The sequence below is a fragment of the Candidatus Omnitrophota bacterium genome (genome assembly GCA_028717245.1).
Taxonomy (GTDB): Bacteria; Omnitrophota; Gorgyraeia; order Gygaellales; family Profunditerraquicolaceae; genus JAGUYA01.
In genome coordinates, this window is sequence record JAQUOD010000002.1 from 1 (window position 1) to 115,343 (window position 115,343).

The window sequence follows — 115,343 nt, forward strand, 5'->3', positions numbered from 1 at the left end:
AGCGTGGATGAATATTCGCGGTATGTTTCTTGAAGGCTGCGAAAAAGCAACAGCTCCTAAGGCCTTGGAATGCAGGTCGACGCAACGCTTGGCTTGGGACCCCGAGGCTTTGGAAAAATGGATAGACGAATTAAGTTAGATAGGCGCGTAATAAAGGGCAAGAATGCGGAAAGGGTATTTTTATATAGCAAATCAAACCCGTAGCGGAAAGCGTATGGGGTTGGTTTTTATTCTTAATGTCGGCAATGGAAAACTGCTTAAGTTGTCTACCTTAAAATACATCTGCAAAAATAATAGCATCCTTGTTGTTTTTACGCCTGTATCAAGCAATGAAGCTGGTATCCTTAAAAAGCGCTTAAAGAAGACGAACCTTGTCCATAAAACCTTTGATACTCAAATCTGTAGGCTGCTCGGAGAGATTATATCTGGGCTGCTGAAGCCGGATATAGGCATGGACCTTGTTATCAGGGAGCTGACAGAGAAGCAAAATAAGGATTATAAGGATTTTGAATACAAATGCTACGATAAGGTCTATATACCCGGCACCATTCCCATGAGGCGGAGCAACGAAATCGAAGTGAATAACCACAAGATAAAGCTTGGCGACTCGGTGTTTAAGTTATTCTTGCGCCTTGCGCTTGAATTAAAAAAGAAAAAGGGTGGCTGGGTTAGCAGGCATACTTTAGAGTCAGAAGGTATTATCACTGATGTTGATAAGTTTCAGATTTACAGCAACCTCAGAACCAGTCTGCAGGGAAGTTTATTGGATAAAGAGGGTCAGAAGTTCATAGAGAACAACGGCTCAAAACAATATCGCATTTCACTCCACCCCGATTTTATAACCTGCCATCGAGAAAAGCTCCTTAAGCATCACGAAAGCACCATACAAGAGCTTGCCAGAAAATTAACTCCCCTATAAACTACAGCTGAGAAGATTAAAATAAGTGTTGACAATGTTCGCTAACACTGCTAACATCTATTCATGCAAATAGGGGAGAAAATAAAACAGGAACGAGTAAAGAAGAAAATATCACTTAGGGAGTTTTCACGTAACTTAGGGATTTCAGCCGCCTATCTCGTTGATATTGAAAAAGGGAGAAGGGCGCCCAATTATGAGTTACTGCAAAAAATTTCAGATTTACTTGATATTCCTGTATCAACACTTAATAAGTATAATTTAGAGATGCCAAAACACATACGCGATTGGATTGAGAAGCACCCTTTTTTTTCGAGGCTCTTTAAGTTTGCTTTAAAGCAGCCGGATCCCTTCAAGACAATTGAAGACCTTGAGACTGCATTGCCCGTTGTTAGCCAGCAAGTTAGATTCGCGGCAATTTATGAATCCGAACTGCAAGCAATAGGGTTGGAGAGTTCTTCATGGGAAACCGAAACAGGCGGAGATCTGTTTGGGGTCTGGCAGGATATCCCGATTATCTATTTAGCGACTAGGGCCGGTCAGAAAGCCATCAGAAATAATACTCATTTTAGATTAGACGTTGAGTATTTGATTAAAATCAGCTCAGAATTAAGCAATGAATGGGGCTTACGTTATTTTGGCGATTGGCATTCACATCATAAACTAGGATTACATTCTCCAAGTACTGGCGACCGCGAGAGGGTTAAACGGCTGGCAGAGAAGAATAATTTCAGAGAGATGATAGAATTTGTAACGACTTTTTCAAATGAATCAAGAAAAAACAGGGTTATCCAGATTCACCCCTTTATTTACAGCAATTTTCCTGCCACAAATCCTTCTGAGTTATCTTTAATCGTTCTAAAAGGATTAAGCCCTGTCAGGGAAGCTCTGATGGCCAGGAAAAGAATGCCAGAACAGCAGTTGGATTCATATTCGATATTCCAGATAGAAAAAATAATGGTTCCAAAAGAACAACTTGGCCGCGTATCCGGAAATGAAGGGAATCCACAAAAAATAATCTCCGATAAAGTATTGCTAAATGCAGGAATAGAATTTAGGCGTATTTCCTCGAAAGATATTGAAATACACCAGACCGAGTTTGGCTATATTCTTGTTGTTCCTGTCAGAGACGAACAACACATCGCATTCGCAGTAGACAGTAATTGGCCCCATAAGGTATTGCAGGTTGATTGGATTGATAGGAAAACAGGTAAATCTACTGAGCTAGATATCAAAGACAATGAATTATCCTTAGCTAATCTGGATAAGATTATCCAGTGCTATAAATTAATTAAAGAGAATAAGGCATGACTTTATTAGAAAGGCTGAATTTAGAAAATCAAATATTAAATCGAGATGGAATGTCTCAATTTTTAGTAAGGTATTATCAGCCGGGAAATTTTTATTATATCTGTGGAGACTATAATTCAAGTGGTGGAAGGAGCTATACGATTTGGTGCAGAATACCGGATTATTATCCAACCGCCTGCCCCAAGGTTTATGTCCATAAGCCTAATCCCTTGATCGGCTATGGGGGTGTTTCGATAAATAGTTATAAAGTATCTCATAGTATGCATACTTTGGAAAATGACAGTACCGGCGAAGTCCAGATTTGCCATTGGAGACAAAGTAGATGGGATAGCAGCATTACCTTGAATAAGGTAATGCTAAAAGCAATGTTATGGTTTGAAGCTTTTGAGCAACATCTGGCAACAGGCCAGCCTATAGACAATTTTGTATCTACAATGAAGGAAGCGTAGGGGTGAAAGATGGATTCACAAAAAGAGCAAATACGAGAAGCGATGCAGTCGATTGCAGCACGCCGACAAGGCCACAATAAGTTAGTCTATGATAGGACAAAGAAAACGATAGTGGCTGTTTCAACAACAGATTATACAACAACGGGATTAAATATTTCGGCGGAAGAAGCCGATATGTTTTATTTAAGATGATTACCATACCTTCGGAATATATAAATAATAACTGGAAGAAGCTCCTTGATACTAAAATCTTACCAATCACTTTATCAGAGTGGGATGACGGGGATGCTTATTCATTGAGTTCAATGGGAGCGTGTCCGAGCCAAAAAGAAGTTTACGGAGCAATAGTTATCGGCGAATGTGATACCAAGGAGTATCAGATTGTGGTTCAGTTAATAAAAGTTTCTGCTGAGCAGCCTTTTGATTACGTATCACCGACAGGCGAAAAATTTAAAGCGGTTTCTTATTCTAATGCGGACAAAACAAAAGATGAAAAAATAGTTACGCATATAGTTAATGTTGGCTATGAAATTTCGTCAAGACATCACGGCTTAATCGAAACAGGCCTGCTAAAGGATAGTTCTGTTTTAATACTCGGATTGGGGACGGGAGGGATTCAAATTGCTATTAATCTCGCAAAGTGTGGCGTTGGAAATTTCCATCTTATTGATCCTGACAGGCTTGAGATTGGGAATATATGCCGGCACCAGGCTGGTATATCCCACATTGGCAGACAAAAAGTTCTTGTAGCTAGAGATTTGTTGTTGGAAAAGAACCCGGATATTAAAGCTTACCCATATCCAATAAAAGCGGATGAAACTACCAAAGATAAAATACAAGAAATAATCAAAGGCGTGGATTTAATTATATGTGCTACAGATAATCGGGAAAGCAAGCTGTTGATTAACGCTATTAATATAGATTTCAAGAAGCCTATGCTTTTCTCGGGAGCTTTCCGCAGGGCGTATGGAGGGCAGGTGCTAAGAGTGTATCCCGGGGAGACTGCCTGTTACCATTGTTTTTTATTAGGCATGCCTGATGTTGAGACAGACCAAGAGATTTCATCAGTTGCCAACGCTAATGAGATCGCATATTCTGATATGCCTGTGCCAATTGAACCCGGGTTGGCTATAGATGTTGAGCCTATTGCTACAATGACTTCAAAATTGGCCTTACAGGAGTTGATAAAAGGCAAAGATTCTACGTTGCATGTCCTGGACAAAGATTTTTCAGCAAATTGGTATTTTTGGCTTAATCGGCCAGAACCCAATACAAAATATTCAGCATTTCCTCCTTTAAGTGACAGTATTGATGAAATGACAATATTGCGCTGGTACGGTGTATTTTTTGATAAAGACGAAGCCTGTCCAACTTGTGGCAATTTTGAGAAGACGTTACGAGAACAATATAGCCTTGAACCAAATGAAAATGCTCAACCGGAAAGTTCTTCACTGCCACCGGATATTAAGCTATAAGGAGTTTCGACAATGGAGATGAATTCGTACTTTGACGGTCTATTAGCGAGTATTGAGCCAGATCCCAATAATGTTAAATTGGCAAAAAAATCTCATGAAGAAATAAGGGATTTCTTGGCGAAGGATGATGAGATTTCAAAGGCCAACCCAGAAACATTTCTTTCCGGCTCATATGCAAGGGAGACGGCGGTCAATGATATTAAAGATGTTGATGTAATTTTAATTATTGACTTGGATCGCAGCATTACAGAACCGGAGGTTACTTTAGCTTGGGTGGAGGCTTCACTGCAAAAAGATTATTCAAAGGTGAAAAGACAAGGAAGGTCGGTGAATGTCATTAACGATAAAGGGTTTAGTTTGGATGTTGTTCCTGCAACTCCAATCTCAAATCGTTCTGGTCCGTTATGGATCCCAGACAGAGAAGCTAAAGCGTGGGTGGCAACTCATCCAAAGGCGCAAATCACATTTTCTAGTGAAAGAAATAAAGCTACTGAGGGATGTTATGTTCCTTTGATTAAAATTATTAAATATTGGCGGGATAGATTGTCAAGTGAAAGTGCTAGGCCAAACTCCTATATAATTGAGAGCTTGCTTGCTCAATGCCTGATATCGGAGCCTTCTTCATATGGGGATGCTGTTAAGAATATTTTTAGTCATATTTATTTTACCTATCAGAGTTATTTGACGGCGGAAAGTGTCCCGAATATTAGCGATCCTGGATATTCCAGTGTTAATGTCGCAAAGCGGTGGGAATTTGAAGAGTTTTCAGCTTTTATGGCAGAAGTAAAAAATGGTTATTCTACGGCTAAAGAAGCTTTGGAATCTAAAGATGAGGCAGAGTCTATTAAATTATGGAAAAAACTTTTTGGAACTAAATTCTCTTTACCTATCTGAAAAAGTAAAGGAACCCAATAAATGAAGAAAAAAAATCATATTGATATCAGAAAGATTTTTCTTGGTCTTCAGGATCAAATGCACGCAAAACTTTCCTTAAATCGCCGCATTATCTGCCACCCGACAACAAAGGGGGATGCTTCTGAGCTTGAATGGGTTGACATGCTCTCTACTTATTTACCAAGAAGATATCAGGTTGATAAGGCATTTGTTATAGACTGCAAGGGAAATGTCAGCGAGCAAATTGACATAGTTATATTTGATAGGCATTATTCTCCTTTTCTGCTTAGACAGAACGGAGCTACTTATGTTCCTGCAGAAAGTGTTTATGCCATAATTGAAGTTAAGCCTGTTTTGACTAATGCAAATATCCAGTATGCCTCAAAAAAGGCCTCTTCTGTAAGAAGACTGGAAAGAACAACTGCTAAAATAGTTCATGCCGGAGGGGAGATTGCTAAGCCCAAAAAGCCCTTTGAAATTTTGGCTGGAATTTTAACAATAGAAGGGAAATGCACTGCCCAAACGGCAAAACAACTATGGAATCTTAAAAAAGACGGATTTCTTAATTTTGGGTGTTCGCTTAATAAAGAATCGTTTTGGTTTAAAAAAGATTCAGGCGGTAACCCGATCTTAGAAAATAGCAGGCAGAATGAAGGGTTGATATTCTTTTTCCTAAATCTTTTGTCAGAATTGCAACAGCTTGGTACTGTTTCCGCGATGGATATACAATGTTATATTGAAAAATTTAAAAAGAATTAATCATCCTGGTGGTATAGACCAAATGGCCTCTATAAAACAATTGTCTAAGGAGAAGAAAAGGGGTAAAATAAGGAACTAAAGAGAAAGTATTATGCCAATAACGCTTGAACAAACAAAACTGGATGTAATAAATAAAAGTAGATCTAATATCTTCAATTGGAGAGGACAGTTTACTCCCCAATTCGTAGAATATATTTTGCATAAATTCTCAACTAAGGGCGATGTTGTCCTTGATCCTTTCTGTGGTAGTGGTACGGTGTTACAAGAATCTGCTATGGCTGGGCTTTCATCAATCGGGCTAGAAATTAGCCCCGCTGCTCATGCAATGGCCAAATTTTATAGTTTTTGTAACTTAAATAGAGATCAGCGGCAAGCAATATTTGATTCTTTAATTGCAAAACTTAACAAGGCCGTAAAGCCTTATGATAATTTACCGCTGTTAAATGCAGATAGACTTTTATTCAGAGACCGGTATCGAAATTTACTCGGATTTGGTAGGCAGCTATTAGAACAAATTAAAGATAAACAAGAAAAATTATTAGCTCTTTTAGTCTTATTCTACGCAGAAGATTCTCCTAAAGAAGATTTGCCTTCAGCTATCTATAGGGCGCAGAATAATCTAAGGGGTCACCTGCTTTCTTTGCCTTATACCGAAGTAAGTATTCAGGCGGAGCTTTGCGATGCCCGCTTATCCCACCAGTGTTTGAAATCGAAAGCCAACCTTATTATTACCAGCCCGCCTTATATTAATGTTTTTAATTATCATCAGAACTATCGGGCAATCATCGAACTTTTGGGTTTTGATATCCTGAAGGTTGCTGAGAGCGAAATGGGATCAAATCGTAAGAATCGAGCCAATCGTTTTAAGACTGTATTGCAGTATTGCTTGGACATGGAATTAGCTCTTCAGAGCTTTGCAAATTGCCTAAATCATGAAGGGCACCTTATCATGGTAATAGGCAGGGAATCCAGAGTTCGAGGTATCCCGTTTTATAATTCATTAATCGTTAAAGAAATAATTCTATCTCTTAAATGTTTTAAATTAACCGGAGTGAGTCAAAGAGGATTTATAAATAGGTTCGGTGAAAGAATATATGAGGATATTCTTGTTGCCGAACGAAATCATGCTATACCTCAACTGGGTAGCGTTAGAGACATCGCCATAGAGCATTTGAAAAAAGGACTAATGCAATCAGAGAAGGATATCAAAAGCGATATTCTCGGAGCTTTGGCGGAAGCAAAATCAGTTATCCCGTCGCCATTTTTTAGCAGAAAGGAAATCATATAATAATAGAGACGCCACATAAAGACAAACTGGAAGCAGCCATAACCAACCCTAAATGCGGCAAAGAAGATCAGCGTCTTCTAAGAGATGCGCTTAAAAGCTATGAGGCATGGATTAAGAAAATGAATGCTCTTACATCAACCGGAAGAGAAAGGGTTGATGAAATGACGAAGGCGTTGAATGAATATAAAGATTTTTTAGAAGTAGAGCTGATTGGCAAGAATGGCTCAGATTTTATCAAGAGGCAAAAAGGGCAATTAAAACTCGACAATTCGGTGATAGAGGAATTTTTAATTCATTTGATCGACAAAAGGATTTTAGGCGGCTTACCAGATTTTAAGTTAGAGGTTGGTCCTCAAACAGCATTCATGTCGTTGGCGTTTACCCCAACAAGTCTCGCTGATCTTGGGGCTAAGCCCCCCGTTATCTTGAAAGAAAAGGATGCTGATTTTGCATTGGGCAAAACGATTTATTTTAAATTCTCTTCTGATTCTGGCTTTAAAGCATCAATGACCAGTGAGGGAAAACTTGTATTAGCTGTTTTAGCTGCGGAATGCAAAATAAATCTCGATAAGACGATGTTTCAGGAAGCGGCAGGTACTGCGTCTCGTTTAAAACAGGGGTGCCCGATGTCTCGATACTACCTACTGGTTGAATACTTGGATATGGAGCCGGAAGACTGCAGATTAACAGCCATTGATAATGTCTTTTTGCTAAGACATGCCAAAAGATTGCCGTTTGAGAAGCGCACCATCTATAAAGAGATTAAGAAGCAACACGATGAAAACCCGATTGATAGTAATGTCATTTGGAAGTTTACTCAGGAGATCCAGAACTTTGTAAGCGCTATTTGGTATGATCCCGCAAAAGTATTGCAGCAAGGGTCTTTTATCTAAGCAAAGGCGTAAATACAACCTATCGATTTGGAACATAAGCAGTAAGGATAGAATAGGCTCATGAATGGCTCAATTGGCTCACCAAGACTTCCGCTATAGAGCTTTAGTATCAGACATTTCGGACATAGAATGCGCCATAAACGCGCCAAATACGCTCCTGGTTGGCGATTGTGGCGATTAGGGCTAAAGATAATAATTGGGCGAAAGGGGCATTAAAGGGGAACCAAAGGGGCGAAGAAAACTAAGTCGTTGGTAATACGTTTGATTTCTAAGAGGCACAAATGAATTTTATTTGGCAAATAACACTATCAGATATTTTTATGATCGCCCTTACTCTGGCCTATGTTGTTACTACAATATGCATATTAAAATCGTCAACAAGGCAATTTGCTGAAACAATGCGTCCCAAAATATACGTTGATTTTAGATTCAAAGATGGAATGATGTACGTGGTAGTTAAAAATATGGGAGAGCGAGCCGCACACAATATTAACATTGAGTTTTCCCCAGATATTAAATACCGCATAGGAAGCGAAGATCGAAGTCTTAACACCACACCTCTTATAAATAACCTTTCTTTTTTAGGACCTAAAAATGATATAGATAGCTTTATCGGAGCGGCTTGGGAAGTGTTGCCTAAACAGCAAGATTCGTTGAAAGCTATTATTAAATATGAGTCAGAATATGGGAAAAAGAAATACAAAGAGGAACACCTTTTTTCATTAGAGGCATATAGCAAAAGAGTTTATTCTCCAGCAAAAGATATTGGGGACATTGTCGAAGGATTAAATAAAGTAGAGAAAGCAATAAAACAAGGCAAGAATGGTTAGGTTTTTGGCAATAATAGGTGTTTAATCATATCCCGGCGTTCTTGCAGGGTTTTAAGTCGGGAAATATTTAAGAGCCTTCTGCCGGTAAAGATTCGTAGCGTCTCCTGATCATCGCATGACTTCATATTTTCGATGAAATCAGCGGGTAACCGGTTGACTATTTTTAACAAGTGTGCTAATTTGGACTCTGACATATTGAGTTCTCTACAGGTTTTTGCCCAGGTTATTCTGGTTTGGCCGCTGTTGATGAAGGTCTTAATCTTTAGGGCTTCTACTATGGTATTTGGGTAGACCCGGGGCCTTCTGATGGGTACCGGAGGCAAAGGATCTACTAAACTGAGCAAAGTTCGCTTGCTTCGCCGGATATCCATCTTCACAACCAATTGAACTACTTGGAGTTCTGCGGTGCGGCGGGCGACAACGCTGGGCAGCCAACCTTGACGCTCAGGCGAACTACCTGATGAACTGGAGCCATAGAGCTCGGGGTAGTTTATTACTAGGTATGCAGTTTTTAAAGGAAAATTTGGTGGTAGCTTAGGAGGTCGAAAATGAGCGACTCGGGGAAAATACAAAATTCTGAAAAACAACATGGTATAGGTTGGAAAATCTATTTTGTTCTTTTAGTTGCTTACCTAATATTTTCATGTTTTTTTGAGAAGTCTGTAGGAATGGCAGCGGTAGCAGTTTTTAAAGTGATACTAACAGTGATAGTTTTATATTCTTGGATTTGGGCGAAACGTATTAACTGGTTATCAAAAATCCGTTGGCTTGTAAAGATATGGTCAATACAATTCTTTATCGCACCCATTGCTTTAATAATTTATGGATATTTTGCTTTTACAAATCAAAATAAGGAACTTATTGAAGAATCCATTGGATGGATTATTTCAATTATTTTATATTATCCCGCCCTCTATGCAGTGTATCGCCTTGCATGGAAATCGTCGCTATTGACATCAGGCAGTAATACGAAGGGGGCTTAAGATGCGGCCAAGAATTTATCCAGAATATTATATTAATACAAAGGATGGTATTAGAACCCAAGTAGATAAATCTCATTTTTTTGCAGAACTAAAAAAATGTTTCCCGAATCCAAAAGAAATATTAAATAAATTAGAAAATGAAGATACGGGAGTAAGCGCAAAAGATAAATACTTTTTTGTAGTAAAGAAGTAGATGTGACTATGAGGTTAAAAAGAAATAAAAGGACATATGCCATTTAATCCAAAATACACAATTACCGACAAAATCTTAAATAACCTTACGGCTATAACTTCGGCACGCGAGGTTATTGAGCAGGCTCATTTGGTGCCAAAATGGGAGGCGAAATTAAGGCGCGATGCTTTAGTGCGCAATACTCATTCTTCTACTGCTATTGAGGGCAACAAATTAACGCTTGAACAAGTTAAAGCTTTGGCTGAGGGCAAAGACGTTATTGCCACGAATAAGGACAAGATAGAAGCTTTGAATTATATTGAAGCATTAGAAAGGATTCCCAGTCTTGCCGAAAAAGAAAAATTCAAAGTCGCAGATTTATTAAATATTCATAGAATCATAACCAAAAATGTAATGCAAAACACCGCAGATTCAGGTGTCCTTAGGAACCGGCAGGTCTTTGTCGGCAAAAGAATTTTTGATGGCACAACTTTCAAGGAAGTCATAGAATATATGCCGCCAAAAACTGAAGAAGTGCCGCAGCTTGTTCAAGAATTTACAGAGTGGCTCAATCTTGATAAATCCTGGGGGCTTAATCCTGTACTTTTGGCAGGCATTGTTCATTATGAGATAGCAAGAATTCACCCCTTTATCGATGGCAATGGAAGAACGGCGAGATTAGTAGCAACGCTAATTTTATATTTGAGCGGCCTTGATCATAGGAGAATTTTTGCTCTGGATGATTATTATGACAGGGATAGACAGGCTTATTACGCCGCCTTAAAGACAGCTCAAACCAGTAATGGAGATATTACCAAGTGGCTTGAGTATTTTACCGATGGCATACTTTATTCGGTTAATGAAGCTAAGGATGCCGTTTTAAAAGTTGGCTCCAAAAGGAAGAACGGCCAGGCGCAAATTGCTCTTACGCCGAAACAGATGAAGATAGTAGAATATATTAATATTAATGGTAAGGTAACTAATAGGGAACTACAGGGGATATTCAAAATCTCTGCTCAAGCTGTTCATAAGGAATTAGTGAAGCTCGTAGAACTTAAGGTGATTAAGTCAGTAGGCGAAGGCAGGGCTTTGCATTACATTTTGGTTTAGGACAAAGCGGTTGTCAATTGGTTGATGATTAGGTTGATGATTAGATTGATGATTTTAAGCCGGGCGGTCGCCCAAATAGATAAAACCCCGTTTAAAACGGCGGACAGTTATTTTCACAAGTAAGTGAAGCACTTGAGGTTGCCTGTCCCGAGCGGAGCCGAGGGATGAAGTTCGTCTGGCGTCCAGTTCGGGCAGCCAAATGTTCTGAAGGCAGAACACCTTATAGGTGGGCTTGCCTTTTATTTTCTTGTCATATTTTAACATATTCTATCGAATCCTGACAGGATACGAACCAAGAGAAAATTCAATCCCTCCGATAGAGACTCTGAAAAATATACAGTAATCAGCCTTTAGCATAATTCTCATTGACAATGAGAATTATATATGGTATATTCTCATTACAAATGATATAGATGAGCATATGTCAAAGTCGCTTTTTAGTGAGACCGCGGTTAGGGAGGCAGGAATGCAGAAATCCTTATTAAAAGAAATAATCCTAGAGCAGGAGCAAGGCCGTAAGGCTCTTGATATAGGTATTCCAAGGGCTGCGTTAGAAACAGTTTCCAAGCACATAACCTTGCCTCACGCTGTGGTTATTTCAGGAATCCGGCGCTGCGGTAAATCCACTCTGCTTAATCAAATAGTCGATAATTTCTACAAAAAAGGCATTTATTATTTCAATTTTGAGGATGAACGCCTTGTAGATTTCGGAGTAGATGACTTTAATAATCTTTATGAGGCATTCTTAGAGATCTATGGGAAAAGAAAAGTTTTCTTCTTCGATGAGATACAGAATGTTCCTAAATGGGAAGTCTTTGTGCGCCGGATGCAGGATAAGGGTTGCAAGTTCTTTATCACCGGCTCGAATGCCTCACTCTTAAGCAAAGAACTGGGCACGAAGTTGACCGGTAGAAGCATAAGTATAGAACTGTATCCATTTTCTTTTACGGAATTTCTTTTGTTTAAAGGAGTTAACCTCCCTAAAAATGGCCTTTCTTACACAGCTGAAAGGGCGAACATAAAGAAACACTTTGCAGAATACTTAAAGCACGGAGGCATGCCCGAATACTTAAAATATAAGGATCCGGCGTTATTAAAAAGAGTGTATGAGGATATTCTCTACCGGGATATTGTGGCAAGGTACGATATCAAGCAGGTTAAGGCTTTACGTGAACTAGGTCTCTATCTCTTAAGCAACATAGGTGGGACATTTGCCTATAATAACCTGAAGCGAATATTGGGACTAGGGAGCATGAATACCGTAAGAAGTTATGCCGATTTTCTAGAAAACAGCTTTTTGATATTTTTAATAAGTAAATTTTCCTATTCCTTAAAGCAGCAGTTTTTGGCGCTTAAGAAGATCTACTGCATAGATAACGGCTTGGCGGAGTCCGTAGCATTTCAGTTCTCAAAGAACAAAGGCAAATTCTTGGAAAACCTGGTATTCCTTGAGCTCAAACGGAAATGCCCGGAGATTTATTATTATAAAACCTCAAATAATCTGGAAGTCGATTTCTTAATAAAGACCGGCAGGAAGGATTTAAGGCTTATTCAAGTAACGGATAACTTAGATAATGAAAAGACAAGACAAAGGGAGTTTAATTCTCTTATCAAGGCCATGGATGAGCTAAAGCTAAAATCTGCGCTTATCCTGACTGAAGATACGGATGAGGAAATAAAGTTAAAAAGAAAGATTATTATAGTGAAGTCAATTTATAGGTGGCTCATGGAGGGATTATCGTGAGATCTGCTAAAGACAAGAAATTAATCAAAAACTTCCTGAAGAAATATCCTTTCCTGAAGAAAATGTGGCAGGAAAGAGAGGAGGTTTATGGTATAGCCTATGAAAAAGAACTCGGGATAGAAAAGAAATACAATAAAATCGCCAAAAAAGCAGGCCTTAAAAGCGTTAACTTTGCTTACAGCGATTATTGCTTTGGTATAGACGTTAATGACATTAGGTCCTACGGTCAATGCCTAAAGAAAGGCCGTATACTTTTGCATGAGCCTGATTTAATGGATGAAATTGGCCGTTAGTTTAGATATCGGGCATTTATCGGGTTTTAAGTAGCAAATTTTCACGTCTTAGCTGGACAATGGAGTTTCGCTTGGCTTTAGCGGGCAGGTAGCATACAACCTTGAAGGTTCTGTTTATTAACCAGTTCGGGCAGCCGATGTTGACAACTATCCGAAACCCCGGGAAGTTTGATTATATAAAAGATTGCTGGAGTTTTAGTTCTTAGAGCGCTATAGTTTAAGGAAGAATGAATAACCATAAAAATGTTTACATAATAGCCGGGCCTAATGGTTCAGGCAAGACTACATTTGCAAGAGAGTTTTTGCCCAACTATGCAAAATGTCCGAATTTCGTCAACGCTGATCTTATTGCGCAAGGATTATCTCCATTTTCACCACAGCAGGTAGCGATTAAAGCCGGAAAGCTTGTTTTACAACAAGTAAGAGAATTTATGGACAGGAATATTGATTTTGGCTTTGAAACTACTCTTGCAGGCAAAAGCTATTTAAGGCATTTTCGGAAGTTAAAAGAAAAAGGATACAGGCTTCATCTTTTCTTTCTATGGATACCGAGTTCTAATCTAGCCATAGCTCGTATTAAAGATAGAGTCGCCGAAGGCGGGCATGATGTACCAAACGAGGATGTAAAAAGGCGATTTGAGAGAAGCATCGTTAATTTCTTCAAGATATATCGTCCGTTACTAAATACATGGTTATTGTTTGATAATTCAGAGAAAAAACCCCGACTGATTGCGAAGAAGGATAATTCACATATTGATGTCCGGAATGACATTTTGTTTCAGAAGATATTAAATAAAGCAGGAGCTAACTTATGAGAAAACGACTAACATTGCATGAGAAAGCTGAACTTGCCATGAAAGAAGCGGTGAAGAAGGTAGTAGCGCAACATAAAAAAGATGGCCGTCCGCTTGCGGTATGGGAGAATGGTAAGGTAAAAAAGATAGAAGCAAATTGAGGCTCAGGCGAACCATGAGCATGTTTCGGTAGGATGAACCTCGCTACTTAAGGAGCGTTTATGAGTATAGAGAGATTAAAATGCTATGATTGCGGTTGTCATCTTAAACGCAAGAAAGCCATAGAACGTTCCGTTATGGATGAACTTGGGAATAATGTTTTTCGCATATTCTGTAGTAGTTGTGCAAAAAAGCGAGGTTTATCCAAAATAAATGAAAATAAAACAATAAAGATTCTAAAATCAGTTGTCAGATTAGCTATAGTTATTATTCCGGTTATTTTCTGGCGTTGGTTTGAGAATGATACTCGTGGCTGGGGAGGCGGTATACTTACAGTCGGAGCACTGGTTATAATCTTTTTGTTCATGTTATACGATGGCTTAAAATGAGCTCTTGGTTTTTGGTTGTCATTTAGGTTGTCAATTGGTTGTTGATTAGGTTGATGATTTTAAGCTGGACAGCCGCCCAAATAGATAAAACCGCCTTTACCCCGGTGGACAGTCATTTTGATAATCAACTGGTAATATTGATGTTGTGGGGTGCGGTGGGAGACAACTCTGGGTAGCCACTTAGACGTCTTATTGTGCGGTTGAATTACGGAAAGTTTGTTATTTGAGCTTTAAGGGCGGTTAAAACAAATATATAAAATTTTTCTTGCAATACTTGTATAACAATGTTATACTTATATTGTAAGGAGGAATGAATAGATGACTATATTAAAAGCCTTTCGTTTACCGGTTGGGTTGGTAAATAGGCTGTCTAGCCTGGCAAAAGCCACGCACCGCAGCGAAAAATTTTATGTTGCTGAGGCCTTAGCCCATTATTTGGAGGATTACGCCGATGCGCAAATTGCCAAAGACCGCTTTAACGACCCCAAATCAAAAATTATCACTGGCACAGAGCTAAGGAAACAGCTTGGTGTATAAAGTCGCCTATCTTGATTCGGTTGAAGAAGACCTTAAGGGGCTCGATAGGCCTACGGTTAAAAAGATTCTTGCCCGTATTGAAACTTATCTTGCGCAAGACCCTAAAGGATTGGGAAAACCATTAAAAGGGGAGTTTCAGGGATACTGGCGATACCGCTGGGGGGATTACCGCGTTATCTACAGAATAGCGGAACGTGAGATTTTAATTATTATCTTACGTATTAGCCATAGAAAAGAAGTTTATACTTAGTTTCTTAAATTTGCCCGGTTAAAAGACGGATTTTCACATGTCGCTTGAAGTCTTGGGTCATTTTTAGCCTGTTTCCAAGCCATAAAAGCGCGCAGTCAGACGTCAATCCGGGTAGCCCAATAAGAGAAATATAATGCGCGGGTGGTGGAATGGCAGACACGCTACTTTGAGGGGGTAGTGGGGCAACCCGTGAGAGTTCAAGTCTCTCCCCGCGCACTAAATTATAGGGATTAACCCCAAAAATAAACCCGCTATATTATGTACCACTGATAGCGGGTTTATTTTTTAAAATCCCTTCTATTTACGCTTATCTTTTACGTAGTTACTCCTCTCCAAACTCTTGGCATAGGATTTTAATTCCGCGCCGATCTCGCCTATCTGAGCCACGTGCTCTATCTTGCGGGATTCGTTTGTGACTACCCCGATAGATATGGATACCAAAGGCATTTTTTCTTCTTTTCCCCGCCGGTCGTGGCCGATGATATAACCATTCTTCCTGTCCTTTTCATTATAGAAGGAGGGGGCTGTCTTTTCAAAATCAGCGATTATCCTTTTACAGAGGTTATCCGCGGTATCAGGCGTAGTAACGATTACAAAATCATCGCCGCCTATATGGCCGATGAAATCGTCAGGGTGGCCGAGGTCATGCGTCGCCTGTATTAATATGCGCGCGGTCTGGCGGATTACCTCGTCGCCATGCTCAAAGCCGTAAGTGTCGTTATATGTCTTAAACTTGTCTAAGTCCAGGTAGCAGACAGCGAAGGGGGCCTTGTTTTCTATGCGGCGGGAAAGTTCATTGAGTATGGAGACATTACCCGGCAGGCGCGTTAGAGGATTTGCCTCCAGGTCTATTTCCGTGCGCCTTAATACCATATGAATACGGGCTAAGAGTTCTTTAGGCTCAAAAGGCTTGACGATATAATCATCCGCGCCGGCGTTAATACCGCCTACCTTGTCGTCTATTTCGCCTTTGCCGGTGACCATGATGATGGGCAAATGCCGTAAAAGTATATCTTTTTTGACTTCTGCGCAGACCTGGCGGCCGTTCATCTTAGGCATATTGTAATCAAGCAGGACAAGATCCAGCGGTTTAGACCTGATGATGCGCATGGCCTCTTCCCCATCTTTGGCCTTTAAGATTTCGTAATTCTCCTCGGAGAGGGTGATCTCCAGTACATCCAGGATATCGGGGTCATCATCCGCAAGTAATACTTTCGGTTTAGGCACCAAGCCTCCTTATGCTAACGGCAGGGTAAAGCTAAAAGTGCTTCCTTTACCCGCTTTACTTTCTACCCAAATCTTTCCATTATGCGCTTCAATAATATGCTTTACCAGAGACAGCCCTAACCCCGTGCCTTTGACCTGTTGGTTTATGGCATTATCTACACGGTAAAATTCCTCGAATAACTTAGGAAGCGCATCTTCAGGTATGCCTACTCCCGTATCGGATATATCCACCTGCACCATTTTATCTTTAGTGTATGCCTTGACGGTTATCCTTCCGTTATCAGGAGTAAATTTGACTGCATTACTCAGGAGGTTGATGAATACGCGCTCTATCTGGTCGTGGTCCGCCAAAACAAGGGGCAGGCCTTTCTGCACGTCCTGGGTGAGCTTGATATTTTTATTTTTAGATTGTATTGAGACCAGATCAGAGGCAGCGGCAAGGATGTCTTTTAAGTCCTGCCCCTGCATCTTCATTACTATCCTGCCGGATTCAATGCGGGCAATATCCAAAAGGTCATTGACCATGTGCACCAGCTCGTCGCTGTGGCGGTTGATTTTTTCCAGGCGTTCTTTCGCCTCGCTAGGCAAATGCCCCAGCTTTTCAGCGATAAGTATAGCCGCGTAGCCCTTGATAGAAGTGAGGGGGGTCCTTAATTCGTGCGAGACGCTGGAGATAAAATCATTTTTGCGTTTGCTCACCTTTTTTATCGCCTCCATAGCCAAAGTCAATTCGCGCGTCCTTTCCTCTACTTTTTTCTCCAGTTCCTGCTGCGCGTTCCAGGTCTTTTCAAATAAACGGGCGTTTTCCAGCGCCTGGCCGATTTGATTGCTCAAGATGGTAATTAATTCTTCGTCTCCTTCGTTGACGGAGACGTCTGTATTCTCCGTACCCACAAGCAAGAACCCCTTATTTGCCTCTTTGGCCAGGATAGGCGCTATTACAAAGGAGTCCACCTTAAAGGCCTCGTTTATTTTTTGCCCAAAGGCAATATCTTTAGATAACGAGACAGAGGAGAATGCCCTTTCTTTTTTTATCAAATCCAGGTAATTATCTTTATCGGAGTTCACCGTCTGTTGGATTGCCCCGATTTCATCTGCCGCGTAACCGATATTCAGGCGCAGGGTGAATTTATTTTCTTTTTCGTCCCACAATAAGCCGCAGGCCTTTTCAAAGCCCAATTCCTCAAAAGAAGTCTTCTCGATGCGCATAAAGATCTGGCTTTCTTCTAGGGTGGTGCTGATTGTCCGGGACAGCCTCTGCAGGGCGTAAAGGCCGGTTATTTTTTTATCCAGTTCTTCCTGGGCTTTGTTGAGTTCCATATCCGTGCGCACAACCAGCTTAGCCTGCTCGTCCATTTCTTCCAGGGATTTCTTCAGCTGGCCCACAATTATCTGCAGTTGCTTGACCTTTTCTGTCTTCAGGAAGACGGCGATAACGAGAGAAACAATAGCCAGCAAACCTGCCAGCACGAATATGTTTAAGAAGAGGCCCGGGTTATCCATTTTTTCTCTAGCCCCCGACGTTTAGAATAGCAATAGCCTGATTATGAAAATATGCCTGGCCCTGGTAACGGATTGCCCTTAAGGGCGCCTGTTCGCCGTAAGTATAGAGGCCGATTACAGGCGTGTTTTTGCCGAAACCTTCCTTAATGATTTCCAGTTCTAAGGGCGCATCCCTTCTTAATAACATATACCTGGAGGCCGAGTTAAAGACCAGGATAAAATTTTTTATACCACTCTTCTCCATAGGGCTGGATGAGAGTTTTTTGGCTTCTTCTACTGCCTTTCGGGTCGCAGCCAGGCAGGATTCTTTTGTGCCGATCATTAATTTTATGGAGCTGCCTTCGGTGATATTGCCCTGCAGGCGCAATGACCCGCTATCGCCTATAGAAAGGACGTTCCTTAAGATACACTCTTCTTCCTGGGGCATGTCTATGCCTATCGGATAGAGCATGGAGATACGTTTTATTTCCTGGCGTAGCTCGGCTATATTCTTTGCCAGGTATTCTTCATAGAGCATAGCTGCCGGCCGTTCGTCTATTTCATAAATGATATTGCCTTCTGATTTAGTGACGGTATGGGGTTTACCCAGGCCTTTCCAGCCATGCCTTAAGCCTAAGCCAAAATTTAATTTTCCGCCCCAGAGTATCCCTGCTGCGGCGTCACTGAGGAGCTCCCGGTTGAAATACAAATAGGTCTTTAAGAAACGCATATCATCCGAGGCAGAAGCGCCTACTAAGGGTAAACTCCTGCCTAATCTTTCCTGCATTCCGCAGAGCAGCCCGGAACAGTCATCTATTAAACCGTCGGAAAAAACTACGCCGAAGCACCTGCGCACATTACGGAAACCATATCCTAATTGTTCGCCCAGTTCCCTCCCGGCATTCAGGGAGCCCTTTGTTTTTATATCCCTGACGCAGGCAGTGTTAAAATAGACGTTGTCGGAGAAACTTAAAAGCATGATTACCAGGCCGTGTTTAAATATGCCCTGATTAGAAATTATGGCTGCGCTGCTACAGCCTAAAAGCGGCACCTCCCCTAAAGAAATACTCAGGGCTTTTAATAAATTAACAGAAGAGAAATTTATAGAGCTGAATACAATGGCTAAGTCGATTTTTTCGCTGGCCAGATTATAAGTAGCTGATCTCAGGGCTTCTTTAACGGCGAGGGCAGGGTTCTTTTCTGTGCTTAAGCCCACGCCTACATTCATTCCCATAGAATAAATTTATTGACTTGCCAAAACTCTTAAATTACAATAAAGACAAATTTACGGCCCCATCGTCTAGCCCGGTCTAGGACGCTTGGTTCTCAGCCAATAAACAGGGGTTCAAATCCCCTTGGGGCTAAGTATTATTCACCTCGGTTCCCCGCCTACGCACCTTGAATTTACTTCGTAAAACGCTATGGTGTGCTTCGGCGGGTCCGCCGTAGCCCATCAAAGCCAAGAATGTAATCTACCAAAGAGCGAAGGCGGAAAATCCGGTTGGGGCTATTACGTTAAAAAGCAGATTCTTCTATTCCTTCTATTCTTACCGCAGCATTATCTTTAAGCTCGCCGCGCGTTTCCATAACCACAAAATCCCCGGACTTCAGGCCTTTGGTAACCTGGACATAGTCGCTGGTCATATAGCCGGTATTTACGCGCCGCAACTCTACAATCCCTGTTTGTGAGCCATCCTCAGGCCTTGTTGTTGATTCCTGGGGTATAACCGGAAGCAAGGTCTTACCTTTTTCAGAGGGTATAAGGCTGGTTACAGGAATAATCAAGGCATTCTTTAATTCAATGATGAGTATTTCCGCCCGGCTGAACATCCCCGGGAATAAGAGGCCGTTTGGGTTAGGGACTTTGATTTTGGCAGTAAGGGTCCGGCTTTTACCTTCTACCACAGGGAATATGCTGTCTACCCTTCCTTCAAAGGTAACATCGGGATTAGCGTCAACATAAACCTTGGCTTTTTGGCCTAATTTTATTTTATTGATGTCCCGCTCTACCACCCCTACTTCTACAAAGACCTCGCTGATTTCCAAGAGCGAACCGATTTTATCCTGGGGCGTGACAAATTCCCCTTCTTCTTTTTCGCGGGGCCCCATCACGCCGTCGGTATTGGCATAAAGCAGGGTTTTATTCAGTTCGTTTTCCGCTAATTCGGTTTCGCTTTTTGTGGTTTCCAATTGAAACCCGGCGCTCTTGCACTCTAAAGTTACCTCTTCCAGTTTTGATTTAATGATTGCCCCTGCTTCATAGAGTTTTTTCTGCACCTCTAATTTTTTCTGGATGGAGTTATAAGCTGCTTCGGCTGCGTTAAATTTATTTTTGGCATAGGCGAGCCGTAACTGCGCGTCCTTAGGGTCTAATGAGGCAATGAGGCCGCCTTTTTTGATTTTTTCTCCTTCCCGGAAATAAATTTTTTCTATTACGCCGTTAACCTCAAACTTAAGCCCGATCTCGGTCTTGCCTTTGACCGTGCCCATCACGGGCAGGGTATCCTGAAAATCGGCACTCCTTACTTCAAATACCCTTACCGGGATAGGCCCGGTTTCAGCGGGCGGATTTGGGGGGATATCTTTTTCAGCCGCCTTCTCTAAAGGAGTTATTTCTTTTTTAGGCGCCGCCTCCGGTTGGGTTTGTTTCTGAGTTACCGTCGGGACCGCGGCCTTTTCCTTGGATAACTTAGCGCCGGTCTTTAACATGCCCCAGCCGATAAAGACAATCCAGAAGAGGAGGAATGCGGTAATTAAGATATGCGTCTTTTGGAGATTCATAATACCTCCCTAATTAATTGCAGGTCTTTAAATGCCAGATAAATACAAGGGATGACAAATAAGGTTAAAAATGTAGATAGCGTTAATCCTCCGATTACCGTGATTGCCAAAGGCGACCAGAGGCTGGAAGACTCGCTTTTATCTAAGGCCATAGGTATGAGCCCCAGTATGGTAGTCAGGGAGGTCATCATGATGGGCCTTAGCCTGTCATATGAGGCAATAACCATTGCCTCCTGGATGCCTTTTTTTGTGGGGTAATCAACAGGATGTTTGCGCCTTAAGAAGTTAACCCGGTCAACCAAAACAATCGCATTATTTACTACGATGCCGCCTAACATAATCGCCCCGATGAGGACGCCGGTGCCGACGGGGATATCAGCCAGCCTTAAGGCAATGACTGCTCCTATTGCCGCCAAAGGCACGGTCATCAGGATAATAAAGGGCTGGCTGAAAGATTCAAAGAGGCTGGCCAGGATCATATATACCAGGATTAAACTTAAAATAAGCGCGAAGCCAAGTTCCCTTTGATTGCGTATCATTTTATCATAATTACCGCCAAATTGCCAAAAATAATCGTTGGGGAATTTTGATTCCTTTAATGCCTCCTTTACTTTATCCGCTGCCGTGCCCAGGGCTAGCCCGCCGGTATTGGCGCTCACCTGAACCATACGGGCTTTATTTTTTCTCCAGATTTCACTCGGGCCTATGCCGCTTTTTAAATCGGCCACCTGCGATAAATATATCTGCTCTCCTTTATAATTGATTAAACCGATCCTGCGCAGGTCTTCGAAATTCCTGCGGTATTTTTCTTCAAGGCGCACAATGGTTTCGGTTTCTTCTCCCTCTGTTTTATCTTTCCCGCCGTAACGCGTGGCGACTAACCCCCGCATATAGGTATGCAAAGCCAGGGCGATATCTTCCACGGACATACCGGACATCGCCGCCTGCCTTTTATTAATATTTAAATGCATCTCAGGCCTGCCTTCGCGCATCCTTATTTTGGTATCCGTAAAATCAGGGATAGACTGCATCCTCTGGGCGGTCTCTACTGCCAGGCCCTTCAGGACGTCATAATCATAACCGTAGAGCTCGATAAGTATTTCTTTGGTGCCGATCTCTTCGGATTCTTCATAATAGATGAAGGCCGGGTCTAAATTATCCGTAAAGGGGCGCAGCTCATTAATAATCTGGGCAGTAGGTTTTTTTCTTTTGCTCAAAGGGAGGAGTTCCACATAAATTTTACTTGACCAAGGCTCCACCTTACTGGTCGCGTTTTTTATCTGAGGCAAGCCAGAGATATATTTTTCTACCTGGGCAACAACTTTATCCGATATCTCTAATTTTGTCCCCGTCGGCAGTTCAATAAATATGGTAAACTTATTCTGCTCGGCAATACCGATAAACTCCTTCTCTAATTTTTTATATTCCCGCAAGGCATATAGAGAGCCTAAAATGACGAGGAGGATTATAATATAGCGTAGAGAAAGGCAGACAGAGACGGCCTTTTTATAAAAAGTTTCAAATTTTCCGGCCACAAAAAGCGGCAGGGGCTGGGCAGCCGGAATTTTTGTTTGAGATGTAAGGGCATCTTCAGTCTGCGCGGCGGGAACTTTTATTTTCAACCTGGCTGCCAGCATCGGCACTAAGGTTAAGGCCGCTAAAAGCGAAGCCAGCAGCGAATAAGTAATGGTCAGGGCAATGCCGCTATAAAGCATCCGGATTTCAGGATTGATGAACACCAGCGGCAGGAATATGATGATAGTAGTGAAGGTAGAAGCAGTGATGGCCAGAAACATTTCATCCGCGCCGCTTATCGCCAGTTCCTTCACTGTTTCCTTTGCCTTATTTTCCAGAAATATCTGCGCTAATTTGTCCTTGTCATTCAATAAGGCATCCCTTTTTTTCAGGATATTATCCAGAACGACAATAGCGCAGTCTACCAGCATCCCTACGCCCAAAGCCAGGCCGCTTAAGGTCATCACATTTAAGGTGAGCTTGCTGAAAAACATGAGCGAGAAAGTGCACAGGATGGAGAGGGGGATGCTTACGGCGATAATGAGATTGATGTTTAGGCTCCTTAAGAAGACAAAGAGAATTAAAAATGCAAGCACCGCGCCGATACCTAAGGAGCGTTGGACCTGATTTACTGCCTGCTGGATAGTCTCTGCTTGATTAAAAGTAGGGGTTACGTTTATGTCCTTCTCCAGGATCGGCCTTAATTTTTTTAGCTCTTTATTTATTAAGTTTGATATCTTGACCGTGTTTGCCGTAGACTCCTTCTGCACATAAATAGAGACTACCGGCTGGGCGTTTAGCCTGGCGTAGGCTACCGGCTCTAAATAAGAATCTTTGATTTCGGCGACATCCCTTAACCGGACCACCGAACCCTCTTTTGTGGTAGCAATGGCTAAATCCCTGATTTCATCTAAGTTTTGGAATTCTCCGATAGTCCGGACTAAGTATTTATCCTTTACCCGTTTTATTTCACCCGCCAATAGGTTGGCATTATTAATATTAATGGTATCTACTACCCGGTTTATCGCCAGGCCGTAGGCCTGGAGCTTATACTGGTCTACTTCCACCAGTATTTTTCTTTCCCTTCCGCCGGCTACCTCAGCCCGGGCAACCCCTTCGATACGCTGGATGCGGTCTTTTATCTTTTCATCGACAATCTTGCGTAATTCCTCCGGCGAGCGGATATCGCTGGTTACCGCCAGGATCATAATCGGCACATCCATATATTCGTATTTTGCGATTATGGGTTTTTCGATTTCCGGCGGCAATTTGTTTCTGATGCGGTTGAACTTCTCGCGCACCTCCAGGGCGGCAAAGTCCATATTTGTGCCGGGCTCGAATTCCAGGATAACCGTGGCATTGCCTTCTTTGGAGATGGAGAGGGTATTTTTCAGGTGGGAGACGCTGCTGACTGCTTCTTCCGTCGGTATGGCGATACGCCTTTCTACTTCAGAGGCGGGGATTCCTCCGCGCACATCAATATTGATAGTAATGTCGCCGAATGAGGTATTCGGCATCATCTCCACGGGAAGCAGCCGCAAGGCGATTATGCCGATTAGGGCTACGGCAATAAAAAACATGGATACTGCAGTCGGCCTTCTTACGGATAAACTAGGCAGGCTCATATTAATTCATACCATCTTCCCGGCCCCAGCGGCCCCCGGGCTTTAATCAGGCCGTTATCTGCCAACTCTTTTAAATCCCTGGCGGCAGTGGGCACGGAGACTTTAAACATCCGCGCGTATTCCTTACGGGTGATTTTCTTAATCTCTTTTAGTTTTATCAAGAGTTCTTGCTGGCGCACGTTTAATTCCCGTTTCTCAAGGGGAATCTTGGCTTGAGGTTCTACGGCTTCCTCGGGAATTGGCAGAGCAATAGGTTTAATCACCGCAGGCATAGCGGGCGCGGGTAATTTTATTTCTAAACTGGGCCGGGGGGGAGGAATAATCGGTTCGGGTTCAGGTTTAATTTCTTCGCGCGCAATCTTTATTTCTGGCAGTGGCGGCGGGGTCTCAAAATAGCCATGCGCCATAAGATATAAAGCCGGGATAAAAACCAGGGTCAAGAATGTCGCTGAAGTTAATCCGCCCATTACGGTAATGGCCAGAGGCGCTTGTAGTTCTGCGCCTTCTCCGATACCCAGCGCTAATGGCAAGAGCCCTAAGATGGTGGTCAGCGAGGTCATCAGAATCGGCCGCAGCCGATTTTTGCTTGCTTCTACCACGGCATCATAAGCAGAATACCCTTGTTTTCTTAAAACATTCACCAAATCAATTAAGACAATGCCGTTATTGACGGCAATCCCGCCTAACATAATAATGCCTAAATAGGCCACTGAACTTAAAGGCGTGCGGGTAATAGATAGGGCAAAAGCAACACCGATAAGCGAGAGGGGTATAGTGAACATAATTAAAAAAGGCTGCCATAAAGACTCAAACTCCCCGGCCATAATCATATAGACTAAAATAAAAGCCAAGGCCATGGCAAAGGCCAGGCTATGGAACGATTCCTTCATCCTCTGCTGCTCGCCGACTAATTCCAGAGAATAATCTTTAGATACCTTGGCGCCCGCAGAACGGATGATTTTATTTATTTCATTGATTATCTGATTAAAATTGCGGCCGTAAGTATTGGCGGTTAGGATTATATTCCTTTGCTGGTCAACCCGTTTTATTTCCGTGGGCCCTTTGCCTTTAGTTAAATAAGCCACATCAGATAAGGAGACATCCATCCCCAATGGCGAGTGAATTAAAAGCCTCCTTAAATTACCTAAGTCACTCCTGTCTTCGGGCCTCAGGCGCACGCGGATATCCACATCCTCCTGCCCTTGTTTTTCCTTAAACTTAGTAGCCACATAACCCTTGAGGGCGACCTGCGCAGTGACGGCGATATCGCGCACAGAAAGGCCGTAGAGCGAGGCCTTATCCTTAAGGACATGCAGTTTTGTTTCCGGGCTGGGAGCGGGCATATTACTTTTTATTCCGTAAACGCCGCTAATCTTACTCATTTTAGATTGCAAAGAGGAGGAGATTTCTATTAATTTATTCAGGTCCGCGCCTTTTATCTCGACGGCAATAGGCGCTCCCTGCTCTAAGGCAGTGCCAAAAGAAGTCTCCTGGGCAACATATTCTATTTCCGCACCTTCTAAATCCTGTTTTTCCAGCTTATTTTTTAGATACTGGATGACTTCATCGGTGGAGCGCAGGGTATTGAACGCCCGGGATTTCTTTTTAAGATTCACCATAATCTGGGCCTGATGGCTGCCTAAGGTTTGCAGGGAAGTTGTTTCTGCGGAAGTCCTTTCTGCGCTGGAGCCGATATTTACGGTTACATCTTTAGTTTCCGGAAGTTTTAGCAATGAGCCTTCAATTTTTTTTACCACGCTGTCGGTTATCTCTAAGCGCGTGCCCGGGGCGAGCTCTACTTTAATAATAAATTGACGTTGGTCAACGCGGGGGAGAAACTGCCTTTGCGTCCAGAAGAGGATGACGAACATACTGATAAAAAAAAGCAGAAGGACTATGCCGATGACTTTCCCCTTTTGGTGAAGCATGTTAGCGATGAATTTTCCGTAAGCAGATTGCAGGCGCTGGAATTTTTCCTGTATCAGTTTGGTTTTATCAACGAGGGCTGTTTCCAGGGATTGTAGCAGCGCCAGAGATTGGGATTTTCTGCGCCGGCCCAAAGAAATTAATACCGGCACTAAAGACAGCGCCACAATGATGGAGACGATGAGGGAAAAAGTAATGGTCAGGGAGAGCTGTTTAAAAATCTGGCCCACAACCCCCAGCACAAAAGCAAAAGGTAAGAATACTGCCACGGTAGTCAGGGTTGAGCCGATGATGGGGCCGACCATCTCCTGCGTCCCGTCAATACAGGCCTGTATGGGATTCTTCTGCATTTGGCGGTGCCGGAAGATATTCTCGATGACCACAATAGAGTTATCCACAAGCATGCCTACTCCCAGAGCCAGCCCGCCTAAGGACATCATATTCAGGTTAATGTTGCTGAAATACATCAGGCAGAAGGTAGCCATGATAGAAATAGGTATAGAGAAGGTGATGACGCCGGAAGACTTGAATTCCCAGAGGAAAAAGAAGAGCACTAGAAATGCCAGGAACGCTCCTTGCACAGCGGCATCGCGCACATTGCTGATCGCCTCCTGGATAAACTGCGATTGGTCATAGGTCACCTGGATCTTTATGCCCTGGGGTAATTTTTCAGCCAGTAACTTTTGAATTTCTTTTTTTACCCCCTTGACTACATTCAGGGTATTGGTCCCGGATTGTTTTCTGATGACTAAGGATACGCTGTCTTTTCCGTTATAGCGGGAGATGCTGGTTTTTTCTTTGATGGTGTCTTCTACCTTGGCGATGTCCTTAAGATAGACCAGGCGCCGGCCTTGTTTTTCCTTCTTTTCTTTTTCTTCCTGCGTCTTGGCTTCTTCTTCGGGCAGGTCCAGGGCAGTAGGGGTCTCCTGGATTTCCGTTACCTTTTGATATTCGCCCATGGTGCGGATAAGGTATTCATAAAAACTTTCTTTGATGGTCCCCGCCGGATAATTGATGTTTGCCGCCCTGAGGCTATCCACGACGGAGACTATGGGTATCTGCGAAGCGCGCAGGCGCGGCTGGTCAATCTCTACCAGGATTTCGCGTTCGTCTCCTCCGGTAATGGTGGCTGAAGCCACGCCTTCTGTTTTTTCAATGGAGTCCTTGATATATTTGCGGCAGATTTCGCGTAACTCTAAAGGAGGCAGGCCCCCGGTAACTGCCAGGTTCATAATCGGCAGGTCAAAAGGGTTATACTTCATGACAATGGGTTCCTGGGATTCGCGGGGGAGTTTTTCTTTTACCAGGTCTATTTTTTCGCGCACGTTTAAGGCGGCGAAATCCATATTCGTGCCCCAGTTGAATTCCGCCATCACCAGCGACAGGCCTTCTTTAGAAATGGAGCTTATCCTTTTGACATTATTGACCGTGCCGACAGCTTCCTCAATACTTTTGGTAATCAGGCTTTCAATTTCTTCGGGAGCGGCATTTTCATAGGCAGTAACTACGGTGATCTGCGGATAGGTGATAGAGGGGAAGAGCTCCTGGGGAAGCCTGCCCCAGGAGATAAAGCCTAAAAGCACGATGGCCGTAAAAATCATGATGGTGGTAATGGGCCGGTTTACGGAGAGCTTAGGGATATTCATAGTTCTTTAATCCATTTCAGGTATGTATCTAAAGAACATACTGAGGCGTCTTTTGTTAACAGCCCATCCTCATCGCTCAGGCAAATTATTTTACCGGGCTTGACAGCCAACTTTGAGAATATCTTTTTAAATCTTTCTATGGGTTTAGCCATATTGGTGTTTGGGGATTTGCTCATTTTAATTTCTAAGGGAAAAAGTTGCATATTTTTTTCTATAATAAGGTCCACTTCCACGTCGTTATGCGTGCGTAGGTAAAATATATTCGGTCTCCTGCCTTGGTTAAAAAAACATTTTATTGTCTCCTGAATTATATAGTTTTCAAAAAGCGCCCCGGCCATTGGCCCGTTTAAGAGATGTCTGCTATCCCTTATGCCGGTTAGATAACAGACTATGCCGGAATCTAAAAAATATACTTTTGGGGCCTTGGTTATGCGTTTGCCCAAATTCCTGTAATATGGGTTTAAGAGATATATCAGGTGGCTTGCTTCTAAAACAGAAATCCATTTTTTGATTGTATTTATGGAAACCCCTAATTCCGTGGCCAGACTATTGAGGTTTAGGACTTGAGAGCAGCGCGTTGCCAATAACTGCAGGAATTTATGGAATTCCCTGAGGCTGCCTATCATATAAGTAGAGCGCACGTCTCTTTCTAAGTATGTCTCAAGATAACTGCCATACCAGGTTTCGAAATCTATCTTTGGGCGTACGCTTATTTCAGGAAAGGAGCCGCGCAGGCACGCATCGGTAAAAAACTGTTGCGGGCTGCTTATCTTTTCTCTCTGCGCGGGCATATGCCCTTTTTCTTCTTTACTAAAAGGTAATAAGGTTAAAAGAGCGATCCTACCAGCCAAAGTATCCCCTAAATTTTTAATCAGATTAAATTGCTGTGAACCCGTGAGGATAAAGCGCCCCCGTTTATTGCGGTTGCGGTCTATAGCTATTTTTAAGTAAGATAATATTTCAGGGACATATTGTATCTCGTCGAATACCACGGGCTCGCGGATATTATCCAGGAATAATCGCGGGTCCAATACAGCTTTTTGACGAGTTAAGGGGTCATCCAGAGAAATAAAGTGGTGGGTCCTTGCAAATAACTTCTTAAGGAGCGTGGATTTTCCTGACTGCCGTGGGCCGGTTATACCGATTGCGGGGAATTGCTTGGCGATAGCCTTAAGCGATGGCTCTATCTGCCGGTGTACATAAATATCTTTAGCCATAGCTGTTTATATAACATATCTTGGATTCATTGTCAAGACAATTTTGCATTTATAATGCAAATTTGTCTTATAGAATTTATTTTGTGATAAAAAGGGCGGCTTCTATCTTGAGAGGGGGACACTGTCTTGATTAGGTGGGAAACTGTCTGTGATAAAGGGGACGGTTCTAATTATTTACCTTTTGGTGGCCTGCCCCTGTCTTCTCTCCTGTTTTTTATATTATAATATGCCTGCAGTTTATTGATAAAAGCTTGACTGCCGATATAAAGCCTTTTCTCGAGCATACCCGGATTTATTATACTGTTATCTACAACAAAATCAACATATTGCTTTTGTCTCGATGTGGCGGAATCAGATAAACCCAGATAGGCCGGGCTCGGGGTAATGAGCGTGTCGGGCTTGCCTTTTGCATAGAAATTATAGCTGGAAAAGGGATAGTCGCCAGGATGGCTGACAATACCAACTCTCACCGGGTTCAGTTCAATATATTTTCCGCATTGAAGCAGATACGAATCCAACTCAATAATATTGCTCTTAAACCTATCCTGCCAAAAGTGCCCAAAATATCCGTAACGTTTTCGGTAATAATGGAAATAGGTTAAGTTTACCTGTTTCATGAATCTCGATACCTTGCTTTCAAGGTTAAGGCGCAGGATGATATGCAGGTGGTTATCCATCAGACAGTAGTGCAGGATATCTATTCTATTTTCATCCTTTATTTCCTCTAGCAGTGCATAGTATCTTAATTTGTCGTTATCGCTATGAAAAACATTATTCCTGTTGTTGCCTCTACATATAACATGCATGGCTGCATTGATTAAGGTTATCCTTTTATACCGCGGCATAAAAAATCCTCCTTCTACTATAATTGACGTAAAAGGAGGGAGAATCTAACTAAAAAATAGAACCGTCCCCTTTATTGCCCTTTATTGCCGCATTTAGGGCAGCTTCTATCTTAAGTTGAAGGGTACTGTCTTGATTGAATGGAAAGTGTCTAGGGGGTATTTAAAAATTAAATTTTTTAAGGAACTTAGGAATTTCAGAGTCAACTACATTGCCAAAAAAATTTTTAAGTGTTTCTTGATCCACGAGGGTTAATTCTAAAAATGATTTCTGCCATCGAGAAAATTTTATATCTTTCCACCACCACCAAGCCCTGTCAAAAACAATTTTCTGCGTAGCCGTATCTACCAAAGTAAAATTTGATATAAAATACGCTTTCGCATACCACATCATTAAAAAAGTCTGTACTACAAACCCATATCCATTTACGTGTGTGTACGTATTTCCGAAAATGTTCTCACTCGGTGATATAATGATAAGTGCGTCGATTCCTTCTGCTTTTAGATTTTGTATATGAGACCTTAGGCGTTCTAGTGATTGTTTAGGGTTTGATTTATATCCGAAATTCCCCCGCAAACCTTTTCTTAAATCAGGCCTGATTACTGCATTGAGTCCAGAATGATGTTTTAAATATGTAGCTATTGATTCTTCTATTTTTCTATCCATTCCAAAAGTAGAAAAATCTTCTTCAAATTGGTCATTATTAAATACTGTTGTTCCTATTTTAACGCCATTAAAATTATCACCCATAATAGAAACAACTGCAATATTATTAATTGATTGCTTATATTCCGATTTAATAGGCTGACCAAGCGTAACACAACCAGATAAAAAGCAAACGAGGCAAAATATAAGAGAATATCTATTCATAATCAAGTTATTTGAGTAAATAGGGACAGCTGTCCCTATTAGGATTGTATGGGAAAGCGTCTGGTTTATGCTAAATAAAACAAGACGAGATATTTTATTTTCATGTTAGAACGGAAAGTGTCTAGTTTACTGGTTTATGTAGTTTATAGTGGTTTAGGTTTAATGGTTTAGTTTACTCGAATCGCTATTCTGTGAATGTATATGTCCAATATTTAATATCTATTTGGGTAATAATGCCGTTTACAAAAGTAATTTTGACCATTCTACCATCTCTTGTGACTGAACCATATACCCAAATTTCTTTATTATTCTTTCTATCAAATTCCTTAACATCAGGCATTGCTATTATTGCAACCTGTTCATTTGTCATGCCCTTGCAAACCGAGTAATTACGGATTGCATTTACTATAGTCTGTTCTAATTCACGATGGTTATTTAAATAATTATTGATGCGCGTATCGATAAGTTTATAATCTACGGCACCTTTATTACCGAATATTACCTCTTTAACAGGAGGATAGCCACGATAGACAGTAATATAAATAGGCTCTGAATTTAAATTTCTAATGTCTTTAATATATGCGCACCCATTTAACAATAATATTGCTATTGCATAAATAATAATCAATTGTTTATTATTCATTCCAATTCTTTTAATGAGAAGTAGTTACTTCTCACAATGCCCTCTTTAAATTAATAAAATTGTAGAGGCAATAATGAGAATTTTATATGTTAACCCGTCATTAATAAGTTTTATAACCGTGGTAATACTCTAACGTTAAAGCGCCTAATATTCCATAAATAGGGGCTGTCAACGGATTGAAGGTTGTAAACATCCCTGCGGAATCAGCCAAATGTGGCGGAACCCAATGAAGAGTAGCCCCAATATCACTAAATACACTTTGGGCAGTACCTTTTGAATAAAAAGCACTAACTAAATCAAAGTGCCCACCAATATTATTGCCTTGGAGCATCTTGGCTGCTCCTAAAGCAGTAAGTGTCATCTCACTATGAAGTCTATAGGTGGTTCCAGGATGTCCCAGCATATATTGTGCCAATTGACGGGAAGCCAAACTATTCTTAAATAACAGTTGCATGCCTCCGCGAATAATATCTGCTGCAACTCCTCTGGATTGGGTATAAATAACTCTACTGCCTGTTTCATTAGCAACCCGTAACGCTTTTTCTGGGGTGGTCCCTACCCCTTTACCTCGGACAGCCGGATTTCTAACTCCACCTTCCGGATCTTGAATACTAAGCGGATCATGAAAATAACTATTTATTCCTGTTCCAACCACTGTCCCAGCAATGCCTCCCACCAGACCACCGGCAAAGCTATCCCAACTGTTAGTAGCACCGGCTACAAATGCTCCGGTTGCCAGCATCCCGACTACAAAAGGGGTTCCGATGTTATAAGCTCCCCACCCGCCAAAAGCCCCTAAGGCGCCTCCAATGCCTGCGCCAATCAGGGCGCCTCTCCAGCCGCCTTCCAGGCCGCCGGTAACTGCACCTCCGGTCATCCCTCCCCAGAAACCCGCAACTGCCCAGGGTAAGCCAGCGCCAGCAGTAACTACAGCTACTACTGCTCCTACAAATGCCCCGACAATACTCTTCCAAAAGCTTTTCCAGGACCAGTGCCCTGTGGGGTCAATAGCGTTAATAGGATTATTGTTGCAGTAGGAATAACGGTTTAGTTCCTGGGGGTTATAGGGACGGGCAACCAAGGTATCCGCACTGATAAACCTCCCCACCTGTGGGTCATAATACCGAGCCCCGTAGAAGTAGAGGCCGGTTGCATCCAGCTCCTTGCCGTTGAACTTGTATTTAGCAGTATCGCTTCCCTGAACCTTAGCAACTCCTCCGTAAGGCTTATAGCTATTGGTCTGGGTGGCTTTACCTTGACTGTCGCTGATGACGCTGCTTGAGCCGAGATGATCACTGTGGTAGTAATTAGTCGTTAGTCGTTGGCCGTTAGTCGTTAGTGTGCAGACCCTGTTTGACCCGGCAAAGATGTGTTTGCGGGTTGTGCCGTCGGAATCTATTTCAAAGAGCGAGCCGATGTAGGTGGTCGTTAGTCGCTGGTCGTTAGTCGTTAGTGTCTTAACGACACGGCCGCCATCGCCATCGTATACGAACGAGGTAATTATACCGCTCTCATTTACCTGGGTCAAGCGGTTCTCAGCGTCATATTGGTATTGTTCGCTTCCCTTAGAGATTAAATTGCCGTTGGCGTCATAACTAATAACTGTATTGCCGAATTGAGTAGGCGCATGGGGCCTTGCGCCGTATTGGTAGCCTATGCCTTCCTTCTCTAAAAGGTTACCAATTGAATCATACCTATAATTCAGCGTCCCGTATTCACCGCTTGCCTTAATCAATCTGTCTAAATCATCATATTGGAAAGCCTGTGTAGTGTCTTTTACCTTGTCTTCTATTTTAATGATATTGCCTGAATTATCATAGGTATAGCGCAGCTCCTGCAGGACTTCGTTATTATTTTGATTCAGAGTGACGATGAGTGAGATTTGCGAGGTATTGGGGAGATAGCGGTAGTAAGTGGTGGTGCCATTGCCGTATTCTATCTTTAAAGTTTGGCCTGATGCGGCATAATCTATATTTTTTACAAAGACCGTAGAGTCCGTCTGGCTGTAAACCTTCTTGAGCTGGCCTGCTTTATTGTATTCATAGCTGATTATTTCCCCGTCAGGATATTTCAGGGAAGTTAATCTGTCTAAAACATCGTAGGTGCGCTCAACGAGATATTGCTGTTCAGGGACAGTCCCCTTGGTTTCAATTGAGTTAGATATCTGCGGGGACAGTCCCTTCACTGACTTGATTTCTCTGCCTAAGTTGTCATAGAAGAATTCGGTGGAGCCGGATTGGTCAATGACCTTGGAGAGCCGGCCGATAGAGTTTTCTTTTGTTAAATCATCGTAGGTATAGGCGGCTAAGGCCTCAGTAACAGCCCCCTGGCTGGGGATGAGCCCCTGTTTACGCGTAAGGCGGTTTAGGGCGTCGTATTCAAAAGTAAGGATTTGGCCTTTGGCATCGGTTTGTTTGATTAAATTTCCCACAGCGTCGTATTCATAAGTCCAGGTTCCCATATCAGGGTCTTGCATTTTTATTTTCCTGCCTAAAGAATCATAAAAGATTTGGCTGGTATTTTTCTGGTTATCCACTACTTTTATCAGGCTATCCAAAGCATTGTATTCGTAATGGGTGGTATAAACTTCTGCTGCGTTGTATTCTTTTACCTCCACAATCCTGGCATAGGCATCAAAATATTCTTCTTTTTTATGGTTATTCTCGTCTATATAGGTAACTTTCCAGTCAGAGTAAATAGTTTGGGCATATGTCCCTTCGGGTTTGGTTATTTTAATTAATCTTCCCTTGGGGTCATAATCAAATTCAAACTTAGCTAAAGCAGTTAAATCGCTCGTATCAGGTTTATCGTTTACTTCAAAAGTATAATAAGCATTATATTTTTCTCGGACATTCCCGCGGCTATCAAAGGTTACCCTGCCTGAAACTATTTGACGGGCTTTTTGAATTTGCGGGTCATCTTCTGCCGGAGATTTTATCTGCATAAGCCTGCCTAAACCGTCGTAAAAAGAGTAGGAGGTAAGATAGTTATTATTCTCGGCTTTTACCTTTTTGGTAACGCGATAAGGCAGGTTAGATAAATCATAATCGTAGATAACGCCGGGTGAGTCTTGCGTATCATTAGGGCCAATGGCTTTTATTAGGCGGTAGAGACTATCATAGACATAGGTTGTAGTTTGATTATTCAAGTCAGTAGTGGTCAGCACCAGGCCGCTTTTTAAATCAAAGGTCTTCTTGACGGTCTGGCCTAAAACATTGGTTGCCTTAATCGGATAGGTATAAGTCTGGGTATCGTATTCCGTAGTAGTTGTCCTTCCCAAGGCATCAGTAGTTGAAATAAGGTTACCGTAAGAATCGTAAGTAAAAGTTGTGGCTAAGTATTTTTCCTCACTGGTTAAAGGATTAAACAGCCAGGCCTCTTCTTTGGTAAGCAGGCCCTTAGCCGGAGCCTGGTTAATATCAGTTGTATTATCATAATAGAAGCGTTTTTCAGAAACTTTTTGTTGGTTGTATAAAAGAGAAGTGCGCTTAGGAAGCGCAATTGCCCAGTCAGAAGTGTTATAAGCATATTCGGTAGTTTGCGTCTTATCGTCTTCAATGATATCCACGTCACCATAATATATAACCTTGGTAGTATTGCCGTAATTATCATATTCAAATTCTGTGCGGGCATGTTTATAGCTTGCGTCACCGTCATAGGTAAAATTATCGGCTGAGGAAAGATAGACAAAATAAACGCCCGGGTAAATTTCCGTATGCTGCCAGACATTTTCTATCTTAGAGTATAAGTTTCCGTCTTTATTTTTAAATTCCTGTTCATAGAGGCGGCCTTTATAGATGTTGTCCTGCTTAAAATAACTTTCTGTATAATTACCGTCGGCATCGCTGACCTTGACATAGCTAAAGCCGCGGAACTCCCGCTCTTTTGGCTCAAAATAACCGTCTTTATAAAAATAAGTTGTAGGATAGGAATTGCCCTGGTTGTCTTCCAGGGTGAGCCTTGAGACAAGCTGCAGGCTAAAAGGGAGCTTACCGGTTTTATTGGGATAATAATTTTCATATTGAGTAGAAGAGGTATATTCAATTTTAGCCTTTGCGCCTAAGCCATTTGCGACTTCTACTAAAAGGTCGGCAGGTCCGGATAAATTTAGATAGGTCTTTTTATAACCGTCTTTGGCAATACAGATATCCATTAAACCATCCCCGTTTAAATCGGTTAAATAACGGGCCTGGTCGCGGCCCTGGCTATCCACAAAATCTCCGTCTGTAATATTAAAGGAGTCGTCTCTCCTCCAGCCTGAGCCAGTGTTTAAGTAAGTGGCGCGGTAACCGTCTTTAGCAATTAGCAAATCATTCAGGCCGTCTGCGTTTATATCTATCAGCACCCTTCCCTGGTTAACGCCGTTTTCGGTAAAATTACCGTCGGGAAGATTAAAGGCGTCATTCCTCACCCAGCCCGAGCCGGTATTAAGATAAGTAGCCTTATAGCCGTCAGCCGCGACTAAAAAGTCAGCTAAACCGTCGCCGTTGACATCCGCTAAGCGCCTTCCATTATCGCCTGATGCCGTAACATAATAACCGTCAGGCGAATTCCAGCGCGCATCTTGCTGCCAGCCGCTTCCGGTATTAATATAAGTGGTGGTTGTCCGGGATATCACGTCAAGCGGCCGATAACTCCAATGTATCTCGTCAACGGCAATGGATAAGTCATTCAAGCCGTCGCCATTAAGGTCAGCGAATCTTATCCCGCCGTCTATGTGGTTACCATAAACAAAATATCCTTCAGGTAAATTCCAGCTCGTATCTTTAAACCATTGAGGGTCAATGTTGTCAAGGTACTGAAAGGAGTAAGCATCTTTATATTGCCCGCCTGAACCCAGATACGGGTCCCAGAGCGCAGCTGCTAATAATTCGGGCATGCCGTCGCCGGTTAAATCTACGAGCCTGCGCCCGTCATCCCAGGTATTATAGATAAAATAACCCAAAGGTACCGGCCACCAGTTGGGCTGCGAACTAAAACCCTGCGTGGAATTAAGATATGTAGCTTTTAACCACTGGCGGTCTGTTGATTCGTTGGGGTCGTAACGGGAGACAATAAAGTCATATAAACCATCGCCGTTTAAATCATAAAGCCCCCTGCCCTGGTTTTGTTCGGATTTGATAAAATCTCCGTCGGGGATATGCCACTGCGGCTGGTCGCCAGACCAAGCGCCGGAATTAGAACGATAGGAAAAAGTCAAAGGAGGCTGTGCGGTTTGGCCGTCAGAGCCATATTCGGTTACCTTGGTTAAGAGGCTCCTTGAGGTGGAAGGGCTTTGGGTATATTCAAGGCCGTATCTGCGTACCAGGTTATTATCAAAAGAGACCTCAATACTCTTTAGCCGTTTAAGCAGTTTTATTGGTTCGCCGGTAATATAGCTTAAAGATGTATCCGGCCTGGGTTCATAGGCGAAAGTAACTTTATAGCTTGCCGCAAGCTGAGTCTGCGCGTTTGCAGTATAGGAGATATTCAAAGGATAAAGGGTATTCTCTTCTTTAGAGTAACTGATGGTTAGATAATTACCTTCTAAATCCATCACCTTATCCAATGCCCAGGAAAAAATGCCTTTTGAGGTCGTGATGCGCGAGTTATCCGTCGAGCCGAAGAAATATTTTATTCCCTGCTTATCAGTTGTCTGCCAGGAAGCGCCGTCATAAACATATTTTATGAAACTGCCTTCAATTTCAGCCCTGTATTCATTATTGCCTGTGCTTATCAGTTCCTGGCTTTGGGCAATAAAGGCATCAGAGGAATTATAATCAGGAACGCCGCCTTTAGTAGAACGGTAAATACTGCCCAAATCTAAATCCCAGCCTTTTCCGGCTAATCCGTTGCCTTTAAGACTGCTGTAGGAGAGCGCTAAGTGCGGCTCTATCCCGTTTCTGCCTGCCGGAGTTTGTACCGGGATAGAGAATGTTGCCTGCCCGGTTAAAAGGTCAACGCCCAAATTTTCCAGCCCGTTTGAACTTTTGGGAACATCAGGGGAAGCGGTATCCGCAGAGACCGGCTCTTGATAATCCTCTTCGCTTAATTCATCCGATAATTCCGTAGGTATAGGGCTTTTAGAAAAAGATTGGACCACTTTAAAAGTCATTACCGCGCTCCAGTTGCTTTCCCCCTCGGTTTTTACTACCTTTACGCGCGCATAGTAATTCCCCGCCGTATCTAATTCGCTTAATTCGAGGGAATTAGAAGCCGATTCATAAGCTTTGGGGTTTTTAAAGTCAGCATCGGTAGAGATTTCTACTTTGTAATTTGTCGCCCCTGCTATTGCACTCCAATTTATCTTAGTAGTGCTTTGGAGCAGAGTATCATTAACCGCTTCTAATACGGGCGCGGTTATTGCAGGAGGAATAGGCGCAGGAGGAGTAGGCGGGTTGGGTGTTGGTGGTGGTGGGGTTGGGGGAATACCGCCTCCGCTACCACCAGAACCAGAAGTAGGTTGTTTGGGAGGAGGCGGCGGATTAACAACGTTAACGCTTAACTCACCCGTAGATGGATCCCGATTAATTTCTATGGTATTGCCGGTAGCAGGGTCTTTGTAGCTTTTATCAGTCTCGCCGGGAGCTAAATCTATCTGGATTCCTTTAACTATTGCCCTTGCGCTGCCATCAGGATAAGCAGCGCGTGTGATAGTATCACCATTTACATCCTTGGTAGAAGTATAGCCTAACCCTTTATTATTGCTGTAGGTAATATTGCCATTAGCGTCTATTTTAGTCTCGCTACGATAATCATCAGGGCCAACTGTTGTTTTTGTAATGCTGCCGTCGGGATGAGAGGTTGTTGTGGCCACGCTTCCGTCATCGCCATATGTTATCGTCGGCGTAGCGGTGCTACCACCGCTATTACTGTTTACGCTCCTCTGTCCGCCTGTGGATGATATAGCTGGGGGTGTTGTTTGCGTTCCGCTTCCGTTAGAATTAACAATGGTAGTGGAATAACCACCATTGCTATCGTAAGTGTTAGTTACGGTAGTGCCGGCTAAGGAACCGCCACTGCTTGCCGGATGATTATCCACAGTACTTGTAACCGCACCACCCGGGCTTGCATAGGTGATAGTCCTGGTGCTACCATCAGCATAGGTAGCAACGCCGGTATTGCCATTTCTCACAAGAGTTATGCCTCCGTTTGCCGCACCTGCGCCAAAAAGAGTTGTTGTCTCGCCATCCGAACCCCAAATTCCTTGCGTTTGACTGACGCTTAAGGCCTGGCCAATACCTGCCTCGGTGGTCAGGGCATATCCTATCCATTGGGCAGTGAATTCAGCTAATGATACGGTTTTTGTGATACTGTTATCTATATAGGTAATGCCTTCAACATCAATTCCGGTCACTACTACATAGTGGCCAAGGCCATTTCCTAAGTCTAAATGGGCAATTGCCGGTTGATTTAGATTTTTGAGGTCAGTAAGGGAGAGTTGGCTGGCGTAAAGATCCAAACCATATTCTTTGGCTACTTGCTGGATTCCATAGAGAGAGGTCTGGCCGTCTTGAGTATATAAGGCCAAGCTTTTAGCCAATATAGCGGAGTTGACATTAGACAAGAGTTGGGAGAGTGCGTAGACTGCGCAGTTCGGGATTGGAGGGCCGTGGTTATAAAGGTCAGCTTGGTACGTATTTATAACTGCTTTCTGTTCTTCGGGTTGAATTCGTACGCTTTGGTTATTTTGGGGCTTTATGGCAGTGTCCTTATTTACCTGGCCATAAACTGGTATAGAATTTCCCTTTAGGCCCGCTACTAATTTGTCTTTTATGGGTTGAGGCTGGGTTTGCGGTGCAGGTGCGGATTGACTGGTGGCATCTATTGGTTTTACGGGTGTTTCTACGAAAACCGTATTATTTAAGTTAACCGTTTGTTTGGCAGGTTTAAAGGATTGGGAATACGAAGCTGGCATAACGCCGGGATTATCATTCAAACAAGACGATATTTCCTCTGCATGCGCTAGGGGGACTATAAAAGAGGCTATTCCTTGGTAAATATTCCATAAAAAATCCCCCAATTTCGGTTGGGGGATTTGCGGGTAGCTAGTTTGCTCGGTTTGCGGCAGAGATATATGGTAGTCTGCTCTGGCTGCCCAGGTGACCTCGGAAAATAAAAACACTCCGGAAATAGTCAGGGCAACAATTTTTAACCACAATCTTTGACGTAAAGGATTCATTTTGCTTGAGTCCCCTTTCGTCAATATAATTAAAACTCAAATAACTAATATAAAATATAACATATAAAAAGTAAGATGTCAAGGAAAGCGCTTTTTTATTTTATGTTTATTTTTGTGAAGGGAGAGTTCTATTGTAACTTCTTTAATTACAGCGTGTTATATAGAAACGGTCTGGATTGGGGAGGTTTAGATTTTAAGGCTATAACCCGTGGCTTTTTTGAGGCTGGCGAGAGAGGTTTGGTAATTACCCAGCGCCTGGATATATTTTGCCTGCGACTCCGAAAGATTATACAGGGATTCCATCGCGCTAGAGAGGTTGGCTTCACCGACCATGGAACGGATCTTAATCACGTCTGTTTCATTGCGCCGGAATTTCATCTCCATCTCCGCGGTATTTAATTGCGAGATGGCCTTTTGGTAGTTAAAAAATGCCTCCTGGACCTCAAGGGTCACGGCCTTGGTAGTTTCATTAAAGTCGCTCAGGGAACGCCAGAGGTCTATCTCTGATTTTTTCTTATCCGATACGCGCTTAAGGTTATCCAGGACGCTGAAGTCCGCGCTGACCATTTGATACTTGCTGGGCTCGGCCTCGCCAAAGCGCGCCCTCTGTTTCTGGGCATTATAAGAAGTGCTGAAGGTGCTGCCTCCCCAGGGCTTGGTTAGCTTTACCCCGGCGAACCAGTTGTCCGTGTCTTCCCAGGGAGTATTGATATAATGCCCTTTGTAATACCCGTAAGAAGAGGTTAGGTCTATGCTGAAGGAATTTACGTCGCTGCGCTTCATCTTTTGGCTGTAGTCATTAAACTTTACCAGGAGCTCGCTTAAACGGATTTCCGGATGGTTAACCAGGGCCATCTCCGTGCAGGTAGATAATTCTAACTTTGTTTTTTTTGGCGCTGATAATCGCGGGGGCATAATATTGCCCAGTTCCTTGGTATTCAATACCTGCTTTAAGGTTAATTCCGCGTTCAAAACGTCTTGTTTTATGTTATCGGCCTGGAATTGTATTTGGTCAAACCAGGAACGCGCGCTATTTACTTCCAGGGGGATGACCATATCCGCCTGGCCTAATTTCTCTATTTTTCCCAGGGTCTCTTTCGCTTCCTCAAGAAGCGCCTCCTTGAGCCGCAGGTGCATCTTGGCCACGGCTAAATTATAATAGGCGGTTTCGGCCTTCTGCATCAATTCAAACTTAATGCGGTCATAATTTTTTTTGGTGATTTCCAAATCTACCCCTGCCTGCCTTACCGCATTCACTAATTGTCCTCCGCGAAAGAGCGGCTGGGTCACTTCTACCGCAGGTTCCCATTCTTCGTAATCTACTTTATAGACATCGCCGTCTGTTTTATAGCCTGATATTTTTAGGGTAGGAAAGAGGTTGCGCTGGTTTTCCAGGATTTTAAACTGGGCCAATTCAATTTCCTGGCGCGCCACCTTAAGGGGCGGGTTGTTTTTTATGGCCAGGTCAACGAAATTATAGAGCGCCGGGTCAAGTTCCGCAGCGGCCCCTTTAAAATCTTCAGCCGACGTTTGCTTTTCTTCAACCGTTTCAGATAATCTTATAGGCTGCGTTAAATATGCCTGTTGTAAGGTCGGCATCTCTTGCGGTTCGCTCGGCTCTAAGGATTTATCCTGTTCGTAACTTATCGGCACAACCATCTCCAGTTCTTCCTTATTATAACCTTGGGGCAGGGGATAGGGGCTGGCGTCTTTTACGGCTAAGAGCGCCCCGGCATCCAGCAAGGGATAACCCGATGATTCCGCGATATTAATTTCTTTTATCCGGCCACCCTGGTCCAGGGTGAACCTTACCTTTACCATGCCTTCCCAGCCTTTGGTTTGTGCCTCTTGCGGATAGACAAAACAAGCGCTTATTTTTTGCTGTATTGAGCTGATGTATTCGGGATTTAATAAAGCGGCCCGGGAGTAAGCGGGGTAGAGCAGGAGGAAGTTTATAAGAGCTATTATTCGGTATATTTTAACTATTTTATGATCTATCTCCATATTATGATATTATGATACGCTTAATATATAGGTAAAACATCAATTAAGAGTTGACTATGAATTTGGCTAAATTATAATGAATAAATTTCCTTTTGTCAAGAGATTTTTGATACGCTATTGATACGCTATTATAAATAACGTAAAATCAAAGAGTTATCTTAGGTGATACTGTTGATGATACGATAGCCATTAGGGACGGTTCTCAATTACGGTTAAAATTGTCCCTTTTGGGGACAGTTTTATAGTTGACTGAGAACCGTCCCTATTTTGGGGTACTTTCTACCTTGACGCGCCGAGGATTTTATGTTATATTCTTAACATGCGTTGTAAGATCTGTCAAAATGAGTTTAAACCTAATAAATACCGGCCTCAACAGCAGGTTTGTTCTCAACCGGAATGCCAAAAGCAGAGGCAGCTTCAGAATGAAAGGGGATGGCGGCTGAAAAACCCCGATTATTTCAAGTCTTTAGGGCAAGAAGCGTTCTGGCGGGAAAAACGCTCTCAATACCGTAGATTATGGAAGAAAAAACACAAAAAACACCTCAAAGAATATGCCGAAAAGCGCAAAAAAGAGCACCAGGAATATATGCGCAAATATATGGCCGGATACCGCGCAACCCAGAATGTTAATAGAGAAAAAAGTTAGTTTTTCTACCTTGACAAACACCTATCCATTCAGTATACTTTAGATGTAAGTTAAATTTTTTTCCGCTATTTGTAAGCAGTTTCACAAAGTATTTTTATACCTGAGCGATAAAGGCAAACCCGCCGCAAGGCGGGGGCGCAAAGCCACGGATCCGACGGTAAATTCACTACGGATGGCCGGGTTACCGAAATAAGGTAACTCGGCTTTTTTATTAAAAAGCGAGGCTAAATTGAGTAACTGGCGAGAAAAAATCTGGTTAAAAATTGTTGCCCTGACCATTGCCGGAGTATTTTTATTTTCCGAAACCACCTGGGCAGCCAGAGCAGACTACCGCGTATCTATGCCTGAAACCGAGCAAACAAGCTACCCGCAAGTCCCCCAACCGAAATTGGGGGATTTTTTATTGAATATTTATCACGAAATAGCCTCTTTTATAGTCCCTTCAGCTCAAGCGGCTGAAATAGCGCCTTGCGGTGTAGATAAAGTAACTAAGAATATGCCTGTCTTAAATCCCAATTCTAATTGGCAAAAAGCCAATCAAACCGTAGTTTTATCAGAAAATAAGGCAATTGATACGGTTGATACAGTTGATACGGTTAAAAATAGCTTAATTGAAGAAACTGGAGATATGAGAGTAGCTGAAGCTGAGCAGAAGCCGCAAGGAGATGCGCCAGCGCCAACCCCAACGGTTAAGGATTCCGCGCTTCCTGCCCAAGCTCAGCCGCCTCAAGGTTCCGAGACTCCCTCTGTCCCCGTAGATTACACTAAGATTAATAATACCAACGATCAAACCGGCTTTATTCCGATTAAACAAGCTCAATTACCTCAAGAAACCGCAGCGATTACTTTACATAGCAAGGATCCGCCTAAGATGAGCTTCAACTGCGCAGTCTCCGCACTCTCTCAACTCTTGTCAGATGTCAACTCCGCTATATTGGCTAAAAGCCTGGCCTTATATACTCAAGACGGCCAGACCTCTCTCTATGGAATCCAGCAAGTAGCCAAAGAATATGGTTTGGATCTTTACGCCAGCCAACTCTCCCTTACTGACCTCAAAAATCTAAATCAACCCGCAATTGCCCATTTAGACTTAGGAAATGGCCTTGGCCACTATGTAGTAGTGACCGGAATTGATGTTGAAGGCATTACCTATATAGATAACAGTATCACAAAAACCGTATCATTAACTGAATTCACTGCCCAATGGACAGGATATACGCTTACTACCGAGGCAGGTATTGGCCAGGCCTTAAACGTTGAGCAGAGCTATAGCATAAAAGGGGCAGTGCCTTCTTTAAGCTATTTTGCCGCACCAGACGGTAATCTATATCAGAGAACCGGTGTGGGTGAAAATGGCCAGATGCAGAGCGTGCTCTATCATGGCAGCCAGACTTCTTCCTTTGGGTATAAAGGCACAAATTATCAAACCACCATCTCTGCCAATCAAGGCACAATCACTTATTCCGGCTATTTCCTGGGTGAAGATGGTAACCTGTATAAGATACCTGATAACAATTCCGGTCCAATCCAAGGCAACTTATATGAAGGAACCCAGTCCCAGCCTTTTGACTATAAAGGGGCTACCTATCAAACCACCATTTCTGCTAACCAGGGCACCATCACCTACTCCGGTTATTTCAAAAGCGAAGACGGCAACCTCTATAAGATAACCGGCGCAGATGATGACGGCCAAATCCAGGGTTCCCTTTATGATGGCGAGCAGAATTCTTCCTTTGAATACAAAGGCACTACCTATCAAACCACTATCTCTGCTAACCAAGGCGTAATTATTTATTCCGGTTATTTTAAGGGCGAGGATGAAAACCTCTATAAGATTACCGGCACCAGCGATGACGGCCAAATCCAGGGCACGCTCTACGACGGCAGCCAGATAGATTCCTTTGAATATAAAGGCGCTACCTATCAGACCATTATTTCTGCCAACCAAGGCGCAATTACCTACTCCGGATATTTCAAAGGCGAAGACGAGAATCTCTATAGGATAACCGGCGCAGATGAGGAGGGTAAGATTCAGGGCTCATTCTATGACGGATTTCGCGTTCTTGAGACCTATACTTATGCGGGGCAAAGCTACCAGATAGAAATGACTGCCACCCAAGGCCAGATTACTTATTCTGGTTTTTTTGTGGGCAGCGATGGCAACCTCTATCAGGTAACCGGCGCTGACGCCTCTACCGGCAATATCCAGGGCACTCTCTATACCCCTTCTACTGAATTGAATTGCGCGGTTCAGTCCTTAAGCGTGCTCCTGCCTGATATAGGCTCTGCTACTTTAACCCAGGAACTTCTTCCTTATACGGTTAATGGCCAGACGTCTATGTACGGCATCCAGCAGGTCGCCAGCAAATACGGCTTAAACCTTTATGCGGTAGAATTCTCCTTAGAAGAAATCCTGCAATTAGGAGAAGGCGCCATTGCCCATTTAGTGGTGGGTAGCAATCAGGGCCACTGGGTGGCGATTTATCCAGAAAAAGGTATTTATATTGATAATGGCATAGAGAAATCCCTTGATGCTTCAGAATTTGCTACTCAATTTAGCGGATATATCCTAACCGTCCAATCGGATATTGGCCTGGCCTTAACAAATGAACAGATGCAGGGCATACAAGGGAGTGAAGTAGAACACTGGGATTTTAGTACGGATACGCCAGGTCCATATGAATTGGGTGGAGGAGCAGATGAGGGCGGCGTTGATATTACGATAAATGATGATGGCTCGGCTACTTATACCTATCCTGATGGTAGCTCAAGGGACGCCACATTTGATTCAGATGGTAATCTTACGAGCACTACTGATCATGACAGCGATGGCACTACCATAATTAATGTTTATGGTGACGTAGATATTGGTATAGATGGAGACGAAGACGTAGACATTAATATAAACCAAGGGGGCAATGGATATATTGCTGTGGCCGGCGGCAATGTGGATATTACTATAAATGCCGGCGGCAATTTATCAAGTTTTACTATGACCGGCGGTAATGCAACTATTACTGCAAATGCAGAAGCTACAGGATATATCGCAGGAGTAAGCGGCGGCACGCTCAATATCACAGATAACGGAGGGGACACGAGTGATATATATATAAATTCTGATGGTTATACCGGCGGTGTTATAACTGTAGACGATAATCCAATTTCACTACCACCAGGCACACCACTATCCTATGAACCCGATTCAGATACTCCTGGGGTGGGTTCTTCTTCTGTAGCAGGTTATAATTGCGCAGTTTACGCCCTCTTGCAATTCCTCCCAGGTATAGGCCTTACAGCTTTAGCGCAAAAAATCAACGTAGAAAATTATAAATACCAAATAGAGGCATTTAACAAAATTATAAGTAGTGAAATTTTCTTTGAAGTAATCATCAGAGTGGCTTCTGATTACGCTTTAGACTTAAACGCGGTTAAACTTACCTTAGAAGGGCTTCAGCAAATAGCAGAGCCGGCAATCGTCCATTTAGACTTAGGGAATGGCCAGGGCCATTATATAGTGGTTACCCAAACCGCAGATAACACAATTACCTACATAGATAATGAGATCATCAAGACTGTATCAGAGGATGATTTTACGGCCCTCTGGACAGGATACGCCTTAATTACTCAACCAAATAATATAGGAGAAGTTTTGGCCCTTCAGGAGATACTGAACATAAAAGGCGCTACGGTAACTATCGGAGGCCGTCGTGTTGGCGGCAGTAGTAGTAAAGGCAGCAGTAATTCAGGCGGCGGTAATACAACTGCTGGAGGCGGCAGCACTACTCAGCCCGCACAATCCCCTTCAATAGTCTCAGGCCCGCCAATGCCGCAAAGTTTAAAAGAATATCAAGATTTAAATAAAACTTTTCTCAATACCGACAAATATACTTATCAATATGACCGCAGCAAAGATATGCTAACCGTATACGACCATACAGACCCCTCTAATGTTACAGCTATTATGGTTTATTATGATGCTACAGTTAGATCTGGGGATAAGCTCGTTGATGCTACTATTACCATAACAGTAGGTGGAGGATCTCTTGTTGGCGGTGCCAAACCTACTTCTCCGGTTACGGTTATTGATGAGCCCGGTAAGGGTCCGTGGGTAGTTGATTTAACTGAAGTCTCTGATGGTTCACGGGTAACATATAATTTTATCGAAGGGACGACAACTACAATAACAGGTTCAGGAGGGCAAGATAATTCAACTATGGTTATAGATGATTGGAAAACAGGGCAAAAAACCACGCTTGACTATCAATGGAATCCTAGCCACGGGCAACAGCCTGTTAAGGCAACCGTAGTTAATGGCGGTACTACAATTGAGTACAATTATAATATCTGGGGGCAGGTAGAGACGGTGCATACGGTAAATATAGATTCGTTGGGCCATATCGTTACTGATACAACACAGAACCCTAACGGCTTTTTCGTTTCCGAAGAGCCGCAAACTATTAACGGAATAACTTATAATGTCGCTTTAGATGACGATTACTATGGCCGTAACGCCGGGCAAGTCTTAGAATACAAAAATGATAAGGGAGAGAAGTGCACCCAGATTTATGAGACGCTTTATATTGAGGGGAATATATTCACTGCTGTCCCTACTGAGTTTAGCGTAGTAGAGAACGGGATGTTGAAATATAGGGCAAATGCTACAGATTTTAGTGTGTATAAGGACGCAAGCGGAAATATAAATTTGAAGGTTGGGAAGAAAAACGTATGGGAGCATGTTTCTCCCTCCAACGACGGCTATCCTGGCTATCCTATTGTATATACTACTGATGCGCAAAATAAAATATTATCCATTGATATGGTTTTTGGGAGTAAGCCCGAGTTTACCAAAGTTGGCGCACAAGATATCTATACCAGCACAAACGGCTATGTGGTTGTAGAAAATGGTGAAATAAAAGACATAAATATTCTTAAACAAGTTGCGCAGCCTCAAAAAGATAATGGTGAGGTTTCAGCACCCAGCGTTAACCTCTCAGGCGAGCCGTATTCTGCTCAATGCTTTAGTGATTTTATCGGTGCTGGAATTTCCGATAAGAAATCTACGCCCACACCAACGCCTTCTCCAACGCCAACACCGACAGCTACACCGGCTCCGGCCCTATCTCCGACTCCAACTATAACAGGTGGCGCATCTTCGCCTTCACCTCTTCAGCTAGTTATCGATACTTTTGCAGAAATAATCACTTTGGGAGGAGCTCAGACTCAAACCTATAATAGCAACTGCGCGGCAAATGCTTTGAGCGTTGTCTTACCGGAAATAAACCCTTCCCTAAACGGAATAGATACTTATACCCTCTACAACCAACTCACTCCTTACACAGACCAGCATAAGCAAACCTCTGAATACGGAATCCAGCAGATAGCTGCTAGCTATGGCGTAAAGCTTGATGCCACCAAAATAGATTATAATGGGCTAAGAAATCTGGGGACACCTGCTGTAGCCCACCTTCAGCTTGATGAGGGTCAGGGACATTGGGTTGCGGTTAACCCTGAAAATGGTGTTTACACAGATAACGGCGCGATTAATCCTTTAAATTCAGCAGAATTTAGCGAACATTTTGACGGTATTATTTTAGCCTCTACGCCTACCCGAGGCCCTCCGGTGAGTGTTGAAGAAACCCAAAACATAATGGGTGGTTTTGATTTTGGCAATGTGTTTTCTGGAGTTATTGGTGGAGTTTCCGGAGCAATAGGAGGCTTGATTTCCGGGTATGGCAATGGAGGAATTACTGGGGCAATTAATGGTGCAATTACCGGATGGCAAGCAGGATATAACGCAGGCAGTTCTACCGGAGTTTTTCAAGCCCCCAGCGCAGGATATACTGCAGGGCAACAATCTACAAACAGCCAACCTGTAACTAATTCAGCTACAATTCCAACTACAATAAATAATGGTTCATCCGGTGGCGTCGGTAGTTTAGGTTCTCTTCCGATTTTCCTCGCTATTGGTGCGCCTCTAACCATTCCTGCAAATAATCCCCCTCCCGCTGGCGCAGGAACTGGATTTTTAGATGACCCATTAGGTTGGTTGAATGACAATGCGCTTCAACCAGTGGGTAATTTCCTTACCAGAATCTTTGAACGGCAAGGGGAAGCTATGCTCGTTGAGGCCGAAGCGCAAATGGCCGCAGGAAAGGCTATAGGTAATGCTATAGGTGATTACTTCGCTTCGGTGCAAAAATATGAATTGATGCAGCAAGAAAACGAAATATTGATGGCTGGGTTGATTGCAGACGTATTCACTCCGGATAAAGATTTTGATAAGATTGGGGCTGCGCAGGCGGCTCTAAGCGATGCTGATAAACTCATACAGGAGCACATAGAAAATAACGGATATTTTAATACTTATGGAGACTTAGGAAAATATCTTTCAGATTTTATGGCTGACCGCGGTATCCCTGCTAATACCCAAGGGCCGCAGGACCAATCTGCAGCGCAGAAAGCTCTTGTTGATGCCTTGATAAATAAAGGCGTGGTCGATTTGGAAGAAATAGCAGGAATATCAACCACAGATATAAATAAATTATCCAAAAAGGACAGGGATACAATAATTGCTTGGGTCGGGGAAAAAGATAGTGAGATTGAAATAAGTAAAATAAATACTTGTTTGGAAGCCATAGGCATAGGTTTAGATAGTAATGGTAAATATGCGGTTACAGATACAGCTAAACTTCAAGATTCCCTGAGTTATCAAGGTGCGCAATACGTCACAAATTATTTTCCTTCATTTCTGACTCTCTTTTTGGAACCGACGGACACTGGTTTGGCTGCGCCTGCCAAGATATCCGGCGGAGAAGAAGCAAAAGCTAAATTGGCAGATTTACTGGGCGGGCTTAATTCCGATATTATAATGGATACAGCAGGTTTAAGCCTTAAAGAAAGAGAAACATACGGGCCTTTATTAAGTCAGTTAAAAGATAGCCCGGAAAATATTTCTATCAACTCTAAAGATTATATCACGCTTTTAGTTTTGGCGTGTAAATTTGTGGAGGGCGTAGAGGATAAAGCAGGAGTAAAGCCGGTTAACTCAATTTATACTAACCAGCCTGCGCCGTTGCCTGTGCCCGGGTCTCAGCCAGAGTTCGTCGGCCGAAATTCTTATAGCTGGGAAGTTATTGATAAAGATAAATTTGAGGCATTCAAAAAGGAAGTCGCTGAGGTTGAGGGATACGAATTCAAACGCAACTCTAACCTCATTAGCTCTTTACCCGAAGATATCAAGAAGAGCCTGGGTTTAACCAATGATGAAGGCAGACTTAATATTTTATCTTTTTCCTTAGACCCAGATGGGGCAACTGCTAAAATAAAACAGGCCTTATCTAAATATTCCGAATATTTTGGTATTAAGGTAGATAATATTGCCGCGCTTGACCTTTCCAGCCTTTACCCGCAATTAAAGGAGGTCAATGATAAGCTTGAGCTTTATTTAGGACCAACTAGGAAGGACGATGGAACATATATTTATGATTCGGATTCGGCTAAATTAGAAGATTTCCGCGATGTTATTGCCGGTAACCAAGAAATTAACCGCAGCCTTAGGCTGATTAGCTTTTTATCTGGAGAGGAACCCAAAGGTAATCTTTTAACATTAGCTTTAGACCCGGCAGAGGTAAGCCCCGAGATAAAGCAGGCCTTAATTAAATATTTTGGTATTAATGTAGATAATATTGCTGCTGCTGATATTTCCGGCCTTACCCAGAAATTAAAGGATGCCAATGATAAGCTGGAGCTCTATTCGGGAACAACCATGCAGGCGGATAAAACATATATTTATGATTCGGCTAAATTAGAAGATTTCCGCAATGTTATTGCAGCAAGAGAAGAAATCAAGCGCACATACAGCCTTATTAACTCTTTATCCGAAGATAAAGATAGCCTTTTGTCCTCAGAGGGTTTAAACCCAGTGGGGGTAACTGCTGAAGCAAGGCAGCTTTTAGCCAAATACGGTTTTAATAATGTCAGTAATATTGCTGTTGTTGACTTAGCCGATTTAGCCTTAGACCCGGCAGAGGTAACTGCCGAAATAAAACAGGCTTTAGCCAAGCAGAACATTAATGTAGATAATATTGTTGCGCTTGACCTGCCCAGCCTTACCCGGCAATTAAAGGAAGCCAATGATAAGTTTGAGACTGATTTAGGGGCAATCAGGCAGGATGATGGGGCATATGTCTTTGATCAGATTAAATTAGAGGATTTTAGGGCGAATTATGAGACTGAAAAATGGGCAGAAACCGTAGAATGCATTCAGAAGGCCTCGGTATTATCCACCGCTGTTGGGGTAGCCCTCTTTGAATTTAATGCCGCCAACTATGGCAATGGAAAGGAAGGCGTATACGAGGCCTATCAGAAAGTTTCTTTATTATCCACCGCTGTTCGGGTAGCCCTCTTTGAATTTAATGCCGCCAACTATGGCAATGGAAAGGAAGGCGTATACGAGGCCTATCAGAAGGCTTCGGTATTATCCACCGTTGCTCAGGCAGCAGTATCTTTCACGACAGCAGGCCAGCTGATTACTTTTTCTCAGATACTTGAGCCCCTGGCAACCACGGCTTTTAGAGAAACAACAAGGAAAGCCGTTGAGGATTTTGAGGCAGTAAAACTTTATAGCCAGGCAGTGCAAAACGCTTTTATAAGCCAAAGAGGTAGCTTTAGTTATGCCTGGGAGAATTTGAAGTATGTTTTGGCAGGAGCAAACCCAGTAGTAGTTGTGGCGGCTGCCGTGGCTTTTGTTGCGATAGCAGTAGTACTACATGTTACAGTGCCTTTATTGATTACAGCTGGTTTAACCGGAGCTGGCGCAGGGGCATTTATTTGGAATGAACGGGGTCCTGCAAAGAATTGGTCTCTACTGGAACGGATAGGTGCCACCATTGGTGCTGCTGCATTGGTACCTCTAATGGCATTGACTTCTGTGTCTGTGGCCCCCGCCGCTGCAGCCGCAGCAACTAACATCGCACCTCTTACAACAGCGTTAATGTTAATAAATTCTGGCCTGCAAGTTGCAGCTTGGGGTATACCCATAAGATTTGCGATAGCGGCTGCGGAAGGAAGAGAGATAACCTTTGGGGGGTTTGTTAAAGATTTAGGTATAGATTTTGTGATTGGAGTTGCCTTTTTTGGGGTGCAGAGAATTTTAGGCCTTTTATCTGCTAATTTAAGTTCTACAAGTTGGATAGTACGTTTATTAAAGGTCTTATTTTACCCTACGGGAATCAAAGAGATTGCTTTGTCGAGCGTAGCCAGGGGATTGATTGGCGCTGGAGCAGCATATATGTTCTCTCCTATACTCGGAGAAGGCGATTTATGGTCAATAGAGAATCTTGAGGCTTTTGGTTATACTTTTGCCTTTCTTGCGTTGGCTAATTTTGCTATCTTAGGGATTGACGGTTTATTAGTAGCTAAGGGTTGGGGCGCGCTGCCGCTTAGAGCTGGTTTACATATCGGCCTTGCCTATGCCAATTTTACTTTTGTCATAAATTCAGCCCAGCACAGCGGGGGTTATACATATGCCCTCGGAGACAAACTTGCTTTTTATGGTTCACAGTTTGGATGGGGATTTTTAGCCGGTTTTATTGGGGTTTCCATAGCTTCTTTAATAGGGGTAGAGAAGGTAGTCAGGTTTCTTAAGTCTGCGTTCATCGGCAAGGGGAGATTTTTTACTTGGCCGCTTCTTGGCGAAGGAATAAGCCTTGGCGCAAGTAAGGTGCTTAATCGCGAATGGAAACCTGGATGGGGAGTTTTAGCAGGATTAGGATTAGTTTTATTAAAGCCGGTGGTTTTCTTATCTCCCGCCACATCCGCCTCTACGCTTATTAAGGTGGCGAGGTGGTTCTTAGTGGGTGGGGGTAGATTTCTTACTTGGCCGGTTATCAGCGTATTCATCAATAATGCCTTTCTTGGCGGCGACCCAATATTAGCTGGTTTAATCGGGCTTAATTTGGCTTTCTTGCCGTCATTGGGTAGTAAGGGGTTGCTAAGCTTAAGGCCTGCGGGTTGGATGGCGGCTGTGCGTTCAATTGCCGGTTGGGCATTTCTGGGAGGAATTAATCGCCTTACATTTAACTATTACTGGGATTTGAATTGGGGCGCTCAGAAAGGCGGTTGGGATGGGTTCTGGGGATATGTCTGGCAAAGAGGCGGTTCTCAGGCATTTATTGAAGGGGCTTATCAGCTCGCAATAGCGCGGCTGGCAATTTTGATAGGCCGCTCCTTATACCCCAAGAGCCCTTCTTCTTTTTCTCTGGGATATTTTCTCACCCAAAGCTTACTGGTTATTGGGCCAGCAGTATTTATTCTGGCAGAATTTGTCTGCCTTCCTCTTTACCCTCCCTTAGCTATGTTAAAGATATCGGGCAACATAGCCAGGACTGAAAAGTTAAAAGGGGATACACTAAACGATATAGAAAAGAAAGAGGCTGAAATAAAAGGAACAGGCATAAGCGATGATGAGTTGAAGGCAATGAAGTTAGGGCTCGCTGAAATCGAGATTGGACTTAACGACCTCAAGAACGTTGATTTAAAGAACTTTAACGATTTAATGAGCCAAAAGTATCTTGATTATTTACGGCCAGATGCTTGGGATATACTGCGTTACCCGGCTATAGGCCTTGCCTTAAATTTCACTTGGTTATTAGTGAAGGCCTTGGGTAAGGCTGCAGGAAGCAAGGTATTTGAGGCCAAGGGTTTGGGGGAGGGTTTAAAAATTGGGGCAGAAGAGTCGTTACTAAAATTGAGAGCTTTAGTGGGAATTGCGGAAGTAGATCCAGAGACTTTAGCGAAACTCACGGAAGTAGGGCGGCTTATTACACAAGTTAAAACAGCCAGCTCCTTATACCAATTAATGTTTTGGATTCCTTTTGTCCGGCCGGGAATTGAGATAGCCTCGCATGGTTTTAATCTATTTTTTAAATCTGAATTTGGCCAGGCATGCTTAGGAAAAGGATTAACAGAATTCTTAATAGATACGTTGGGAGAATTTGACCCGGCAAACATAGCTACAGGAAGAAGCCCCCTTACAAATCAACTTATGCCTGGTATTAATGGTTGGGATGCGTTGTGGAGCGAGGGTATATCTATGGGGGCAAGGGCCCTGGTGAGAGAGGCATTTGCTGATCCTTGGGGTTCGTTTTACGGCGTATTCTTCTTTATCGGCGGGCCTATGTTAGAGAAGGCCTTAACAAACCTAAAGTTTGCTGATATAGGCAAACAGGTTTATACATTTGGTAATGTTGCTAAGGGTGTGGAGAATATATTTGGAAAAGACTCTGCTATAACGCGCTATTTTATGGCCCCTGTGGCAGAAGAATGTGTCTTTGAACAATTAATATCTCCCTTGACAGGCGCTTTAGCGCTTCCTGTTCTTGTTATTTTTGGCCCTGAGGCTTATATGTGGTTCAAAGAAGGACTTGAGGAGATTGTTTTTCCAGACGGCAACGTGAGCGGGGTAAATGTTGACAGCGCTTCAATTCTTTATGACCATTTAGGAAGAAGAGTAGGAGAAGATATAGATTCTCGTGGGAATCCTATTAAGCAGTCCAGAGTTCTTTATGGCCCCGATGGAAGAATCTTGATCGCTGGGACAGAAGGAGTAAAAGCTCCTTCAGGAAGCGCAAGAGCAATTCCTGAACCGAGCAAGCCAAGGATTACAGTAAATAGTGCAGGAATAAACAACATAGAAATACCAATTTCCGGAAATGGATACAATCCTTCTGTAATAATAGAGGATCCTTTGAATCCGTCTTCAGTAATAGTGATTCCTGTTAATATGTTAAGAGCGAATGGTATTGGTACAAGCATAATTCCAGATGGCCCTCCACAACGTATCCTGTTACCTCTGCTTGATTATGAGCGGTTTCGTAAGGTGATAGAATCAAGAGAGGCGGAGGAAGTAAATTCTTCGCCCGAGGTATTTGAGTTAGGTTCCAAATATAATCCAGCCACCAAAGTCCTTGAGCCAGTCCTCATCCCAGTAGAAACAATTCTTTCTGCAGTCCCCTCCCAAAATAGCGAACTAAAACCGACCGGTATATTTCTTAATAATGGAAATAAAGAAGGGCCTATTGCCGTAAGAGAAGGCAGTAATGTCGCGCTAAAATCAGATAAATATCTGATTGTCTTTAATGAGGTAAGGCCTTCCGGAACAGCCCAAGTCCAGGAAGCAAAAGGATTAATTGGGCAAATCGAGGGAATCATTCGGCGTAACAATGGCGAGCTTGATATTGATAAATGGAAAGATCAGCAAACAGCGATAAAAGCACTTTTGAATGAGCGCATAGTTGCCTTAAGGAATGCCGGAGGCAAGACCTTGATTACCGTGGTAGTTGGTGCTGAGTTAGCAAGAAATGGAAAATACCCAACTATTTTTGTTCTTAATGGCGATGCAACTGTTCCATACACAGAAGGAGGGCCCGCTAACGTAATAAATGTAGTTTATAAAGATGTTGCCAAAGAACTGGGAGCAACTGATATGGTTAATCTGGATTCTCTAATACAAGCTTATGAAAAGGCGATAAAGGATAATGATCCAGCAGGAGCTAAATCCATCGCGGAGCAAATAGAAAGAGCGCTTAGAGACCCTAAAACAATCGTTGTTGTTTCCATAGATGCACGCGGGCATTTACCTAATAAATTTGATTGGCATAAAGGAATACGGGAAGCCTTAGAATTGAGAAAGGAAGGCTGGAGAATTCTCGATGAGGTAGATGATCTTTTACTCAGAGAGAACCAATACATTATTTCTCAGGATAGCCTTGTAAAGGATAGCCATATTCTAAGAGACATAGCAAGTAAATCAGAAGAGCTTTTTAAAGATATAAATCTTCAGGGTGACGAAACAGGCTTGACAGGTAAAGGCCCGCTCATAAGAAAAGCCAAGAGCCAGAGGGAATTTGAGTCTTTAGCAAGGCAAGGCGAAATGGTTTACTATCGAGGCCAACCCAGAGGCAACAGCGTTATTGCCGGAGAAGATTTTCTCCTTAGTTGGCCTGTATTCGCACATTATATAGAACAAGGATATGTGCCGAATTTAGTCTACGATGTTGCCAAGGGAAAGGTTCATGAAATTGGGAGCCTCTCAGGCTTAACCCCTGATAGGGGCAAGGGTGAAATGGTGCCTACGTTTAAAGGCGGAGAAGCCCAGCCTGATATGCTGTCAGAAAGCCTTGCTTATAAGGTTGCCCAGACACTGAAATATAATTTAACAATAGGTAAAGATAGCCCCTTCAAATTAGATAATATAAGGGCCTCTACAAAGACAGTAAGGGAGAATCCAATCCAAGAGATGTTTGAGGGCGGCGGCCCAATTATTGGCCTTTCTGCAACTAAATCCGGTGCTGAGAAGATAATGCTTGCTAAAACCGGAGCATCTGGAATAGAAGAAATAGGGCTACAAAGCAATATTAGTGAGATGATAGGGGCAAGGGAGGTGCGAGTGGAGAAAGATACGGGGATTTCGAGATTAATTGATTTAGCCGTTGAAGCCGTTGAAGGCAGAGGGTTAATTGATTTAGCCACCGGAGCCGCTATCGAAGGCAAGCGAGGCGTTTTAATTGAAATAGATAACCCTACATGTTTAGATAGGGTTTTTAAAGAACTGCAAAATTCAGAGAAGTTAAAAGGAAGGCAAGTAGATGCCATTAAAGGAGATACGCCAGTTGATAAAATTGATGAATTACGTAAAAAAATAGGGCCGGAAGCACGTATAGTAGTAGCTCTGCCAAGAGTGGCAAAGCAGTGGAGTTTTAAGGGAAACCTTGATGTGATAATTTATGGAGCTGAGGGTTGGACATGGGATTTCCTTACCCACGGCATAAACAGAAACTGTAGAGACTCTGGGGCGGTAGGAAACAAGATAGTCATTGTTAATGAGGAAAGATTAAATGAGACCCTTGCCTACTTAAAAGAAAACCTTTCTTTATACAGGGATTATTCGGATGATGAAGCTAAAGATTTACAAAATTTAGTTAAAAATAAGATAACCGATACAAAAGATATTCTTTCTCTGTCATTAGAAGACAGGCTTCTTTTAAATGCAGATTTTCTTCAGATTGTGCAAACTTCTTCTTCCCATAAGAGCGCCATTCTTACTATCTTTAGAAATACCAGATCAACCGCGCCATTACAGAAATTATTTGATGACGCCGGTCTAACTCCCGAGGAAAGAGAGGTTATCGAGGAAGTAAGAACAAAGGAGAGAAGCGGCCTTTATGGTTTAATCCAAAGATTAAATGACGAGCCGCTTTCAGGCGTAGAATGGGTAAGGGTAGTTTCGCAACAGAGCTGGGAATCAGCAATAAAGATGTGGGATGACCTTTTGAGTTCTAAAGGATTAAGTGAAATGACACTGCAGAAGGTTCAGGAACTGAAAGAATTTGCCCAAAGCAGTAAAGAACATGAGAAAAAAGATTTCGGAAAGATACTGCCTTCTAGATATGGATTAAATCAAGTGCCTGTGAATCACGATTCAGTCTTAGGAGTTGCTAAATATTTAGGGGAGGATATTCTTCCTTCAAGAATTGTTGACTTCTTCGCTTCCACACCAACTGCTACTCAAGTAGCAGGATCCGTAGGTGTTAATAAGGCTCCACCCAAGACAGCAGAAGAATTTGTTAACCAATATTTTGCTAATCTATCCCCTCAAGAAAAATCCGCTGTAAAGGAATATTTAAACGATCCCCAAAATGATTTTGCCCTCGGTAATGGAAACCTGAATACTCGCGGAAGATTATTCGCTGCCCTGATAGATAAAATACTTAGTCTGCCCGGAGAAGAAATAGCCAGCCTGCAGGCAATAGGGATAATCCCTGCTAATGCCGGCGGGATTAAGCTTTCTACAATAGAGACATTCGAATTAGTAAAGGCAATATTTGAAAGTGGATTAGAAGCGGATTTAGATTGGTTAATTTCGGCAGGTAGAGTGATTAAAGCTTTCGGGAACAATCTTCAGCCGATTACTTTTGAGAAAATAAAAGAGTTACAAAAAGAATTTCCTGCCTTAGCCAGATTCATCTTAGCAAATATTGACCAGAGCAAGCCTGAGGGTAAAGAGCTATATCAGAAATGGGATGCCATAGTAACACGTCAGGAGAAGGCAAATAAGAAATATAAGCAAGATATTTCTAAGCTTAACAACCCATCTTTACCTTCAGCAGTAAGAATTATGATGCTTAAACGTGCCTCTGAAGCTATGGAGAAGGCTTGTATTAGCGTTAAGGAAGCCAGAGAGATAAACAATGACCTCGGTGTAGTTGCGGCTTTACTTGGCCTGATTAACACACCAAAAGCACTTGATGAATTTAATAAAGCTTATAAAGACTTGGTGGAGGTACCCAACATAGAAAAGGAAAAAATTGATAATGTTTCGCTTGCTACTTTAGCAAAATTAGTAAACGGCGAAACCAAGCTCGTTGACTTTATTATATCCATAGGCAAAGAAGGTCTTTTTGATGCAGCCTGCGATGTAAGGAATGTTCTTGGCGTAATAGAGAAGCTTACAAAAGTAAAAGGGATTTGGAACTGGGGTGAAAAAATTACTCAAGAAGCGGTGAATAAATATGCTGAAAAATTTACCAAAGGCGATACAAAGAAGGCAGAGGCTGAACTGAAGAAATTAGCCGCTGATTTAGAAAAAGATATTAAATCTTTGCAAGAGAAATTAAAGGGCTGGAATCCGCAAGAAGGAATTACAATGAAAGTTATCCAGGAGATAGCTAAGATTGATAATCTAGATTCGAATGATGCAGATCTGAAGGTAGTTTATATTCTCTTCTTAGGTCTTGCGACTACCGATGAAGAAATTGCAAAGATAAAAAAGAATGCCGAAATCGCCGCTTCGCTTAAGGGAATATATCTGGTAATTACGGAGACGGATGGAAGGGTAGAGTTTGTAGATGTTGAGCCAAAAGATGGTAAAGTAAAAATTGGCGATAAAGAGTTAGGGGTTAAGGAATTCTATCCAATGGAGTCCCTGCCGCTAAATATTTTAAGAAATATAAAGCTTTTCGGCCATATTGCTCAAGGCGAAACAATTACTTTGGGTGAAGGAGCCAACCAAATAACACTTACTCCTTACCAAAAAGAAGCTAATTGGAAAGTAGTAGCAGAAGGCGGGAAATTAGATTATCAAAGATTTGATGCGGGGACTGAATTTGAAGATAAAGCAACAGGTGATATCTGGCAGCCTACTGAACAAGGGTTTAGGATAGTCCAGACTATGGATGGCCTTAAAATAGAATATAACGCTGACGGTACAAAAACTATAACAGTAGTTGCGGCCGAAAGGAAGTATGCGGTTTTGAGCGATGGGTTAGTGGTTTACTTAAGCAATGGCGTATCTTACGTTAGATCTGATAAGGATAATTCACATACGCCCAACTTTAGAAAAGACTTAATTGGCCAGGAGATCGGGACTATAAAGAATGGTGCTGGAGAACAGATTGGCAGAGTTAAGTTAGAAGCCAATCCTGATAATCCGGATGAACCTTTTACAGTATATATCTATGACCGCGATTATACCTTTACAGGAAAAGATTCAGAGGGGAAAGAGGTATCTGTTACTACCTCCCAAGGCACAGAGATTAAATATAATCATCAGGGAGAATATGTGAGCCGAGTATTAAATGGTCTGGAATACAAACGGGACGGAGTAGTAACCGTAGTTGCTGCCGAAGGAGTAGAATTACCATTGCCCGGGATACGTTCACTTATTTTAAATATTCCTGTGGGTACATCTTTTGTATTCGGTCCTTTCGGCCCTCAATTGCCCGACGGCCAGTATAACCTTAAAGGCGACGGCGGTTCGGTTATAATAGGAGCTATTGATGGTAAGAAAAATTACACAGTTACGCTTAAAAAGGATGCTAAAGTTGGTTTAATGGAATTCGCTGCAGGATCAAAGGCTAAAATCGAGTTTATGTCTGACGAGGAAGTAAAGAATATGTTTGGAGATTCTTTAGATAAAGAAAAAACGCAGGCAGCCATCGAATTATCCGGGTTATCATTCCCTCCCCAAGTAACTTTATTAAAAGGTAGTTATGTTTCTGGCGGTTTACAGGTTGTTGTCCAAGACGATGGCAGCCTAACCGCAAAAGTTATCAGCGAAGGCGGAAACAGATACGCGTTTATGCAACAAGAGGTTATTTTGCCTAAGGCAACGCCAGTTAAGGTAGATAGAGCTGGCAATATAACAGGTATTACTCCTGGCCGTTATGAATCTTCAGACAAAAAAGGCTCAATAGAGCTGGATGAAGATGGAACTTATACCGTAACTTACAGTAAGGAAGTAGATTTAGATTTGACTATTGGGGAAGAGGCTGAGAAAAAAGACAAGAAAGAACATCATTTAGGCGGAACAGTTATCCTCTATACCCCTATTCCAGGTGAAGAGGGTAACTTTAGAGTATATGTTTTAAAAGAAGGCGATCAGCATGATCCAAAATCGCCTGCTAAAGCTCCTGACGTAGTTGCACCAGACGCCAAAGAGTTTTCTTTGGAGGTATTAATAGGTAAGGAAATAAGCCTTAATGGTTCAGGAAAGGGCAGAATAGCGAGGAATAACGGGAATAAAGATGTGGCTCAAGTCCTTGATCTAAATAATAAGCCTGTAGCCGAATTAAAATATATTTCCAATAATGGTGAAGGCGCAGCAGAGATTGTCGTTAATAGTATTGATGGTTTAGGAGAAGGTGCGCTGGAAGAATTAACAAAGAACCTGAAAGAGAGCTTACCGGCTCCGTTTAAAGATAACATAACTGTAAGGACAAACAACACTAATAATGGAAATGGAAACGGCTCTGATTCAGCGAAAGGCCCAGAACATTCTAAGAAAGACAATAAACCCGGTTCACCCGGAATGTTATCTATTGTACCATTTGTCTTTATATCTTCGGCATTCATGACCCCTTATGCCACCGGTCCGCCGATAGCCGGACTCAATGTTGCTTTATTCGCAAGCATTGCTGTGGTTGTAGCTGTAAGTGTAGTTGTAACAATTGGCTTTATAAAATATATTAAGAATCAAAAAGAAGGCGCAAAATGGCAGAGTATAATAGAACAGACAATCTGGAATTTGAAGTTGACCATCTCGTGGTTCTTGAGAAAGACGGAAGGATTATGGTCGCTGCTAAGTCGGATGCTCTCTTCCTTATTGACCAGCACACCGGAGAGGTTTGCGTCCATCAACCCGATGGGTCATGGGAAAAGCTCTGGGGTACTGAAAGCAGAGGAGTCATCGCCCACACCGTCGCAGCGCGTAATCAAGGGGTCCCAGTCTATCTGCAATAAGGGTAGCGGGCCTTCTTACACCCTCCAATCTCTCGGACAACGCGTTCCGGCCTTATATCATCCTGATAATAATAAAAATACATTTCACAATATGCCGACTGCGGAGGAAGTTAGATCCTGGGCTAAAACATTAGAAAAGTCTTATCCGAAGGTTGCGGCTGAGTTATATAGATTAGCAAGACTGCTTAAAAGACTTGAAGAACTCACGGGTGGAGAACCTATTGCCAAAAGGGATAATAAAGGAGAGTATGAATACCATTCTAAACTGGGTAGAAATAGACAGGAGGCAGAAGCCAAAATTAATGAATTACTTGGAGGAACGGATGCCGCTTTTGTCATTAGTCAGGTTATAGTTCATGAAAAAGAGGAAGACCATAAAAAAGGAATAACTAGCCAGTTAGCCCAAATAATACATACTATCCGGATAAAAGATATTATAAAGGCAGCCGATACAGTTAATACGGAGCTGGTTGACCTCTTAGATAAGAGGAGCCCTGATGATAGTAAAGATGATCTTAAAGTCAGGGCTATTATGGCAGTCATAATTAGACGCATATTTAGAGTAAACGGCAATAGGGCTATAACCATAGACGAAAATGCGAAAGAAGGCGCTCTATATGATTTAGGAAATATTGGAATAGTTGATAGGAAGTTGGAAGAGATAAGGGAAATGACAGAGGAATTCTATAAAGGATACGGTAATTATGAGCCAAATTTATTAATACATTTAGCCAATGCTGTAAAGATAAAAATACAGAACTATGATTGGTATGATGCAGAAGAAATAACAGAGCTCTTGAAAATTAAAGAGCTTGACAACGGAGAAGTTGAAGGTAGACTTAAAAAACTTGAAGATGGACTCGGCCAGACCAAAGAAGAACTCGGCCAGACCAAAGAAGAACTCGGCCAGACCAAGAAGACGGCCGAAGAGGCCAAAGAGGCAGCGAAAGACACTATTAAGATAGAGGATATGCCAGTCCGTAGAGTCCATTGCGTTGTTTCTTTTGTGCGTTCTCTTACTTGGTTAACTTCTATAATGAAAGATAAAATTATCAGCGCGATAGAAACATCAGATAGAGAATTATCCACTATCTTAAATATCTTTAATACAAAAATAATAGAATTTAAATTAGGATTAGAGAAAAGATTAGCGGCCTTTGCTGTTGATATAGATAGATTAAGAGAACTCCTGAAAAAGGGTATAACAATATATGCTCTGGAGAAAATAGGAAACGGAGAATATCATTTTGTGCAAATAATAAAAATCAATGAAGACGGGACAGTGTCGGTTTTAGATAATGAATCCGAAGATGAAAAAGGCATAGCAGGACGCTCAGATGTGCGCTTAATAAATCTGGTTAAAATAAAAGGAAAGTTTTTGGTGGTTTCTTATGAAAAGTATAAAGAAGGGCAAGAAGAAGGTGTATTTAAGAAAGAAGAGGAACTTTCTAAGAAAGAGATAGAGAGTATAAAGGGGAAAGTTAATACACTTTCGCCTAGCAACACCGCGCCCGGCACCAGCACCCCAGGTGGCGAAGTTGCCCCGGGCGGCGGAAGCGGAGCAGGCGCTGTTGGTGGAAGCAAAGGTTCAGCCACAGGTTCCGGCGCCGCAGGCTTCGGTGGCATAAGCGGTGAAGATTCAATATTCGGGGATAGCGGGGTAGTGATTATAGGCGGGGTTGCTTACCCGATACAAGGCGCAGATTTATCAGCATTGATTAACGCTATTTTAGGGACTTTCTTCGGGGTAGTTAATCCGGGCCAAGGCGCGGCTGGGCTGAATGAGAGCGGCAGCGGCAAAGAAGGGGCTTCTTCAATCCAAGGCCAGGTTTCTTATACCGATACCATTGGTAAATATAACGGAGTATCCGCAAGAATTCCTTTTGGCGCAATACCTTTTGGCGCAGGCATACCCGCGGCTCCAGTAGTAATAGTCCTGAACGGAGAGGGGAATAATCCTCAAGATAAAGATAGGGCCCAAGTTGCCGTCAGCGAAATACTCAACCAGATTAAGCTCGGTTCAGCGCGGGCAGTGATATTGAATGAACAATTCGTAATTTTCGTTTGCCAGGCCCAGTTGAACAAGGCGTCGCCGGCAGGGGCAGGGGTATCCATCATCCTCATTTTTGCCAACATCCAATCCCTCGCCCAATTATTGGCTGCTTTCTTAAGCGCCAGCCAGAATCCGAACGATAAATCCACTCCCTCAAACGAAGAAAATGATTTAAGGACGCTCATTGAAGGAATTATAAAAGCCATACTCAAAGATCTTGAGAATAAAGATAAGCTTGAGGATATAATTGTTAAATTAAACGCTGCCCTCGCTTCCCTGATAAATTCCGGCCTTACTCAAGGCATTTCTAAGATTACGGTTACCGTAGTTCCTGCCTCTTCCAAGACAGCTAATGCCGCGGCAGATATGGTAGCTAACAGCGAAAAAGTAGCAACAGGCAGCAGGAGAGCACAACCGACAGAGAGAAAAGAAAACGCTTTCACCCCCGAAGAATTAGGCGCTGTTGTAGCAGCGTTATTAAAGGTAATAAGCTCAAGAGACAATGTTTCTGAAAAAACATTAAGCAAATTAGAGCAGCAGGTTGAGGCGTTAGTTGAGTTGGTAAAGGGTCAATATCAGCTCATCCAGCCCAGGCCTGAAAACGGCATAAATACGGTTATTATTATTCTCGGTCCTCCTGCCCCTGAACTCCCTCGCGCAACTATGTTTGGAGGAGTAACAGGGGTCAATAAAAGGGTCAGAAGTAAAAAAGGAGGATCAAATGTTAAAGTTAAATTTAGAGAATTGGCAGATGGAACTAAAATCATTATATACACAATTTATGGTGGCAGAATTCGAAAGGTCCAGAAGAATTACCATGGAGGATCTGGGACAGTTAGTACAGGAAGTGAATCTGAGCTACGACGGAATCCTAGGCCACCAAGCAGCGTAGGCACAACTTTTATACCGGGTTTACTTGGATTTGCTGCTTTACCTTATATAGGGCTTAGTTCTAGCGTAGTAAATTGGCAAACAGGAGCTACAAATTTAGTAGCGATTGGTTTAATCGCGCTGCTATCTTACGTTGCTTATGATCGTATCATTAGATTATTAAAAGCGGCAGAAGAAGGCGCAATTTATAGGCCTCGCAGTCCGCCTGCAAGTAATGGCGTAGAATCCTTAATAATCCAGAGTCAAACCGCCTTTATCAATAATCCTTCCTTAATTCAAAACTTAATAGAAGAAATTAGAAACTTAACCGAGCCGCTTATGCCTCCTACCGTGGCAGGTAGAGTATTTGCGGCTATTGTTGTAATCGGGGGCATGGTGACAGGAGCCCTCCTCCAGGGATTGACCCCTCTTGTTGCAGCCCCCGTTACAACTATAATCATAGGAGGTGTAATATGGTTAACTACACTGAACTGGATTTTGACCACATCGTTGAGTTCATCCACGACTCTACCGTCTTCGCTGCTGCTAGAGAGAACGGCAATGGCCATATGCGGATTTTCCTTATTAATGAGCTTACCGGCCACGTTTACACCCGTAACGGCCGCGCTGATTCTTGGGAGCAGCTTTTTGGCAGCGACCGCGAAACTATTCTCACTCGCCTTAGCGCAGCGCGCAACAACCACACGCCGGTCTACAGGATCAACGGAACCAACGGCTCGTTATAACGGAGGTAAGCGAGCCGCTGGTTCTCCATTAATTCCGCCTATTTTGTCATACTACGCTACGCCTTCGCAAGAGAAATCCGGACATGTAGGGGGAATGAGAACCGGTGGTGGAGTAACTTTACGTTGCAATGACGAATTTACAGTAGTATTGCAGGTTGGTAATACGTTGGTAGCGATAATAAAAGATAAATTAGGTTTAGGTAGTTACCGTGCAGTCAGAATTGATGGGGATAGCCAACAATTAGGCAGAGAGGTGTCATTTACAGAGAGTATTGAGATAGGTAGAGACGAACAGAGTGGCAGATTTAAATTAGGTTCTCAGATTTCAAGCGTATGGAGTGATACTCAAGTGTCACGTAGGCATACAAGGATAGCAGTTTTAGATGGCGGTTTTATTGTAGTTCAGGATTTGAATTCTTATCATGGCATATATTATCGTGAGGTTAATAATGGCAGTGGTAATGTAGTTTCAGCTGATAGCGGCAAACATACTCAAAGTAATAATCGCGTTGAATACAGAAATGGCAATAAAGTTTTAATCGGAGACGTTGTTGGTATTATTGAGGTTAACTATGCAGGTAAAAGAGGTATATTTAGAAGAGTTGTATTTGTGAGAGCCGAAGTCGCCCAAAACGTGGCATACGGATTTTATCCGCAGGGTAGCAGTGAAGCTTACGTTATATTAGAGCCGGATATGAGAACAGAGGGTAGCAGATTAGGCAAGGCCAGCCATGAAGGGAGACACGGGCTTGATTGGATGGAATTTGGTAGCCAAATGAATGAAATAGACAGAGAATACACCGCGCGCTTAACTACACTGGCAGAGAATCCCGATGACGACGAAGTAAGGGCAAGTTTTGGCAGGCGCATAGCCGAATATCAACGAAGGTCATTAGACAACCATGCCGAAGCTACACGACGCATTATTACCAATTTCATGGATAGAATAAAAAGATATATTTTTGGAGAACTATATTATATACCTGCAGAACAAATTAGAAAGATAGCAAAAGAGTTACTCGAGGAATTTTATCAAGGTCATTTCGGATATATACCTAATTATCCTATGATTGGTAGACAGTCCATTACCTCTCCTAAAATTCAACATCTCTCTTCCCGCACCACCCTGCCTTTTATGGGTTTGGCGGCAGTGGGGCTTGTTCTGTCAATCCTCTCTGGCAATCTAGCACTGGTAGTGATTTCAGGTATCTATCTTGCCTGGAAGATATGCCAGCTATTCCATAAGGGCGAGTTTGATCCAAAAACAGGCAAGATAGTTTATACAGACGCAAGCCTTGCTGCCGAAGCCCATGAACAAACCCATAAGTTACTGTGGAATTTCGGTATTAAAAATAGATTTATCTCTGAGGCTTTAGCCCAGTTGTTAGATTTACTAGTAGGAGCGGGAAGGCTTATTGGGCGTGCTTATGAGCGCGGCGCTGGTCTATGCCTAAAAGGACCAGAACAATTATTGCGAATACTGAAACAATTATTGCGGCCGTTAATGCCATATCATTCACCTCGCTCTTCTTTCTTGGGTGGGCTGACAGTTATTGCAAGGGTAATTAATAGAACTAAAGCAATGCCCAGGGCTGTTCTAATGGTTGCAGAGAATTTAACAAAGAATTCGGATGCCAGCATAGCAGCAAAAAGAATGCTGGAGAGATTAAGGCATATTCTAAATATCCCTTCTCTGCGGCCGTTATTTAGAAATCCGTTCTCTACCATCACAAAATCTATATCACACCTTACAAATCCTGTCAAGGGAATTCTACCCCAGCCGCAATCCACGCAGCTTAACGTAGGGCTACGAGCCGGGTTAATCGCAGCCTCCCTTGCGGCTGCAACAACTCCTCAGGAGGATCAAAAAGTAGACGAGGAATCTATAATCCGTTCTGCTAACGAATTCTTCTTAGGAGCAGTAAGGCGGATTAAGGAAAAGACCGGCATAGATGGAGAATTTACGCCCCCAGAAATAATTTTTGTTGGTCGATTAACTAAAGAACAGGATTACCGGCTCAAAACACTTGAGAGTAGGGAATTGTCCGGAAAGCTAAGCCAGGAAGAGCTGGAAGAGAAACAAAAGTTGGAAAGTAATTTGAGGAATAGTTCGGAAGCTAACTACGATAAACAAAAGAACCAAATAAGGTTACTTAAGGGAAAAGTTATCCGGCAGGGAGCGTATCGCCATGAGGAATTACATGCAATCAGGCACCAATTTATTTTACAACGGTTCGGAGTTATTGAAGTGAATGAAGGCTATAGCATGCTGGATCGGTACCTGAGTAGTATTTGTAAAGTAGAAATAGAAGGGAAAAAGGTAAAAGTGATTCCTGCGTATATGATTGAATTCTTCGCGCTATTAGATGAGATGATTTCAAAAGAACTTGGCTTAGCCAATGGAGAAGATACGCGAGAACTAAGTTTGCGAGGATTAAGAGAGGCAGCTGAATATTTCAAGGGCGGTTTTGATACAAAGTTTTATGAAATATTAGAGTTGGGCGAACAAGTAATTGGGGTGCTTGAGGATATCGCTCGGCAAGATAAAGGAATTGACGAAAAAATTCAGGAAGCAAAGAATGCCCTTGCGCAATATGCGGATAAGGTTAGGGAATTAGGGAAGAGTATACTAAAGAACCAAGCCTATCTAAAACTACTTTGTCTAAAAACAGACCCGGAGAAGTACGTTGGCTTATTACGTGATTTTTTTGAGATTATGGTGTCATTGTCTAAAACTTATGATAAAGCATTGCTTGAGAATGGAAGTTTAGGCGTTGAATTCACGTCCTTAAAGAAAGATGTCGCTGTATATAAGGAATACATAGAAGAGAATTTTGATTTTGATAGAGATACGTTAATATTAAATGGTAATGATTCTGTGGCGCCCTATCTAGCGACTAAAATATTTATTACAGAAAAATACGAAGAAATAAGGAAGAATTGGGAAAAGATTTTTGTAATGGACGCTACAGAGGTAGAAGAGGTTTACTTTAAAGATGTTTTTAAAGCAATGGAGCAGATAGCGGAAGATTATGAGAGGAATATTATAAAAAGAGACGTAAGTGTGGATATTTCTAAAGAGGACATAGAACAAACTCAGGCCCTCTCCCTACGCACCACCCTGCCTTTTGTGGGTTTGGCGGCAGTGGGGCTTGTTCTGTCAATCCTCTCTGGCAATCTAGCGCTGGCAGTGATTTCAGGAATTTATCTTGTTTGGAAGATATACCAGTTGACCTGTAAAGGTGAATTTGACAATTACATAGGCAAGATAAAGAGCGCTGAAGGCCTTGGAGGGAAAATCCACGAGCAGACTCATAAGTTACTGTGGAATCTCGGCGTTAAGAATAGATTCGTCTCTGAGGTTTTGGCTCAGCTGTTAGATCTACCGGTAGGAATAATCGGGTTGGCTGGCAAGATGATTAGCGGGCGTGCTTGCGAGATTGGCGCTGTTGGACGTTTGACGCGCGTTTCGGAAGCATTAAGGATAGAGGCTTTTAAAATCAGGCAGTTCATAATAAGGCGTATTTTATTACGGAAACCAATAACACAAATGAAAGGTTATTTTGGCCAGGCGCGGCCGGATTCTTATGAAAAGGACGTACCGGAAATAATAGTAGGAGCCCCTGGCGAAAAACCGGTAAAATTAGAAGAAACGGAATTATCTAAAATAGAAAGAAAAACTACTTTTATTACCGAAGGAGTAGCTAGTTGTTCAGTTATAATTTATATAGCACAGACGCCAACCGGTTTATTTGCGTACCCTTTACATACAGTTATCTGGAACGATAGTAGGTTCCAGGAAATAAATAAGACAATTATTTCTAAGTTTAATTTAAAAGGAGCAGGAAAGATACGGGCTATAGTTATCCCAGGCCCTGTAGCCACTTTTAAGAATTGGAATCTGCAAGAGATTTTTGGAGATAAGGTTGATTGTTATGTAATACCTGAACTGTTATTGAGGATACCCAAGATAGAACACAGAAGGGTAAGGATTAGTTTTGGAAGCAAAAAATTAAGAATAGATGTGTGGGATTATAAAGATCGTCTTAAGGGGCCTTGGATGCCACGGAGGCCTTCGAGAAAGAATGTATTCTATTATTCCATAACCCCAGCCCAGCCAACCCCAGCCCGGCCGCGGCAGAAAACAGGGCTGTCCTCAATTTTATTTAATCCTATAAGTATCTTCGGTATTCCTGTAAAGATGCAATGGGCTTATCCTGTTATGTTGGCAATAATTATTATTGCTGTGGGAGCGACGCCTATTGGTTATTTAAATGGAGTATTGTTAGGATTGGGCTTAACTGCCTCGATTTTATTGCATGAGCTTGCACATTCGATGGTAGCCAATAAATACCAAAAGAATAGCTTGAAAGATATTAGATTTACCGCCTTCGGCGCGCAAGCTAATATAAAAATAAATGGTAACATCAACATGTGGGAACAACTCAAAATACACTTTGCTGGGGCAATAATGAATTTTGCCTTAGCCGGGTTATTGGTTGGCCTGAATGCCTTATACCCTAATGCTTATATTTTGGGTAGTTTAGGCTTAGTTAATGCAATATTAGGCGTATATAACCTACTGCCGGTATTCCCGCTGGATGGCGGCATGATATTGTTGACAATTGCTAATAAATTTATGGATTCCAAGAAAGCCGCTTATTTAGCCGTTTATGTAGCAAAGGGATTCGCAGTGGCAATGGCGCTGGCTGGTTTGGTAAGCCTACTATTTGGATTTTACCCCTTTGGCACATTAGTCTTTCTTGGCCTGTATGTTTGGTATGCGGCAGGCAAAGAAGATAATTTTGAAGAAATTTATTCAATTGAAATTAGCAGCCCCGATAATTTTGAAATAAAGAAACAAAGGGAGGTTCCGGAGTATATAGGATCATTAGCGGAACACATGATAGCTCTGTATTTTTCTCCATCAAAGGTAGCCCGTATTAGCGAATTATTGAATATACTGAAAGAAGGAAGCTTTGAGCGAGGGGAACCCTATCTAATAAAAGGAGATTTTAGAGACGAAGATATAAGAGAATTATTAGATACTGCTATGAAAGAGAAAGCCATAGAGATAGGGTTGGTTAAAGCAGTTATTGCTGATGTAGAGGTTAGTTTTTGTGTGTTTGGAGGAAAAGAAGGCGTAAATTACCATAAACTTCTGGATATATTAGGCAAAATAAAAACTGGGCTAAGGCTGAGAGTCCACAATCATTATGGTAAGCAATTTTTACCGAGCGGGCCTGATTGTCCGCCTCTTACGGAGTATGCCTTCAGGCTATATACCTACTCAGAGATAGGTTTTATTGAATATGGTAGAGGCGGGGATAATGCGCTTATTAGAGAAAGCTTTAAAGATAAAGCAGGTGAAAACTTGATTGTTTCGTGGGTACAGGGCAACAGAAGATTCCTCAAGATTATTCCTAACTCATCCGGTATTCTATTATGCAACGATTATCAGCCAAAAGATGTTTACAAAATAATCACGCCAATATTAAAGGAGAAGATAAAAGAAGGAGCTTCAAGAATAGCCTTCATAGAATCTCGCGGTGCGTGGGTAGAATGCGATGCATCTGCCCAAGAATATTCTCGGCTTAATTCGTCTTATCCGGATTGCCCTATTTCAGGTTTACCTACCCAGCCGCAAGCTACTAAGGAGTCCACCGCCGCGCCAGCCCCAGCCCAGCCGCAGCGGGGAATGGAACCAGTTGCCGCCAATCAAAAGAATGATAATCAGATACGCATAATTCCGTTAGAGTCGGTTAAACATATACCTTCTGTTACGGGCAAGCTGCCGGTTGTGCTTGAGACCGACAGTATGATTTTTGTGACTTATGATTATGAAATAACTACCGCAGCTTCCGAGCGGCCGATACTGCAAACAAAAGCGGCAGGCCCTTGTATAGTTTTAATACTATATGATAAGGTAAATAAAGTAGGGCTTCTCGCTCATCGTTATAAATCTCCTGCCAGCGAAGAGATAGGGCAAATGCTTGTTGATTTGGAAAAATCCGGAGCGGATAAAAAGAATTTAACATTCACAATCCTCGGGGGTTGGAGCGGTTCAGATGATCCGGGAAGTAACAGGCCTTTAAAAGAAGGGCTCAGGGATATGCTTCTTCAAAAAGGAATAGGTTTGGGCGAAATTGAATGGAATCCTACCTTTAGCCGTTCAGTTGCATTTGATACCAGAACAGGCAAGACCTACGATTTAGTGGCGGAATGGGAATTGTTCAGATGTCCTTCAAAATATATAGATGTCCTCCCGAATAAGATTGATTTTGAAAGTCTAATTAGAGGCGCAGAAGTCAAGCCAGCAGTCTCAGCCGCCCAGACGCTGCGGGGAAAAACAAGCCTTATAGGCAAAGTCTTGCGGAGAATTTTGCGGGCAGCGCAGATAGCGTTGGCAATAATCGTCTTATTTGTTATCTTTGCCCAGCCGGTTGCAGCAGCGGCAGAGGCAGTTGTTGTAGGCAACAGCACAGCGTCGGTAGCGGCATTTTCACTCTCAGCAGCTGTACCTTATATAGGTATAGCCATTGAGGTAATGCTTCTAGGAGTAATGGTTGTTTTGGGGGTGTTTCGCCATTACCGTATGCGCGAACAATACTGGGGAGCGATTAGAACATTATTCGTGTTTTTAATCTCAGGAGTTATTCTTGCTGGGCCGGTTTTGGCGCTTGCTGCATTCTCAATCCTTCCTCCTGTAAGTACAAGCCTAACCGTAGGGATAGGTATTGGGATAGGAGTAGTGAATGTAGTTTCATTTATTATACTTATACTTAGAATCTATAGCGGAATAAGGGTTTTCTCCCGGGACAACCCCTGGTATGAGGATGTTATGGTTACAGGAGCAGCATTGATATGGGGGCCAATAGCAGGTTTCTTATATTTACTGAAAAAGATAACTGATGCCATACAAGTCAGAAAAGAAGCAGCGCAGAAAGATAATAAAAAGCTCAATGAAGAAATAAAAGGAATAAACGCTGACCTTAAATCTGCCGCTAGAGCATTTAGAAAAATGAAGGTAGTAGGGGATGAGGAAAGATTCAAGGAGGTATGCGGCTCCTTTGACGCCGCCTATGACCGTGGCTGTGCGATACCGGCAGAAAATAGGCCTCACTCTATGGCGGAAGCCTTAAAGGAAGCATCTGATGCGCGCGAAGAAGCCCGGAAGAGGATAGAGCAGGATAAAGCTAAAAAAGAAGCCAAGCAGCCAACAGTAACCCAAAAGACTACCCAACAGGCTAATCAGCCAAAAAGAGCCATTGATATTTATAGAATTATTGCCGGTATATTTACTATCAGTGGAGCAGTTTCCTTGTCTGCGGCCCTCTATCTACTAATAGTAGGAATAAGATTACTCGTTACAGGAGACTATGCTAGCACGGTATCGCCTTACATTAACATAGTATTTTTCGTTTTTAGCGTCAGCGTAGTTATAACCTTAGGTTCTCTATATTATTTGTTTTTTAAAGAAAAGCTGGCTAAACAAGCCAAGCAGGCAAAAGAAAACGAGCGTCAGGCAGAGAAAGACAAGGCTTATAAGCAGGCCAGGAGAGCAGTAGCAAAATTATCCAGATTAGATGATATGGGAGAGTTCTACACAAGGCTAAAAGCCATAGAGGATAAATATGGCATTACATTCATTGTTGAAGATCCAGCTTTACAGAAGGCAGGCGCTCAGGTTAGAAAGAATCAAGCTGCCAAAGAGGCTAGAGAAGAGCGGGCTAAGAAGCAAACCCAAAAGACAGATAGCGAGACCGAAGAAGCCAAACAGAAGGCCGCTTCTTTTGTTAAGAAACTTGCCGAAGCCGTTAAAGCTAATAATAAAGCCAAGGCCGATAAGAAGGCTGCCGAAGAAGCAGCCAAGAAAAAGGCCAAGGCAGCAAAGGCTGGGAAAGAAGCTAAAGCGTGGAGTTATGATACTCTACACCCCATGATGAAGAGTCTTATTGAATCGCACTTAGAAGTTTTATCTTCTCGGTCCGACATAAATTCTTTAGAAAAGCAGAGGGCGGAGACAGAAAACGAAATAACGGATAACACCAATAAAGGTTACTTAAATAAAAAAGAGAGCGAACACTATCAGAAGAAGCTCCGCAAGGCCTATTCATCCCGCGCGCAGCAATTAATAAAAAAGAGAATCAAAGCCGAGATTGTTTCAAGAAAACCAAAGGATGAATTAGAGAGAATCCATAGCGAAATCGTTGGCGTAATTAATAGTCTTTCCTTAGACGAGAAAGACAAAGCAAAGTTAAAAGGAGAAGCAGATAATAAATTAAAAGTAATCCAGGAAAAGCAGGTTAAGCAGCAAGCTAAGAACAAACCCAGCGCCGCTCCGGCAAAAACAGGATTAGGGGCGTGGATTAAACAGAAGGCCGAGAAGCTTACCGAAGCCGCAAAGAAGGCATGGGATAAAGTCAGGGCAGGAAAGGCCCAGAAGGCTTATGATAAGCGAGAAAACAAGCGCAATGCAGAAATCAAAAAATATAACCGGCGGATCGGCCCGGCGCTTAAGAAAATGGCCTCTGCTAAGACAGTTGAAGCTGTGCGTAAGGCAGAGGCTGATGTTATTGCCTTGGATAATCAGTACCCGTGTTTTAACAAAGAAGATAGGGCCGCCCATATTAAATCCCACCGTGACCAGGCAAATTCTATAATAGATAATATTAATACAGAAAATACCAAGAAGGCTCAAGAGAAATTAGAACAGAAACAAGCACGCCAGGCAGGAAAAGACCAGAAGGCTGCTGATAATAAAGCCAAGAAAGAGGAAGAGAAGAAATTAAAAGCTGAAGCTAAACTCAAAAAGGACGCAGAGAAAAAAGCGCAGGCAGCAGCAGATAAATCCAAAACAGCAGCCAAGAGTAAACCAGTAGCCCAAGAAAATTCCGAAAGAGGGCCTCCAGTTGCAACAGAAGATAAGCCAATAACCCCAGCTCCCAGCGCACCTGCTGAAAAAGAAACAACTCCAGCCAGCGTTGAGAGCGATCTTCTCCGCGATCCCATAAATGCCCTCCTTTTGATTTTAGTAGTTTATGGTTTCTACGGCCTTGTGGCGCTTCCTTTAGCATTGATTTCTCCTGATATTTATCTTGCCGCCCTGCTTGGCGGATTAGAGCTCGCTGTGGGTGGGTGGCTTCTTATGTTATGGATATTTAGAGGCAAGCCCGCTAAAGCTGAAGTCACAGCAGCACCAGTAATCCCAGCAGCACCAGCAGCCCCAGTAGTATCAGAGGAAAAAGTTCCTGAGGCACCCGCCACAGTTAAACCCGCAGAACCCAAAGAAACTCCTCAACCTCCTCAAACCGGAACTTCCTACGGTTATCCTTATGGGTATGGCGACGGTGCTAGTCAGATACCTCAAGAAGATTTAAAAGATATACAGAAAACTACAGAAGACCTGAAGAAAAAATTAGATGAAGTTCAAGAAGGAGAACAAACCGAACAAGAGATTAAAAAGCGCGTAGAAGAATTTATTGAGAACAAAATCTCACCAGAGCCAAGAGAAGCAGTAAGAGCTGAAATCATGAGAAGGTTGGTTGATTTAGCTGCTACCAACGAAACCCTCCGCAAGGTTTTAGTTGGAATGTTCTTCGGTGTTGAATACCCAACCCCAATTAAAAACGTATTGTTTATCCATACTGCATTAGATGGTATGGGTGATGAGATGATAGCCGCTAGTTTATTGATGGCTCTAATGATAGCTTATCCCGATGCAAAGGTTACTATTGCTTCGGACCGCCCCTTCCGTTACAACCAGAAGAGAGTTAGGGTTGTTTCTCTGCAGCGAATTAGCAGGTATAGAGCAACCGGTTTAAATAGAGAAGACCTGGGCGATGCGGTAAGCGTTATGCCGGAGAATGAAGAAAAAATAGATTCACTAGCACAGAAGGATTGGGATGTGGTTCTCTGCTCCAGAGAATTGACTATAGGTAAAAAAGAAAACATTCCGGAATTTAAAAAGGCAAAGGTTCTGGTTGTGCTTCCTGAATGGCCGGACAGAAATGTCTTGGCCAGAGTCAGGACCCATGACGGCGCCTGGTACCCCATCGCAGGCCATGGGAATCAGTATGAGATATGCCTGAGTGTAGCCCGGCTTTTAGGCATAGATGTCAGGGCCAGCGAACCAGAGCTTTTTATATCCAGAGAATCAAAAGAATATGCATATGTTGCCCGGAGGGTAAACGAAATGAGGGTATCTGGCGCAAATAAACCCGTATTGTTCATTAGTTTGTTTGGAAGTACCGCTCCACTTAAGGGTTTCCTAGATATGAATAAATTAGCTCGGGTAGTAGAATACATCCGAGATTTAGGCTTCGTTCTCGTTGTTGATACCAGTCATGGCAATAAGATTGGAGATAAAGAGATGAATGCCTTTAGGTTAGCTATTAAGAATTGGGATGCTATCTATATTATCCAGGATATAGAAAATGATTATAGAGTAGCCCTTTTAGAATATTTCATATATTTTGCAGATGGCGCAGTAACTGTTGACTGCGGCCAAATGCATACGTTCCATGCATTGGGTAAGAATAAGCCTTTATTAGCCCTGTTTAGCAAGAAGATGTATTTTAATAAATCCGCATGGTTCCCGGCTTATGCAAATTCTTTAATTCAACAGGCAATCGAATATGAAGGTACATTCGATGAGTTGACAGAGAGAAATATCCAGCAAATAGCTATTATCAAAGATTTAATTCTTAATCATCCTAAATATGTAATTGATTCTCAAAAAGCAGGGGCACCTGTATTTGCCAATCATGAAAGCTTTAAAGCCAAGATTAAAGAGACAATCTCTGATTTATTGTTGATATATTTGCGGGAGAAAAGGTTGGATTGCGACAAGGTAGATTCCTTAGCCCGTATCATAGCTGCAAACCCAGAATATTCTGAGTATGCCTCTAAGGCATTATTTAAAGATTTAGTCGAACCATTGATGGATAGCTTCTTGTTAGAAGGCAGGAAAGCTTATATAGAAATATTCACCGGAATAATTATGTATCTGCGTAAATACCCACAGGCAAAGATTATCGATGAATATCTGAACAGGATGGCAGTAGAAAATGCCGAACAGATGATACAACGAGTGAATAGGCTGATGCAGACGAGGCCTTTTGCTCCAAGCCGCAAAAATAGGATTAAAAAGGCCTTTGTGTTCTCCCGCATCACTATTGGCGCAGATGTAGCTATAACAGGTATAGTGCTTGAGCGCATAAAAGAGGAATTCCCGGATGCAGAGATTTATTTCGTAGCTCCTGCTAAACAGGCTCAGCTATTCGGCGCTGATTCAAGGATTAAGATAATGGAGCTTCCTTTCCAGCGCCAGGGAGGGATGCTTGCCCGCTTGGAAAGCTGGATAGATTTAGTGAAACTTATCCAGGCCAACACCGCCGGGCTCAAGGACGATGAATATTTAATCGTGGACCCAGATAGCCGTATACCTCAATTGGGTATTATGCCTCTGCCGGTAAGGTTAGAGAATTACTTGTTCTTTAATAGCGGTGCCAGGGAAGACGAAATAAGAAACGGCGTGTTGACGGTTGGCGAGGCGACAAACCGCTGGTTAGATGAAGTATTCGGCAAAAGAGAAAAGCCCATCTATCCAAAGGTTTGGATTAGGGCGCAGGATAAAGGATTTGCGGATAAAGTATTCAGCCACAAGAGGCTGCAAGGTAAATTCGTTGTAACTATAAATTTAGGTTTTGGCGGCAACGGCAATAAACGTATTAGCCCTGAATTTGAAGCAGGATTGATTTTAAGATTGATAGAGCAGGGTTCGACGGTTATCCTGGATAAAGGCTTTGGCCCCGAGGAGAGCGAACAGATAGACGCGATTATTAAATATATACAGGACCACGGAAAGACTTCGGCCTATGTTAAAAACGATACAGATACGATAAATGCATTTTTGAACGTAGGCGATTTTGATTTGGTTGTATTTGAAGGTAACATCGGTGAACTTACAAGCTTAATCTCAAGAAGCGGCTATTATGTCGGCTATGATTCGCAAGGCCAACACGTAGCCGCTTCTTTATCTATACCGGAAACCGTAATCTTTGCCGGATATATCAGCGATGTCTTTAGGCAGAGATGGCATCCTTACGGCGCAGGAGAAATAAAGGTTATAGCGGTTGATGCTCAGAACATTGATAAAAAGGATATTGATGAAGATAAGATAATTGCTTCCGTTGCAGCAGATGTAAAGGCTAAGATGCAGGAGGCGGCAAAAGCAGCAGAAGAGAAGGCTAAACAGGAAGAGCCTGCGCCTCAGGCAGAAGCCCAAGAGACTAAGAGTTGGGCTGAATGGAAAAAAGTTTTTGCGCAGGAAGAGAATGCCGAGATTATTGATGATAATAGTGGATACGCTCCAGAGCAGGTTATTAACCGCGAAGAAGCAGAAGCGGGATGGAATAAATGCGCTGCCGTATTACATCGTCCGGAAGAGCAGCCAGTCGAGCCAGAAACTACAACTCCCGCTCCGGCTGCGAATAATGAAGCGCCAAAGCCAGCAGTTCAGACTGCGCCGGATTTAAGTGATGAGAAGATATTTGGGCCAGTTAAGGTAAATGGGAAACCTGCGGATATCTGCGTAGTAATAAATGACCAAATCGTGGATGCTGATAACGAAGCGGATATCTCCAGGGCAATGGCTCGCGAACCAGTGGGCAGCCATAAAGAAGTAGAGGTCCAGATAGGGCAGCCAGTAATTATATCTATACCTTTATCTTTATCTAACATTACTGAAGAACAAGCCAAGGCTATTCAGGTTAAAGTTCCTTTTATTGGGCCCACATTAGCAAGTGAGACAATTGAACTTACGGCTGACTTTGTTTCTTTGCAAGGTTCCGAGGCTTTATACCATTGCGAAATTACTCCTAAACATCCAGGTCAATACTACTTCTTTGTAAAAATTTCTAATGACGGCAAAAATTGGTTTTTTGACTCGCACGCCGGGTATTTTAGGTTTATTAAGGTTGTGGGGCAACCATCAACTGAAACAAGCCAGCCAGCAGAAACTACCACTTCGCCTGCGGATACAGGAACGAAAGAGCAGCAGCCAGCCCAAGCTCCAGTGCCAGTCGAGCCAGAAACCCCAACCTCAGCTCCGACCGCGGTTCCTGCGTCAACGCCAACAGCCGAAGAACCTGCGCCTACTCTTGCTCCGGCCGCAACAGAGCAGCCCGGCGAGCAAGAAGAGGCTGAGGTTAAGGTTGAGGGCGAAAAAGCTCCGGCCGCGGCTCCCGTTGAAGCGAAGCAAGCAGAGGAAAAAGCAGCCGAAGCGCAAGCTGAAAAGGATTTTGAAGCTGTGGAGAAATTATATGAAGAAAAGAATTATGCGGATGCCATAGAGGCATATACCCGGATAATCAAACTAGCAGAACAGATGAGTAAACAGTCTGGTTGGTGGGTTACTAAATACGCATATTTTGGGCGAGGGATGTGTTATGTAAAACTTGAGCAAACCGCAAGGGCAAGAGACGATTTCCTGATGTCGATAAAGAATGGTAATGACGCTTGGTCTAGCATTATGCTCTTAAAGTTCAAAGACGCCTCGCTATTAAATGAAACCATAGATAAGATTTTAGAAGTAAAGGTTAATGAAAAGGACGATGTGTATGCTTTAAGTAGCCAAGCATATTGCTTGTTAGATTATGCAAGACGCACAAAGGGAACAGCAAGGCAGGCGCAGTTATTAAATAAGGCAGGGGAATGTTTTAAAGCAACAGTTGGAAGATGGAAAGAGGTCAAATACGAAGAACATGAAGAAACGACCGAGAAAAATATAAAAGAGATAGAAAGCGAGTTAGCCAAATTAACAGGAAACAGGGACGGTTCTAACGGCCCGGCAGCACCCAAAGATGCTTCAGCAAATGGATTACCCAGGCCGCTGGTGAATATAGCGGTGAAATTGTCGCAGTTATTAGCCGGCAAAAATATCAGGGATTGGGCGTGGAGGTTAACGGATGAAGACTTAAATAGAATACAGACGGCAGCAACTTTATTAAAAGATAAAGGATGCATAAAGGATGAAGAAGAAGCAATGGGTATCCGGTTTATCCGTGCCCCGCCATCTTGGCTGCTGAAGATTTTATGGAGAATTATTAGTGCTGTAAATTATGTGGATGCGCAAGGAATCATTTACATAATCCTGCCTGGAAATGCCCCATCCTACAAGATTGCCCATGAAATCTGGGCAGTATTAAATGATACAAAATATCATACAGAAAATCCGATAAAACTCGGTAAAGATAATTCAGCCCAGCCGCAAGCCACAAAGAAAGCTACCACGCCAGACCCATCCGCCGCGCCAGCCCAGGTAACCCCCACCCGACATAATATTCTGTTATTCGGCGCAATAATTTTAGCTGCAGCGGTGTTCGGCGGATTGAATGTTTCGTTTGCTTATGCCTCAGCTAAGGCAGGGCAAACAGGAGAAGGCATTGCATTAGTTATTATTATACCTCTTGTTATTATCGGGTTTAGGTATTGCTTGCCATATATAATTAGAAATTGGCAGAGGCAAAGAAAGCAAAAGCTTAGCCGCAGACTCGGCAATTATAGGGATAAAAGCGGGGAGGCAGCTGTCATAAAGGAAATTGAGGGAATAGCAGAGTATAAAAATCCGGATGATCTAAAGAAAGTAAACGCTCTTATCGCATTATTATATTGCGGGACTCCGGATATACAACAAGCTGCAGCGCAGGCCTTAGGTGAATTAAAAAGTGATAAAAAAGCAATTAAGAGGGCAATGCGCGTTTTGTCTAAAATAGCTTGGAATAGCGGTATGGATAGTAAAACCAATAACGCAGCGGAAAAAGCTTATTTTAAGTTAGCGGATGAGATGGACTTAATAGAAAAAATAAAGGCCGCAATAGATGGTAATAAAGAAGCAAAAGAAGAAGCAATAGAAGCTATTTACAATAAGGCAGATGGGATAAATAAAGAACTTATTGTTCACAGCCAGGCAGTGTATGTGGATTTCTACGGTTGGGTAGAGCACTTAATAAGGAATGGGCATAGCAAGTCTTTGTATATGGTAATTACAGCACAAAGAGGAGAATTAAAAGAAATTAAGTCATTAGTAAATAAAATTATTGCTATACAAGGACGTTTCGAGAGAATTGAGCAAAGACACGGCGCTCTTTCTGAAGAAGAACTCGATGATCTCGATATAGCCGGGTCATGGTTTTATGCCGCTGATATAAATGAATTAAGAAAGTGTCTGAAGATTTTTAAAGATTTTACTAAGAGAAACGGGAATATACCTCTAATAGATGCCCTTAAGAAAATTGCGATGGTAGCGATGAGGACTTTATTCCAGCCGCGGGGGGAAAGAGTAAAAATAGGAAGTAGAACGCCGGAAGACATAGTTGATATGAAAACTAGAAGCCTGAGGATGCCTAGGGAAGAAGCGGATGCTTTAATAATACGAGGCAGGGTCATAGGTGTTAAAGATGTTTGTTGCGAATTGCCGGCTATGCGCGAAACTCCCGATATGGCTGAGGTGGCGGGTAATGTGCCGGGGGGTGATTATAAGATAACTAACGCAGGGTCCGGCTGCTCAATACTTAAAACTATCGAGGTGACATCCTGTTTAATTTTAGCAATTTATGATGACAAAAATCATGTAGGGCTTCTGGCGCAATTTCCTTATTTTTATTCCATTGAGGAAACCTTAGAAAAGATGCTCTCCGATTTAAAAGAAAAAGGCGCAGATAGAAATAATCTCAAGGTAAGAATTAGTGTGGGCTATACATGGTGGAATACTCTTTATAGAGGTATGTTAAGCGAGCCAATAAAATCTTCTTATAACGGCTTTGATAATTACCTCGCTCAATATTTTGACCCGCGGGGGGCAGGGATTGATAGGGAACTCATCGCTGCGTTTATTGATAAAAGAATCCCTGTGGAAATTATCTGGCATCCCGCAGAAGCCCGGTCTATCGCCTTTGATACTAAGACAGGTAAGTTATATAATTTGCGTGCTCCAATTGGCAGGGGGCGCAGTTTTAGCGGCTTAGCCGGTATAGCGCTTTTATTTGTAGCTGCGCTGGCGGTGGTAGATTTGATTGTGAGAGTGCCCGGACTTGAGTCTCCTATATTATTGGGAATGGCGTTTGGTATAGGGCCAACCGGTCCTTTTGGTAAGAAATATCCATATTTTGGTTCTGTAAGAGAACCGGCCAGGCAAATCTTATTAAAGTTGACCTATAACGATTTACCCGATAATGTAAAGAAAATATTTGAGGCAATGTATAGTGAGGGAGATATCAGTAAAGGCGCATTAGAGGTATGGGTAGAACGTACCTTCGGGAAATTTCAGGCCGAGCAGAAATTAAGGGAGGCGCTTGAGGTATTAAAAGATTTAACGCCTGAGAGACTTGAGGCCTTAGGCATTGCCAGAAGCGGTAACGGTATACCCCAAATAGGTAGTTTGGCAGGAAGAGCCTTCTTTAATGAACGGCTGGATTTGGATAGAGATATGTTAGAAGCGCTAAATGCTTTGGAAATAGTATCTAATAGAGATGTGCTTCCGGATTCCCAGTATGCTCATCTAGCCAATATTAGCCTGGTGCATTTGATAATTTTATATAAGGTTTACCGGAATAAAGTCTACAGGAGAGGATTGGGATTAAGCGAGAAGGATAATAATTTCATAGATTTCATATATAAAGTTTACCGCGGAAGAGCGGAAACGGAAAAAATAAGAAAGTTATTTCAGAATCTTACCCTGCAAGACTTGCAAGAACTTTCTAAATATACAAATCCTGAGGATAGGTTGAATACGATACAGCATAAATTGAAAGAAATGATTAACAAGCTTAAAAATGATTGTCCCACAGAGGGAGAGAGAATAGAAATGATAAAGGGGCTTTTAGAGGGATTACCGGCAGGGCAAGAGCCTATGTTACGCATCTTAAATGAAGACTGCGAAAGGTTAGCAAAGGCAGCGCCCCTCTATCCTTATTTGATAAAAGCTATTTGTGACCACTACTCCCGTAAGTTCGGCAAGCATTGGCTTTTGCTTTTTGTGGCCAGAGACGCCGGATCATATTTTGAAACAATTGACCAGATGGTTAAAGTGGGCTTGATAGATGCCATCTTTTCTATTATTTATGTAAGCGGAGCAAATTATCCCGAAGCAAGGAACGCCTTCTACCAGGGCATTAAGACAAAAGAGGAATTTGAAAGGGAATTAGAAAATAATCCCGAACTCAGGTCAGAGGTTGAACGGCTTATCCAGCAGATGAAAGATTTGAAAATTTTAAATTATGAGCAGTTAGTCATTATGGATTCCTGGGGAACGGGGGCCACCCCTTTATTTATGAAATTGACTATGGAGCACTGTTTAGCTGAATTAGGCAGGAGGATGAAAGTAAAGCCGATAATAAACGCAGAAATACTGGAAGTAAAGCTTAAAGAAATTAATAGCAAGGGCGAAAAAGTAAGCCCGAACACAGAAAGCCGTATTAATGTTACCACCCTATTGGAGTTACTCGATGATGAGAAACTTGATAAAGAATTAGTAGCTAAATTAGAAAATTCTATTAATGCGGTTGCGGCCGAATATAAACTTTGGCCGGTAGAACCCGGATTCCTGCCCGGTAAGCCCGAGGGCATACTTTTCTCTTATCTGCGCGCCATGCTTACCTATAATAGTATAATTGAGTATATGAATAGTTCAAAAGGCCCGGATGATTCCGCTACCACAAACGGCAAAAATAACGCTCCTATGGGCGGCTTTGACCCGGCCCGCACAGACGGTTTGGATAGGCTCCCGGCAGAAAAAACAGAGGAAGCGCGGGCAAAGCTAAGAGGCATTATTAATGATTATGTCAGAAACTCCAAGGATGAGATTTTTGGCCTTAAGGAGATAGAGTCTGATGCGCAATCAAAGCTGAAGGTTATCGGTATATTGAAACAGGGAGGTTATCGCGATATAGCAAAAATCTTACGCCACTCCTTAGTAGCGCGCGCTCCGCCCGGATTCGGGTTAATAAAAGCAATCCAAGATTTTGAAAAAGAGTATGGTGTAATTGTGTATGCCGTTAACATCCCCGCCAATCTTTCCCCGGTAAAGCAGAATATCATTGTAATCATTAATCAGGCAGAAGAAGAGTTAACCCCTTCTATTGCTCACGAAGCAGCCAGCCTCAAAGGGTTATCCGATGAAGAATGTAAGGCATTTGAAGATAAATACACCCGTTTAGAAAACAGATACCTAAAAGCAGAAAACTCCGCGTTAAGAAATGAGGTTATGGTTGATGGGCTAACCCGGTCTTTTAACCGCAGGTATTTTGACCTGTCTTTATCTACAGAAATAAAAGAGGCGCTAAGATATAAATACCCCTTGTCTTTATTGATTTGCGACATAGATAATTTTAAGCGCGTCAATGATAGCTATGGCCATCAGGCAGGGGATTCTGTTTTGCAAGAATTATCCGGGCTCATAAAGAACGCGGTAAGGGCAAGCGATATAGTCTGCAGGTATGGGGGAGAAGAATTCGTGATTATATTGCCTCATACCAGCGAGGAAAAAGCAGCGGTTGCCGCTGAAAAGATTAGAAAGATAGTTAAGATGTACAGATTTAACGCCCTCGCAGATGGCATAAAAATAGGGCTTACAGTAAGTATAGGAGTGGTGAGTTTAGGGGATTGCGTTTCTACGGAAGAACATCTCATAAAGAGTGCGGATGCTGCCTTGTATTATTCTAAGGCGCAAGGAAGAAATCAGGTTACCCGTTATTCCCGGATGCCAAGAGCCGTCGATTCCGCCTGCGAAGCGGACAATAATGATTCTTATAAAGTCCTTGAGATGGGCGCGGGCTACGGGTATTCCTTACTTCAGTTAAGAGAACTCCATCCTGAATGGGAGATCACTGGTATTGATAAGGACAGCCTTGTAATTGAAGTAGCCAAAGAAAGCTGCGGCGAAAAGATTGAAAACATGGATGCTACGAGTACTTCCTTTGCAGATGGAACGTTTGATTTAGTCATCATAAATTATCCTTTGGATACCAATACGGTCCTGAACGGTTTCTTGAAGGAGGCGTGTCGGGTTCTCAAAGTGGACGGAAGAGTAGAAATTGTGACTGAGGCTCCTCGCTTTGGTAATCATTTCTCGGTTGAGCAAGCAAACATTTTACTTTCTGAAAATGGCTTTAGGAAGATAAAGATAGGCCCGCGGCCAGCAGATTATCCTAAATCTAATTTTGATTATCTTGACCTTGATCCTACCGGAAAATTCCACCCCATAAATCCGTTCCTTATTGCCGGGTATAAAAAGTCTTTCGCGCCCGTTCCCGGATTGAATATGCCTCCGGCGCAGGAAACGGGAGAAAATGCTCTCGCTCAGCTTTTTTTAAATCGCTTATATACGGCTGCTAAGGAGAAATCAGGGGTAAGGGCCATGGCGATGGTGGATACTTACTTGAAACTCTATCTTTATGATTCCGTGCCTGTTGTGGCTTTACCCGGCTCTTTTACGTTAGAGCTGTTTAAAGGAAAAGCAACGCAGGAACAGTTAGAGCAGATTAAGGCCGTGAAAGAAATATTATCCATACCCGAAATTAGCGCGTTGACCGGGCACGATAAAAATAAGGAGAACGAATTCCTGACTAAATATGTTTATGCACATTTTGCGTCTCTTAAAATTGGAAAAAAGCAAAGCATCCTTTCCATATTGCCTTTTATCGGTGCCACTCTTCAAGGGGCAGTAATTCAAGGAACAGCTTATTCGTCCAACATCCTTAGCAGTCCTATTTTCTGGGGGTTAGTGGTTGCGGTTGGTTTGACAGGTGCATTGGTTTATATGGTTAGGAATTGGGGGAAAGTTAAAGATGTTCTAATCCGCAGCCCGCCTGCCTTAAAGAAGGCAGTTTCTGTCTTTGCGGCGGCATTAATATTTATTGCCATTCCTGCGCTTACTTTTACCTGCACGCCGCAGTCCGCTACACCGCCTATTATTCCTCCAGCACAAGAACAACCCGTAATTCCCCTCACAGAGGAACCCGTAAACATAAAGATTGCCCCTGGAGATGTTGTTGCCGAAGAGCTAATCAAGACAACCATAGCTAACCTTTCTTCTTTACCCACTCGTTATATTGGCACTCCTGAGAATATAGGAACCGCAATATTTATAAAAGACCTGCTAAAAACATATGGCTATAAAGATGCAAAGAACACTAATAACGAACCTTATTATTTGTACAAAGAGTTAGAAAGCGGCATACCCTTATATGTTGCGGCAGTTATTCCAGGAAAAGTTAACGGCGCGAAAAATATTATCCTCTCAGCCCATTTTGATGCTTTTTATGCCGGCGCAGATGATAATGCTTCGGGCGTTGCGGCGCTGTTAGAGATATCAAGGTTATTAACAAATACGCATCCTGATAGCGCTATTTATGTTGTATTTACAAATGCTGAAGAGTTTGACGGCTTGGGAGTAAATTCCTTTATTAAAGATATGGTTGAAGAGGAGCGCGTAGAACCAGCGAATAGTATAGTGTTGGATGTTGATTCCATTGGCCAATCGCACCTTAGTATTGAGGATAATAATGGAGAAAACAGAGAACCCCGGATTTGGATAACTTCAGTAGATGCTCCGAACCAGATAGAGCCAGTATCCTTATATTACGATACTTCATTGCCGTATAAATTATATGTAGACTCCAATAAAATGCAGCCACTCTCCGGCGAAAGTAATGCGTGCGTGTTTGCTTATTATGGATTTCCTGCAGTAACTATTTCTGGCATATCGCGTTCACAAGCCCAAGAAGTTAAAATCTTTCATACAACCAAAGACGCTTATGGCCGGGTATCCACCGAAGCAGTTAATAGTATTACATCCTGGTTATTAGAAGTTGTATCCAAGAGGTCAGGTTTATCCGAAGAAATAAAATCCGCAGAAAGTGTGCTTATTTATTCCGATTTGAAAGTTGAAACTTCTGATTATACGGATAATTTAAGTATTTCATGCAATAAATCGGGTTTTGACTTTATGAATTTGGGTGATTTTGTGGTATCAGAGAGAGGTTACTCTATGGTTTCCGAGTGGACAGAGTTTTTAAAGAAGAGGTTCCCAACGTATGGTGAATATTTAAAAGGGATTAAATATGGTTATATAAGAGGCCAGTGGGGGGTATCTGGTAATACAGTTGCACACGCAGATACAAACGGAGGTATAATCGAGGTCGGATTTCCTTTGGAACCTTACCCGATGCGTAATGGTTTATTTGTTTCTTCTCCGTATGGAGGGCATTATTTCTCTCCTGAAGTTGTAATAACGCATGAATTGGGGCATCTAATTTTGGAGAAAAAGTTTGGCATAGACAAAGGCCAACCGGCATCTGTGGGTGTAAGCAGCAAAATAGAAGACTTAGGTTATAGCATTCCTTATGTAAATCAATTAGACGAGCTCATAGTTACAGATCTTGCATATAAGTTGTTATACGGAAGAATACCAACCGAAGGATATTTTACCGGAAAAATATTCGAATCAAAGGATTACGGCTCTAAGATTAATTGGGAAAGTGTAAAAATAGATTTAAGTTCTACTGAAGAAGCAAGAGAAGCATTTCTTAAATACTTATTTAATGAAATAGGAGTTGATCAAGATACAGATTTGTTAAAAGAACCTGATTTATCTATTTCAAGATACATTCCATTTTTACCCGTTGGAACCGTTATCTCTGGCGGGATTATAGTAAAACCCGAAGATGTAAAAGACGCAGGACCATTCTTCCCGAATTCATTATTACCTACTGTTATCCCGCAGATGTTATTGCCGGTTGCAGGCGCAATTAACCAGAGAAATAAGAGACTTGTTCAGAAAGGCAAAGTTACTATATTACGTTCAATCATTGTTGTTTTAGTGGGCCTGGGTGTGGGGCTTGGTGCGTGGTTATCGGCAGCTTTCTTTGGCCCTTCAGCTCCTGTTAACGCCGCCGAGCTTCAAGCGGCAGTAACTCCGGCGGAAGCTTCTTCGTCCAACATCCTTAGCAGTCCTATTTTTTGGATAGGAGCAGGGATAGCTGGATTAATGGCTGCGTATCGCTTGGGCATACTTAAGAAGGCCTGGCAGGTTGTCCACAGGGCTCTCAGCCCGCCTGCTTTGAAGAAAGCTTTCCTCGGCTTCATAGCATTAGTGCTCATTTCTATTTCTGTATCTATCTCATCCTGCAGCTGTAAACCAGAATCAACTCCAACGCCGCCTGCCGCTATAGAAAAATCGGCTCCACCAATTTCAACATCTATTGCGCCAGCGCCAACCGCACAGGCGCCTATCTCCCAGAAAGATATTTTAGCTATTACCAATTGGCTGAAAGCAAACGTCAGCACTACCACCGGCTTACCTTTCAGCTTCCAGATACCCGAAGATAAGAAGAAAGAAGTCTATAGCCGTATGGGAGAAGCTAATTCTGTAAAGGGGATTATTGAACGAATGATTGTAAATGAAGGCTTGGAAGTATATGACGGCGCTTGCTGGGGGATACTTCTTACAGCGAGCGGCGACAATAAGAACTTAGAGTTAGCCTTTATACCTATTAATACTTATTGGAACGGCTCCTTAGGCCAGTTGCAGACCATTAGGGCGGGTTTTGCAGGAAAGAATACAGACCAACCATTTATCTATGATATAAATAGCCCTACTTCCGTATCCGCTTCTTTGGCGGATAAAGGAAAACGCGGCTTTATCTTCAGGATTATTGATGCCAATGGAAAATATAATACTGCTGACCCGTTAGATGGGAAGACTTATCTCCAAGGGTTCCCTACCTGGCCTACTATCCACTGGGAAGATTGGAAACCTATTGCCGGCGAGAACGCTTGGATAAGTATGCAGGCAGCGCAGTATCATAACGTTAAGCATGACGCCGTTTCATTACAATTAGCAGAAGAATTAGCCAGGACAGCCATATTACTGCAGGCAGAGAACGGCGGTATTCGGATGGCTCCCATTGGCACTTGGCATGAGCAAGGTTCCGAATTTTATTATTATGAAATCTCTACGGAAAATAACCACTCTTGGTATAGTGCCTTCAGGATGCTTTATCAGATAACCGGTAAGGATATTTACAAAAAAGCAATGGAAGGAATTGAACGCTACTTTAAATCTGTTTGGGATCCGGAAACCAATACCTTCTATCAGGGCGCGCATTACACTAATGGCCGGTGGGTTCTTAATAAGAGTGACTTTGCGGAGGATTGTCAGAGCTGGGGAATTGATGTCTTAGGGCCGCAGAAGATAGATTCCTGGTTTGGCGAAGGCGCCTCTTATAAGATGTGGAAGAAGACCAAAGAATTATCCGGATATTATCAGGGGAATAAATTATTGGGCGTGGGGTACACCGCTGAACATGATCAGCTTTCAGTAGAATGGACAAACGGTGGGATTTTTGCTACCAGAGAGTTAGCTACTTATTATCAAAATACCCATCCAGATTGGGCAAAAGAATGCGCTGCTGATGCCCAGAGCATGAGAGATGGAGTTGAGACTCTGAAACAGGAATCAAATGGCAAAACCGGTTACTCTTATTCTTTAAAGAGAGAATATATACCGTTTGGATGGTATTCACACGAACCGTCAGTTTTAAGCACTACATCTACTGCCTGGGTGGGATTTGTAGATTTAGGTTATAATCCTTTCTATTTAGGCGGAAAGTCAGGAGTAGTTCCTGCTACGGCACAATTACCGGCAGCTACTGCGAAAGCGACGCTGACTCCGACACCGACTCCAACTTCTGCTCCAATAACTCCCCAGCAGCAAGTGAAAAAGGCATTAGAGGTAGATTTAGGAAACTTACAATATTATTCCGGCACAGGCTGGGCTTCTTGCGCTGTGGACGTGGTCAATATTGACGCTTCAGGATACGATACGCTTAGAATTAAGGCATCAGGCAAGGCAGGGGATAAGTTTATTGTGCAGTTGCTTGATTCCTCTATGCACGATGATAGTTCAAGCGGGATAAGTTCAACAAAGGCCCTTTCCGGTAGCTCTCAAGAAGTAAATATACCTCTTTCAGAATTCCGCGGCGTAAATCTAAAGAGCGTGCGCCGGATTGCTATCCATTATGGCCGAAGCGCCTGGGGCAGTGCTCTTAACCCGCAGGGAGCAGATATCGGATTAAACGGCATTACCTTTATTTCAACACGGACAGCCGGACTTCTGCCGGTTGCGCCAACCACAGCTTCATTACCTTCTGTTCCTTTAGCCACTATTCCGTTAAATATGCTTCTAGCGTTGGCAGTTGGGCTTATCCAAATAAAGAAAAGAAACAGCAAAATAAAAGGTTCTAATGTCGGACTCCTAAAGAAATCCGCAAAAGAATCTTTACAAGGTAAATCTAACTTTATAGGCGATTTAGCTATTAAGGCATATTTAACGAAGGGTTGCCTGTCAGGATTAAACAGGAGAGCGGCGATAGGAATACCTGTCGCGCTTATGCTCGCAGTAATCCCCGCCATAATGCAAAACATCGAAGTTCGGGCGCAATCCGGGACATTACAGATAACCCCGCCAAGTAATCCACAATACGCTTCAGGCACGAATTGGGCCGCTCGTTGGGTAGATGTAGGAAATATCAATGTTTCAGAATACAGCGTTTTAAGGCTTAATCTATCAGGCAATGTTGGAAATAACTTTATTGCACAGTTATTAAATACCTCTATTACCGATGATAATAGTTCAGTTGGCAAAAGCCCGGTATATACTCTGACTGTTGCTTCTCAAGACATAGATATACCTCTTTCGGCATTCGCTGGCGCTAATTTGAGTAGTATTCGCAGGATTACTGTCCATTTCGGCGCGACCGCTTGGGGGAACTACCTTAATCCTCAAAACACAAATATAATAGTAAACAGGATTGCCTTTGTTGACACTATTGCGCCTGCTATCTCCATAGTTGCTTCTTCAAACATCACCAGCTCTTCAGCGGTGATTACCTGGACTACCAATGAGCCAGCAGATTCGCAGGTAGAATACGGCACCGGCACAAGCTACGGCTCAACTACCAGCTTAGATGCTGCTTTAGTCACCAGCCATTCAGTTACTCTCACAGGCCTTGCACCCGGCACTACCTATCACTACTGCGTAAAGAGTAAAGATGCCGCAGGAAATCTCGCTCCCGGAACGGACAATACCTTTGTTACTCCTGCAGCTCCGACTCCCACTCCGACGCCTACGCCTACACCGACGCCTACGCCGACACCTACACCAACTCCAACTCCAACTCCAACTCCGACTCCGACACCGACACCAACGCCGACACCAACACCAACGCCTACACCCACTCCGACGCCTTCTAAAATAAAGGGAGTTACCTTATCCACGGTACCCAAAGGGAAAACCGATAAAGACTTAATTCTCGATTTAGCCTCTGTGGGCGAAGCCAATATTAAATTAATGTCTCAAGCAGGAATAAATACAGTAAGGACCTATTATCCTCCTTCCGGAGACTTATTAGATGCCTTTGCCAGATATAATATAAAAGTAATTATAGGATTCCCGAAGGATGATTTGAGAAATATTCTTGAACAGTATAAGGCGGATATTAAAGGAGGCAAATACAAAGATTACATAAATCAGTATAAGAATCATCCTGCGGTCTTGATATGGGAGCTGGGTAATGAATATAACCTGCATCCGGAGTGGTTCGGCGGGGATTTAAACAATTGGTGGTCAATGCTGAAAGACGCAACCACTGTAATCCATAGCATTGATCCTAATCATCGGGTATCCACTACTTTAGGATACGCGAATTTATCCAGCGATATCCCGCAAGTAGTGGCTGCGGGCGTTGATGTGATTGGCTTAAATTACTATGCAGGGGGGGATAATTATTCAGCTGCGGTTACGGAACTAAGGGCGCTTACAAATAAACCCATCTATTTTTCCGAAGGCGGGACAGACTCTTACAATAACAGTATAAATAAGGAGAGTCAAGCTGAGCAGGCCCAGGCAGTGGTAAATATTTGGAATTCAATTAAAGATGCGGATGTTTTGGGGATTACCTTTATGACTTGGCAGGATGAATGGTGGAAATCCGGAAATCCTGCTGCCCAGGATATGGGTGGATGGCCTACTCTTGCTGCCTATGATAATTTTATAAACGATGAATGGCTGGGCTGGAAAACTATAGACAAAATACGTAAATTGGTTTTAAATGAAATTGCTAAGCTGTGGACAGGGGCGCCTCTGCCAGCAGCGCCTGTTGTTTCACCAATTGTCCTTTCTGGTATCACCACTGGCTCAGCTGTAATTACCTGGGAAACCGATGGGCCAGCGGATGCGCAGGTAGAATATGGCATCGACACAAGCTATGGTTCAGCCACTACCTTAGATGTTGCTTTAGCCATCAATCACTCAGTTACTCTCGCAGGCCTTGCCTCCGGCACTACCTATCACTACCGCGTAAAGAGTAAAGATGCCGCAGGAAACTTGTTTACCAGCAATGACTATGTCTTTAGCACTCTTGCGCCACCTGCTCCGCCTTCAGGCGGCGGCGGTGGTGGTGGAGGCGTAGCACCGATAAACGCAAACAAGCCTCCGGTAATAAAAGATATACCGCCACTCAACTTAACTCTCGGCCATAGAAGGCTTCCTATAAACTTAAAGGATTATGTTTCTGATGATACGACCCCCGATTCTGATTTAATCTATAATTTTAACCCCGCTGATTTAGACCCCGATGTCAACGCTACTTTAACCGGCCCTATCTTAACTATCAGCGCTCCGCCGACTTGGGAAGGGCCGACTTCGCTGGATATCACGGTAACGGATACAGGAAAGGCCTCTGCCTCATATACATTGACGATAAAAGGTAAAGCTAATAAGGCACCGGGAGTAATAAAACCTATACCGCAATTAAATTTCTTTACCGATAGGAGAAAAGACAGCAGAGACTTAAAAGATTATTTCTTTGACGAGACTATTGTGTCTCCTTTGACTTACCGCCTTGATAAATCTTCGTTAAACCCCGATGTCAACGCTACCTTAACCGGTTCTATCCTGACTATCAGCGCCCTACCGAAGTGGGGAGGCACAACTTACCTTAATATTACGGCATCAGATACAGAATTAGATACTACATATAAGTTAACGATAACCGGCGAGGCTAATAACCCGCCGGTAATAAGAACAATGCCGCCAATCGCCGTCTTCGCTGTCGGCAATAAATGGCCCGGCATAAACTTAGAGCAATATGTTTCTGATAAAAACACTGCAGCGTCCAAATTAAGCTACGAAATCATTAATCCCCAAAGGATAGACTCCCGCTTGAACGCAACTATTGATGGCAGCCATATTTTACATATTTCTACCTCGGCCAATTGGAAAGGCACAAGCAGCGTTACGCTTAGAATAGGCGACGGGGAATTGTCAACTGACTGTACTTTAAATGTTTCTGTTAACACCGAAATCCCGGCTCCCACGCCTACGCCTAATCCGATACTTCAGCCTGTTGTTGATTTATGGCAGAATACCTGGGTTAAAGTAACTGTGGCAGTAGTAGGGGTAGCCGTTGTATTTAGTATTATCCTTGCTTTCTTAATGAGGATAAGGAAACAGGGTGGAAATGTTACTGCTTTAGGTTCAATGATTGCCGGCTTAAGTTTCATTGCTGCTGGAGTTCTGGCAGGCTTATTTATTCCTGTCGTCGGTCTCATTGTGGGCGGGCTACTGGGCGCCGCAGGAGCCTTCTTCATCGCCCAGGCAATGGCAATTGTTTATGCCTTTGTAAAGCAAGGCGGAATCAGGGGCCAGCCGCGGTATAAGTATCTTACTACTCCTATTGCCCAGCCTACTTATCGCCATCTCGCCTTCAAATATTTGCCAATAATATTCAGAATCTCCATTAACCGCCACGAACGGACCCACTTTAAACACAAAAGTGAGATAAGGGCTTACCTTAACCAGGCCTTATATCTAATACCAGATGCTATTAAATCTACGAAAGAATCCATAAAGGAATCCGCAAAAGAAGCCTTGAAAGGTAAGCCTACCTTTATAGGTAACTTAGCTCTTAGGATTGCATTAACCGAAGATTATTTACCGCGGTTCAGCAGGAGAGAGGTAATTGCCATACCAGTTGTAGCTGTAATAATTGCTGGCGCAGCAATTCCAGCTATAGTTCAGACTGTTGAAGCGAAGGAAGAATCCGAAGTAGTTGTTTTTGTTTTGGATAGCGGAGAATATTTTGATTGGCAAGATGCGGTAACGGTTATACTTAAGGATGAGTCTAAGAATATACCGGTTGAAGATACCATGAATAAAGTTCATGGTAGCATTGTAACGAAAATTATTAAAGATGCTTGCAGTGGTGCGAAGATAATTTACAAAAATGTTGGCGTAATTAGACCTTCTATATATATGCCGAATGAGAAAAAGTTTATTATCCCCGGTTTTACAGTATCTGTTGTGAAATATCTAACGGAATTAATAGACATTTTAGACTATGTCAAAGTTCATCCGCAGGAAAAAATATTAGTTAATATGAGTTTCGGTAATTATGAATACGATCCTTTAGAGTACGCAGTCATAGAAACTCTCGCAGAAAAGGGAGTGATATTTGTAGCGGCAGCAGGTAACGATGATACTGACGAGCCTATGTATCCTGCTGCATATGAAGAGGTGATTAGTGTTGCTGCCGCAGGCGATAAATCTAAAGCGGAATATTCAAATTACGGAGAGACTGTGGATATAATGGCAAGAGGTAAATTTGAGGCAGAAATATTACCCGGGATGGGAATTACATTTGGATTTGCAGGAACTTCTATGGCAGCTCCTCGAGTGACTGGTTTATTAGCCAGTATGCTTATGGAGAATCCTGAGATTTCTGCTCAAGAGGCAAAGGGGATAATTTTAAAAACAGCAGATCCTATGAGTGATCCGCTCTATAAAAAAGGCATGTTAGGAGCGGGGATAATAGATAGCGATGAAGCATTATATGAAACTTCAGAAATAGTATTTTTTAGACGGTATCCATCCGGTGTAATTAAGAGTTGGGTAGCACAAGGGAACAGCATATATTCTGTATTCTTATCGCCTGATGGAACAAAATTAGCCCTGGTTTACAAGGATAAAAATATAGAAATCATTGATTTTGCTAGTGGAAATGTTAAGGTTACCAATGAACGTGCCGATTACGCAAGTCCCATCGCCTTTTTACCTCAAGGAGAAACGTTATTCTTTATTAGTAATAAATCTGTAAAGATTATGGATCTCGCTACGGAAGAAGTTAGAACTATGGATGTGCCTAGAGGATATATAAGCGATATCGCCTTCTCGCCCGATGGAAATAAACTTGCGTTGAGATTAGGAATAGAGGATAAAATCGATATTTTAGATCTTGCTACCGCAAAGTTGGAAACCATCGCTATTCCATCAAGCATTATTAGTATCGTATTTTCTCCTGACGGAGCTAATCTGGTAACAAGCTGTTATAATGGGAGTATATATGTTTATGATTTAAATGCCGGAAAGGTTAAAGAACTGATAGGATATGAGGATACTTTTGATTTAGTATTTTCCATGGCCTTCTCGCGTGACGGAACTAAATTAGCCTTGGGTCATGGTACGGGTAATATAACTGTTTTAGACCTAAATGCAATAACGGCTAAAGTGCTAAAAGGGCATATAGATTCAATAAATACTATTGCTTTCTCCGCGGATGGGGCAAAATTAGTTTCAGGTAGCGTAGATAAAACTATAAGGATTTGGGATTTTAATAAAGAAGAAACCGAGACAATAAGAGATACTAATGAAATTCTTGCTGTTTTTTTATCGTCCGATGGTAATACGTTGATATCAGCGACCGGAAAAAACGTCAGAGCGTGGGATTATAAAAATATTAAAGCGTCAATAGATAAATTTAATTATTCTGAAAGACCATTCAGTTTTTTAGAGAGATCTTACATCCTTTCTTGGTGGGAGGGGCTAATATTTTCTGTTTCATCTTGGTGGGAGGGGCTATCTCTTGGGATACAGGTTTTAATAGTTTCTATCGGTCTCATAATACTTCTTGTAATAATAGATGAGTTAAATAATAGAAATTCTGAAAAAAACGTTTCTGCAAGAGGCTCTCTTATGGCAGGAATGGCTGCTTGGGTAGCCACAGGTATTATTTTAACTATACCTTTTATTTGGTCAATGATTCCTATGGTAGTAATTCTTCCTGTTGTTTTATCGTTGTTTAGTTTCGGAGCTATATTCATCTACAAAGGGATAAGGATTTGGTTAACTAAGGCAGAGGCGAGCCGTGCGCCACCCACAAAAAAACAGCTTGAAGAATTAAAGAAAAGGATTGGAACTGGTTATAATCTAACGCTTCTTCCCCACGATGGTAGAACCGCCATCGCCTATGTTAATAATAAGCGAGTACATATTGACCTATCTCGCTTCTATTATCTCTCCACTCTGATTCAAAAATCTATTCTTGCCCACGAGCAAGCCCATCTTAGAGGCCATGGCGAAATAATAGCATATTTTAACCAGGCCTTATATTTTATAACCAATATAATCAAAGATATTAAATGGTTACGTAAAGCCTACGACACGTTAAGTAAAATAAGAATAAGAATACCTTGGCAAATACCCATCATTAGTAGCTTCATTACTTTGTTTGTATATGGCCTATTCGTATTTTGTAAAGGTGTCCTTGGCGTCATACTCTATAACCTCGAGATATCTTTTATTAATGTTTACGCTAATTTATCTTATAGTACTGTTATCAGAGAGCTTACTCTTATTGATGTAGGGAGAGCCATTAAATCAATTGGATCTCTTCTCGCTCCCGTTACTGCAACCGTGAATTTCCTCTTTCCCTTTGCAATGGCAGGAATAGTAATACTTATGGTCGTTACATTCATTGCAAAATGCCAGGATATTTATATCGGTTTACCTAAAGCCCATGTTTTCCATAAGGCACAAAAGCCATTGGTTAACCTCTATTTATCCTTAGAAGGGGAGAATTTAGAAAATAAGGTACAAGAAGAAATAAAAGATTTACGAGAACAGGTAGAAAATAAACAGATTTCATTAGGAGAGGTTTATTGGCGGGTAGCGAATATATGCGAAGGAGCACTTAAAGAAAGAGACAGGGTAAAGAAGGACGCACAAAAAGAAGGAAAAGCTGGCGCAGCTTCTACGTTTGAAAACTGGAACGAGACACAAATAAAAGCTATAGAGCAAATCTGGCAGGATATTCAGGGGGCAGAGGAAGGCAATATTAGCAATATAAGTAAACTTGCCTATGAATTGATAATGTCCGGCGGCAAAACAGAATTAGCTTTCTTCATTTTAACATTATGGTATGTAGCAAAGAGTTATTTAGGCCTTGATAAAATAATTTATACCAGCTGCAACGAAAATGCAGTAGAAGCTGATTTCGAGGCATTAAAAAAGGCATTTGAGATTATTAATATAAATGTTAACAAAAGATTAAAAGAGAAAGCAGATGAGCGGGATTTGAATGAATATGCCGCAGACGCCATTACCTTTGTCCCTTATCAGGTCTTCTCGATTGACTGGGAGAGGCATTCAATGGATACCAATCCAGTGATTAATACGGCAAAAACAGCGTTGCTGGGCTTAGAGTTTGATGCGCTCTTTGATGACCTATTTACTCCTCAGATTCTCTTAGGGGATCCCATCGGGCCGAGCGATATTTCAGACACTCAACATAAAGAAGTAATAAAAGAAGCAGTCTATTCTTATGCTGAGATACAAAGAATATATTCATTTGTCAAGGGAGAGCTTGAATGTGGAAGGGATTTTATAGTCAGGCAGTACGCTGATAAAGATGCAGAGGCGGAATCAGAAGGCGCGCGTTTTGAAACGCATTATATTGAGATTACAGAGGAAGGTTTAGACTTAATATTTAAAAAACTCGGGAATGATAACCGTTATGTAGCTTTGGTGAAAGGCTGTTTAGATGCAATGTACCTTTATCATCAAGGCATACATTATGTCACAAAGGCGGATGGCCTTCAATTAATACATACGCCTACAGGCCAGATTTTTGAAAATCGCCAATTACAGGACATCAATGTCTGGTTTGCGCTTTATGTAAAAGAAGGTTTATTCCAAGATAACCTTACGTCGGAGAATATGCGGATAGTCCTAAGTAGTTATTCCGAAACCAAGGATTATAGCAATCTTTTTTCTCTATTGGATGCAATGGGTTTAGTCTGGGGCTTAAGCGGGACCTTGGAGCAGGCCCTTTTGGAGCAATTTGGCTATAGCGTAAAAATTATTGATGGCCAAGAAATTGAAAAGGCAAGAAGAGGAGCGACCAAGGAAGAGCCCGCCCTGTTATATGCAGGAAAAAATTTCGCTATAGGAAAAGTAATTTTCGAGGCTAAAAAACGTGCCGACAAGAAAGAACGGGTAGTCATTTATGTGGAGGATGTAGAGAGTGCCGAAGAATTAGAGAAAAGATTTAGAGAACTTGGCATAATAGCGAATTGCTTAACTCAGGAAATGAGCCCGAAACAGATATCGGAGGTAGTAAAGAATGTCGCAGGTAGGAAGGAAGAGATTACTATTATTACTTCTTCTTCCAGCCGCAATACCAACTTCAAATTAATTCTCGACGAGGATCACGGGGAATCAGAGGATTCCGAGTCGGCCATATTTAATTTCCTTATTCTCGGCGGAAGGGATGTCTGGCGCTGGCAGAGACAGCTTTTAGCGCGTATCCCGCGTTTGACAGGCTATAACGAAGGAATATACCATTTCGATCCTGCGCGAATTAAGAAATTCTATTATTTAGAGCAAAGCCTATTCCAGAAATATCCTTCTGTGGCAGAGGAATTAAAGAAAACATTGCGAGGCAGAGAGAAATTAGAATTGGACTCTTTCTCTCATGAAGCAAGGTGCGCAGATAGCCTTATAGAAAGCATAATGGATATGGCAACTACGGATTATAACCAGCAGTTAGCAGAGCAGAGGATAGTGGAGAAGCCGCTTACTGTATTAAGGAATGAGTTTATTACAAGGCGGAATGAGCTTGATGACGATAGCCAGAAATTATTAGATGAGGCCTGGAGATTATTCTTAGCGAAAGTAGAAGATTTAAGGATTCTTCTGAGCGTGCCTTCAGCAAGCAAAGAAGCAACGATAGGCTATTGGGCGGTTCAACTACAAGAGGCGTTTGATAATACGGTAATGAAGGCATATAGAGGAGAGGAATTAGAGAAAGAGAAACCCGTAGAAATCGTTGAGGATATATACGGGAGAGAAGTCGTGCCGGGTAGATTAGGGCGATGGTTAAAAGAATGTGTAATAGAAGCTTTGCGGGGAAGACCCAATCTTATAGGTAAATTAGTTGTTCGGTTATATATTTTATATAAAAATTTTGCAGCAGGTTTAAAACGTATGGTGCCCTCTTTGTCCTGGTCAACGGCAGGCACAACGGGAATAGCAGTAGTGATAGTGATTAGCGCCGTGGCTAGTACTGGCACACAAAATGTTTATGCTCAGTCAAATAACAAAGTTAAAGTTGAAGGTTATCAATTATTAGTGGATGGCAAGCCGTATCAGATTAAAGGCATTACCTATAGCCCTGCCGGAAAAGGCACGCAGGGAGGCCAGTTCAGCCAATGGTATGAGAAGGATATCCCCTTGATGCAGGCAGCAGGGATAAATACTATCCGCACTTATGGAATTATAACTGATAAAAATGTTTTAAAAGCATTTGCCGATGCAGGGATAAAAGTGATTGTAGGTTTTGATAATGCAAAAGATATAGCGACAGGCAACTATAAGGGTTATATAACCGAACACAAGGATGACCCGGCAATCCTAATGTGGGAATTCGGCAATGAATATAATTATCATCCGGAATGGTTTAGCGGAAATATTGATACTTGGTATAACGCCTTAGAGCAGGCTGCCCAGGCCGCCCATAAATTAGACCCTAATCATCCGGTTTCAACTGCTCACGGAGAGGTGCCCGGTAAAGATATAGTACAAAAGGTTCCTTCGGTTGATGTCTGGGGAATGAATATCTATCGAGGCCAGTCTATCCAATCCGCGCTCTCCCAGTGGGCAAGCCTCTGCGATGAGCTCGGGATCACCAAGCCAATGTATGTTTCGGAGACAGGCACGGATTCTTTTAATAACTCTAAAGATGCGATAGATGAAGAGGCGCAGGCAGAGGCAACAGAGAATCTTTGGAGCCAGATAGACGGCTCAAGTAGTATCCATAATTCTAAGAATCCTTCTTTAGGAGTTACTTTTATGGAATGGAATGACGAATGGTGGAAGTCAGGAAGCCCTTCAACACAAGATAAAGGTGGTTTTGCGTTTAGCGTAGCCAGTGATAGCTTTGGTAATGAGGAATACTGGGGTTTTGTTGATATAGATAGAAAACCCAGATTGGTTTTAACTGAAATGGGTAATCTTTGGAAAGTGAAAGAAGCGGTTACGCCTGAACCTCAAGTTTCTCCTACGCCTGCAAGAGCGCCGCCTGTTACGCCAACACCTACGCCTACGGTTACATCTACACCGTCTCCAACCATAACCGCCGAGACACCAAGCCCGACACCCACTACCGCAGTAATTCCGGAAAAGACGACAGGGATCAAAGAAGAAATCAGTACGTGGGATAAGATATTAGATACTTTTAGAGAGATATTTAGTTGGGGTAACGCCGTTACTCAAACCTATAACGGCGCTGAATTTGCTCCGGCTCCTACGTCGACACCTACGCCAACCATCAAACCCACACCTACGCCGACGCCTAAGCCTACCTTGACTGTGGGAGAAGTAATCGGCCAGAAAGACGTAAAGGGATTACAGTATCCTGTAACGCTGGAGACCGTAATTGCTATAGAAAAAGCGAAGCAGGTTTACATAGCCAGGCAAAAGGCGCTGGATGATCCCAACATCTGGGCTTATATTGAAAAAGATAACGATAACAATGATTACCCGGATGAACTGATTATCTTGAATAAGGCAGCTTATAATGAGCTTTTGGAAAATAAGAAATTAAATCAAGAGGCGATAACTACCAAAGAAGGCGGCCTCCCCATCTATTATAAGATAACCTTAAAAGATACTGGCGAAGAGGTTCATTTTACGCCGGTAGGCGCAGAAGAAGAATTCACTCAAGCCGCTTCAGCCTTAGAAATCACTAAGGCAGCCAATGAGTCCTGGTTGAATTTTGATACCTACCCGGCATATATCACACAAGATACTAACGGCGACAGGCGGCCGGATATCGCGATTAAGCTTACCAAGAAAGACCTGCAATACCTTATTAATAACGGGCTCCTCTTTTCAGAGCCGATAAATGATGCCCAAGGGAAGCTCTTATATTATAAGGTAACCTTAAGATATAATGCGACCTTGCCGGCAGGAGATGCCCTGAAAGCCGGTAGTGAGGTGCACTCCACCACGGATAAGGCGTTGATGGAGTTTCTTTCCGATGACCTGAAGGAGAGTCAAACAAGCATCCAGAATTTCCTGAATACTTTGGCTGGTGACAGGGCCGCAATCATAAATTTCCTGAATACTTTAGCTAACGATAAGGCCTTAATGCAAAACTTCCTAAATGCCTTAGCTAACGACAAGGTCTTAATGCAGAATTTCCTGAATACTTTAGCTAACGATAAGGCAATAATGGAGGCCTTTGCAGCTACCTTAGCCAACGACAAAGTAGCTATAATGTCATTTATAGACGCCGCCAATAACGGAGTTACTGATACCCAAAGGCTTCTCCAAGATGCAAGAGCAGGCGTAGGGGCAGCTCAAGCTAAAATTACTGACGCCCAAACAGAAATGGCCAAGTATGCTGACACTACTAACCCTGAAAACTACTCTATGTATCAATACTGGAATATGGTTACTTATATAAGGACAGCAGGAGGGGCAATCATACGTGCCGGTAATAATGTCAGTATTGTGGATATCAATGGCTCGGTAATATACGCTAATCCATTTGACTATAGAATGTATGTATCTGAAGGGACAAGCTATGAGCCGGGCTTAAACGGAGCGAATTGTTACGTAACCCTGATGCAGAAAGGCGGCTATATAGAAAGAGTTTCACAATATCAGATAGCTTATCATGAAGTTTCAGGCGGCGCGGTTAATTTGATTGGTTATGGAGGGTTTTCCGGAGGCACGCTTAATGTAGGCGAGAGCGTGGCTATGACCGGCGTGGATGTTGCTAAAGCTTTCTTGAATTATATGACTAAGGGCGGGAATATGAAAGTTATGAATGACAAAGTTGTTGCCCTGAATATATTCGGTATGGGCACAGTTTATGCGCCGGCAGGGCTTAAAGTTGTTGCTTATCCTGATAACACAGCCGGGTTAGAGGGAATTAATAATATGATAGATGCTATGAATAACGATTATTCATTTGAGGTCCAGGGCGATTTAGTAAAGTGGACAGTGCTGAATGTGGTTTCGGGCAAGGTAAGCACTTTTTCTGTTCCCGTATCCGCTACTATTGATGCCGCCCATACATTCCCCAAGACCGGCGGCTTAGGCGCGGTAAATAATATTATTACTGCTATGAATAATAATTATAGCTTTGTGGTGGGCGCTGACAATGTCAAATGGGTGTCAGTAGATCCGGCTACGGGCAAGGTTTCCATCTTCTATACCGCAAAGACAGCAGCTGATGCGAGTCACCAGTTTCCCTCCAGCGGCGGCTTAGGCGCGATTGATAATATAGCTGTTGCCTTGCAGAATAGCTACGGTATGCATATAGTTGGCGACAGCGTCAGATGGGTAGTGGTGGACGTAAACACAGGTAATATTATTGCTACTTTCTACACCGTCAATGTCCCTGCTGCTAATGTTGACGCAGCGCATCAGTATCCGTCTTCCGGCGGCTTGGCGGCACTTGACAAGCTACCCATTGCCTTACAGAATAGCTACGCTATGGATATATCGGGCGACGTAGTCAGATGGAGAGTCGTGGATGTAGGTTCTGGAAATCTGGTTGCATCCTTCTATACAGCCGCGACTTCTGTTGTAAGCTCAAATCCATTACCGTCTTCCGGCGGCTTGGCGGCAATTGACAGGATACCATCTGCCTTACAAGGCAGTTATACTATTACGCCGCTTGGCGGGGACAGCGTCAGATGGACATTATGGGATATGAAAACAGGATATGCCAATAGCTTTTTCTTTACGGCCTCAATCTATAGCGGTGACTCTGCGCATCAATTCCCGCGAAGCGGCGGCTTGGCTGTTATTAATAACCTGCTTTACGCCTTAGAAAATACTTATGTGCGGGAAGATTTAGTTGATGCTTCCGATAGTTTTAAATCTAAATCCAAGTGGACAGTAGTATACAGCCCGACCGGGCAAGTGGATGAATTCTACACCCCGATGAGCAGCACAGAGACCGAGCCCAAACATCAGATACCGGCTTTTGGCGGTTTAGGCAGGGCAAGCACGGTAATTGACATTTCCCGCAGCACCTATACCAAAGAGGAGCTGCCTGATCCTGCTCAAGTGGCATCGCGTGATAAAACCAAATGGACAGTGAAGGATAAGGCAACCGGCGATGTCTCCTCTGTTTTTTATACGGTAAAAATAAACGAGGAGAGCCTGCTGATAAGAGAAGCCCATTTCATCGGGTGGGGTTACGAAATAAAAGACGGCATAGTTACAAAAATCTTCCAGACTGCCAGCGATATACCTAAAGATATTAACCGGCTTGCTGACGGGACTAACATTGATAATGAGAATGAAAATGTCATAGAATACGGGCTTAAAGCAGCGCAATTCAACTACGATAGGGCTGAGAAAATGAGGGACAATAGTTTAGAGGCAAGAGAGGCGCTGCGCACCTGGGGATACTGGACTGTTAAAGATCCCGCCGCAGATATAAAGGATTTGGAGGACCTTATCGTCCTCACTCCTGAAGAGATCCTGGAAGAGATAGAGAACCACAAGGCAAAGCTAACCATAAGCGGGCCGGATGAGAAGAGAAGGTATACGGCTAATTATACAGTTGAAGGCAAAGAAGAAAAAGTTTTAATCTTTACCCCCGGCCTCAAAGGCACAGAGCAATATATTGCTGCTTTAGAAGGCAAAGATAATATATTCGGCGGCTATATGGAAGTGGGGATGGACGGACAGAAAACCTGGGTTTATAGCCTACAAGCCAGCCGCGAAAATCATGCTACCTCTAATCCGGTTGAAACAACCTTTGATGAGGCCAAGATAACAGGAATCTTTAATAAGGTAGGCGTTCCGGCTGCGCAATACTTAGACCAGTTAAAATACAGCTCTACTAAAGAAATTGCGTATTACATTCCATTCAATAACCCCGAGGATAGCTTTGTCCCTCAAGGCAAACCCGAGACTAATACCTATTTTGGCGGGTTATTGATAATGCAGGTCAGGGACGGCGTAGTAACCTATAATATCTACGACGGCACATTTGACCAATACGGACTGCCGCACATAAGCATCGGTTACGCCGTTGATACGGGAAAAATAAAGACTAAAACCATTATTACGGGCGTTGATGTTGAGAATAAAACTGTCAGCAAAGATGTTATTTATTATAACTCTGCCGAGCAGGAAGGCCGGACCGAACAGCAAACCTTTGATGTTAAAGGCAGGATTCTAAACCAGCTTTATGGAGAAAACGGAGTTCGATACGGCTATGCGGGCACAGCCGGTGAATACGGCCAGCCGAGCACAATTACTACTTATCGAATTTTTAATGGAGGAGAAATCCCTATCCCTATTCAGGAAGGCGGACTTGTTGGCGCAGACGGACAGATTAATACAAACGGCACAACCCTTGCTGATTTAAAAGCCCTTATCACATCCGGTGAGCTTGCAAAGAGGGGGTTCGTCTTTACGGATGAACAGAAGAAATACTTCCTTGAGGCTACCGGCTCCGAGCTCTTCTGGATTTATCAGTTTAATGCCGCAACCACCAGCAAAGATTTCTTGAGGCTTGAGATTTTTGACGGTTCTGCTTCTGTGCCCGTGGCCATACTGAGCGATGTAGAAACATCCGTCAGGAAGATAGAAAAAATTAACGGCGAAGACACGATAATAACCCATTGGAACTGGGATCTGGCGCATAACGTAAGCTTTAAGGGCGAAGGAAGAGGCTCTTCTGTTTCCGAGCTTGAAAGTTTAGGCCTTACGCCTCCTCAAATAGAGCGTTTTAATGAAACATACGGCTTAAGTAATATATGGGTAGATACTATCACGAGTATGGATATAAAAACAAACCCCGTCATCAAATACGACATCTATGATTATGCGCATTCTAACCCCATTGTGGTTATTTATAGGGAATATGCTGTTTCCGGCTCAGTTATTTCTAACGCCTACGTTATTTTCAATATTTATAATCCGGAATCCCAGGTCATTAGGGAGTCCACTTATTACGATATTAAGACAAACAAGAAATTATTATCCGATGTGCTTGGCGAAGAAATTACCCCTGATAAATTAACTAAAATTCTAGAGGATAACAAAGTGGATTTATCAGAGGCAAGAGAGGATAATTTTGCCGATAAACTTGGCAAGCCGGGAGAGCTTAGTAATCTCATCACTTATTTAGACAAGCTACCCTTACGTGTTTACAATAGGACCGTATACCAAAATGATAATGAATTTACGACCATACTCGTATATGACGGCATCCAAAAAGAGCCGCGCCTATTTATCGGGTCCGATAATGTAGAAATCACCTATCCTAAAGGAGTATACCAAGTCCCCGCCAGCGCTGTCGGGCTGGATATAGCGCGGTATTTCTCGGGAAACTATACAGTTCATTCTGACATGCCGTATGTAACCTTGGATAAGGGAAAACTTTTCATGGGAAGTAAGCCTTTTGAGATTAGGGCTATTACCTTATCTGCTGTTCCGGTGGGCGGAGAACGCGTGAATTTCGTATTCGATCTTTATCGCGATGAAGATAGGGTAGCTGTTGAGGCCTGGAAAAACGATAATGCGGATAAGCTGACAGAAGCTAATATAGGTAAATTTTATACCGAAGCATCCAATATAAAAGGGAAATATTATGCTACTATTCCCGCTAACTACAACGGGCTAAACAACAGGGAGATATTTGCGATAATCAGTAAAGATAAAAATACAAACGCTATTTCCGTTGAATATAATAACGGGACAATAAAAGAAGTTTGGATTGCAGGGCTTAAAGGTAAAGGGATAAATACAGTAAGGACTTATGTCGTGGCTAGTGAAGACTTATTGGCCGCTTTTAGAAAGTATGGTATCAGTGTAATTCAGGGGATACCTTATTTTGACGACAGGCAGCCCGGCACTCCGATTTTTGACGCCAATGGAAAACTTTTGAACCCTATCGCCGGCCCGGATATCAAGACCGGAACTTACATACCATATATTGAGGCCCATAAAGACAACCCGAACACACCAGAAAAAGAATACCCGGAGATTATAGGAGATGAATATGGCAATGAATATAATTACCATCCCGAATATTTTGCCGCAGATGCTGAGGAGGCCTCAAAAGCGTCCGGCGTAAAAATAAAGCCGCTTGATTTTTATTATCAAGCATTAGAGAAAGCAGCCCAAATAACCCACCAAAAAGACCCTAATCGCCTGGTTTTCTCAACCTACGGGTATGACGGAGTCCCTTCCACTAAAGATGATTTTGGCTTGGTAACCAGGCAAGTTCCGTCAGTAAATATCTGGGGCTTGAACGTTTATCACTGGGATAATCCTTCAGGGGCCGTAGAAGAAGCAATAGCGGCTTCTGGTAAACCCATATATATCTCTGAAACAGGCGCTGATTCCTGGAATCAATACACAGGCAAGGAAGATTTGGCAGCGCAAGCCAGGGCAGTAGAAAATATATGGAAATCTTTATTGGATGATTTGGATGATGAGGATAACTTGAAGAAGAATGTCTTAGGCGCAGCATTTATGACTGCTTTTGATGAATTCTGGAAAGGTGGCGCCCCTGACAGGCAGACCACAGCAGGCGCTGTTTTTGATGTTTACCCCGATACATTTGGTAATGAGGCGCACTTTGGATGGTGGAGGGCTGACGGCACGCCTAAACAAGAAGTAATCGATGCTGTTACGAGGATGTGGGCAAATAGATCCAAAGGGTATGTTCCTACCGTAGCTATAGATGCTAATAGCCAACGCGCCCCTCCGGAGGAGATTTCACCCGAATATCTTAAGCCGCAAGATAACGAAACTCCAACCTTAAGCCCATCCGCAGTATTAACTTATTATAAAAACCCTCAGCCATTACCCGCGTTCCAGCCATCATTAGGCGTTATTACATATATGTTAGGCGAGAGCCCTGATTGGGAGAATATCCAAATCTTTGACCCTCTGACCGATACGCTTACTTCATTTCCGCTCGCCGGGCTTAAACTCACAAAGTTTGGCACTTACACTCAAGATGGGCAGTTAGTTAACTTTACTTATCGCGAACCCCTCGATGCCTTTGGCAGGGTTAGGATTAGCGCTTCGCTTGACCTCAAGGACGTATACCTGATTACCAAATTCCAGGATGTGAATGTATATCAGCCGGAAGAAGCAAGGCTTCTTCAGCTGCTGGATAAAGAGGGCGTAAAACTTCTTAATCTGCCGGATGAAAAGGAAAAAGAGCTCCTCCAATTATTAGATGAAAATAAGCAAGTATATATAATAGCAAAGAGAATGGATTCTAAGGAATCAGCCAAAGTAACTGATATATATAATTTCAGCGATGCGCAAAAAGCAGATATCAAAGGCGTAATAGCGCAGATAAAGAATAAGCCCGTAGAATCTTTAACTGAAAATGACTTAACTCTGGTTAAGACAGAATCCAATATTGACGGTGAGATTTTCTATGAATACGCTGTCCCCGGAGATACGCTGGGAGGTTCAGTTATTATTGACCGCGCCAACACCATATTTATCACTAAGCAATTTATCAGCTTAACCAGGATTCCTTACGAAGGGTATTTTATTGATAAAGCACCCGGCGGCGAGCCCATCTTAGAGCTTAAGAATACGGATGATAAGGATGTAGAACACGGCTTGGGTATGGATGATGAACAGCGCTTCTACAGGGTAAGATACACTAACCTGAAGACAGGCAAGGTTTGGTATCGTTGGCAGTATCCTTCTCATATTTGGGGCGGCTATGCCTATGAAGAAACAGGCCGTTTTGTGGAATTAGAGCAGGCATATTCTTACGTAGATAATTTAGGCCAGACAGTCGATGTAACCCAGAGATGGGTTCCCGAAACCCGCACCTGGGTAGATGAGTGGTCTACTATTAAGGATGAACCTGCCAAGACAAGATTTGTCTATGTAGTAAATGGCCGCGAGCTGCCCGCGGATAATATCCAGACCGATGGCGTAAAACTTATGAAAGATATAATTACTCGCGATATGGAAGATGCCTACAGGAAGGAATCTAATAATAGAGATTTATGGGAAGATATGAAGTTGAGTGCAATAGGAGAAATAGACCAGGCCCAGCGAGATGCTCTGGGAGATTGGGAAAAGGATAATTCTAATGTCTTTACTTCCGTAAACCTTGGCAAAATCTATAATATTCCGGATAATTATAAGAATCGCGGCAATAAAGCCTTCCAGATAATCATTGGAATTACACCCGATACAAAGCTTACGCAGGTAAAGAAGACCCCAATTTTATGGCAGGGGAGCACAGATACGGAAATCCAAGCCACAGAAAAAACCGGCCCAGTTTCTTACTTCTACACCTTACCCAGCGACCCGTTAGGCAGGGGATTATTGATAGTTGTTCCTACTGGTGAGAATACTTCAAAGATTATCCTTAATATGTGGTGGGTTAAGAATTCTGCGCCTTTAACTGTCTTGTCAAAGAGTATAACCTTAAAGCCGGGAGGCATAGAAATAGCAACTTTTGAAAGCAAGGTAATCCTGAATGGAAACGAAGTTTATAAATATTCCATCAAAAATGGCAATTATAAACTTGCCGAATATTATATTCCTACACGCATGGACGTACCTTATGCTGAAGAATGGCAAATCAAGCACGGTCCCCTGGATTTTTTATTGGGTATACCCGATACCAAAATTATTTATTTTGATACAAAAGTTCCTTATCCCTCGCCTGTTTACTCAAAGGCAGACAATAGAGTAGAAGATATAGAAAAACTGCAGAAGATTATTTTCCTTGAAGATGGGTCACAAATACAGGTTTTTGATTCCGAAAATCTCTGGCCAAGTTGGGTAGTCGGAGACAATAAATGGGAAGAAAAAATAATTGTATACGATAAATACGGAAGAACAGGGACCTTAAGTCCTGAAGCGGAGAAGAAATTAGTTAAAAAACCTGTGGCTTCGGGCAATAATGCGCCCTTACCATTCCTTTCCAATGGATTAACATTGGGAATAATCTGGGGAGCGCTTTTTGTGATTTTGACTATAATTGCCCCTTCCTTTTATTTTGTTCATCTCTACAAAAGATACAAAGAGAGAAGGAAGAGAAGTGGATTGAAGAAATTCACTGATGATATTTCGAAAAAAGCCTATGAACGGTTGCAGAGCAAAGTATTAGGCGTTGGAAAGGCTTCTATGCCTGGTGGCGCTCTTGCTGATAATGTCCTCGCAGGTAAAGGTGAATTTGAAATAGCTTTTCATCCCGAGATAGTTCACCTTTATAGTTATGTTTATGAGTTTTTGGCAAATAATTACATACGTGAAGATAGCCCGGAGGGGAGAGAAATATTAGAGAAATTAGATACGTTTATAAAAGGCCTGGCAAAATATTACGCTTCTGAAATAGCAAGGGGTGCCATAGAGATACAGCCAAGCGGTAAAGATGAATGGAAAGTAAAGATTGTTGGTTTACCTAACGTAGAAGCCTCTCCAAAGTATTCTCTAATTGGTCCGGCTGATGCAGAAATAAACGATAAAGTAAAATATTATATCTCTAAATTTATAAAAGGATTGGAAGGCAACTTAGATAATAGGGATAAGTTTATAAAAATTATTAAAGAAGATTTTGCAAAAGACGGTTTTGAATTTAAACATTTTAAAGAAACGCTCCGAAAAGACGGATTTACATATTTACCTATTAGAGAGGAGATAATAGAGGAGTTAGGATTAGATGTGGGAGAAGCAGGGAGGGGTGCATTAAGAGGAGACATCGGGCTTGATGAAGTAAGTAGAGCGAGTGGAGATCCCGCAAGAAAGGAAATAATTGAGAGAAAATTGCTAGAGGCCGGCATATTGAAAAAGATAGACAAAGAAAAGATGAAAGAAGTATTGAAAAAGTTAGCCGGTGAATACAGCGCTTTAACTTTAATGGGCATATATAATCCTAAAATAAAGAAATATTTTATTGACGCCCCCTCGAATGTACGCCTTGCCTGTATATTATCCCCGATAATAGGAATTGCATCTTATCTTCTCTTACATGTATTGGGTGTACCCATACCCCTATTCGTTTATCTTGTAGCTGCATTTGGAGTCTATCCTATTCTTTTGAATATTGTTATGGCTATAGGGTTGTATATAATCACAAGGTCTCCCAAGGCAACATTTTTAAGTCTATTTCCTGTATCCTTAAGAAGATTTTCTGGTATTGCTAAAGGAACTAAGGCTCTGCATCCGTTTGCAACGGAAATAGTTGCTTATTTACCCCATTTTGTAGGCACAGGTATTCTTATTTCCTGGATATTCAGCGGATATAATATATCCAGCCTGGCATTCTTGCCTCCCATTTTATCTTCTCTTCCTCTTACAGCGGTAACTATAGGAATTTCTGCAATTCTTTTGTTCAGCATAGTATTTGGAATTACGAAGTTTCACAGCGGGCGTTATTTCGGTATAATAGAAATGATTATACGCAGCGTTTTCAGCTTTAGTTTTCTTGCCTTAGGCGTTCTCATCTTACTTTCTCCTGTTTCTTTAACCGGTCAGTGGTTCTTAAGGAATATTGTTGGTATTCTTTTCTTGGTTGAAGCTTGGGGATGGGCCGCCTGGAGCCAATCTTTAATAGGCCTATCGCTATATTATCATTTTAGGCCAACAACAGGTTTCGGAAGGCTAAGAACAGTGATTTTGGTCTCTCTGCAGATAGTTTTATTCTACGCCCTTAGCCTCTGGATGTCAGGTTTTACCGCGTCTTATTTTATCGGGCATATCCAGGCAGGCATATTCTTCAGAGCCACATTGGCGCAATTAGTCCTTTTCAATACCGCTTATCTTATGTATTCCGGAATCTGGTTTTTATTACAATCCCTGGCTTCTGTAATAAGACCTACAAGGGGTCCTGCAAAGATTGATCCTGCCGAGATAGAAAAATTTAAAGCAAGCGGCGATTATATTTTGACTAACTATGTCGGTCCCTTTTTCCATGGCGCGAGGAGAGCAAGTGATATCGAAGACGCCCCTGATGGTAAGAAAGGTAAACTAACTGAGACAATGGATGCCTTAAATTGGTTAATAGACAATAGGGTTCCTACTATTCTTGAGTTGGTTAAGGAAGTGAAGAGTAAGTGTGGGCCGTCATTCACTGATGAAGAAGCGAAAGAAAAAATAAAAGAATTACTCCACAGCCTCCTTACGAAATATATTCCAATCTGGAGGGTTATGGCAAAAGTAGCTGATAAGACATTAACTTCGGATGAAGAGTTGGCCTTAAGAATTTATCGAGAAATAGTGATGAAAACAGGAATAGATAACACTGATACCGCTCTTAATATATTAGAAAAGGCGCTTGTTTTAAGAGAAGCAGGCTTTGGCAAAAATCTTTTATTAGTACTTACTGATAACAAATTTGATTTGCATCAGGATCTTCCTGAAGATTTAAAGGTAAGAGGACCCTTTCAGGCATGCAAAGAATATTGTGAGCTTTTCGAAAGAATTTCTGGCGGTAAAGCATATTATACCTATATCGGGACTCCTTTCACTTTTAAGTCCTTGGCAATGAATGGTATATTTACTCTCCCTTATGATATTATCACTAAGATTAAATATCTCCACATCATAGATAGAAATGCCAACAATCTAAATTTGGATTTGTTTGTGAAAGACATTAAAAGATTAATCTCCAATAATATCGTTGGTATGGTTGGTTATCGAGATACTACGAGTTACGTGATGCCCGCAGGAGACGGTTCCCGCTTGGTAGAGCAAGGCCACGGGAATTCTTTATTGGGCTGGAATGACTTTACTGCTACGGGTTGGGAGAATAATCAGCGTGTATTTTTAGGAGATATTTTAACCACGCCTTCCAATGGTTCCTCCTTATATCCTTTAATTCCTTTTAACTGTAACGCTCCTTACGCATCTGAAGATATTGCCGCTCTATGGGAGGCAGCCTCTAATGCTATTGCGTTGGATGAAGAGCCGCGACCGGCCTTAACCGAGTCCACAGGGCATAAATTCAGGGAGAGTTTTAGCACGGCCGAATGGGATAAGGCTCCCCCGCGCTGGTCAGGCCGGATAAACCAAATCTTGGAAAGTTACTATATGCAAAGAATATCTGATTTTGGGCCATTGCCTCTCTCTGAAAGGTTGGCAATTAGAAATGAAAGGAGATTTTATGTCAGTAACCCATTTGGGCTTATAAACATATTAATTATTCCTTTAGCAATTATCTTTGATTTTATGCCTTTTGTTGGCCTATCGGCCCTTTTCTTAGTTACAGGTATTTTATTTAATCAAATCTTAACCTTCAACGGGCTTTTTAACACCTGTAGATCCACGGGATTTTCTAAAATAAGAGCTTTTTTTGGCGTAGCTTTTGGGTTGATGGCGGGATGGTTCATTTTTCAGTTGCCATTAATAGGATGGCCGTTCTCTTTACTTACCTTTGGCGTAATAGGATTCTTCTTAGGGGGATGGCTTATCGGATTTTCTATATGGTTATCTCAAAGAATAAGGGATATCTTCCTTTTTGCCACTCGCTATGGGATTGAGGTTGTCTCCCAAGTTTTAAGTTATAAGGGTTCGGACTTCCAATTTATAACTTCTAAAGCAGCTAACTATACTAACTATAGATTATGGGAAAAGGTCCAAACAGTGAAGCCTCTAACAACCTATTTAATCTGCTATGCCCTTGGTATCACCTTCACTCTATTAAACTTCCTTGCTTTGAGTTTAGGCATGGATTTAACCAATGTTTTAGCTTTGTTTATCTCCCTTGTTTTCACCACTTCTTTATTCGCCGGCGGGTTTTTAATGGAGAATAAACCGGGTAAGAGTGGGTGGAAGGACGGTTGGGGTTGGTTAGATGCCTTGGGGAAATACGTAGGAATAATTGTTGCTATAGGAATAATGATTGCAAGTTATTTCCTTAAAGAAGCGAAGATTATCCCCTCATTTTCAGTCTTTACGGGAACATTTTTCGTCTTTATAGGGACATTAGGCATAGTGGGCATCTTTATTGCTTTAAGATGTTGCTTAGTCAATTTGGTGGAGTCCAAGCACATTCAAAACCACCGCACTTCCCAACGAATCCTCTGGAATATAGTAAATTATGCCTTGATGACGTTTATATGCCTGATTTGGTTTATGGCTATTCCTACCCCGGATTACTTTACCCTGATTTTACCAAGCGGCTCTGTTTGGGAAGTTCCTTTTATAACTGTAATCCAGTATATAGGAGGCGTTATCGGGGTCATCATTCTTTTAAAGATTGCAGAGTATATTGTTTCAAGGTGGGAATTTGCTCAAATTCAAAAAGAATTAGCAGAAATAAAGAGAAATATGCCTCCTTCCTTGATGCCAGTAATTCAACCATTGCTTTGCCAAATAGATATTTTCCTTGATAAGAAAGGTTTTGGCGATGCCAGGAGGACAATGAATACGATATATGTTATCTTTGACTCTATGGTCGATGCGTTCGTCAGCTTAATTCCAGATAATCAGAAGAATTCGCCACGAATTCTTGAATTACGCAATAAAGGGATAACAAGAAAGCAGGCTCATATCGTCAAAGGGTTTCATATTTATATATTGTCTAATGAATTGATACAAGGCGTACCTGAAAATGTACAAGGATTGGTTAAGAAAATTATTGCTGATTTGGGCACGGAAAGAGAAGACTTGAAGAATCTGTTGTTAGCTACTCAGGATGAAGCGCAGATAATACAAAAGATTTCCCATATAGAATTACTTATTAATATATTGAACGCTGCTGTGGCAGTGCATAGGTTACTTTTTGGTTTGCCGTTTGAGGTAAATAATCAAGCTAATACAGTCATTACAGACTTAAACACTGCGCTCGAAAGGTTAAAAACCGAAAGAGGCCCGGATAATACAAAAGCAATTATAAAACAAATAGATTTTCTTAAAGAAATATTGGATGTTTTTGTCCAAACGCTAAAATTTGTTACCGGGCTTACAACTGGAACACGGGCTCAAGGAAACGACGTTATTCAGAACCTAAGAGATCTACTTAGTCGCTTAAATACCGAACGTAATCCGGATAATATTAAAGCCATTAAGGGCCAAATAGAATTTCTCAAAGATATTCTGACTACCTTTGATAATGTAAATAAAGCTATAGCTGGCCTTTCTCCTGAAATACGAAAGGAGGCCGATAAATTCATTAATGAACAACTTATGCCTACCCTCAGCCAGCTCAATAGCGAAAGGAATTCAGACAGAGTCACAGCGATTAGGAAGATGATAACAGATGATTTACTTAAAACACTTTCTGATTACTTTGTCCAGGCTAATAAACTAATAAATAGTCTTCCCGTAGAAACTAGAAACAACCTAGCGCGTGTTATCGAAGACCTTAATAATACGCTTAATCAATTAAACTTAGAGAGGAATTCAGATCGAGTAAAAGCTATTAAACAACAAATAGTGTTGCTCATGGATATTTTAAATGCAGTTGTTAATACCCCAGAATTTCTCCAGAGAATTAGATTTGGATTCATATGTACTGTAGCGAGTCAAATTATCACTGAACTCGAGACCACATATAAGCAGTTGAATGCTGAAAGCGACCCGGATAAGATACCTAAAATATCAAGACGGATTTATTTCCTTAGAAGCCTATTAGATACTATTCTCTCTGCCCGCGAATTCATTGCAGAGCTACCGGAAGGTGTAAGAAACCAAGGAACTGACGTCATCAATGACCTTAACAGTCAGCTTAGCAGTTTAAATACCGAAAGGGACAAGGATAAGGTTAAAAATATTAAGAGCAATATAGATTTATTGAAAGACATTTTAAATACTTTTACTTCTACTCACCAGTTATTAGCTACGTTGCCAAGAAGCGTAAGGAGGCAGGCAACGCAAGTTATTGCTGACCTGAATACCCAGCTTGACACACTCAACACCCAGCGCAATAACCCCGAAGCCATTAACAAAGCCAAGACAGAAATTTCCCGGCTCAAAGACTTAGCCACCACCCTTAAAGAAGGCTTAAGCTTCATCTCAGCCTTACCTCCTGATGTCCAAACCAGAGGCACCGGCATCATCACTGACCTGAATATCCAGCTCAATACACTCAACACCAAGCGCAATAACCCCGAAGCCATTAACAAAGCCAAGACAGAAATCTCCCGGCTCAAAGACTTACTCACTACTTTTAAAGAAGGCATTAGCTTCATCGCTGCCCTGCCTCCCGATGTCCGACAAACCAGAGGCGCCGGCATCATCACTGACCTGAATATTCAGCTCAACACACTCAACACCAAGCGCAATAACCCCGAAGCCATCAACATAGCCAGGGAAAAAATCTCCCGGTTAAAAAATTTACTTACTAACCTTAAAGAAGAACTTCGGTCAGGACAAAATGTAGATAAGGCAAAAGAATCTCCAAAGCCTGCTGCGGCCAAAGAAGGCGAAGCTACTGGTAAGCCTGCCGGAGCTGCAACATCTACTGCTACGGAAGGTGAGCCAGCTGGTACTGTGCCTGGTCAAGGAGCAGCTACCGGAGCAAATAATGCAGGGACAACCGGAACTACGCAAGGGCCAACAATTAATCAGCAGGCAGCTGCAGACCTTGAAGCCGAGTTATCTGAAATCCTAAGGGATTCTTTGGCCGGAGCGCAGCCCCATGCGCCGCCAATTGTCAACATAAAGAAAGGTAATAAGCTGGAGATAATTTTGGGCACTCCTAAACTTACTAAGCAGCAACAGAAAGAGATAAGGCGTTTAATCATAGACAAGGTAATTCAGATTCAACTTCAGGATGAACAGGGCAGGTTTGTCTCTGTTGCGCCAGCAAATATTACCCTAAGGTTCGCCAGTATTCATTTCGAGTTTAAACTCAATAAACTTCCTCCTGCAACCTATCAGGCAGTAAAGCTAATATTCGAAGGCTATGAATACGTTCACCGGTTCATTCCTCCTCTTTTCATTGGTAAAGCAACTAAAGAGCCCTCTCAACCAGTTGATTCAACCGGAAAATCTACTGAACAGCCAACAGATACCTCCGATAAGTCAAAGCCAGCGGAAATAAAACAACAAGCTCCATTTATAGCGGAGCTATTTAAGAATATTATCACAGTAGCTATTATATTTATTACTTCGCCGCTCCTGTTTCTAGCCCTACTTTTTATAGCTTTAGTAAGCCTAGAGGCATTTAATACAGTTACCGATATAGTTATAGCGATTCCTTGGAATATTTTTACAGCACTTGCTAACAAAACTAAACATACACCAAAGCCGCCAAAAGATCCCAGTGATTCCATTTCTTCCTTACAAGACAAACGCTCACCCGAAGATATCCAGAACTACAGGGCAAGAGTTGCCAAGGCTAGGAAAGAAGGCAGATTATTCAATATCACTCAGGATAATATCATCCAGCAGGCAGCGGATTTATTAAGGGGTAAAGTCGTATTATTGCCGGGCGGCTTTGAGACATTGGATATCTCAGATGCCCTCAGCTCAAAACAAATCTTCTGGATTTCTGAGCCAGCGCGCGGCCCGCCTGATGCCTTTGCCGAAGGTAACGAAATTTATGTATTCTTACACGAAGGCCAATTAACAGCTATTGAGTTAGCTGGTGATTTGCTCCACGAAGCAGTTGAACTCCACCTTATAAAGAATGGCGTTGAGCCAAAACAAGCCTGCGAATTTGCTACTGAAATACACAAAAACTTTGCTGACCAAAACCAGAAACCCCAAGCACCGAATTCAGGAAATAAAGAAAAATTTGATGGAGTGGATATTAGCATAAAGAAGATGCAGGAAGTAGTAAGGGGGGTATTTAGTAGTGGTTGGGAAATAGGAAGGATTATTGTCAGTGCCTTTATACCTGAGCAGGCAAAGGTTCTAGAAGAAAGTATTGGGCCTAAAGTATTCCCTCAAACCAAGGCAAAAGCACCTACTTTCATTAAAGGCAACCCTGATCCCGAAGGAGGCAGAGGTAATGGTATGGCTACCATTGCAGCCGGAAGAGCGGCATTCAAGGAGATGATAGAAGAGATTAAGTTAGCCAGAAGCAAATACAGCCTCTTAGAGCTTATTAGGCATGCTAGTGAGATTACGCATTCTGGCAGTACTATAAATGAAGCCATAGTAGGTTCCTCTATGGTATTACACAGTGGTGGCGAGGCCAAAAGGAACCACGCCCACGGCCCAGCTGGTGGCG

34 protein-coding genes, 2 tRNA genes, 1 pseudogene and 1 riboswitch (1 of these 38 running past the window's edge) are annotated in these 115,343 nt (G+C 42.4%); of the genes and pseudogenes, 24 read left to right on the forward strand and 13 right to left on the reverse strand.

Annotated features, from left to right (window positions below):
• Positions 1-163 precede the first annotated feature (163 nt).
• From PHV44_01920 to PHV44_01965, 10 genes are all read left to right on the forward strand, one after another.
• Positions 164-919, forward strand: a complete 756-nt coding sequence (locus PHV44_01920) for a hypothetical protein (protein ID MDD5592043.1) — start codon at positions 164-166, stop codon at positions 917-919.
• 63 nt (positions 920-982) lie between these two features.
• Positions 983-2,227 carry a helix-turn-helix transcriptional regulator gene (locus PHV44_01925; GenBank protein MDD5592044.1) on the forward strand — a complete coding sequence of 415 codons (1,245 nt, stop codon included), beginning with the start codon at positions 983-985 and terminating at the stop codon, positions 2,225-2,227.
• Complete coding sequence (locus PHV44_01930; GenBank protein ID MDD5592045.1) at positions 2,224-2,676, forward strand: hypothetical protein; 453 nt, start codon at positions 2,224-2,226, stop codon at positions 2,674-2,676. Before PHV44_01925 ends, PHV44_01930 begins: the two co-directional genes overlap by 4 nt.
• Before the next feature lie 9 nt (positions 2,677-2,685).
• Complete coding sequence (locus tag PHV44_01935; protein ID MDD5592046.1) at positions 2,686-2,868, forward strand: hypothetical protein; 183 nt, start codon at positions 2,686-2,688, stop codon at positions 2,866-2,868.
• Positions 2,865-4,151, forward strand: coding sequence for a ThiF family adenylyltransferase (locus tag PHV44_01940; GenBank protein ID MDD5592047.1), 1,287 nt, complete (start codon positions 2,865-2,867; stop codon positions 4,149-4,151). The genes PHV44_01935 and PHV44_01940 overlap by 4 nt, the downstream gene beginning before the upstream one ends.
• A 12-nt stretch (positions 4,152-4,163) precedes the next feature.
• Positions 4,164-5,045, forward strand: coding sequence for a hypothetical protein (locus PHV44_01945; GenBank protein MDD5592048.1), 882 nt, complete (start codon positions 4,164-4,166; stop codon positions 5,043-5,045).
• 21 nt (positions 5,046-5,066) lie between these two features.
• Complete coding sequence (locus tag PHV44_01950; protein MDD5592049.1) at positions 5,067-5,804, forward strand: hypothetical protein; 738 nt, start codon at positions 5,067-5,069, stop codon at positions 5,802-5,804.
• A gap of 91 nt (positions 5,805-5,895) precedes the next feature.
• Complete coding sequence (locus PHV44_01955; GenBank protein MDD5592050.1) at positions 5,896-7,092, forward strand: DNA methyltransferase; 1,197 nt, start codon at positions 5,896-5,898, stop codon at positions 7,090-7,092.
• A 119-nt stretch (positions 7,093-7,211) separates the two neighbouring features.
• Positions 7,212-7,985, forward strand: a complete 774-nt coding sequence (locus PHV44_01960) for a Bpu10I family restriction endonuclease (GenBank protein MDD5592051.1) — start codon at positions 7,212-7,214, stop codon at positions 7,983-7,985.
• Between the two features lie 281 nt (positions 7,986-8,266).
• A complete protein-coding gene (locus PHV44_01965) occupies positions 8,267-8,815 on the forward strand; it encodes a hypothetical protein (GenBank protein ID MDD5592052.1) in 549 nt (182 codons plus the stop codon).
• Here the strand turns inward: PHV44_01965 and PHV44_01970 are convergent.
• Positions 8,812-9,186, reverse strand: a complete 375-nt coding sequence (locus tag PHV44_01970) for a hypothetical protein (protein MDD5592053.1) — start codon at positions 9,184-9,186, stop codon at positions 8,812-8,814. The genes PHV44_01965 and PHV44_01970 overlap by 4 nt on opposite strands.
• A 177-nt stretch (positions 9,187-9,363) precedes the next feature.
• On the opposite strand from PHV44_01970, the gene PHV44_01975 reads away from it, so the two are divergent.
• From PHV44_01975 to PHV44_02025, 11 genes are all read left to right on the forward strand, one after another.
• A complete protein-coding gene (locus tag PHV44_01975) occupies positions 9,364-9,798 on the forward strand; it encodes a hypothetical protein (GenBank protein ID MDD5592054.1) in 435 nt (144 codons plus the stop codon).
• Between the two features lies 1 nt (position 9,799).
• Positions 9,800-9,991 carry a hypothetical protein gene (locus tag PHV44_01980; GenBank protein ID MDD5592055.1) on the forward strand — a complete coding sequence of 64 codons (192 nt, stop codon included), beginning with the start codon at positions 9,800-9,802 and terminating at the stop codon, positions 9,989-9,991.
• Positions 9,992-10,027: 36 nt separating this feature from the next.
• A complete protein-coding gene (locus PHV44_01985) occupies positions 10,028-11,080 on the forward strand; it encodes a Fic family protein (GenBank protein MDD5592056.1) in 1,053 nt (350 codons plus the stop codon).
• A 466-nt stretch (positions 11,081-11,546) separates the two neighbouring features.
• Entirely contained in the window at positions 11,547-12,824 is a 1,278-nt protein-coding gene (locus PHV44_01990) for an ATP-binding protein (protein MDD5592057.1), read from the forward strand.
• The gene (locus tag PHV44_01995) at positions 12,821-13,117 is read left to right on the forward strand and encodes a hypothetical protein (GenBank protein ID MDD5592058.1); all 297 of its coding nucleotides are present in this window, start codon (positions 12,821-12,823) and stop codon (positions 13,115-13,117) included. The genes PHV44_01990 and PHV44_01995 overlap by 4 nt, the downstream gene beginning before the upstream one ends.
• 227 nt (positions 13,118-13,344) lie before the next feature.
• Entirely contained in the window at positions 13,345-13,932 is a 588-nt protein-coding gene (locus PHV44_02000) for a zeta toxin family protein (protein MDD5592059.1), read from the forward strand.
• Positions 13,929-14,072, forward strand: a complete 144-nt coding sequence (locus PHV44_02005) for a hypothetical protein (GenBank protein ID MDD5592060.1) — start codon at positions 13,929-13,931, stop codon at positions 14,070-14,072. The genes PHV44_02000 and PHV44_02005 overlap by 4 nt, the downstream gene beginning before the upstream one ends.
• Positions 14,073-14,132: 60 nt before the next feature.
• Positions 14,133-14,459 carry a hypothetical protein gene (locus PHV44_02010; protein ID MDD5592061.1) on the forward strand — a complete coding sequence of 109 codons (327 nt, stop codon included), beginning with the start codon at positions 14,133-14,135 and terminating at the stop codon, positions 14,457-14,459.
• 318 nt (positions 14,460-14,777) lie between these two features.
• A complete protein-coding gene (locus PHV44_02015) occupies positions 14,778-14,996 on the forward strand; it encodes a DNA-binding protein (GenBank protein MDD5592062.1) in 219 nt (72 codons plus the stop codon).
• Positions 14,989-15,246, forward strand: a complete 258-nt coding sequence (locus PHV44_02020; GenBank protein ID MDD5592063.1) for a type II toxin-antitoxin system RelE/ParE family toxin — start codon at positions 14,989-14,991, stop codon at positions 15,244-15,246. Before PHV44_02015 ends, PHV44_02020 begins: the two co-directional genes overlap by 8 nt.
• A gap of 135 nt (positions 15,247-15,381) precedes the next feature.
• A tRNA-Leu gene (locus PHV44_02025) sits at positions 15,382-15,462 on the forward strand.
• An 81-nt stretch (positions 15,463-15,543) separates the two neighbouring features.
• On the opposite strand, the gene PHV44_02030 is transcribed toward PHV44_02025, so the two are convergent.
• From PHV44_02030 to PHV44_02040, 3 genes are read right to left on the reverse strand one after another with little or no spacing between them, the layout of a single operon-like run.
• Positions 15,544-16,473 carry a response regulator gene (locus PHV44_02030; GenBank protein MDD5592064.1) on the reverse strand — a complete coding sequence of 310 codons (930 nt, stop codon included), beginning with the start codon at positions 16,471-16,473 and terminating at the stop codon, positions 15,544-15,546.
• 9 nt (positions 16,474-16,482) lie between these two features.
• Complete coding sequence (locus PHV44_02035) at positions 16,483-17,976, reverse strand: ATP-binding protein (protein MDD5592065.1); 1,494 nt, start codon at positions 17,974-17,976, stop codon at positions 16,483-16,485.
• Between the two features lie 7 nt (positions 17,977-17,983).
• Positions 17,984-19,183: an FIST N-terminal domain-containing protein gene (locus PHV44_02040; protein ID MDD5592066.1), complete on the reverse strand. Its 1,200-nt coding sequence runs from the start codon at positions 19,181-19,183 to the stop codon at positions 17,984-17,986.
• 61 nt (positions 19,184-19,244) lie between these two features.
• Here PHV44_02040 and PHV44_02045 point away from each other — a divergent pair.
• A tRNA-Glu gene (locus PHV44_02045) sits at positions 19,245-19,319 on the forward strand.
• A 151-nt stretch (positions 19,320-19,470) separates the two neighbouring features.
• On the opposite strand, the gene PHV44_02050 is transcribed toward PHV44_02045, so the two are convergent.
• The 9 genes from PHV44_02050 to PHV44_02090 form a co-directional block, all read right to left on the reverse strand.
• The gene (locus tag PHV44_02050) at positions 19,471-20,736 is read right to left on the reverse strand and encodes an efflux RND transporter periplasmic adaptor subunit (GenBank protein MDD5592067.1); all 1,266 of its coding nucleotides are present in this window, start codon (positions 20,734-20,736) and stop codon (positions 19,471-19,473) included.
• Complete coding sequence (locus PHV44_02055; protein ID MDD5592068.1) at positions 20,733-23,876, reverse strand: efflux RND transporter permease subunit; 3,144 nt, start codon at positions 23,874-23,876, stop codon at positions 20,733-20,735. The genes PHV44_02050 and PHV44_02055 overlap by 4 nt, the downstream gene beginning before the upstream one ends.
• Entirely contained in the window at positions 23,873-27,448 is a 3,576-nt protein-coding gene (locus tag PHV44_02060) for an efflux RND transporter permease subunit (GenBank protein ID MDD5592069.1), read from the reverse strand. The genes PHV44_02055 and PHV44_02060 overlap by 4 nt, the downstream gene beginning before the upstream one ends.
• A complete protein-coding gene (locus PHV44_02065) occupies positions 27,445-28,665 on the reverse strand; it encodes an ATP-binding protein (GenBank protein MDD5592070.1) in 1,221 nt (406 codons plus the stop codon). Before PHV44_02065 ends, PHV44_02060 begins: the two co-directional genes overlap by 4 nt.
• Positions 28,666-28,835: 170 nt before the next feature.
• Entirely contained in the window at positions 28,836-29,510 is a 675-nt protein-coding gene (locus tag PHV44_02070; protein MDD5592071.1) for a transposase, read from the reverse strand.
• A 160-nt stretch (positions 29,511-29,670) separates the two neighbouring features.
• Positions 29,671-30,378 carry a hypothetical protein gene (locus tag PHV44_02075; GenBank protein MDD5592072.1) on the reverse strand — a complete coding sequence of 236 codons (708 nt, stop codon included), beginning with the start codon at positions 30,376-30,378 and terminating at the stop codon, positions 29,671-29,673.
• A gap of 184 nt (positions 30,379-30,562) precedes the next feature.
• Positions 30,563-31,021, reverse strand: coding sequence for a hypothetical protein (locus tag PHV44_02080; protein ID MDD5592073.1), 459 nt, complete (start codon positions 31,019-31,021; stop codon positions 30,563-30,565).
• Between the two features lie 100 nt (positions 31,022-31,121).
• Entirely contained in the window at positions 31,122-39,182 is an 8,061-nt protein-coding gene (locus tag PHV44_02085; GenBank protein ID MDD5592074.1) for a SpvB/TcaC N-terminal domain-containing protein, read from the reverse strand.
• Between the two features lie 186 nt (positions 39,183-39,368).
• On the reverse strand, positions 39,369-41,186 hold the full coding sequence (locus tag PHV44_02090) for a TonB family protein (protein MDD5592075.1): 1,818 nt from the start codon (positions 41,184-41,186) through the stop codon (positions 39,369-39,371).
• A 319-nt stretch (positions 41,187-41,505) separates the two neighbouring features.
• Here PHV44_02090 and PHV44_02095 point away from each other — a divergent pair, with 319 nt between their 5' ends.
• Positions 41,506-41,832, forward strand: coding sequence for a hypothetical protein (locus PHV44_02095; GenBank protein ID MDD5592076.1), 327 nt, complete (start codon positions 41,506-41,508; stop codon positions 41,830-41,832).
• A 102-nt stretch (positions 41,833-41,934) separates the two neighbouring features.
• A riboswitch (cyclic di-GMP riboswitch) is annotated at positions 41,935-42,021 on the forward strand.
• Positions 42,022-42,703: 682 nt separating this feature from the next.
• Positions 42,704-115,343: pseudogene (gene malQ, locus PHV44_02100) on the forward strand (4-alpha-glucanotransferase); it runs 23,870 nt beyond the window's last position.

Coding starts and splice junctions, on each gene's coding strand:
- PHV44_01935 (MDD5592046.1), top strand. CDS start 2,686: ATGGATTCACAAAAAGAGCAAATACGAGAAGCGATGCAGTCGATTGCA.
- PHV44_01940 (MDD5592047.1), top strand. CDS start 2,865: ATGATTACCATACCTTCGGAATATATAAATAATAACTGGAAGAAGCTC.
- PHV44_02000 (MDD5592059.1), top strand. CDS start 13,345: ATGAATAACCATAAAAATGTTTACATAATAGCCGGGCCTAATGGTTCA.
- PHV44_01990 (MDD5592057.1), top strand. CDS start 11,547: ATGCAGAAATCCTTATTAAAAGAAATAATCCTAGAGCAGGAGCAAGGC.
- PHV44_02050 (MDD5592067.1), bottom strand. CDS start 20,736: ATGAATCTCCAAAAGACGCATATCTTAATTACCGCATTCCTCCTCTTC.
- PHV44_01975 (MDD5592054.1), top strand. CDS start 9,364: ATGAGCGACTCGGGGAAAATACAAAATTCTGAAAAACAACATGGTATA.
- PHV44_01945 (MDD5592048.1), top strand. CDS start 4,164: ATGGAGATGAATTCGTACTTTGACGGTCTATTAGCGAGTATTGAGCCA.
- PHV44_01955 (MDD5592050.1), top strand. CDS start 5,896: ATGCCAATAACGCTTGAACAAACAAAACTGGATGTAATAAATAAAAGT.
- PHV44_01980 (MDD5592055.1), top strand. CDS start 9,800: ATGCGGCCAAGAATTTATCCAGAATATTATATTAATACAAAGGATGGT.
- PHV44_02080 (MDD5592073.1), bottom strand. CDS start 31,021: ATGAATAATAAACAATTGATTATTATTTATGCAATAGCAATATTATTG.
- PHV44_02070 (MDD5592071.1), bottom strand. CDS start 29,510: ATGCCGCGGTATAAAAGGATAACCTTAATCAATGCAGCCATGCATGTT.
- PHV44_02095 (MDD5592076.1), top strand. CDS start 41,506: ATGCGTTGTAAGATCTGTCAAAATGAGTTTAAACCTAATAAATACCGG.
- PHV44_02005 (MDD5592060.1), top strand. CDS start 13,929: ATGAGAAAACGACTAACATTGCATGAGAAAGCTGAACTTGCCATGAAA.
- PHV44_02035 (MDD5592065.1), bottom strand. CDS start 17,976: ATGGATAACCCGGGCCTCTTCTTAAACATATTCGTGCTGGCAGGTTTG.
- PHV44_01925 (MDD5592044.1), top strand. CDS start 983: ATGCAAATAGGGGAGAAAATAAAACAGGAACGAGTAAAGAAGAAAATA.
- PHV44_01970 (MDD5592053.1), bottom strand. CDS start 9,186: ATGGATATCCGGCGAAGCAAGCGAACTTTGCTCAGTTTAGTAGATCCT.
- PHV44_01985 (MDD5592056.1), top strand. CDS start 10,028: ATGCCATTTAATCCAAAATACACAATTACCGACAAAATCTTAAATAAC.
- PHV44_02040 (MDD5592066.1), bottom strand. CDS start 19,183: ATGAATGTAGGCGTGGGCTTAAGCACAGAAAAGAACCCTGCCCTCGCC.
- PHV44_01965 (MDD5592052.1), top strand. CDS start 8,267: ATGAATTTTATTTGGCAAATAACACTATCAGATATTTTTATGATCGCC.
- PHV44_02090 (MDD5592075.1), bottom strand. CDS start 41,186: ATGGAGATAGATCATAAAATAGTTAAAATATACCGAATAATAGCTCTT.
- PHV44_02065 (MDD5592070.1), bottom strand. CDS start 28,665: ATGGCTAAAGATATTTATGTACACCGGCAGATAGAGCCATCGCTTAAG.
- PHV44_01920 (MDD5592043.1), top strand. CDS start 164: ATGCGGAAAGGGTATTTTTATATAGCAAATCAAACCCGTAGCGGAAAG.
- PHV44_02055 (MDD5592068.1), bottom strand. CDS start 23,876: ATGAGCCTGCCTAGTTTATCCGTAAGAAGGCCGACTGCAGTATCCATG.
- PHV44_02085 (MDD5592074.1), bottom strand. CDS start 39,182: ATGAATCCTTTACGTCAAAGATTGTGGTTAAAAATTGTTGCCCTGACT.
- PHV44_01960 (MDD5592051.1), top strand. CDS start 7,212: ATGAATGCTCTTACATCAACCGGAAGAGAAAGGGTTGATGAAATGACG.
- PHV44_02075 (MDD5592072.1), bottom strand. CDS start 30,378: ATGAATAGATATTCTCTTATATTTTGCCTCGTTTGCTTTTTATCTGGT.
- PHV44_02015 (MDD5592062.1), top strand. CDS start 14,778: ATGACTATATTAAAAGCCTTTCGTTTACCGGTTGGGTTGGTAAATAGG.
- PHV44_02010 (MDD5592061.1), top strand. CDS start 14,133: ATGAGTATAGAGAGATTAAAATGCTATGATTGCGGTTGTCATCTTAAA.
- PHV44_01930 (MDD5592045.1), top strand. CDS start 2,224: ATGACTTTATTAGAAAGGCTGAATTTAGAAAATCAAATATTAAATCGA.
- PHV44_02060 (MDD5592069.1), bottom strand. CDS start 27,448: ATGAATATCCCTAAGCTCTCCGTAAACCGGCCCATTACCACCATCATG.
- PHV44_01950 (MDD5592049.1), top strand. CDS start 5,067: ATGAAGAAAAAAAATCATATTGATATCAGAAAGATTTTTCTTGGTCTT.